The sequence below is a fragment of the Streptomyces sp. NPDC023573 genome (genome assembly GCF_055559735.1).
In genome coordinates this window covers 228782-342190 of sequence record NZ_JBVHKB010000008.1, presented here as the reverse complement: position 1 = coordinate 342190, position 113409 = coordinate 228782, and the positions used below count along the sequence as shown (strand labels likewise).

103 protein-coding genes and 4 pseudogenes (1 of these 107 running past the window's edge) are annotated in these 113409 nt (G+C 71.2%); 65 read left to right on the top strand and 42 right to left on the bottom strand.

The genetic code is table 11. The features are described 5' to 3' along the window. Both ACZ32T_RS26165 and ACZ32T_RS26160 read right to left on the bottom strand, forming a co-directional pair. Positions 1-199, bottom strand: the 5' end (the start) of a protein-coding gene (locus ACZ32T_RS26165; protein ID WP_467369316.1) for a fasciclin domain-containing protein. 443 nt of this gene lie to the left of the window's left edge; 199 of the gene's 642 nt are visible here — the first part of the coding sequence; the start codon lies at positions 197-199; its stop codon lies off the left edge, out of view. Positions 200-255: 56 nt separating this feature from the next. After that, positions 256-1887 (bottom strand): molybdopterin-dependent oxidoreductase, encoded by a 1632-nt coding sequence (locus ACZ32T_RS26160; RefSeq protein WP_467369314.1) that lies wholly within the window; start codon positions 1885-1887, stop codon positions 256-258. Positions 1888-2045: 158 nt separating this feature from the next. On the opposite strand from ACZ32T_RS26160, the gene ACZ32T_RS26155 reads away from it, so the two are divergent. The 5 genes from ACZ32T_RS26155 to ACZ32T_RS26135 are packed head-to-tail and all read left to right on the top strand — an operon-like array spanning position 2046 to position 7528. Beyond that, the gene (locus ACZ32T_RS26155; protein ID WP_467369313.1) at positions 2046-3320 is read left to right on the top strand and encodes an NAD(P)/FAD-dependent oxidoreductase; all 1275 of its coding nucleotides are present in this window, start codon (positions 2046-2048) and stop codon (positions 3318-3320) included. Continuing rightward, entirely contained in the window at positions 3314-4039 is a 726-nt protein-coding gene (locus ACZ32T_RS26150; RefSeq protein ID WP_467369371.1) for a DUF1365 domain-containing protein, read from the top strand. Before ACZ32T_RS26155 ends, ACZ32T_RS26150 begins: the two co-directional genes overlap by 7 nt. A 59-nt stretch (positions 4040-4098) precedes the next feature. After that, positions 4099-5367: a class I SAM-dependent methyltransferase gene (locus ACZ32T_RS26145; protein ID WP_467369369.1), complete on the top strand. Its 1269-nt coding sequence runs from the start codon at positions 4099-4101 to the stop codon at positions 5365-5367. Then, on the top strand, positions 5364-6728 hold the full coding sequence (locus ACZ32T_RS26140; protein WP_467369311.1) for a class I SAM-dependent methyltransferase: 1365 nt from the start codon (positions 5364-5366) through the stop codon (positions 6726-6728). Before ACZ32T_RS26145 ends, ACZ32T_RS26140 begins: the two co-directional genes overlap by 4 nt. After that, entirely contained in the window at positions 6725-7528 is an 804-nt protein-coding gene (locus tag ACZ32T_RS26135; protein ID WP_467369309.1) for a DUF1295 domain-containing protein, read from the top strand. The genes ACZ32T_RS26140 and ACZ32T_RS26135 overlap by 4 nt, the downstream gene beginning before the upstream one ends. Positions 7529-7580: 52 nt before the next feature. Here ACZ32T_RS26135 and ACZ32T_RS26130 read toward each other — a convergent pair whose 3' ends face one another. The 4 genes from ACZ32T_RS26130 to ACZ32T_RS26115 all read right to left on the bottom strand — a co-directional run bounded on the left by ACZ32T_RS26130 (position 7581) and on the right by ACZ32T_RS26115 (position 11133). Further along, complete coding sequence (locus tag ACZ32T_RS26130) at positions 7581-8336, bottom strand: anti-sigma factor (protein WP_467369307.1); 756 nt, start codon at positions 8334-8336, stop codon at positions 7581-7583. Beyond that, complete coding sequence (locus ACZ32T_RS26125; protein WP_467264552.1) at positions 8333-8917, bottom strand: sigma-70 family RNA polymerase sigma factor; 585 nt, start codon at positions 8915-8917, stop codon at positions 8333-8335. Before ACZ32T_RS26125 ends, ACZ32T_RS26130 begins: the two co-directional genes overlap by 4 nt. Before the next feature lie 399 nt (positions 8918-9316). Further along, positions 9317-10159, bottom strand: a complete 843-nt coding sequence (locus ACZ32T_RS26120) for a siderophore-interacting protein (RefSeq protein ID WP_467369305.1) — start codon at positions 10157-10159, stop codon at positions 9317-9319. Positions 10160-10224: 65 nt separating this feature from the next. After that, positions 10225-11133, bottom strand: a complete 909-nt coding sequence (locus ACZ32T_RS26115) for a 5'-3' exonuclease (protein ID WP_467265058.1) — start codon at positions 11131-11133, stop codon at positions 10225-10227. A gap of 264 nt (positions 11134-11397) precedes the next feature. Here ACZ32T_RS26115 and ACZ32T_RS26110 point away from each other — a divergent pair, with 264 nt between their 5' ends. From ACZ32T_RS26110 to ACZ32T_RS26100, 3 genes are all read left to right on the top strand, one after another. Further along, the gene (locus tag ACZ32T_RS26110; protein WP_467369304.1) at positions 11398-12501 is read left to right on the top strand and encodes a quaternary amine ABC transporter ATP-binding protein; all 1104 of its coding nucleotides are present in this window, start codon (positions 11398-11400) and stop codon (positions 12499-12501) included. After that, a complete protein-coding gene (locus ACZ32T_RS26105) occupies positions 12494-15118 on the top strand; it encodes an ABC transporter permease/substrate binding protein (RefSeq protein ID WP_467264556.1) in 2625 nt (874 codons plus the stop codon). The genes ACZ32T_RS26110 and ACZ32T_RS26105 overlap by 8 nt, the downstream gene beginning before the upstream one ends. A gap of 187 nt (positions 15119-15305) precedes the next feature. Further along, complete coding sequence (locus tag ACZ32T_RS26100) at positions 15306-15851, top strand: helix-turn-helix domain-containing protein (protein WP_467264558.1); 546 nt, start codon at positions 15306-15308, stop codon at positions 15849-15851. A gap of 94 nt (positions 15852-15945) precedes the next feature. On the opposite strand, the gene ACZ32T_RS26095 is transcribed toward ACZ32T_RS26100, so the two are convergent. Beyond that, complete coding sequence (locus tag ACZ32T_RS26095; protein ID WP_467369303.1) at positions 15946-17100, bottom strand: TDT family transporter; 1155 nt, start codon at positions 17098-17100, stop codon at positions 15946-15948. Between the two features lie 70 nt (positions 17101-17170). Here ACZ32T_RS26095 and ACZ32T_RS26090 point away from each other — a divergent pair, with 70 nt between their 5' ends. Further along, positions 17171-18106 carry a LysR family transcriptional regulator gene (locus ACZ32T_RS26090; protein WP_467369301.1) on the top strand — a complete coding sequence of 312 codons (936 nt, stop codon included), beginning with the start codon at positions 17171-17173 and terminating at the stop codon, positions 18104-18106. 69 nt (positions 18107-18175) lie between these two features. Here ACZ32T_RS26090 and ACZ32T_RS26085 read toward each other — a convergent pair whose 3' ends face one another. Both ACZ32T_RS26085 and ACZ32T_RS26080 read right to left on the bottom strand, forming a co-directional pair. Beyond that, positions 18176-18889: a gamma-glutamyl-gamma-aminobutyrate hydrolase family protein gene (locus tag ACZ32T_RS26085; RefSeq protein ID WP_467264564.1), complete on the bottom strand. Its 714-nt coding sequence runs from the start codon at positions 18887-18889 to the stop codon at positions 18176-18178. Positions 18890-19001: 112 nt separating this feature from the next. Next, positions 19002-19739, bottom strand: a complete 738-nt coding sequence (locus ACZ32T_RS26080; protein WP_467264567.1) for a FadR/GntR family transcriptional regulator — start codon at positions 19737-19739, stop codon at positions 19002-19004. A gap of 74 nt (positions 19740-19813) precedes the next feature. Between ACZ32T_RS26080 and ACZ32T_RS26075 the strand changes: the two genes are divergently transcribed. From ACZ32T_RS26075 to ACZ32T_RS26065, 3 genes are read left to right on the top strand one after another with little or no spacing between them, the layout of a single operon-like run. Beyond that, positions 19814-21175, top strand: a complete 1362-nt coding sequence (locus tag ACZ32T_RS26075; RefSeq protein ID WP_467369299.1) for a glutamine synthetase family protein — start codon at positions 19814-19816, stop codon at positions 21173-21175. 8 nt (positions 21176-21183) lie between these two features. Then, positions 21184-22548: an aldehyde dehydrogenase family protein gene (locus ACZ32T_RS26070; RefSeq protein ID WP_467369296.1), complete on the top strand. Its 1365-nt coding sequence runs from the start codon at positions 21184-21186 to the stop codon at positions 22546-22548. 4 nt (positions 22549-22552) lie between these two features. After that, positions 22553-23344, top strand: a complete 792-nt coding sequence (locus ACZ32T_RS26065; RefSeq protein WP_467264574.1) for a 3-oxoacyl-ACP reductase — start codon at positions 22553-22555, stop codon at positions 23342-23344. Between the two features lie 47 nt (positions 23345-23391). On the opposite strand, the gene ACZ32T_RS26060 is transcribed toward ACZ32T_RS26065, so the two are convergent. After that, positions 23392-24594: an amino acid deaminase/aldolase gene (locus ACZ32T_RS26060; protein WP_467264576.1), complete on the bottom strand. Its 1203-nt coding sequence runs from the start codon at positions 24592-24594 to the stop codon at positions 23392-23394. A gap of 499 nt (positions 24595-25093) precedes the next feature. Here ACZ32T_RS26060 and ACZ32T_RS26055 point away from each other — a divergent pair, with 499 nt between their 5' ends. Both ACZ32T_RS26055 and mycP read left to right on the top strand, forming a co-directional pair. Next, the gene (locus ACZ32T_RS26055; RefSeq protein ID WP_467265060.1) at positions 25094-25957 is read left to right on the top strand and encodes a hypothetical protein; all 864 of its coding nucleotides are present in this window, start codon (positions 25094-25096) and stop codon (positions 25955-25957) included. Next, complete coding sequence (gene mycP / locus ACZ32T_RS26050) at positions 25954-27168, top strand: type VII secretion-associated serine protease mycosin (RefSeq protein ID WP_467369294.1); 1215 nt, start codon at positions 25954-25956, stop codon at positions 27166-27168. The genes ACZ32T_RS26055 and mycP overlap by 4 nt, the downstream gene beginning before the upstream one ends. A gap of 18 nt (positions 27169-27186) precedes the next feature. On the opposite strand, the gene ACZ32T_RS26045 is transcribed toward mycP, so the two are convergent. Beyond that, a complete protein-coding gene (locus ACZ32T_RS26045; protein ID WP_467369292.1) occupies positions 27187-28092 on the bottom strand; it encodes a serine hydrolase in 906 nt (301 codons plus the stop codon). Positions 28093-28178: 86 nt separating this feature from the next. On the opposite strand from ACZ32T_RS26045, the gene ACZ32T_RS26040 reads away from it, so the two are divergent. Further along, a complete protein-coding gene (locus ACZ32T_RS26040; protein WP_356716342.1) occupies positions 28179-28907 on the top strand; it encodes an SseB family protein in 729 nt (242 codons plus the stop codon). Positions 28908-28962: 55 nt separating this feature from the next. Here ACZ32T_RS26040 and ACZ32T_RS26035 read toward each other — a convergent pair whose 3' ends face one another. Then, the gene (locus ACZ32T_RS26035; protein ID WP_031097477.1) at positions 28963-29328 is read right to left on the bottom strand and encodes a DUF1844 domain-containing protein; all 366 of its coding nucleotides are present in this window, start codon (positions 29326-29328) and stop codon (positions 28963-28965) included. A 387-nt stretch (positions 29329-29715) separates the two neighbouring features. On the opposite strand from ACZ32T_RS26035, the gene infC reads away from it, so the two are divergent. From infC to ACZ32T_RS25990, 9 genes are all read left to right on the top strand, one after another. Next, complete coding sequence (gene infC, locus ACZ32T_RS26030) at positions 29716-30378, top strand: translation initiation factor IF-3 (RefSeq protein ID WP_467265062.1); 663 nt, start codon at positions 29716-29718, stop codon at positions 30376-30378. A gap of 120 nt (positions 30379-30498) precedes the next feature. Continuing rightward, entirely contained in the window at positions 30499-30693 is a 195-nt protein-coding gene (rpmI, locus tag ACZ32T_RS26025; protein WP_099176763.1) for a 50S ribosomal protein L35, read from the top strand. A 114-nt stretch (positions 30694-30807) separates the two neighbouring features. Beyond that, complete coding sequence (rplT, locus tag ACZ32T_RS26020; protein WP_003970214.1) at positions 30808-31191, top strand: 50S ribosomal protein L20; 384 nt, start codon at positions 30808-30810, stop codon at positions 31189-31191. 162 nt (positions 31192-31353) lie between these two features. Then, a complete protein-coding gene (locus ACZ32T_RS26015) occupies positions 31354-32190 on the top strand; it encodes a TrmH family RNA methyltransferase (protein ID WP_467369290.1) in 837 nt (278 codons plus the stop codon). 135 nt (positions 32191-32325) lie between these two features. Beyond that, positions 32326-33480, top strand: a complete 1155-nt coding sequence (locus ACZ32T_RS26010; protein ID WP_467264586.1) for a sensor histidine kinase — start codon at positions 32326-32328, stop codon at positions 33478-33480. Between the two features lie 114 nt (positions 33481-33594). Further along, positions 33595-34722: a phenylalanine--tRNA ligase subunit alpha gene (gene pheS / locus ACZ32T_RS26005; RefSeq protein WP_467264588.1), complete on the top strand. Its 1128-nt coding sequence runs from the start codon at positions 33595-33597 to the stop codon at positions 34720-34722. Then, positions 34722-37232, top strand: a complete 2511-nt coding sequence (gene pheT / locus ACZ32T_RS26000) for a phenylalanine--tRNA ligase subunit beta (RefSeq protein ID WP_467369288.1) — start codon at positions 34722-34724, stop codon at positions 37230-37232. Before pheS ends, pheT begins: the two co-directional genes overlap by 1 nt. A 357-nt stretch (positions 37233-37589) precedes the next feature. Next, positions 37590-38930, top strand: coding sequence for a transcriptional regulator (locus ACZ32T_RS25995; protein ID WP_467369286.1), 1341 nt, complete (start codon positions 37590-37592; stop codon positions 38928-38930). Between the two features lie 87 nt (positions 38931-39017). Further along, positions 39018-39548, top strand: a complete 531-nt coding sequence (locus tag ACZ32T_RS25990; protein ID WP_467369284.1) for an NUDIX domain-containing protein — start codon at positions 39018-39020, stop codon at positions 39546-39548. A gap of 126 nt (positions 39549-39674) precedes the next feature. Here the strand turns inward: ACZ32T_RS25990 and ACZ32T_RS25985 are convergent, their stop codons facing one another. Further along, a complete protein-coding gene (locus ACZ32T_RS25985; RefSeq protein ID WP_467369282.1) occupies positions 39675-40208 on the bottom strand; it encodes a CGNR zinc finger domain-containing protein in 534 nt (177 codons plus the stop codon). Between the two features lie 100 nt (positions 40209-40308). Between ACZ32T_RS25985 and ACZ32T_RS25980 the strand changes: the two genes are divergently transcribed. Both ACZ32T_RS25980 and gap read left to right on the top strand, forming a co-directional pair. Further along, positions 40309-41226 carry a DMT family transporter gene (locus ACZ32T_RS25980; RefSeq protein WP_467264598.1) on the top strand — a complete coding sequence of 306 codons (918 nt, stop codon included), beginning with the start codon at positions 40309-40311 and terminating at the stop codon, positions 41224-41226. Positions 41227-41286: 60 nt separating this feature from the next. After that, positions 41287-42297, top strand: coding sequence for a type I glyceraldehyde-3-phosphate dehydrogenase (gene gap / locus ACZ32T_RS25975; protein WP_467264600.1), 1011 nt, complete (start codon positions 41287-41289; stop codon positions 42295-42297). A gap of 267 nt (positions 42298-42564) precedes the next feature. Here gap and ACZ32T_RS25970 read toward each other — a convergent pair whose 3' ends face one another. Then, positions 42565-43170 carry a TetR/AcrR family transcriptional regulator gene (locus ACZ32T_RS25970; protein WP_467264602.1) on the bottom strand — a complete coding sequence of 202 codons (606 nt, stop codon included), beginning with the start codon at positions 43168-43170 and terminating at the stop codon, positions 42565-42567. Positions 43171-43201: 31 nt separating this feature from the next. Continuing rightward, complete coding sequence (locus ACZ32T_RS25965) at positions 43202-44041, bottom strand: NADPH-dependent oxidoreductase (RefSeq protein WP_467264604.1); 840 nt, start codon at positions 44039-44041, stop codon at positions 43202-43204. Between the two features lie 148 nt (positions 44042-44189). Here ACZ32T_RS25965 and ACZ32T_RS25960 point away from each other — a divergent pair. The 3 genes and pseudogenes from ACZ32T_RS25960 to ACZ32T_RS25950 all read left to right on the top strand — a co-directional run. Next, a pseudogene (locus ACZ32T_RS25960) lies at positions 44190-44405 on the top strand (hypothetical protein); the annotation flags it as partial. 7 nt (positions 44406-44412) lie between these two features. After that, positions 44413-45744, top strand: coding sequence for a sensor histidine kinase (locus ACZ32T_RS25955; protein WP_467369280.1), 1332 nt, complete (start codon positions 44413-44415; stop codon positions 45742-45744). After that, complete coding sequence (locus ACZ32T_RS25950; RefSeq protein WP_467264608.1) at positions 45741-46433, top strand: response regulator transcription factor; 693 nt, start codon at positions 45741-45743, stop codon at positions 46431-46433. The genes ACZ32T_RS25955 and ACZ32T_RS25950 overlap by 4 nt, the downstream gene beginning before the upstream one ends. Before the next feature lie 383 nt (positions 46434-46816). Here the strand turns inward: ACZ32T_RS25950 and ACZ32T_RS25945 are convergent, their stop codons facing one another. The 9 genes and pseudogenes from ACZ32T_RS25945 to ACZ32T_RS25905 all read right to left on the bottom strand — a co-directional run. Continuing rightward, positions 46817-48040, bottom strand: coding sequence for an FAD-dependent monooxygenase (locus ACZ32T_RS25945; protein WP_467264610.1), 1224 nt, complete (start codon positions 48038-48040; stop codon positions 46817-46819). Then, the gene (locus ACZ32T_RS25940; protein WP_467369277.1) at positions 48037-49437 is read right to left on the bottom strand and encodes an MFS transporter; all 1401 of its coding nucleotides are present in this window, start codon (positions 49435-49437) and stop codon (positions 48037-48039) included. Before ACZ32T_RS25940 ends, ACZ32T_RS25945 begins: the two co-directional genes overlap by 4 nt. A gap of 806 nt (positions 49438-50243) precedes the next feature. After that, entirely contained in the window at positions 50244-50588 is a 345-nt protein-coding gene (locus ACZ32T_RS25935) for an IclR family transcriptional regulator domain-containing protein (RefSeq protein WP_467369275.1), read from the bottom strand. A gap of 44 nt (positions 50589-50632) precedes the next feature. After that, a pseudogene (locus ACZ32T_RS25930) lies at positions 50633-50896 on the bottom strand (helix-turn-helix domain-containing protein); the annotation flags it as partial. Positions 50897-50918: 22 nt separating this feature from the next. Next, positions 50919-51368, bottom strand: coding sequence for a MarR family winged helix-turn-helix transcriptional regulator (locus ACZ32T_RS25925; RefSeq protein WP_467369273.1), 450 nt, complete (start codon positions 51366-51368; stop codon positions 50919-50921). A 100-nt stretch (positions 51369-51468) separates the two neighbouring features. Then, entirely contained in the window at positions 51469-52335 is an 867-nt protein-coding gene (locus ACZ32T_RS25920) for a fumarylacetoacetate hydrolase family protein (RefSeq protein ID WP_467264618.1), read from the bottom strand. A gap of 33 nt (positions 52336-52368) precedes the next feature. Further along, the gene (locus tag ACZ32T_RS25915) at positions 52369-53409 is read right to left on the bottom strand and encodes a cupin domain-containing protein (protein ID WP_467264620.1); all 1041 of its coding nucleotides are present in this window, start codon (positions 53407-53409) and stop codon (positions 52369-52371) included. 23 nt (positions 53410-53432) lie between these two features. Beyond that, positions 53433-54647: an FAD-dependent monooxygenase gene (locus tag ACZ32T_RS25910; RefSeq protein ID WP_467369270.1), complete on the bottom strand. Its 1215-nt coding sequence runs from the start codon at positions 54645-54647 to the stop codon at positions 53433-53435. Positions 54648-54839: 192 nt separating this feature from the next. Then, positions 54840-55082: pseudogene (locus ACZ32T_RS25905) on the bottom strand (CoA-transferase); the annotation flags it as partial. Positions 55083-55479: 397 nt separating this feature from the next. Between ACZ32T_RS25905 and ACZ32T_RS25900 the strand changes: the two are divergent. After that, complete coding sequence (locus tag ACZ32T_RS25900; protein ID WP_467369268.1) at positions 55480-56727, top strand: MFS transporter; 1248 nt, start codon at positions 55480-55482, stop codon at positions 56725-56727. A gap of 10 nt (positions 56728-56737) precedes the next feature. Here ACZ32T_RS25900 and ACZ32T_RS25895 read toward each other — a convergent pair whose 3' ends face one another. Together ACZ32T_RS25895 and ACZ32T_RS25890 are read right to left on the bottom strand one after the other, a co-directional pair. After that, positions 56738-57775 (bottom strand): LacI family DNA-binding transcriptional regulator, encoded by a 1038-nt coding sequence (locus ACZ32T_RS25895; RefSeq protein WP_467264628.1) that lies wholly within the window; start codon positions 57773-57775, stop codon positions 56738-56740. 72 nt (positions 57776-57847) lie between these two features. After that, positions 57848-58918: a LacI family DNA-binding transcriptional regulator gene (locus ACZ32T_RS25890; RefSeq protein ID WP_467369266.1), complete on the bottom strand. Its 1071-nt coding sequence runs from the start codon at positions 58916-58918 to the stop codon at positions 57848-57850. Between the two features lie 233 nt (positions 58919-59151). Here ACZ32T_RS25890 and ACZ32T_RS25885 point away from each other — a divergent pair, with 233 nt between their 5' ends. The 6 genes from ACZ32T_RS25885 to ACZ32T_RS25860 all read left to right on the top strand — a co-directional run bounded on the left by ACZ32T_RS25885 (position 59152) and on the right by ACZ32T_RS25860 (position 69435). Then, entirely contained in the window at positions 59152-60468 is a 1317-nt protein-coding gene (locus tag ACZ32T_RS25885) for an ABC transporter substrate-binding protein (protein ID WP_467369263.1), read from the top strand. 102 nt (positions 60469-60570) lie between these two features. Then, the gene (locus ACZ32T_RS25880) at positions 60571-61455 is read left to right on the top strand and encodes a carbohydrate ABC transporter permease (protein ID WP_467369260.1); all 885 of its coding nucleotides are present in this window, start codon (positions 60571-60573) and stop codon (positions 61453-61455) included. 4 nt (positions 61456-61459) lie between these two features. Further along, positions 61460-62368: a carbohydrate ABC transporter permease gene (locus ACZ32T_RS25875; RefSeq protein ID WP_467264637.1), complete on the top strand. Its 909-nt coding sequence runs from the start codon at positions 61460-61462 to the stop codon at positions 62366-62368. Between the two features lie 71 nt (positions 62369-62439). Beyond that, a complete protein-coding gene (locus ACZ32T_RS25870) occupies positions 62440-65010 on the top strand; it encodes a family 78 glycoside hydrolase catalytic domain (RefSeq protein WP_467369258.1) in 2571 nt (856 codons plus the stop codon). Positions 65011-65568: 558 nt separating this feature from the next. Continuing rightward, complete coding sequence (locus ACZ32T_RS25865) at positions 65569-66831, top strand: ABC transporter substrate-binding protein (protein ID WP_467369256.1); 1263 nt, start codon at positions 65569-65571, stop codon at positions 66829-66831. A gap of 129 nt (positions 66832-66960) precedes the next feature. After that, a complete protein-coding gene (locus ACZ32T_RS25860) occupies positions 66961-69435 on the top strand; it encodes a glycoside hydrolase family 3 protein (RefSeq protein WP_467264645.1) in 2475 nt (824 codons plus the stop codon). A 378-nt stretch (positions 69436-69813) separates the two neighbouring features. On the opposite strand, the gene ACZ32T_RS25855 is transcribed toward ACZ32T_RS25860, so the two are convergent. Next, positions 69814-70674: a 3-hydroxybutyryl-CoA dehydrogenase gene (locus tag ACZ32T_RS25855; protein ID WP_467264647.1), complete on the bottom strand. Its 861-nt coding sequence runs from the start codon at positions 70672-70674 to the stop codon at positions 69814-69816. A gap of 196 nt (positions 70675-70870) precedes the next feature. On the opposite strand from ACZ32T_RS25855, the gene ACZ32T_RS25850 reads away from it, so the two are divergent. After that, complete coding sequence (locus ACZ32T_RS25850) at positions 70871-72133, top strand: glycoside hydrolase family 10-like protein (protein ID WP_467264649.1); 1263 nt, start codon at positions 70871-70873, stop codon at positions 72131-72133. A gap of 115 nt (positions 72134-72248) precedes the next feature. Here ACZ32T_RS25850 and ACZ32T_RS25845 read toward each other — a convergent pair whose 3' ends face one another. After that, positions 72249-72452 (bottom strand): DUF1918 domain-containing protein, encoded by a 204-nt coding sequence (locus tag ACZ32T_RS25845; RefSeq protein ID WP_031097534.1) that lies wholly within the window; start codon positions 72450-72452, stop codon positions 72249-72251. A gap of 42 nt (positions 72453-72494) precedes the next feature. Beyond that, entirely contained in the window at positions 72495-73469 is a 975-nt protein-coding gene (locus tag ACZ32T_RS25840) for a DMT family transporter (RefSeq protein ID WP_467369254.1), read from the bottom strand. Between ACZ32T_RS25840 and ACZ32T_RS25835 the strand changes: the two genes are divergently transcribed. The 4 genes from ACZ32T_RS25835 (at position 73468) to ACZ32T_RS25820 (ending at position 77257) form a co-directional block, all read left to right on the top strand. Continuing rightward, entirely contained in the window at positions 73468-74928 is a 1461-nt protein-coding gene (locus tag ACZ32T_RS25835; RefSeq protein ID WP_467369252.1) for an aminotransferase-like domain-containing protein, read from the top strand. The two genes, ACZ32T_RS25840 and ACZ32T_RS25835, sit on opposite strands and share 2 nt — an antisense overlap. Next, a complete protein-coding gene (locus ACZ32T_RS25830; protein WP_467264657.1) occupies positions 74925-75359 on the top strand; it encodes a GNAT family N-acetyltransferase in 435 nt (144 codons plus the stop codon). Before ACZ32T_RS25835 ends, ACZ32T_RS25830 begins: the two co-directional genes overlap by 4 nt. A 70-nt stretch (positions 75360-75429) precedes the next feature. After that, positions 75430-76005 carry a histidine phosphatase family protein gene (locus ACZ32T_RS25825; RefSeq protein WP_467264659.1) on the top strand — a complete coding sequence of 192 codons (576 nt, stop codon included), beginning with the start codon at positions 75430-75432 and terminating at the stop codon, positions 76003-76005. A 100-nt stretch (positions 76006-76105) separates the two neighbouring features. Beyond that, entirely contained in the window at positions 76106-77257 is a 1152-nt protein-coding gene (locus ACZ32T_RS25820; RefSeq protein ID WP_467264661.1) for a serine hydrolase domain-containing protein, read from the top strand. 7 nt (positions 77258-77264) lie between these two features. Here the strand turns inward: ACZ32T_RS25820 and ACZ32T_RS25815 are convergent, their stop codons facing one another. The 5 genes from ACZ32T_RS25815 to ACZ32T_RS25795 all read right to left on the bottom strand — a co-directional run bounded on the left by ACZ32T_RS25815 (position 77265) and on the right by ACZ32T_RS25795 (position 82237). Next, on the bottom strand, positions 77265-77933 hold the full coding sequence (locus ACZ32T_RS25815; protein WP_467369250.1) for a response regulator: 669 nt from the start codon (positions 77931-77933) through the stop codon (positions 77265-77267). Continuing rightward, complete coding sequence (locus ACZ32T_RS25810) at positions 77930-79228, bottom strand: sensor histidine kinase (RefSeq protein ID WP_467369248.1); 1299 nt, start codon at positions 79226-79228, stop codon at positions 77930-77932. The genes ACZ32T_RS25815 and ACZ32T_RS25810 overlap by 4 nt, the downstream gene beginning before the upstream one ends. Then, positions 79221-80381 (bottom strand): acyltransferase family protein, encoded by a 1161-nt coding sequence (locus ACZ32T_RS25805; protein ID WP_467369246.1) that lies wholly within the window; start codon positions 80379-80381, stop codon positions 79221-79223. Before ACZ32T_RS25805 ends, ACZ32T_RS25810 begins: the two co-directional genes overlap by 8 nt. Continuing rightward, positions 80374-81333: an alpha/beta hydrolase gene (locus tag ACZ32T_RS25800; RefSeq protein WP_467369243.1), complete on the bottom strand. Its 960-nt coding sequence runs from the start codon at positions 81331-81333 to the stop codon at positions 80374-80376. Before ACZ32T_RS25800 ends, ACZ32T_RS25805 begins: the two co-directional genes overlap by 8 nt. Positions 81334-81469: 136 nt before the next feature. Continuing rightward, a complete protein-coding gene (locus ACZ32T_RS25795; protein ID WP_467264675.1) occupies positions 81470-82237 on the bottom strand; it encodes a LysR family substrate-binding domain-containing protein in 768 nt (255 codons plus the stop codon). A gap of 58 nt (positions 82238-82295) precedes the next feature. Here ACZ32T_RS25795 and ACZ32T_RS25790 point away from each other — a divergent pair, with 58 nt between their 5' ends. Together ACZ32T_RS25790 and ACZ32T_RS25785 are read left to right on the top strand one after the other, a co-directional pair. Next, positions 82296-82694 (top strand): DUF5997 family protein, encoded by a 399-nt coding sequence (locus tag ACZ32T_RS25790; protein WP_467264677.1) that lies wholly within the window; start codon positions 82296-82298, stop codon positions 82692-82694. A gap of 1 nt (position 82695) precedes the next feature. After that, positions 82696-83055: a hypothetical protein gene (locus ACZ32T_RS25785; RefSeq protein ID WP_467369241.1), complete on the top strand. Its 360-nt coding sequence runs from the start codon at positions 82696-82698 to the stop codon at positions 83053-83055. A gap of 8 nt (positions 83056-83063) precedes the next feature. Here the strand turns inward: ACZ32T_RS25785 and ACZ32T_RS25780 are convergent, their stop codons facing one another. Next, positions 83064-83696, bottom strand: coding sequence for an SRPBCC family protein (locus ACZ32T_RS25780; protein WP_467369239.1), 633 nt, complete (start codon positions 83694-83696; stop codon positions 83064-83066). Between the two features lie 148 nt (positions 83697-83844). Between ACZ32T_RS25780 and argC the strand changes: the two genes are divergently transcribed. From argC to ACZ32T_RS25755, 5 genes are read left to right on the top strand one after another with little or no spacing between them, the layout of a single operon-like run. Beyond that, positions 83845-84873, top strand: a complete 1029-nt coding sequence (gene argC, locus ACZ32T_RS25775; RefSeq protein ID WP_467264683.1) for an N-acetyl-gamma-glutamyl-phosphate reductase — start codon at positions 83845-83847, stop codon at positions 84871-84873. Continuing rightward, on the top strand, positions 84870-86024 hold the full coding sequence (gene argJ, locus ACZ32T_RS25770; protein WP_467264686.1) for a bifunctional glutamate N-acetyltransferase/amino-acid acetyltransferase ArgJ: 1155 nt from the start codon (positions 84870-84872) through the stop codon (positions 86022-86024). The genes argC and argJ overlap by 4 nt, the downstream gene beginning before the upstream one ends. Then, positions 86021-86947, top strand: coding sequence for an acetylglutamate kinase (argB, locus tag ACZ32T_RS25765; protein WP_467369237.1), 927 nt, complete (start codon positions 86021-86023; stop codon positions 86945-86947). Before argJ ends, argB begins: the two co-directional genes overlap by 4 nt. Beyond that, on the top strand, positions 86944-88143 hold the full coding sequence (locus ACZ32T_RS25760) for an acetylornithine transaminase (RefSeq protein ID WP_467264691.1): 1200 nt from the start codon (positions 86944-86946) through the stop codon (positions 88141-88143). Before argB ends, ACZ32T_RS25760 begins: the two co-directional genes overlap by 4 nt. A gap of 25 nt (positions 88144-88168) precedes the next feature. Continuing rightward, a complete protein-coding gene (locus ACZ32T_RS25755; RefSeq protein ID WP_467264693.1) occupies positions 88169-88714 on the top strand; it encodes an arginine repressor in 546 nt (181 codons plus the stop codon). Here ACZ32T_RS25755 and ACZ32T_RS25750 read toward each other — a convergent pair. Together ACZ32T_RS25750 and ACZ32T_RS25745 are read right to left on the bottom strand one after the other, a co-directional pair. Further along, positions 88708-89409, bottom strand: coding sequence for a L,D-transpeptidase family protein (locus tag ACZ32T_RS25750; RefSeq protein ID WP_467264695.1), 702 nt, complete (start codon positions 89407-89409; stop codon positions 88708-88710). The genes ACZ32T_RS25755 and ACZ32T_RS25750 overlap by 7 nt on opposite strands. A 64-nt stretch (positions 89410-89473) precedes the next feature. Then, positions 89474-89659 (bottom strand): annotated as a pseudogene (locus tag ACZ32T_RS25745) (pyridoxamine 5'-phosphate oxidase family protein); the annotation flags it as partial. A 144-nt stretch (positions 89660-89803) separates the two neighbouring features. Between ACZ32T_RS25745 and argH the strand changes: the two are divergent. After that, on the top strand, positions 89804-91237 hold the full coding sequence (gene argH, locus ACZ32T_RS25740) for an argininosuccinate lyase (RefSeq protein ID WP_467264697.1): 1434 nt from the start codon (positions 89804-89806) through the stop codon (positions 91235-91237). 63 nt (positions 91238-91300) lie between these two features. Beyond that, a complete protein-coding gene (locus tag ACZ32T_RS25735; protein WP_467264699.1) occupies positions 91301-92272 on the top strand; it encodes an aldo/keto reductase in 972 nt (323 codons plus the stop codon). A gap of 63 nt (positions 92273-92335) precedes the next feature. On the opposite strand, the gene ACZ32T_RS25730 is transcribed toward ACZ32T_RS25735, so the two are convergent. Beyond that, entirely contained in the window at positions 92336-92836 is a 501-nt protein-coding gene (locus ACZ32T_RS25730) for an HAD domain-containing protein (protein WP_467264701.1), read from the bottom strand. A 107-nt stretch (positions 92837-92943) separates the two neighbouring features. Between ACZ32T_RS25730 and ACZ32T_RS25725 the strand changes: the two genes are divergently transcribed. Then, on the top strand, positions 92944-93495 hold the full coding sequence (locus tag ACZ32T_RS25725; RefSeq protein ID WP_467369235.1) for a TetR/AcrR family transcriptional regulator: 552 nt from the start codon (positions 92944-92946) through the stop codon (positions 93493-93495). Continuing rightward, positions 93492-95039 (top strand): MFS transporter, encoded by a 1548-nt coding sequence (locus tag ACZ32T_RS25720; protein ID WP_467264706.1) that lies wholly within the window; start codon positions 93492-93494, stop codon positions 95037-95039. The genes ACZ32T_RS25725 and ACZ32T_RS25720 overlap by 4 nt, the downstream gene beginning before the upstream one ends. Positions 95040-95085: 46 nt before the next feature. On the opposite strand, the gene ACZ32T_RS25715 is transcribed toward ACZ32T_RS25720, so the two are convergent. Further along, complete coding sequence (locus tag ACZ32T_RS25715; RefSeq protein ID WP_356712377.1) at positions 95086-95757, bottom strand: lysophospholipid acyltransferase family protein; 672 nt, start codon at positions 95755-95757, stop codon at positions 95086-95088. Positions 95758-95991: 234 nt separating this feature from the next. Here ACZ32T_RS25715 and ACZ32T_RS25710 point away from each other — a divergent pair, with 234 nt between their 5' ends. The 3 genes from ACZ32T_RS25710 to ACZ32T_RS25700 all read left to right on the top strand — a co-directional run bounded on the left by ACZ32T_RS25710 (position 95992) and on the right by ACZ32T_RS25700 (position 98356). Continuing rightward, a complete protein-coding gene (locus ACZ32T_RS25710; RefSeq protein WP_467369233.1) occupies positions 95992-97143 on the top strand; it encodes a glycerophosphodiester phosphodiesterase in 1152 nt (383 codons plus the stop codon). A 103-nt stretch (positions 97144-97246) separates the two neighbouring features. Next, positions 97247-97816 carry a sigma-70 RNA polymerase sigma factor region 4 domain-containing protein gene (locus tag ACZ32T_RS25705; RefSeq protein WP_467369231.1) on the top strand — a complete coding sequence of 190 codons (570 nt, stop codon included), beginning with the start codon at positions 97247-97249 and terminating at the stop codon, positions 97814-97816. Positions 97817-97852: 36 nt separating this feature from the next. Then, the gene (locus ACZ32T_RS25700) at positions 97853-98356 is read left to right on the top strand and encodes a GNAT family N-acetyltransferase (protein ID WP_467369229.1); all 504 of its coding nucleotides are present in this window, start codon (positions 97853-97855) and stop codon (positions 98354-98356) included. Between the two features lie 33 nt (positions 98357-98389). On the opposite strand, the gene ACZ32T_RS25695 is transcribed toward ACZ32T_RS25700, so the two are convergent. Together ACZ32T_RS25695 and ACZ32T_RS25690 are read right to left on the bottom strand one after the other, a co-directional pair. After that, a complete protein-coding gene (locus ACZ32T_RS25695) occupies positions 98390-98881 on the bottom strand; it encodes a hypothetical protein (protein WP_467369227.1) in 492 nt (163 codons plus the stop codon). A gap of 2 nt (positions 98882-98883) precedes the next feature. Further along, on the bottom strand, positions 98884-99243 hold the full coding sequence (locus tag ACZ32T_RS25690; protein ID WP_467369225.1) for a hypothetical protein: 360 nt from the start codon (positions 99241-99243) through the stop codon (positions 98884-98886). 574 nt (positions 99244-99817) lie between these two features. On the opposite strand from ACZ32T_RS25690, the gene ACZ32T_RS25685 reads away from it, so the two are divergent. From ACZ32T_RS25685 to ACZ32T_RS25650, 8 genes are all read left to right on the top strand, one after another. Beyond that, positions 99818-100885, top strand: a complete 1068-nt coding sequence (locus tag ACZ32T_RS25685) for a methionine ABC transporter ATP-binding protein (RefSeq protein ID WP_467369223.1) — start codon at positions 99818-99820, stop codon at positions 100883-100885. After that, positions 100882-101553 carry a methionine ABC transporter permease gene (locus ACZ32T_RS25680; RefSeq protein WP_467369220.1) on the top strand — a complete coding sequence of 224 codons (672 nt, stop codon included), beginning with the start codon at positions 100882-100884 and terminating at the stop codon, positions 101551-101553. The genes ACZ32T_RS25685 and ACZ32T_RS25680 overlap by 4 nt, the downstream gene beginning before the upstream one ends. Positions 101554-101618: 65 nt before the next feature. After that, positions 101619-102485: a MetQ/NlpA family ABC transporter substrate-binding protein gene (locus tag ACZ32T_RS25675; RefSeq protein WP_467264724.1), complete on the top strand. Its 867-nt coding sequence runs from the start codon at positions 101619-101621 to the stop codon at positions 102483-102485. Between the two features lie 142 nt (positions 102486-102627). Next, complete coding sequence (locus ACZ32T_RS25670) at positions 102628-103266, top strand: GNAT family N-acetyltransferase (protein ID WP_356712390.1); 639 nt, start codon at positions 102628-102630, stop codon at positions 103264-103266. 117 nt (positions 103267-103383) lie between these two features. Beyond that, a complete protein-coding gene (cbiE, locus tag ACZ32T_RS25665; protein WP_467369218.1) occupies positions 103384-104598 on the top strand; it encodes a precorrin-6y C5,15-methyltransferase (decarboxylating) subunit CbiE in 1215 nt (404 codons plus the stop codon). Between the two features lie 332 nt (positions 104599-104930). Continuing rightward, positions 104931-108143, top strand: coding sequence for a nicotinate-nucleotide--dimethylbenzimidazole phosphoribosyltransferase (gene cobT / locus ACZ32T_RS25660; RefSeq protein WP_467369216.1), 3213 nt, complete (start codon positions 104931-104933; stop codon positions 108141-108143). 242 nt (positions 108144-108385) lie between these two features. Continuing rightward, positions 108386-109633, top strand: coding sequence for a uroporphyrinogen-III C-methyltransferase (cobA, locus tag ACZ32T_RS25655; protein WP_467369214.1), 1248 nt, complete (start codon positions 108386-108388; stop codon positions 109631-109633). A gap of 4 nt (positions 109634-109637) precedes the next feature. Then, entirely contained in the window at positions 109638-110462 is an 825-nt protein-coding gene (locus tag ACZ32T_RS25650) for a TrmH family RNA methyltransferase (protein WP_467264732.1), read from the top strand. Here ACZ32T_RS25650 and ACZ32T_RS25645 read toward each other — a convergent pair. Beyond that, positions 110435-111802: a serine/threonine-protein kinase gene (locus ACZ32T_RS25645; RefSeq protein ID WP_467264734.1), complete on the bottom strand. Its 1368-nt coding sequence runs from the start codon at positions 111800-111802 to the stop codon at positions 110435-110437. The genes ACZ32T_RS25650 and ACZ32T_RS25645 overlap by 28 nt on opposite strands. Before the next feature lie 205 nt (positions 111803-112007). Between ACZ32T_RS25645 and ACZ32T_RS25640 the strand changes: the two genes are divergently transcribed. Both ACZ32T_RS25640 and ACZ32T_RS25635 read left to right on the top strand, forming a co-directional pair. Next, positions 112008-112253 carry a hypothetical protein gene (locus ACZ32T_RS25640; protein WP_467264738.1) on the top strand — a complete coding sequence of 82 codons (246 nt, stop codon included), beginning with the start codon at positions 112008-112010 and terminating at the stop codon, positions 112251-112253. 351 nt (positions 112254-112604) lie between these two features. After that, positions 112605-113402 (top strand): IclR family transcriptional regulator, encoded by a 798-nt coding sequence (locus tag ACZ32T_RS25635; protein ID WP_467264739.1) that lies wholly within the window; start codon positions 112605-112607, stop codon positions 113400-113402. The last annotated feature ends 7 nt before the right edge of the window (positions 113403-113409 follow it).

Here is a 113409-nt window from a genome sequence, read left to right as displayed (position 1 = left end):
GAACCGTCGCACAGCCCGGGCCGAACGGCTCGTCCATGGGCTTGGTCTCCTTGGCCGGCGCGCTCGACGAGGCCTTGTCCGCAGCGGAGTCGGAGCCGGACGAGGAACTGTCGTCGCTGGAGCAGGCGGTCAGCGCGAGCGGCAGCACGGCTACGGCGGAGACGGTGACGGCGATGCGGCGAAGGTGACGGTTGTTCATGGTGTTCTCCTCGGTTGATCGTTGCAAAGAGGGGGATGAGGTGGCGTGTTCGGTCGTCAGGTCACATCGACCACCACCGAGTGCCACCCGGTCGCACCGTCGGGCACGGTGCCGACCCGCTTGTCGGTCTGAGTGGCGCCGGTGCGGTCCGTCGCGCGGACCTCGAGGGTGTGGTGGCCGGTCGTGGCGGGCCACTCCCACACCCACTGGCGCCAGGTGTCACGGCCGGCCTCCGCCGCCAGCCGCGCGGTGTGCCACTCCCCGCCGTCGACCCGGACCTCGACCCGGGCGATGCCCCGGTGCTGGGCCCAGGCGACACCGGCGACCGGTACGGTCCCTGCCCCGGGGGCGGCGAAGGGGCGCGGCGTGTCGATGCGGGACTGGGTCTTGACGGGTGCCTCGCGGGACCACTCGCGCTCGACCCAGTAGGCGTCGTACGCGTCGAACGTCGTGAGCTCGACGTCCTGGATCCACTTGCACGCCGAGACGTAGCCGTAGAGGCCGGGGACGACCATCCGGACGGGGAAGCCGTGGTCGAACGGCAGTGGTTCGCCGTTCATGCCCACCGCGAGCAGTGCGTCGCGGCCGTCCATGACCTCCTCGACCGGAGTCCCGATCGTCATCCCGTCCACGGAGCGGGCCACGATCTGGTCCGCGGGCCCGCCCTTCGACGGAGGCGTCACCCCGGCCTCGCGCAGCAGGTCGGCCAGCCGTACGCCGATCCACCGGGCCGTGCCCACATAGGGACCGCCCACCTGGTTGGAGACGCAGGTCAGCGTGATGTCCCGCTCCACGAGCTCGCGGCCCAGGAGGTCCTGGAAGCTCAGGGTGACGGGTCGCGCCACCCCCTTGCCGTGGATCCGCAGCCGCCACGCGTCGGCGTCGACCCGCGGGACCACCAGAGCGGTGTCCACCCGGTAGAAGTCCTTGTTCGGGGTGGTGAAGGAGCTCAGGCCCCGGATGCCGAGATCGGCTCCTGCGGGTATCGGGGGCGCCGCCGAGGCGGGCGCCGGGAGGGTGATGTCGCCGCGTGAGGCGGAGACCCCGGCCAGCTGGGACGCCTGGAGCCGTCGGCCCAGGAGCCCCGCACCGGCCGAGGCCGCCGCGGCGGCGGTCGCCGCGATCACGAATCCGCGGCGGTCGAAGGCGCCCTGCGTCCCGCCGTCCGTCTTCCCAGCCGCGGGAGACGGCACGGCTTCCGGGACGCGCAGCCGTCCGGCCAGGAGATACAGCACCCCTGCGGCCACCAGCGCGCCCACGACCGAGGGCAGTGCGTCGGACGGTCGGCCCTCCGGCCGGCCGACCGCGGACACCGCCCCGACCACGCCGAAGACCAGGACGGCCGCAGCGCCGGTCCACCGGTGCCGCAGCGCGAGGACCCCGACCGCCATGGCGAAGAGCGCCAGGAGGACGAGGATCCCGAGCTGCAGCACCAGCTTGTCGTCGGTGCCGAAGTTCCGTACGGCGAAGTCCTTGACGGCCGGGGGAGTGCGGTCGATGACCGCCCCGCCCACGGCCGTGACCGGACCCGCCTCGGGTCGCACGGCAGCGGCGACGAGTTCGGCGACGCACAGGGCGGTGAGCCCGGCGATCAGACCGCTGAGCGCGGCGAACGCGGCGCGTGCCCAGCGGGACCGCCGGGACCCTGAGGCCCCCTGCTTCTGCGAATCATCTCGGTCTGTTCTCACACCAGGGGTTCGGTGCGCACCGCCCGGCGGATTGGTCGTTCACCCGATCGAAGTAATTCCGATCATCGGCCAATCCGTGGTGCCCGCTGCCCCGAATGACCTCTGAGGGGTGCTCAAGCAGCGCCCCAGCCAGGCATGCGACACCGGAGGGAACCCGAATGGCAGGGGAGCGGCGGCGCACAGCCGTAGTGGGCAGCGGGGTGGCGGGGCTGACCGCCGCGCACGTCCTGGGGAGGGCGCACGACGTGACGCTCCTGGAGGCGGACGAGCGCGTCGGCGGGCACGCCCACACCCATGACCTGAGCTCGTCGGACGGCCGGACACACCGCGTCGACTCGGGGTTCATCGTGCACAACCGGCGGACCTACCCGCATCTCCTGCGGCTCTTCGACGAACTCGGAGTGGCCACGCAGGAGTCGGAGATGAGCATGTCCGTACGGTGCGAAGGGTGCGGGCTCGAGTACGCCGGCGCGCGCGGTGCCGCAGGACTGTTCGCCCGGCCCGGGTCACTGCTCCGCGGCCCCTACCTGCGGATGCTGGCCGAGGTCCCTCGCTTCCACCGGGCCGCCAGGGCGCTGCTCGCCCTGCCCGAGGGCACGGGGGTCATGACGCTGGGCGAGTTCGCGGCACGCGGCCGGTTCTCCGCCTACTTCTGCGCGCACTTCCTGACGCCGATGGTCTCGGCCGTGTGGTCCTGCGACCCGGTGACCGCGATGCGCTACCCGGCCCGCTACCTCTTCAGGTTCCTGGAGCACCACGGGATGCTCACGATCGGGGGCTCCCCGGTCTGGCGTACCGTCACCGGCGGATCGCGGGCGTACGCCGAGCGCGTCGCCGAGCAGGTGCACTCCCTGCGTACGTCCACCCCGGTCCGCACGGTGCGGCGGCTCGGCGGCGGCGGGGTGGAGATCGTCACCGAGGACGGCGCCACCGAGGAGTACGACGCGGTGGTCGTCGCCACCCACCCCGACCAGGCGCTCCGGCTCCTCGCCGACCCCACCGACGAGGAGCGGCGCACCCTCGGGGCCTTCCGCTACTCCCGAAACCCCACGCTGCTGCACACCGACACCGCACCGCTGCCGCGCAGCCGGGGAGCCGCGGCGTCCTGGAACTACCTGATGCCGTCCTGCGCCGCCGACGCCGACCGGGTCACCGTCAGCTACGACATGAACCGGCTCCAGCGCCTGGACGCCCCCGAGCGGTTCGTCGTCACGCTGAACGGCGCCGACCGGGTCGACCCGGACCTCGTCCGGGCCCGCATGGTCTACGAACACCCCGTCTTCACCCCGGAGTCGGTCGCGGCGCAGAGGCGGCTGCCGGGCCTCTCGGGGCCGGTCACCGCCTTCGCGGGGGCCTACCACGGCTGGGGCTTCCACGAGGACGGCTGCCGTTCGGGTGTGCTGGCCGCCGAGGCGCTGGGCGTGACCTGGTGAGCGCCCTCTACCCCTGCACCATCACCCACGTACGGACCGCACCCCGCAGATACACCCTGAGGCACCGCACCTATCTCTGGCTTATCGACCCGGACCGCCCGCCGCGGCTGCCCGCCGTGCTCCGCCCGCTGGCCCGCTTCGACGCCCGGGACCACTTCGGCGGCACCGCCCCCACGATCCGGGCCGGGCTCGAACGGTTCCTCCGGTCCCGAGGCGTCGACCTCGCCGGCGGAAGCGTCACCATGCTCACCCAGGCCCGCGTCCTCGGCCACGTGTTCAACCCGCTGACCGTCTACTGGTGCCACCGCCCCGACGGCACCCCGCTCTGCGTCGTCGCCGAGGTGCACAACACCTACGGGGAGCGGCACGGCTACCTGCTGCGGACGGACGCGGCGGGACGGGCGGTGACCGGCAAGGACTTCTACGTGTCGCCGTTCTTCCCCGTGGACGGCGACTACCGGATGCGGCTCCCCGAACCCGGCCTCCGGCTGAACCTGACGGTCCACCTGGAGCGCGCCGCCGCACGCCCGTTCACCGCGACCGTACGCGGCACCAGGCGTCCCGGCACTACCGCCCAGCTGGTCCGGCTGTTCCTGCGCCACCCCTTCTCCACCGCGGTGGTATCCGCCGCCATCCGGCTGCACGGCGTCCGGCTCTTCCTGCGCCGGCTCCCCGTGCAGCCACGTCCCCGTCACCACACCCAGGAAGGCATGCAGTGAAGGTGCCCACCTCCCCCGTATCGCCCCGTCCCCCCGCCCCGCCCGGCATCGGCTTCGGCATCCCGGCCCAGGCCGGCCCCGGCGCCCGCGCCGCCTCCGGCGGGGGTGCCGGTCCCGCGCGCTGGCCCGACGTGGCCTCCCTGCCCCGGGCCTCCCGGGCGAGGACCGCGGTGGCCGAGCGGCTCGTACGCCACGCGCTCGGCCGGCTCCCGCTGCGCGCCCGGCTCGCCGGCACCGGCAGTCTCGGGCTCGGCGGGCCCCTCATGGAGATCCGCGAACCCGACGCCTTCTTCCGGCGGATCGGAGCGAGCGGCCTCATCGGCTTCGGCGAGTCGTACATGGCGGGCGAGTGGGACTCTCCCGACCTCGTCGGCGTCCTCACGGTCCTCGCGGGGAACGCGGCCGGCCTCGTGCCCGCGCCCCTGCAGAAGCTGCGGAGGCTGTGGGCCCTTCGGCAGCCCGCGGCCCAGGCCAACACCCCTGAGGGCGCCCGCGACAACATCAGTCACCACTACGACCTGTCGAACGACCTCTTCGCCCTCTTCCTCGACGACACACTCACCTACTCCGCCGCCGTGTTCCGAGGGTTCCCCGCCGAGCGGGAGCTGCTGTCCGCCGCCCAGCACCGCAAGATCGACCGGCTGCTCGACCTGGCCGGCGTGCGCGACGGCACCGAGCTGCTGGAGATCGGCACCGGCTGGGGCGAACTCGCCGTACGGGCGGCCGCGCGGGGAGCCAGGGTCACCACCCTCACCCTCTCCCGGGAGCAGCAGGAGCTGGCCCGGGGCCGGATCAGGGAAGCCGGCCACCAGGACCGGGTCGACGTACGGCTCAGCGACTACCGGGACGTCACCGGCGAGTACGACGCGGTCGTCAGCGTCGAGATGATCGAAGCGGTCGGTCAGGAGTTCTGGCCGGAGTACTTCCGGACCCTCGACCGCTGTCTGGCCCCCGGCGGGAGGATCGCGCTCCAGGCGATCACGATGCCGGACGACCGGATGCTCGCCAGCCGCAGCACCTACACCTGGATCCAGAAGTACATCTTCCCCGGCGGACTGCTGCCCTCCACCGAGGCGGTGGAGCGGGTCACGGCCGGCCACACCTCCCTGCGGACGGTGCGGCGCGACGGCTTCGGCGCCCACTACGCGGAGACCCTGCGGCTGTGGCGCGAACGCTTCACGGAGCAGGCCGCGCAGGTCGACGCGCTCGGCTTCGACGCGACCTTCCGCCGCATGTGGACCTTCTATCTCGCCTACTCCGAGGCCGGCTTCCGGTCCGGATATCTCGACGTGCAGCAGATTCTCCTGACCCGAGAGGACACCGCGTGAACAGCACGACCGACATCCAGGGGCGCGCGGCGCAGCGGATCGCGCCCGTCATCGAGCAGTTCCTGGGCGGCCCCCCGCCGGTCAGGATCAGGATGTGGGACGGCAGCGAGACCGGCCCCCAGGACGCGCCCACGGTGCATGTGCGCTCCCGCAGGGCGCTGCGCCGGCTCCTGTGGCAGCCGGGCGAACTCGGGCTCGCCGAGGCCTACATCACCGGTGACATCGACATCGACGACGACCTGGCGGACGGGCTGCGCGCGCTGCGACGCGCGTCCGGGGCCCATGGCCCGCAGCTCCCGCGTCCGCGCGCCGCGGACCGCCTCCGGGCGGCCGGCACGGTCCTGCGCCTCGGCGCGATCGGGCCCCGCCCCCCGACTCCCGCGGCCCGCGCGGGGCTCCGGGGCGCGCTGCACAGCAAGGCCCGCGACCGGGCCGCCATCAGTCACCACTACGACCTGTCCAATGCCTTCTACTCCCTGCTGCTCGACGAGACCATGGCCTACTCGTGCGGCTACTGGGCCAGTGACGCCCCCGGTTACGGGCCGGCCGACGCGCAGCGCGACAAGCTGGAGCTGATCTGCCGCAAGCTCGGGCTGACGGCCGGCGCCCGACTCCTCGACATCGGCTGCGGCTGGGGCTCCCTGACGCTCCACGCGGCGGCCCGGCACGGAGTCCGGGTCACCGCCGTCACCCTCGCCGCCGAGCAAGCGGCGTACGTACGCGGGCAGGTGGAGGCGCGCGGGCTGGAGGATCTCGTCGAGGTGCACCGGTGCGACTACCGCGACGTCACCGGCCTGCCCGGCTTCCGGGGCGGGTACGACGCGGTGTCCGCCATCGAGATGGGGGAGCACGTAGGCGACGCCCGGTACCCGGCGTTCACCGCCCTGCTCCACTCCGTGCTCAGGCCCCAGGGGCGTGCCCTGGTGCAGCAGATGTCCCGCGGCTCGACGGCCCCCGGCGGCGGGGCGTTCATCGAGGCGTACATCGCGCCCGACATGCACATGCGCCCGCTCGGCGAGACCGTGGCCCTGCTGGAGGGCGCCGGACTCGAGGTCCGTGACGTCGAGTCGCTGCGTGAGCACTACGTCCTGACCGTCGAGGCCTGGCACCGCACCCTGGAGGAGCGCTGGCCCGAGTTCGTGGCACTGGTCGGTGAGGAGACCGCCCGGGTGTGGCGCCTCTACCTGGTGGGCGGCGCACTCGCCTTCGAGGAAGGGCGCATGGGCGTCGACCAGATCCTCTCGGTGCGCCCCGACGCGGCAGGCTCGGCCGGTCCCGCGGCCACCCGTCACGGCTGGTACGCGAGGCCCGGCGATGCTCCCGGCACGCCGGCGGAAGCGGACCGGGTGGCCACCCGGTGAGCGCTTTCGGATGGGCGGAGTTCGCCCGGGGGCTGCCGGTGGCGGCGGGCGCCGCGCTCGCCGTCATGCTCGTGACGTTCCTGATCGCCCTGCGCAAGGGCGTGCACCGGATCGTCGACGTGGCGTGGGGAATCGCCTTCGCCGTCGTCGCCCTCGTCCTGTACGCGATGCCGTCCGGTGACGGCGACGACGGGCGCCGCGCCCTGGTGGCCGTGCTCACCGTCGTCTGGGGTCTGCGGCTGGCCGTGCACATCGGCCGGCGGGGCCGGGGCCACGGCGAGGACCCGCGCTACGAGGCACTGCTCGCCAAGGCGCCGGGCAACCCCGCTCTGTACGCCCTGCGCACGGTGTACCTCCTCCAGGGAGCCCTCGTCTGGCTGATCTCCCTGCCGGTGCAGGCGGCCGGCCATCTCACGGGACCGCTCGACGGGTGGGCCTGGGCAGGTACCGCGCTGTGGGCGGTGGGTCTCGGATTCGAGGCGGTGGGGGACAGCCAACTGGCGCGGTTCAAGGCCGATCCCGCCAACAAGGGGCGGATCATGGACCGGGGCCTGTGGGCATGGACCCGCCACCCCAACTACTTCGGGGACTTCTGCGTCTGGTGGGGGCTGTTCCTCATCGTCTGCTCGAACCCGGCGGTCGCCGCGGCGACCCTCGTCTCGCCCGTCGTCATGAGCTTCCTGCTGACCAGAGGCAGCGGAAAGGCCCTGCTGGAGCGGCACATGGCCGGACGCCCGGGGTACGCGGAGTACCGGGCCCGCACCAGCGGCTTCTTCCCGCGCCCGCCCCGCAGGCCCTGAAACGGGAAGCGGGCGCGCCCCCTCCCTGCGAGGGGGCGCGCCCGCCGGGGGCTCAGGCGTCCCGGAACTCCATCAGGGCCACCGGGTCGGAGGTCGGCTGTTCGGATCCGCCGGCCGGTTCGACGGTGATGCCCATGCCGGACGCGCGGTCCACCGGGCCGTCCAGCAGAACGGCGTCATCCGTGGCGGAGGGGTTCATCAGACCGGCCGCACGCATGGTGCCGCCGTCGTCGAACCACAGCTGGTAGACCTTGCCGCCCGGTGGCCTGGCCATGTCCGACGCGAGGAACACCGCCCGGTTCACGCTCTGCGAGACCACGACCGTGCCCCGGGCGCCGTCCCCGAGATCCGCGGCGCTGGTCCTGGCGTCCGGTGCGGTCAGCACCCGCGCCACCTGCTCGTTGTGCTGTTCGGCCCGGGCGGTCTCCTGCCGCGCGTCCTGAGCGACCTGGTTCTGCCACACCGCGACCCCGCCGAAGGCGGCAGCGGCGGCGACACAGGCGGCGAGCGCGTACGTCGACCAGCGGCGGGTCCGGTCGGCGGAGACCCCGGAGCCGGCACTCCTGCCCCGGGACGGCGGCTCCTGCCGTACCGTCGTGATGTCGCGCAGCACCCGGTCCCGGAGGCCCGGGGGCGGGGTGGCGGACACCGCCAGCCCCAGCCGGGCGGCGGTCGCGGACAGCTCCCGAACCTCCTGGGCGCACGCCTCGCAGGCACCCAGGTGCCGTTCGAACGCGACGCGCTCCTCGTCCGGCAGCGCGTGCAGGGCATAGGCCCCGGTCAGTGTGTGCAGCTCGGCCGTACTCATGCGTTCACCCCCAGGCAGTCGCGCAGCCGGATGAGCCCGTCGCGCAGTCGTGTCTTGATGGTTCCCAGTGGTACGGACAGCAGCTCGCCGACCTCGCGATAGGTCAGTCCGCGGTAGTACGCCAGCGTCACCGACTCCCGCTGGAGCTCGGAGAGCGTCCGCAGGCAGCGCCGGACCTGTTCCCTCTCCAGCCGGCTCTCGACCTGCTCGGACACCTCGTCGAAGTCCGGGGTGCGGTCGAGCAGCGCCGCCTTGTGCTCCCGCGCCGCGGCCGCCTCGGCAGACCTGACCCGGTCCACCGCACGGTGGTGGGCGAGCGTCAGCACCCAGCTCATGGCGCTGCCGCGGGACGCCTGGTAGCGGGGGGCGGTGCGCCACACCTCGACCAGGACCTCCTGGGCCACCTCCTCCGACTGGGCCGGGTCGCGGAGCACGCTCCGCACCAGGCCGAGGACCGGCCCGCTGACCTGGTCGTACACCTGGGTGAAGGCTGCCTGGTCGCCACGGGCGACCTGGCCGAGCAGCTCCTGCAGGCCGGGGCCCGACGAAGGGACCCCACTGATGTGTACGGCTTCTCTCACGCGGACGGTCCTCCCGGAGCACGCAACGGTTTCCTGGGTGATTCGGAGCCGACGGCCCGGAGGATTGGTCGGACGCTTCAGTAACCGGCCGGTGAAGCCAGGGGTACCGATAGTGACACGAACCGCTGTCCGACAGGGACGCCATCCATGGCGGAGGCCGGCTGGCCCCCCTCCGGCGGGACGGTCGCTGGCGGGCCTGCCGGCGGCTCTCCACCGGGCGGGCCACGGCGGATTCGTCGAGCTGCCCGACGTCTACGCGGACGCGGCGGAGCCCGTCGCCCGCGCGGACCTCGACCACGTCCGGCGGTGCAGCGCAGCGGGAGGCCGGGGAGTGAGGTCACACGCGAGGCCCGGTCGCCGTCCTGGACGGCGACCGGGCCTCGGGAGGAGCGGGGAGGATTACGCGGCGCTCTCCTGCTCGCGCTCCACCTGCTCGTTCCACTCGCGCTTGACCTCGCGCCACGCGTCGTCGTTCTGCCCGAGGCGCCAGTACCCCGAGATGGACAGCTGCTGGAGCGGGATGCCGCGCTCCAGGCGGAGGTGGCGCCGGATCTCCTTCACGAAGCCCGCCTCGCCGTGGACGAAGGCCTGCACCTCGCCCTCGGGGAACGTCAGCTCCCTCACCGCGGCGACGAGGGTCTCGCCGACCGGGCGGTCGCCGCGGTGCAGCCACGTCACCGAGACGCCGTCCGGCTCCACGAGCTTCTGCTCCTCGGAGGCGTCGGACACCTCCACGAAGGCGTGAGCCACCGCGCCCTCGGGCAGGTGCTCCAGGGACGCGGCAATCGCGGGCAGGGCGCTCTCGTCGCCCACCAGCAGGTGCCAGTCGGCCGAGGCCTGCGGGGTGTAGCCGCCGCCGGGGCCCAGGAAGGTCACCTGGTCGCCGGGCTGGGCGCGTGCCGCCCAGGGGCCGGCCAGGCCCTCGTCGCCGTGCACGACGAAGTCGACGGCGAGTTCACGGGCTTCGGCGTCCCAGGAGCGCACGGTGTACGTCCGGGTGGTGGGCCACAGCTCACGCGGGTACTCCTCGCGGATGGCGGCCATGTCGAAGGGATGGCTGTAGTCCGCGCCCTCGGGGGCGAAGCACAGCTTGATGTAGTGGTCGGTGTACCCGGCGAGGGTGAAGCCGGCCAGGCCGTCGCCGCCGAGGATCACGCGCACCATGTGCGGGGTGATCTGCTCGGTGCGCAGGACCTGCGCCCCCTGCGCCTTCGGTGTCCGGCGTTGCGGCCGCTCTGCCACGAGGTTCTCCCTGCTCTGGACGTACATGAGGCCCTGCTCACTTAGGCTTACCTAAGCTAACACCTTCATGCCTGGAGTGTGAGGAGCAGGCGCTGCAGTGCGTTTCCCAGGCCCCATCGGGTCGCGAGGGCTTCCAGGGCCGCGGGATCGCGAGGTTCGCGGGGGAGCGCGGGGGAGAAATCGGGCAGCGGTACGTCATCGGCGACGCGGACGACCTTCGGGGCGACCGCCACGTAGTCCCGCGCCTCGTCGAGCCGCTTGCGCTGGGACGGGGTCAGCCGGGCCGCGGGATCGTCCACCGCGGCCATGATGCCGGCCAGGTCGCCGAAGGCGTCCAGCAGCTTCGCCGCCGTCTTCTCGCCGATGCCGGGGACCCCGGGCAGTCCGTCGCTCGGATCGCCGCGCAGCAGGGCCAGGTCGACGTATCCGCTGCCGTCCACGCCGTACTTTCCGCGCAGCCAGGCCTCGTCCGTCACCTGGAGCGTCCCCACGCCCTTCAGCGGGTAGAGGACCCGCACCCGGCGGTCGTCGTCGACCAGCTGATAGAGGTCGCGGTCCCCGGTCACGATGTCCACGGGGCCGGTGGCCCGCCCGGCCAGGGTCCCGATCACGTCGTCCGCCTCGTACGGCGCGACGCCCACCCGGGCGATCCCGAGTGCGTCCAGCACGGCCTCGATCACCGGGACCTGCGGGGAGAGGGTGTCGGGGACCTCCTCCTCGTCGGGGACGCCCTCGGTGGTCTCGACGGCCACCCGGTGCGCCTTGTAGGTCGGGATCAGGTCGACCCGCCACTGCGGGCGCCAGTCCGCGTCCATGCAGGCGACCAGGTCGTCCGGCCGGTGGTCCTGGACCAGCCTGGCGATGAAGTCGAGCAGTCCGCGCACGGCGTTGACCGGGGTCCCGTCCGGTGCGCGCACCGAGTCCGGGACGCCGAAATAGGCGCGGAAGTAGAGGGAGGCGGTGTCGAGGAGCATCAGGCGTCGCGTCACACCCCGATGATGCCGCACCCCACCGACAGCGGTCGCCGGTGCGGCGCGCGGTTCCCGTGACAGCGATTTCCTGCCAGTGATCTGAATCACACACGTGTTTGGGTCGCGTAAGCGGGGGCAGGCGCGGCATCGGAGCGGACCACGTCCATTTTTCAACAAATGCGCGTGCTCTGCGGACCGAATCCGCACCGCTCCACGGTCTGCCGAAGGGGGTGGCAGACCGTTTTCGGTTCAACGCGTGAGGTGTATGTGTCAAGGCTGCAAGCTGAGCACTTGTACAAGGTGTTCGGCAGACGACCCGATCAAGCCGTGCAGAAGCTCGAGGGCGGTACACACCGCGACGAGCTGCGCGCCGACGGAACGACCGCAGCGGTGATCGACGCCTCGTTCACCGTGGAACCTGGCCAGATCTTCGTCGTCATGGGACTCTCCGGTTCGGGGAAGTCCACATTGCTGCGGATGCTCAACGGTCTGCTGGAGCCGACCGCCGGCCGTGTGCTGTTCGACGGGCAGGACCTGACCGCCCTGAGCGCCCGTGGCCTGCGCACCGTCCGCTCCCGGAAGATCAGCATGGTCTTCCAGCACTTCGCGCTCTTCCCCCACAGGAGCGTGCTCGAGAACGCCGCGTACGGCCTGGAGGTCCAGGGCGTCCCGCGTGCCGAGCGAGAGTCGCGCGCCGCCGAGGCGCTGGAGATGACCGGTCTCGCCGGCTGGGAGAAGTCCTGGCCCGACGAGCTGTCCGGTGGCATGCAGCAGCGCGTGGGTCTGGCCCGCGCGCTCGCCACCGACGCCGATCTGCTCCTGATGGACGAGTCCTTCAGCGCGCTCGACCCGCTGATCCGGCGCGACATGCAGGACCAGCTCCTCGAACTGCAGAAGCGTCTGAAGAAGACCATCGTCTTCATCACCCACGACCTCAACGAGGCCATGCGCCTCGGCGACCGCATCGCCGTGATGCGGGACGGCGAGATCGTCCAGCAGGGCACCGCCGAGGACATCCTGGTCCGGCCGTCCAACGACTACGTCGCGTCCTTCATCCAGGACGTCGACCGCTCCCGGGTGCTCACCGCCGGTTCGATCATGGAGGCGCCCGCAGCGGGCCGCTCCGACACCGAGCTGAAGGCCGAGGCGCCCGCGACGGTGTCCGCCGGGACACCCATCGCCGAGCTCTTCACCCCCTGCTCCACCAGCGGGGCGGCCGTCGCCGTCACCGGTGAGGACGGCAAGGTCGTGGGCATGGTCCCGCGCGCCAGGCTGCTCGCCGCGCTCGGCGAGGAGCCGCAGGTCGACAACCGGGCCGACGGCCGGGTTCCGGCCCCGCGGGAGGTCAAGAAGGTGATCGCCGGTGCCTAGGTTCACCTTCGGGGCCTGGGTCGAGGACGTGGTCGACTGGCTCCAGTCGAACCTCACCTGGATCTTCGACGCCATCAAGACCGTCCTCGGCGGGATGTACGACGGCGTCAACGCCGTGCTCAGCGGCGGTGAGCCGCTGCTGATGGCCGGGATCTTCGCCGTCCTCGCGTTCTGGCTGCGCGGGGTCGTACCCGCCGTGCTCACCTTCGTGGGCTTCGCGCTCATCGACTCCCTCGCCCTCTGGGACGAGGCGATGGCCACCCTCTCGCTGGTCGTCGTGGCAGCGGTCATCACGATCATCATCGCGGTGCCCATGGGTATCTGGGCGGCGCGCAACAACCGGGTCAGCGCGACGCTGCGGCCGGTGCTCGACGTCATGCAGACGATGCCCGCCTTCGTCTACCTGATCCCCGGCGTCATGTTCTTCGGCGTCGGCGTCACCCCCGGCGTGATCGCCACCATCGTCTTCGCGATGCCGCCCGGCGTCCGGATGACCGAGCTCGGCATCCGCCAGGTCGACGGCGAGCTGGTCGAGGCCGCCGCGGCCTTCGGCACCACGCCCAAGCACACCCTCACCCGGGTGCAGCTGCCGCTCGCCCTCCCGACGATCATGGCCGGTATCAACCAGGTCATCATGCTGTCCCTGTCGATGGTCGTCATCGGCGGCATGGCAGGCGCGGGCGGCCTCGGCGAGAAGGTGTACGCGGCCATCACCCAGCTCCAGGTCGGCCTCGCCGCCGAGAGCGGGATCGCCGTCGTCATCCTCGCCATGTACCTGGACCGGATGACCGGCGCGCTCAACGAGCGGGTCTCCCCGCTCGGCCGCCGTGCCGCCGCCAAGGTCGCCGCCGGTGCGCGGCGGCTCAAGTTCACGCACTACAAGCCGGGAACAGCCGTCGCCATGACCGGTGTCGTCGTCCTCGCGCTGGTCGCGGGCGGCCTCAACATCGCCGGTTCCAGCGACTCGAAGGCCGATCAGGCCGGCAGCGGGAACGTCGGCCAGGGCAAGAAGATCAACATGGGGTACATCCCCTGGGACGAGGGCATCGCCTCCACCTTCCTGTGGAAGGAGATCCTGGAGCAGCGCGGTTACGAGACCGGGATCACCCAGCTCGACGCCGGTCCGCTCTACTCCGGCGTCGCCCGTGGCGACATCGACTTCCAGACGGACTCCTGGCTGCCGACCACGCACAAGGACTACTGGGACAAGTACAGCGACCAGCTGGACGACCTGGGCTCCTGGTACGGGCCGACCTCGCTGGAACTGACGGTTCCCTCGTACGTCAAGGGCATCGACTCGCTCGAGGACCTCAAGGGCCAGGGCAAGAAGTTCGACGGCAAGATCATCGGCATCGAGGCCAGCGCCGGGATGATGGGCACGCTCAACAAGAAGGTGCTCAAGGAGTACGGCCTGGAGGGTGAGTACGAGGTGGTCTCCTCCAGCACCTCCTCGATGCTGGCCGAGCTGAACGCCTCCATCAAGAAGAAGGAGCCGGTCGTGGTGACCCTGTGGTCGCCGCACTGGGCCTACGGCAAGCACGACCTGAAGAAGCTCAAGGACCCGAAGGGCGCCTGGGGCAAGGGTGAAGAGGTCCACACCGTCGCGCACAAGGGCTTCGCGGAGAAGGCTCCCGCCGTCTCCAAGTGGCTCAAGGACTTCAAGCTGACCGAGAAGCAGCTGACGAGCCTGGAGAACGAGATCCAGACCGCCGGCCAGGGCAAGGAACAGGACGGCGTCCGCGCCTGGCTGAAGAAGAACCCCGGCCTGGTCGACAAGCTGGCCCCGGTCCCGGGTGGTGGCTCGCAGCAGGGCAAGGACGCGGGCAAGACCGTCAACATGGGGTACTTCCCGTGGGACGAGGCCATCGCCTCCACCTACCTCTGGCAGAACATGCTGGAGGACCGGGGATACAGGACCACGGTCAAGCAGCTGGACCCGGGACCGCTCTACACCGGTCTCGCGCAGGGCCAGCTCGACGTCCAGTTCGACTCCTGGCTGCCGACGACGCACAAGGACTACTGGGACCGGTACAAGGAGAACCTCGTCGATCTCGGCTCCTGGTACGGGCCGACCTCGCTGGAGCTGACGGTTCCCTCGTACGTGAAGGGCATCGACTCGCTCGAGGACCTCAAGGGCCAGGGCAAGAAGTTCGACGGCAAGATCATCGGCATCGAGTCGAGCGCCGGGATGATGGGCACGCTCAACAAGAAGGTGCTCAAGGAGTACGGCCTGGAGGGTGAGTACGAGGTGGTTTCCTCCAGCACCTCCTCGATGCTGGCCGAGCTGAACCGGTCGATCAAGAAGAAGGAGCCGGTCGTGGTGACCCTGTGGTCGCCGCACTGGGCCTACGGCAAGCACGACCTGAAGAAGCTCAAGGACCCGAAGGGTGCCTGGGGCAAGGGCGAGCAGATCCACACGGTCGCCAAGAAGGACTTCGCCAAGGACTTCCCGGAGCTGACCGGCTGGCTGAAGGACTTCAAGCTCAGCGAGGCGCAGCTCGCCTCGCTCGAGGTGGAGCTCCAGAAGGGCGGCGCGGGCAAGGAGAAGGAGTCCGCCCGCCGCTGGATGGACGCCAACCCGGACGTGGTGGAGAAGCTGGCGCCCGTCGGCAGCTGATCCGCTGGTCACACCCATGCGTCACCCTGAAGGGGACGGTCCCGGTCGCGAACCGGGACCGTCCCCTTCACGCTGGTCGGAGGGGGCTCCCGGGCCTCTCCGTCCGCCGGTCTCCACTTCGTCGCGCAAACGACATGCGTAGGGTGCTGGCAACCGGGAGGATGGCGATCCGGGGAGGGAGCCGGACATGGACGACAAGGAAGCCCTTCGAGTGGGCGCGGCGGTCCGCCGACGCCGCAGGAGCCTCGGACTCACCCTGGCCGCGGTGGCCGGGCGCAGCGGCCTGTCCGTACCGTTCCTCAGCCAGATCGAGAACGAACGGGCCAGACCCAGCCCCCGCTCCCTGAACCGGGTGGCGGAGGCGCTGGAGACCACGACCGAGCGGCTGCGCGCCGCGGCGGACTCGGCACGCGCCGTGGACGTCGTACGGGCGGACGGCGAGGACGGCGTACGCAGGCTGGTGCGCGGAAGGCACCAGCTCAGCGCCCTGGAGTTCATCGGTGAGCAGGACCTCGGGCGCGAGTTCCAGCACCGTAACGACGAGGTGATGTACGTGGTGGAGGGCGCCGTCGACGTCGAGGCCGAGGGCCGGGCCCACCGGCTGGGCCGGGGCGACACCCTCTTCCTCTCCGGCGGGGTGCGGCACCGGTGGCGGGCGACCGTGCCGGGCACCCGGCTGCTGGTCGTCTCGGTCGCCGAGCACATCGACGCGACGTACGACTCCCGCCGCTGACCGGGTGGGACGGATGCCGTCGTCGCCCGGTCCCGTCGCCGCCACCGCGGCGAACACCTCCTGCGCCGAGCCCGTCCTGCCGGCGGGCGTCACCTCACGTGGCGGGGACCGTCACCGGCCGGAGCGGCCGGGGCGCCGAGAGCAGCGCTCCGCTGAGGAGCCCGCCCAGCGTCCGGGCGCCGGCGACCGCCCACGCGGTCACCAGCAGCACGTAGAGCGCCACGGACAGCCAGGCGAACGCGTCCAGCCCGGTGTGCCGGGCCAGCCCCGCCGCGCCGGTGACACACGTGCCGACCGGGAAGGTGAACCCCCACCACGTCATCGTGAACCCCATGCCGCGCCGCATCGCGCGCACCACCAGCGCGACGGACAGGGCCAGCCACAGCAGGGCGAACCCCATGACGGGCACCCCGTACAGGACGGCGAACGCGCCGAAGGCCGAGGCGTACGGCGCGGCGATCGCGCCCGGCGCCACATCGGCCAGCTGGTTGACGGCGGTCGTGGACTGGCCGAGCGGCCCGAGCACCAGGAACAGCGTCGGGGTCAGGGCGAGGGGCGGCGGGCCCTGGTGGACCAGTCGCGCGAAGACCAGCGGAAGGACCACCAGCGTGGCCAGCAGGGACAGCCCGAACATCGCGTAGCAGGCCAGCAGGAGTGCCTCCCGCGCCTGGCCGGGGGCCAGCTCGGGCACCAGCAGCGGCCCGACCGCGGCCGAGACCATCGGGGCCACCAGAGGCAGCAGCCAGACCGGCGACGCGGTGCCCGGAGCAGGACGGTGGCGTACGACCATGAGGTACGGGATCGCCACGGCGGCGGCGAGGCCCGCGACCGTGCCCGCCGTGAACAGCAGGACGTCCACGGCGAGGGCGGCGGGATGTCCGATGACGTCCCGGCCCACCACGAGGGCGCCCGCGCCGACGGCGAGCAGCGCCATGGACATGCAGCCGTGGAACGGGGCGACGGCGGGATCCAGGAGATGGGCGCGGGCCTGGTCCCGGTGCAGGACCCAGTGTCCGGCGCGGGCGGCCAGGACGAGGACCAGCGCCACGGCGGACAGGGCCCACACCACGACGCAGGCGGTCCGCAGACCCGGCACGTCCACGGGCAGTGAGGCGCCCGCCGTCGCCACGATGGCGGTCCCCATCACCGTCGCGTACCAGTTGGGGCCCAGACGCCGCAGGGCCGGGAGCCGGGGGGCGAGGGGGCGGGAGACAGGAGTCCCGGTCTTGGTCTGCGGAAAGATGGCCATGCCACGATTCTCTGCGGGCGGACCGCGGCCCACCAGGGAGCGCGGGGCTATGAGGTCATAGGCTGGGCTTATGTCCAGTGCTCCGCCCACGCCCTCCTCCCTGCCCCACCGGGTCCCCGACCTGGGAGCCATGGTGCTGCTGCTCGCCGTCGCGCGGCACGGGAGCCTGGGCAGGGCGGCGCGGGACGTCGGCATCAGCCAGCCCGCCGCCTCCGGCCGCATCCGGTCGATGGAGCGCCAGCTGGGCGTCGCGCTCCTGGACCGCTCACCGCGTGGCTCCCGGCTGACCGACGCGGGAGCCCTCGTCACCGACTGGGCGCGCAGGGTCGTCGAGGCGGCCGAGGCGTTCGACGCGGGAGCCCAGGCGCTGCGGGACCGCCGTGACTCCAGGCTGCGGGTCGCCGCGAGCATGACCATCGCGGAGTACCTGCTGCCCGGCTGGCTGATCGCGCTGCGGGCCGAACGGCCGGACACCGCCGTGTCCCTGCTCGCGGGCAACTCCGCGGCGGTCGCCCTGCGGCTGCTGGCCGGTGAGGCGGACCTGGGCTTCGTCGAGGGACTCTCGATACCGGAAGGGCTCGACGGCACCGTCATCGCGCACGACCGGCTCGTCGTCGTGGTCGCCCCCTCCCACCCGTGGGCGGGCCGCGAGCGGCTGACGCCGGGGGAGCTCGCCGTGACGCCCCTGATCCTGCGGGAACACGGGTCCGGCACCCGCCAGGTCCTGGACGCCGCCCTCGCCGTACACGGGGGGCTGGCGCGCCCTCTGCTCGAACTCTCCTCCACCACCGCCGTGAAGGGGGCGGCGGAGAGCGGGGCAGGCCCCTGCGTGCTGAGCGAGCTGGCTCTGGGGGAGGAGCTCTCGGCACGGCGCCTGGTCAAGGTCCCGGTCGAGGGCGTACGGCTGCGCCGCCAGCTGCGCGCTGTCTGGCCCGCCGGCCACCGGCCCACCGGACCGGCCCGCGATCTGCTGTCCCTGACCGCCCGTGAGGCGCGAGGGCGCTGACCCCCGGGCAACGGGGGACCGGCTCGTCGGGCGCCGGGCGCGGGGGTCCCGCTCGCCGGGCGCCGGGCCTCAGGCGGAGGGTACGGCCGCCCCCGCCCGGGCAGCCGCGACCAGGGCCCGCATGATCCGCAGGTCGTCACCCATCTCCGGGTGCCACTGCACGCCCAGCACCCACTGCGCGCCCGGCAGTTCGACCGCCTCCACCGTGCCGTCCGCCGCGTGCGCGGAGACCACCAGACCCGGCGCGAGCCGGTCCACGGCCTGGTGGTGGTACGTGGGCACGGACGCCTCCTCCGGCACGAGTGAGGCGTACAGGGTGCCGGGGACCGGGGTCACCGGGTGCTCGCCGAGGACGCCGGCCTTGCCGAACGGGCCCGCGTGGCCGTCCAGATGCTGGGTCAGTGTGCCGCCCAGCGCGACGTTGAGCAGCTGCATGCCCCGGCAGATCCCGAGCACCGGAGTGCCGGCCTCCCTCGCCGCGCGGAACAGGGCCACCTCCCAGGTGTCGCGCTCATGAGCCGGCGGGCCCGTCCTGAAGTCGCGCTCCGCGCCGTACAGTCCGGGGTCGACGTCGGCGCCGCCCGCGATCACGAGGCCGTCCACCCGGGCGACCACGGCCGCCGCCTTCGCCGGATCGTCCGGCGGCAGCAGTGCGGCGAGTCCGCCGGAGCGCTGGACCAGCGCGGGGTAGGCGGCGGGAAGCACCGCCGCGGGGAGTTCCCAGACGCCCCAGCGAGCCGCCGGCTCCAGATAGGTCGTGACGCCGATGAGCGGTTCGTGCATGGTGCGGTCCTTCCGGCGGCCGGTCTGCCGGCCGGCCCGGTGCAATGGTGTCGCGTCATACCTTTGTTCGTACGGGGCCGTCACGCAAGAGCAGTGATCCGGAAGGGCGGGTTCAAGCCAGGAAGCCGCGGAGCAGCGCGGCGGTTCCCGCGCAGTGCTCACGCATCACCGCCCGTGCGCCCGCCTCGTCACCGTCGAGCACCGCGGCGACGAGGGCCGTGTGCTGATGCTGCGAATGTTCGAGGTTCCGTACCAGGAGGGGGATGCAGTCCAGCAGGCCGTTGACGCTCGCCCTCACGGCCGCGTACCGGGCGGCCAGGGAGGGGGAGCCGGAGAGCTCGGCCAGCGTCAGATGGAAAAGGGTGTCGATCCTGCGGTAGTCGGGCAGAGGTGCCTCGTGTGTCGCCGCCAGAGCCGTACGCAGCCGGTCCGCCCCCTCCTCGTCGAGGCCGCGCGCCGCGCAGAGCCCGGCCGCCCCCGACTCCAGGACCTCGCGGAAGAGCAGGACGTCGTCGAGGTCGACGTCCGCCACCCGGCGGCGCAGCTCGTCACCGTCGGCCGGGCCGGTGGGGGGAAGCACGAACGTACCGCCGTACCGGCCGCGCCGGGCCTCGACCAGCCCCTGGTCCTGAAGGACCTTCAGGACCTCGCGCAGGGTGACGCGGCTGATCCCGAGGAGTCCGGCCAGCTCGCGCTCGGCCGGCAGCCGCCCGCCGCCGGGCACCAGGCCGAGCCGGACCACCTGGAGGATCTGCTCCAGGGCCTCCTCGAAGCCGTTGCCCGCGCGTACCGGCCGCAGTGCGGGCAACGGCCCGCCGGAGGGCGCGGGCTCCCCTGACTCTTCCGCCACGTCCTGATTCCCTTCCCCCCAATGGTTTTCTCCCATACCTTAAGCCTTCCGGCTGACCGAACGAGGAGTATCCCGTGGCAGACCGAACACCCCCGCTGGGGACCGACGAGCTGCGCGTGCTCGTCGAGCGCGGTGAGATCGACACCGTGGTCCTCGCCTTCACCGACATGCAGGGCAGGCTGCAGGGCAAACGGTTCGCGGCGTCGTTCTTCCTCGACGAGGTGCTGGAGCACGGCACGGAGGGCTGCAACTACCTGCTCGCCGTCGACACGGACATGAACACCGTCGACGGGTTCGCCATGTCCTCCTGGTCCAACGGCTACGGCGACTTCGCGATGCGCCCCGACCTCACGACCCTGCGCCTGATCCCCTGGCACGAGGGGACCGCCCTGGTCATGGCCGACCTCTCCTGGGACGACGGCTCGCCGGTCGCCGCCGCCCCCCGCCAGATCCTCCGGCGGCAGCTGGAGCGGCTCGCCGCACACGGACTGACCGCCCACGTCGGCACGGAACTGGAATTCATCGTCTTCAAGGACACCTACGAGGAGGCGTGGGACCGCGACTACCGCGGCCTCACTCCGGCGAACCAGTACAACATCGACTACTCGGTCCTCGGTACGGGCCGCATCGAACCGCTGCTGCGCCGCATCCGCAACGAGATGGCGGCCGCCGGGCTGAGCGTCGAGTCCGCGAAGGGCGAGTGCAACCCCGGCCAGCACGAGATCGTCTTCCGCTACGACGAGGCCCTCGTCACCTGCGACCAGCACGCCGTCTACAAGACGGGTTCCAAGGAGATCGCCGCCCAGGAAGGCGTCTCGCTCACCTTCATGGCCAAGTTCAACGAGCGCGAGGGCAACTCCTGCCACATCCACCTCTCGCTCCAGGACACCGCGGGACAGAGCGTCATGGCGGGCGAGGACGGCACGATGTCACCCGTGATGCGGCACTTCCTCGCCGGCCAGCTCGCCGCCCTGCGTGACTTCTCCCTGCTGTACGCGCCGAACATCAACTCCTACAAGCGGTTCCAGCCCGGCTCCTTCGCCCCGACCGCCGTCGCCTGGGGCCACGACAACCGCACCTGCGCCCTGCGCGTCGTCGGCCACGGCCGCTCGATGCGCTTCGAGAACAGGCTCCCCGGCGGGGACGTCAACCCGTACCTCGCCGTCGCCGGTCTCGTCGCCGCAGGACTCCATGGCATCGAACACGGACTGGAACTCCCCGACGCCTGCGAGGGAAACGCCTACACCGCCGGATACGACCAGGTCCCCGCCACACTCCGCGAGGCCGCCGCCCTCTGGGAGGACAGCGAGGTGGCCCGCGAGGCCTTCGGCGACGACGTCGTCGCGCACTACCGCAACACGGCACGCGTCGAACTGGCCGCTTTCGACGCAGCGGTGACCGACTGGGAGCTCCGCCGCTCCTTCGAACGTCTGTGAGGCAGCCCGTGAACCACGAACACCGCGTCCTGAACCCGGCGACCGAGGAACTCGTCGCCACCGTCCCCGCCACCTCCGTCGCCGAGGTGGACACCGCCGTCACCCGCGCCAGGGCGGCCCAGCGCACCTGGGCCGCCCTGGCACCCGCCGACCGTGCCCGGCTGCTGCGCCGTTTCGCCGTCCTCGTCGACGAACACGCCGAGGAACTCGCCCTCCTGGAGGTCACCGAAGCCGGCCACACCCTGGGCAACGCGCGCTGGGAGGCCGCCAACGTCCGGGACCTGCTGGACTACGCCGCCGGGGGAGTGGAGCGCCTGACGGGCCGACAGATTCCCGTGCCCGGCGGCATCGACCTCACGTTCCTCGAACCCCTGGGCGTCGTCGGAGTGATCGCCCCCTGGAACTTCCCCATGCCGATCGCCGCCTGGGGCACCGCTCCCGCCCTCGCCGCCGGCAACGCCGTCCTCCTCAAGCCGGCCGAGACCACCCCGCTCACCGCCCTCCGGCTGGCCCGGATCGCTCTCGACGCGGGCCTCCACGAACACCTCTTCCAGGTGCTGCCCGGCGCGGGGGACGTGGCGGGCCACGCCCTCGTCGAACACCCGGGTGTGGCCAAGATCGTCTTCACCGGGTCGGCCCGCGTCGGCAGGCAGATCATGGCCCGGTGCGCGCACCGGGTGAAGCGGCTGACCCTCGAACTCGGCGGCAAGAGCCCCAACATCGTCTTCGCCGACGCCGACATCGAGGCCGCCGCGGCCGCCGCGCCCATGTCCTTCCTGGACAACGCGGGCCAGGACTGCTGCGCCCGCACCCGCATCCTGGTCCAGCGGTCCGCGTACGACCGCTTCCTGGAACTCCTCGGCCCGGCCGTCTCGTCCGTCGTCGTGGGGGACCCGTCGGACGAGAGGACACAGATGGGCCCGCTGATCTCCCGGACCCAGCTGGAGCGCGTCCGCGCCCACGTACCCCAGGACGCGGACGGCATCCGGGGCAGCGCGCCCACCGGCCCCGGCTTCTGGTTCCCCCCGACCGTCCTCACCGGGATCGCCCCCGACGCCCCGGTGGCCACCGAGGAGGTCTTCGGCCCGGTCGCCGTCGTCCTCCCCTTCGACGACGAGGAGGACGCCGTCCGGCTGGCCGACGCCACCGAACACGGTCTGGCCGGCTCCGTCTGGACCCGCGACGTGGGCCGCGCCCTGCGGGTCTCCCAGGCCGTCCGGGCCGGGAACCTGTCCGTCAACTCCCACTCCGCCGTCCGCTACTGGACTCCGTTCGGCGGGTACAAGCAGTCCGGACTCGGCCGTGAGCTGGGGCCCGACGCCCTCGCGGCCTTCACCGAAACCAAGAACGTCTTCATCAGCACGGAGGCCTGAACACATGACCACCGACACGGGGAACATCTGCCGCCGACTGACCGGCCGCACCGCCGTCATCACCGGGGCGGGCAGCGGCATCGGCCTCGCCACCGCCCGCCGGCTGGCGTCGGAAGGGGCGCACGTCGTCTGCGGCGACATCGACGAGAGCGCGGGCAAGGCCGCCGCGAAGGAGGCGGGAGGCACCTTCGTACGCGTCGACGTCACCGACCCCGCCCAGGTCGAGGCGCTCTTCGCCGCGGCGGACGACACCTACGGCTCCGTCGACATCGCCTTCAACAACGCGGGCATCTCGCCGCCCGACGACGACTCGATCCTCACCACCGGTCTGGAGGCCTGGAAACGCGTCCAGGACGTCAATCTCACCTCCGTCTACCTGTGCTGCAAGGCCGCCCTCCCCTACATGAGGCGCCAGGGCCGCGGCTCGATCATCAACACCGCGTCCTTCGTGGCCCGGATGGGCGCGGCGACCTCCCAGATCTCGTACACCGCGTCCAAGGGCGGCGTCCTCGCCCTGTCCCGCGAACTCGGCGTGCAGTTCGCCCGCGAGGGGATCCGGGTCAACGCCCTGTGCCCCGGCCCGGTCAACACCCCGCTGCTCCAGGAGCTGTTCGCCGCCGACCCGGAGCGTGCCGCCCGCAGGCTCGTCCACATCCCGCTCGGCCGGTTCGCCGAGGCCACGGAGATCGCCGCGGCCGTCGCCTTCCTGGCGAGCGACGACTCCTCGTTCGTCAACGCCACCGACTTCCTCGTCGACGGCGGGATCTCCGGGGCTTACGTGACCCCGCTCGACTGAGTCTCCCGGCAGTGGCGGCCGGCCTGCCCGCGCCGTCGCCACGACCGCTACAGGAACGTGCGGCCCTCACCGCGGTACGTCGGCACCGTGGCGGTGATCCGGTCGCCCTCGATCAGCCGCAGTTCGTCGAAGCGCTCGCACAGCTCGCCCGCCTTGGCGTGCCGGAACCACACCTTGTCACCGATCAGCAGATCGTCCGCCGGTGCGCCGAGCAGCGGGGTCTGGACCTCGCCGGGGCCCTCCTGCGCGTCGTAGCGCAGGCCCTCGGGCAGATACGGCACCGGCAGCCGGTCCGCGCCCGCCGCCCCGGACGCCGGGTAGCCGCCGCCGAGCACCGTCACGACGCCCACGCCCGGCCGCCGCACCACGGGCTGCGCGAAGAGGGCCGCGGGGCGCCCCCTGAACGACGTGTAGTTGTCGAACAGCCTCGGCACGTAGAGACCGGAGCCCGCCGCGATCTCCGTCACCGCGGACTCGGCGGCGGTGTGCTGCACGCTGCCGGTGCCGCCGCCGTTCACGAACTCCAGGCCGGGCGCCACCGCGCGTACCGCCCGCACGACCTCCGCACGGCGGGCCGCCAGCTCCTTGCGGGCCGCCGCCTGCATCAGCCGGACCGCGCGCGAACGCAGCGGACGGCCGGCGATCGAGTCGCCCACTCCGGCGACATGCCCCTCGTACGCCATCAGGCCCACCAGCCGGAAGCCCGGCCTGCGGTCCACCGAGCGGGCCAGCTCGGCCAGTTGGGCGGGGGAGCGGAGAGGTGAGCGCAGCGCGCCGATCCTGACCCGGCCGCCGAGCAGCCGCAGCGAGGTGTCCAGCTCCAGGCAGACCCGGATCTCCTCGGCACCGCCCGCCCGCGCCGCGTCGATCAGCTCCAGCTGAGCGGGGTCGTCCACCAGCACCGTCACGGCCGCCGCGAGCTTCGGATCGGCCGCCAGTTCGGCGTACGCGGACCGGTCGGCCGACGGGTAGGCGAGCAGTACGTCGTCGAATCCCGCGCGGGCCAGCCACAGCGACTCCGCGAGCGTGAACGACATGATCCCCGCGAAGCCGGGACGCGCGAGCACCCGCTCCAGAAGGGCCCGGCAGCGTACCGACTTGCTCGCCACCCTGATGGGCTTCCCGGCCGCCCGGCGCACCAGGTCGTCGGCGTTGGCGTCGAAGGCATCGAGGTCGACGACGGCCACCGGGGCGTCGAGATGGGCGGTGGCACGGTTGTAGCGGCTCCGGTCAGCGGCACGGGCAGTCATGGCCCGCAGCTTGCCAGACGGCCGTACCACTGGGTAGGGGACGTTCGGTGCAGATCGTCCCGCACGCCCCCGTCCCGTTCCCACGGTGCGGCCCCCACCCCGTAGAGTGACCGTCACACGATCGACCGACGGGCCCGTGCGCAACGGCGGTCCGTGGGCGGTGCGGGGACGTGGACCAGGGGGACGGATGAGTACCGAGGCGCAGCGCGCTCCAGTGCCGCCCCGCCCGACCACCCCACCGCTCGTACCCGGCAACGCGGCCGCACCGCAGGTCCCTCCGGAGCCCGCGCCGCCGGCCCCCGGCAGCACGCCCGCACCCCCGGCTCCGCGTGCCGGATCCGCGCCGCCGGCCCCGCCCGCCGGACCCGTACCGCCCGCGTCCGTGCCGCCCGCGTCCCTGCCGCCGGTGGAGACGACCGCCCGGCTCCGCCCCGTGCCCCCCGCCCATCCCGGCCCGCCGCCACCGCCCCCCGCCACCAGGCGCAGGCCCGTCGGCGCCGTGGACCTCACGCCGCGCCCCGGCGCCGCCCCGGCCCCGCCCGGCGCCTACTACGCGTACGCCGAGACGCCCGCCGAGACCACCACCCGGCTCCGCCCGGTCAAGGCCGGGAACCGCGTCAGGGCCGCGGCCGCCGCGGTCTGCGCCGTGCTCGGCCTCGGGCTCATCGGCGGCGCGGTCACCGGCAGTTGGCTCACCGGCGACTCCGCCGCCGAGCCCGGCGCCGCGAGCGCGTACTCCGTGGGCCGCTCGGTCTGGCACAGCGTGCCCGTCGAAACCCTCTTCCCGGCCACCCTCAAGGGCGACGGCGCGGGCCCCGGGGCCACCGACCGCGTCTGGACCAGGGTCGCCGTCGCGAGTGACAGCGGCTGCGGGGCGGGCCTGGACCCGCTGCTGCTCACGACGCTCCGCCCCGTCGGCTGCGAACGCCTGGTGCGCGCGACCTACACCGACGCCACGCGCAGCAGCGTCACCACCGTCGGCATGGTCTTCACCGAGGGCGACACCGACGCCATGGGCGCGCTCGACATCCGGTTCACCACACAGCGCCTCGCCGACCGCGCCGACCTGATGCCCCGCACCTACCCGGTCAAGGGCACCGTCGCCGCGGACTTCGGGGACCGGCAGCGCGCCAGCTGGACCGTCCATGTCCTGACGGAGCTGCCCGTCGTCGTGTTCGCCGTCTCCGGCTTCGCCGACGGCCGGGCGGTCGCCGAGCCGCAGCCCGCCGAGGCGGCCATGGCCGCCGACGCCACGACCGCCCCGGCCCAGGCAGGGCTCGGCCACGAGGCGAAGGGCATCGCCGACCGGGTCGAGCGCACCCTGCGCAGGACCGTCACCGACCTCACGGAGCAGCCGGAATGACCCGTCCCCGCCGGCTGCGGGCGCTCGGCGCCGTGGCCACCGCCACCGCTTTCGCGCTGCTGCCCGCCGTGCCCGCCCAGGCGGACGCCATCCGCGACCAGCAGTGGGGCCTGGAGGCCCTCCACGCCCGGACGGCCTGGGGGACCACCAAGGGCGAGGGCGTCACGGTGGCGGTCCTGGACACCGGGGTCGACGACGAACACCCCGACCTCGCGGGGCAGGTGCTCCCGGGCAAGGACCTCATAGGCTTCGGGGCCGGACGGGGCGACCGCTCCTGGGCCCTGCACGGCACCGCCATGGCCGGCATCATCGCGGGCCGCGGAAACGGCCCCGGCCGCGAGGACGGCGTCCTGGGCATCGCCCCGGAGGCGAAGATCCTTCCTGTCCGGGTGATCCTCGAATCCGGCGATCCCTCGCGCGCCAAGGCCCGCGAGTCACGCGGGACCGCGCTCGCCGACGGCATCCGCTGGGCGGCCGACCACGGCGCCGACGTCATCAACCTCTCCCTCGGCGACGACAGCGAGTCGGCCCACCCCGAGCCCGGTGAGGACGCCGCCGTGCAGTACGCCCTCGGCAAGGGCGTCGCCGTCGTCGCCTCCGCCGGCAACAGCGGGGAGAAGGGCGACCGGATCTCCTACCCCGCCGCCTACCCCGGTGTGATCGCCGCAGCGGCCGTGGACGAGTACGGCACGCACGCCGCGTTCTCCACCCGCCGCTGGTACGCCACCGTCAGCGCGCCCGGCGTCGACATCGTCGTGGCCAACCCCGACCGGCACTACTACATCGAGTGGGGCACGTCCGCCGCGTCGGCGTTCGTCTCCGGAGCCGTGGCCCTCGTACGCGCCGCGCATCCGGGCCTCTCGCCGGCACAGATCAAGACCCTGATCACCGACACCGCCGGCGACGCCCCCTCCGGTGGCCGCGACGACGCCAGGGGCTACGGCATGGTCGATCCCGCCGCGGCGATCGCGGCGGGGGCGAAGCTGCGCCCCGACGAGCTGAGCGCCCGGTCCGCGAAGGCCGGCTACCGCAAGGAGTACTTCGGCTCCGGGCCCGCCCCGCAGGGACACGACCGGGACCCCGCCGGCTGGCTCGCCCCCGCGGCGGGCGGCCTCGGAGCCGTGCTCCTCGCCCTGGCCGTCGTGCTGTGGCGCGGCAGGGGAGCCGCCTCTCCCGGGCACGGCCCGTTCCCCACCCGCCCCCTCCGCTGAGCGGACGGCGAGCCTGCCTCACCCCGGTCCACTCACCGCACCGGTCACGCCCACCGCCGTCCTCGCGACGGACTCCACGAGGCCGATGCCCGCCTCCTTCGTGGCGTGTCCGCGCGACAGCACCGCCACCAGCACGGCGTGCCCGCCGCTCGTCACCCGTCCGATGCTGTTGACGTCCCACAGCCCGGTCGTCGTCCTGGGCATCCAGCCGTTCTTCAGGACCGCGTCGGTGCCCGCCGCGGAGACCCCCCACCGCTGGTCCCCCTCGACCTGGCCCATCAGCTCCGTGATGTACGCCCGCGAGGCCACCGAAAGCTCCGAATCCGCCCCGGAGACCGCCTCCAGCAGTCGCACCTGATCGGCCGCGGTCGTCTGGGTCAGGCCCCACGCGTGGGCCGCCCGCGTCCTGGTCAGTCCCAGCCGTCCGTTGGCCGAGTCGAGGGCCGCCTCCCCGCCGATCACCTTGAGCAGCTCCGTGGCCGAGGTGTTGTCGCTGCGTCTGATCATGGCTTCCGCGTACGCCTGTTCGGCGCCGTTCAGTTCCCGGTCCTCGTCCTGCGCCTTGAGCAGCAGCGCCGCAAGGATGTCGACCTTCACGATGCTCGCGGCGTCGTACGCCCCGCCCCCGTACACGGCAGTGGCGCCGCTCTCCGTGTCCAGCACGGCCACCGACACATCGGCGCCGTCCGCCAAGGACGCCAGCGCCCCGGCCAGCTCCGCGTCGAGATCCACCTCGGGCTCCTCGCTCCGGCCCGCCGCGGCCGGCGGGCTCGAGGCGGACGATACGGCGGCCACGGCCGCGTGCGCGTCATCCGGCGAGCGAGCCACGAGGTACGCACCTCCCGCGGCGGAACCGGCCGGCAGCAGGACGGCGGCGGCCACGAGGCCGGACAGCGCCGGCCTGCGTGTTCTGTGACGGGACATGACCCGGACGCCAGGCAGCCCGCCTGGCAGCCGCCTGTGCCCGACCTGTCGCCCAGGTGAGAGACCCGACCCACTACGCTCGTCCCGTGGCGCTCAAGAACATCCCGGACCCCGGCTTCTCCGACGACGACGGCACTGCCTCGCCCGAACTGACGGCGGCCCTCGCGGCGTGGGCCGACGACAGGACGGCGGTCGGCCCGGTCCTAGCGGCGCTCCGCGACGCCCGGCTGCTCGTGCCGGTCGTCGCCGTACTCGGCGAGGTCGAGGAGGACGAGAAGGGCCTGCGCCGCGAGAAGACCAGCGACATGGCCGTGCCGACCCTCCAGGCCGGGGACCGGCGCGCCCTGCCCGCCTTCACCTCCACCGCCTCGCTGGCCCGCTGGGACCCGCAGGCGCGCCCCGTCGCCGTACCCCTGCACCAGGCGCTGCAGGCGGCCGCGCACGAGAAGGCGGACACGGTGGTGCTCGACCTCGCGGGGCCCGTCGCCTTCGAGCTGACCGGCCCGGCGCTGCTCGCCCTGGCGGAGAACCGCACCAGCACGGACCCGCTCGACGACCCGGCGGTCGTCGCCGCGGTGCGGGACGCGGTCGCCGCCGAGCCCGCGGTGATCCGTGCCCACCTGGGCCCCGGGCAGGCCGACGGCACGCTTGCCCTGGTCCTCTCCCCGGACGCCGTGGTGGGCGACGCCGCCCGCCGGGTCGCCGACGCGCTGTCCGCCAGCGAGGTGCTGCGCGCCCGGCTGGTGCGCGGAATCGACCTGGCGCTGCTGCCGGCCGACGCCGTGGCCCCGGGCGAGCCGCTGTTCAGCCGCTGACGCGGGTGAGCCCGCCGCCCGGGAGAGGCGACGGGCTCGTCAGACGCGAGGGCGACTAGCCGTAGACGGGACCGGTGTACTTCTCGCCCGGGCCCTGGCCCGGCTCGTCCGGCACGAGCGAGGCCTCGCGGAAGGCCAGCTGGAGCGACTTCAGGCCGTCGCGCAGCGGCGAGGCGTGGAAGGTGCTGATCTCGGTGGCGCTCGCGTCGAGCAGCCCGGCCAGCGCCTGGACCAGCTTGCGCGCCTCGTCCAGGTCCTTGTGCTGCTCGCCCTCCTCGGTCAGGCCGAGCTTCACGGCTGCCGCGCTCATCAGATTGACGGCGACGGTCACGATCACCTCGACCGCGGGAACCTCCGCGATGTCGCGGGCCATGTCGTCGAAGCCGGGGTTCTCGGTGCTGGGGGTGGTCGCGTCGCTCATGCCCCACACGATAAGGCCACGTCCACGCGGCTCCTCCTGCGGGAGCCGTCCCGGCAGCTGGTTCGCCCTGCCCCGGGGGAGCTGCTAACCTTGTGTAACGACCGGCCGGACACCTATGTGCTCGGCCCACAAGTGGAGGCTCCGATCTCCCACCTGACCGTCCTCAGGGACGGCGGGTCACCGGTCAGGTGGCAGCCATCGTTCCGTACGGACGATGGGGCCGCCCGATTGCGCCCCGCGGTAGCACGCGGCGGTGTTCCGGTAGTTCCAGGAGCCCCGCCTGTGTCCCGTCCGGGGCATTTCTGCGTTCCCGGCTCGGTTGGTCACAACAGAAGACGTTACGCGGCTGTCCGCCAGGCGGTCGCGTGGTGCTACCGAGGAGGATCCATCAGCGCCGAGCCCCGCATCAACGACCGGATTCGCGTTCCCGAGGTGCGACTTGTCGGTCCCAGCGGCGAGCAGGTCGGGATTGTTCCGCTTGCCAAGGCCCTGGAGCTCGCACAGGAGTACGACCTCGACCTGGTCGAGGTGGCGGCGACAGCCCGTCCCCCCGTGTGCAAGCTCATGGACTACGGGAAGTTCAAGTACGAGTCGGCCATGAAGGCCCGTGAGGCGCGCAAGAACCAGGCGCACACGGTCATCAAGGAAATGAAGCTCCGGCCGAAGATCGACCCGCACGACTACGACACCAAGAAGGGTCACGTCGTCCGGTTCCTCAAGCAGGGGGACAAGGTCAAGATCACGATCATGTTCCGCGGTCGTGAGCAGTCCCGCCCCGAGCTGGGCTTCCGGCTGCTCCAGCGTCTCGCTTCGGACGTCGAGGACCTCGGGTTCATCGAGTCCAACCCGAAGCAGGACGGCCGGAACATGATCATGGTTCTGGGCCCGCACAAGAAGAAGACCGAAGCCATGGCCGAAGCCCGCGAGGCCCAGGCCGCCCGCAAGGCGGAGCGCCAGGGGACCACCCCCGACGCCGAGTCCGAGGGTGACACCGCTGAGGCCCCGGCCGCAGCGGCCGAGGCTCCGGCCGAGACACCTTCCGAGGCGTGACCTCCGGGGGCCGCCACCCAGGCGCCCCCGGGTCCCTCGGAAACCACCCAAAGATCTGACGCCCCTGCAGTCCGGTGCCCGCACCGAGAGGGGCGCCACTGACGAGGAGATAACGGCGCGATGCCGAAGAACAAGACGCACAGCGGTGCCAGCAAGCGCTTCAAGATCACGGGCTCCGGCAAGGTGCTGCGCGAGAAGGCCGGCAAGCGCCACCTGCTCGAGCACAAGTCCTCGAAGAAGACCCGCTCGCTGACCGGCACGGTCGTCGTGGCTCCGGCCGACGCCAAGAAGGTCAAGAAGCTTCTCGGCAAGTGAGGCGCCGCCTCCGGTGAACCCGGAGGCGCGACCTCGATCCGACCGGGACCAATTCGTTTCCGGGTCCGGTGAGTCCTCACTTCGACCACCTGACCCCGCTGCAAGGAGTTAAAAGTGGCACGCGTCAAGCGGGCGGTAAACGCCCACAAGAAGCGCCGGGCGATCCTCGAGGCCGCCAGCGGTTACCGCGGTCAGCGTTCGCGCCTGTACCGCAAGGCCAAGGAGCAGGTCACCCACTCCCTGGTCTACAACTACAACGACCGCAAGAAGCGCAAGGGCGACTTCCGTCAGCTCTGGATCCAGCGCATCAACGCGGCCGCCCGCCAGAACGGCATGACGTACAACCGCCTCATCCAGGGTCTGAAGGCCGCCAACATCGAGGTGGACCGCAAGATCCTGGCCGAGCTCGCGGTCAACGACGCCAACGCGTTCGCCGCCCTCGTCGAGGTCGCCCAGAAGGCCCTCCCGAGCGACGTCAACGCCCCGAAGGCCGCCTGATCCAGGCAGTACTTCCGTCGTTCCAGCGTTTCGAGCCGGACCCGCAGGCGCGCGCCGTCTGCGGGTCCGGTGCGTTGCAGCACGTGTCGCGTACGTAGTCAGCCGTACGCAGAGAAACGTACGCAGAGAAGCTGACTTACGCAGAGAGGCTCGCCGCCGACCATGGGCACCCCCGAACTGATCTCCGCGCGGTCACCGCGAATCGCCGCCGCACGCCGGCTGGCCAGGCGCAACTTCCGCGGCAAGGAGCGCAGGTTCATCGCCGAGGGGCCGCAGGCCGTGCGCGAGGCCGCCGCGCACCGGGGTACCGACGGCGAACCCACGCTGACCGAGCTCTTCGCCACCGTCGAGGCGGCCGACCGGTACGCCGACATCATCGACGCCGCACGCCGAGCCGGCGCCCGCGTCCACCTCGCGGACGGTGACGCGCTCGCCGACGTCTCGCAGACCGTCACCCCCCAGGGGCTGATCGGCGTCTGCCGGTTCCTGGACTCGCCCTTCGAGGACATCCTCGCGGCGAAGCCCACCCTGGTCGCCGTCCTCGCCCACGTACGCGACCCCGGGAACGCCGGCACGGTGCTGCGCTGCGCGGACGCCGCGGGCGCGGACGCGGTGGTGCTGACCGACGCCTCCGTGGACCTCTACAACCCCAAGTCCGTCCGCGCCTCCGTCGGCTCCCTCTTCCATCTGCCGGTGGCCGTCGGGGTGCCCGTGGAGCAGGCCGTGCAGGGGCTCCGGGACGCCGGTGTGCGCATCCTGGCGGCCGACGGCGCGGGCGACGACCTCGACGACGAGCTCGACGCGGGCACCATGGGCGGGCCCACCGCCTGGGTGTTCGGCAACGAGGCGTGGGGCCTGCCCGAGGAGACCCGCGCCCTGGCCGACGCCGTGGTCCGGGTCCCGATCCACGGAAAGGCCGAGAGCCTCAACCTCGCCACCGCCGCGGCCGTCTGCCTCTACGCCTCCGCGCGGGCCCAGCGCCCGCGCCGGGCCGGCTGACCCGGGTCCCACCGGCCGATACGGGCCACACCCCGCCGACGGGCGCCCCGGAGGGTGTCGCCCGGCCGCCGGCGCCTAGTAGGGTGACGAACTCGGGGGCCCACTGCACCGGTTCGAGAGGTGGGGTACGGGAAGATGGCTGTCGGCATGAGCAGGCCGCGAGCGACACACACGGCCGCCGTGCGCGCCCTCCCCGAAGGGGCCGGCCAGAGCCAGGCCGCCGGGGACCCCGCGACGGGCATCGACCCGGACGATCTGCCGGACGGTCTCGTCGTCGCCGACGAGACGGGCACGGTCGTCTGCTTCAACGCCGCCGCGGCCCGGATCACCGCGACACCCGCGGCCGAGGCGCTCGGCCACCCCCTGGACCAGGCACTGCCCCTCGAGGACCTCAAGGGACGCCGCTGGTGGGCCCTGACCGACCCGTACGGCGGCCTCGCCACCCGGGTCGGCCAGCCCGAGCGGAATCTGCTGCTTCCCGGCGGCCGCGAGGTCCTGGTCTCCGCCCGGTACGTCCGTGAGACCCCGACCGGCCCGGTCCGCCGGCTCGTCGTGTCGCTGCGCGGCACCGAGGCGCGCCGGCGCACCGAGCTCAGCCACGCCGAGCTGATCGCCACGGTCGCCCATGAGCTGCGCTCCCCGCTGACCTCGGTCAAGGGCTTCACCGCCACACTGCTGGCCAAGTGGGAGCGGTTCACCGACGACCAGAAGCGGCTGATGCTGGAGACCGTCGACGCCGATGCCAACCGGGTCACCCGGCTCATCGCCGAGCTGCTCGACATCTCCCGTATCGACTCCGGCCGGCTCGAGCTGCGCCGTCAGCCCGTCGACATCGCCGCGGCCGTCGAACGCCACATCCAGGCGCACACGGCGAACGGCCAGGCGCCCGACCGCTTCCTCGTGCACACCCGGGAGCCGCTGCCGGCGCTCTGGGCGGATCCCGACAAGGTCGACCAGGTCCTGGGCAACCTGCTGGAAAATGCCGTGCGGCACGGCGAGGGAACCGTCACCATTGAGATCGCCCCCGCATCCGCACCGGGCAAGGACGACGAGAGTGGAACGGCAGTCACCGTGAGCGACGAAGGTCCCGGCATCCCCGAGGAGTCGATGGCCCGCGTCTTCACCCGCTTCTGGCGGGGGAGCAAGCGCGGCGGGACCGGCCTGGGCCTGTACATCGTCAAGGGCATCGTCGAAGCGCACGGCGGGACGATCACCGTCGCCCGGGCGCCCGGCGGCGGCGCCCAGTTCCGATTTATCCTGCCCGTGAGCATGCCGGCCTACCTGGCCTAGGCGGCCCACGGGCTTCTTCGCCTCCCGGCGGCCCGTAGACTCGACTTTTGGCACCTTTGCGTCCTCAGTCGTCGAACCAGGGTCGCCACCAGCCAATCGGAAGCACGGGAAGAGATGTCGGCACCGAACAAGTCGTACGACCCAGTCGAGGTCGAGGCACTGAAACCGGAAGAGATCGAGCGCATGCGGGACGAGGCGTTCGCCGCCTTCGCCGCCGCGGGCGACCTCGACGCGCTCGCCCAGGCGAAGACCGCGCACACCGGTGGTACCTCGCCCCTGTCGCTCGCCAACCGCGAGATCGGCGCCCTGCCGCCGCAGGCCAAGGCCGAGGCGGGCAAGCGCGTGGGCCAGGCCCGCGGCGCCGTCTCCAAGGCGCTGGCCGCCCGCCAGGCCGAGCTGGAGGCCGAGCGTGACGCCCGGGTGCTGGTCGAGGAGGCGGTGGACGTCACCCTGCCCTACGACCGCACCCCCGCCGGTGCGCGCCACCCCCTGACGACCATCATGGAGCGCGTCGCCGACGTCTTCGTCGCCATGGGCTACGAGATCGCCGAGGGCCCCGAGGTCGAGGCGGAGTGGTTCAACTTCGACGCCCTGAACTTCGTGCCCGACCACCCGGCGCGGCAGATGCAGGACACCTTCTTCGTGCAGGGCGCCGACGGCGCCAAGGGCGACGAGTCCGGTGTCGTGCTGCGGACGCACACCTCACCCGTGCAGGCCCGCTCGCTGCTCAGCCGCAAGCCCCCCGTCTACGTGGTCTGCCCCGGCCGGGTCTACCGCACCGACGAGCTCGACGCCACGCACACCCCGGTCTTCCACCAGATCGAGCTGCTCGCCGTCGACGAGGGCCTCACCATGGCCGACCTCAAGGGCACCCTGGACCACATGGTCCAGGCGCTCTTCGGCGCGGACATGAAGACCCGGCTGCGGCCGAACTTCTTCCCGTTCACCGAGCCGTCCGCCGAGATGGACATGGTCTGCTACGTCTGCCGCGGCGAGTCCGTCGGCAACCCGGACCGCCCCTGCCGCACCTGCGGCAGCGAGGGCTGGATCGAGCTCGGCGGCTGCGGCATGGTCAACCCCAAGGTGCTCGTCGCCTGTGGCGTCGACCCCGAGAAGTACAGCGGATTCGCCTTCGGGTTCGGCATCGAGCGGATGCTGATGTTCCGCCACAACGTAGAGGACATGCGAGACATGGTCGATGGTGACGTCCGGTTCACCCGGCCGTTCGGGATGGAGATCTGATGCGCGTCCCGCTTTCCTGGCTGCGGGAATACGTCGACCTGCCGGCGACCGAGACCGGCCGTGACGTACAGGCCAAGCTCGTCTCCGTCGGCCTCGAGGTCGAGACCGTCGAGCAGACCGGCGCCGGTCTGAAGGGCCCCCTGGTCGTCGGACAGGTCCTGACCGTCGAGGAGCTGGAGGGCTTCAAGAAGCCCATCCGCTTCTGCACCGTGGACGTCGGCACCGCCAACGGCACCGGCGACCCGCAGGAGATCGTCTGCGGCGCCCGTAACTTCTCCGTCGGCGACAAGGTCGTCGTGGTCCTCCCGGGCGCCGTACTGCCCGGTGACTTCGCGATTGCCGCGCGCAAGACGTACGGCAAGACCTCGCACGGCATGATCTGCTCCACCGACGAGCTCGGCATGGGCGACGACGGCACGCACGGCATCATCGTGCTGCCGCCGGAGTTCGAGCCCGGCACCGACGCGATCGAGCTCCTCGAGCTCGTCGACGAGGTCCTGGACATCGCCGTCACGCCGGACCGGGGCTACTGCCTCTCGATGCGCGGCGTCGCCCGCGAGACGGCCATCGCGTACGGGCTGCCGCTGCGCGACCCGGCGCTCCTGGACGTGCCCCCGCCCAACGCGCACGGCTACCCGGTCAAGGTGTCCGACCCGTTCGGCTGCAGCAACTTCACCGCACGTACGGTCACCGGGCTGCGGCCCGAGGCGCGCTCCCCGATCTGGATGCGGCGCAGGCTGCAGAAGGCCGGGATGCGCCCGGTCTCGCTCGCCGTCGACATCACCAACTACGTGATGCTGGAGCTCGGCCAGCCGCTGCACGCCTACGACCGCTCCCGTGTCGCGGGGACGATCGGGGTGCGCCGCGCCCAGCAGGGCGAGAAGCTCACCACGCTCGACGGTGCCAAGCGCGTCCTGGACTCCCAGGACCTGGTCATCACCGACGACCGGGGGCCGATCGGCCTCGCGGGCGTCATGGGCGGGGCCGACACCGAGATCGCCGACCACACCGAGGACACCGGGACCACCGAGGTCGTCATCGAGGCGGCGCACTTCGACGCGATCGCCATCGCCCGGACCGCGCGCCGCCACAAGCTGAGCTCCGAGGCGTCCAAGCGCTTCGAGCGCGGTGTCGACCCGCAGGCCGCCGCCGCTGCCGCGCAGCGCACGGTCGACCTGCTGGTCCTCCTCGCGGGCGGCACGGCCGAGGCCGGCGTCACGGAGATCACGGCTCCGTCCGCACCCCGCTCCATCGCCATGCCGGCGAACCACCCCGACCGGGTGGCCGGAATGGCGTACGGCCGCGAGACCGTCGTACGCCGTCTCCAGCAGGTCGGCTGCGACGTCTACGGCCAGGACGAGCTGATCGTCACGGTGCCGTCCTGGCGCCCTGACCTCGCCGAGCCGAACGACCTGGCCGAAGAGGTCATCCGGCTGGAGGGGTATGAGAACCTCCCCTCCACCCTGCCGACCCCGCCCTCCGGACGCGGCCTCACCGACCGCCAGCGGCTGCACCGCCGCATCGGCCGTGCCCTCGCGGGCGCCGGTTACGTCGAGGCGCTGAGCTACCCGTTCATCGGCGGCGCCGTCCTCGACCAGCTCGGCCTGGAGAAGGACGACGCCCGCCGCCGCACGGTCACCCTCGTCAACCCGCTCTCCGACGAGGAGCCCGCGCTGCGCACGACGCTGCTGCCGGGCCTGCTCGGCGCGCTGCGGCGCAACGACGGTCGCGGCAGCCACGACCTGGCGCTCTTCGAGACAGGCCTGGTCTTCAGGCCGACCGGCGAGGAGACCAAGGCCGTCCGGCTGCCCGTCGACCGCCGTCCCACGGACGAGGAGATCGCCGGACTGGACGCGGCGCTCCCGCGCCAGCCGCGCCGTGCCGCCGTCGTCCTCGCGGGCGCCCGCGAGCAGGCCGGCTGGTGGGGCAAGGGCCGCCCCGCCGACTGGGCGGACTCCATCGAGGCGGCGCGCTCCATCGCCCGTGAGGCGGGCGTCGAGGTGACGGTCCGCGCCGACCGGCACGCACCGTGGCACCCCGGCCGCTGCGCCGCCCTGTACGTCACGGTCGACGGCGAGGAGACCCTCTTCGGACACGCGGGCGAACTGCACCCGCGTGTCATCAAGGAGCTCCACCTGCCCGAGCGGACCTGCGCCATGGAGGTCGAGCTCGACGTCCTGGAGCGGGCGGTCGACGGCGCGCTGCAGGCGCCCCGGATCTCCACCTTCCCGGTGGCGACCCAGGACGTCGCACTCGTCGTCGCCTCGGACGTGCCCGCCGACGCGGTGGAGAAGGCCCTGCGCGAAGGCGCCGGCGGTCTGCTCGAATCGCTGCGGCTGTTCGACGTCTTCACCGGCGAGCAGATCGGTGAGGGCAACAAGTCCCTGGCGTACGCGCTGCGGTTCCGCGCCCCGGACCGCACGCTGACCGTGGAGGAGGCCTCCGCGGCCCGCGACACCGCGGTCGCCCTGGCCGCCGAGCGCACCGGCGCGGTGCTGCGCGGCGCGTAGGCGTAACGGAGTCGAGAAGGGGCGTATCCGGCCACCGGATACGCCCCTTCTGCTCTCGCGGGGCGGCCCGGGGACCGCACACGGGCCTCCTGTCATCGGGGCAGTGGGCTGTGCGGTCCGGCGCCGCCCGCCCTGCCTCGGAGTGTCGGGCAGGCCGGCAGGGCGAACGGCGCGGGGCGGGTCGTCGAGCTGTTACGAGGGGGAGCCGACGACCCGGCCGCCTCTTGCGAGAAGCTCATTCAACCCAGCGGCGCCCCGGCGCGGCAGAGCGCACAGCAGGATGGTTCGGGCACTCCGTTCACACCCCGTGTGAACCGTGCTCCACTAGGCTCATCGCGACGCGCACATGGGGGGGCGATGGAGCCCAATGTCCTGCTCGAATCCCTGATCGACGAGGCAGGTGTGTCCCGCGCCGGGCTCGCCGGTCATGTCAACCAGGCCGGCCGCGCCCGCGGGCTGTGCCTGCGCTACGAGCACACGGCGGTCGCCCGCTGGCTCAAGGGTCAGCGCCCGCGAGGGCAGGTCCCTGACCTGATCTGCGAGGTGCTGGCGGGCCGACTGGGCCGGCCCGTCACGCTCGACGACATCGGCATGGGGGTCTCCGGCGTCCACACGGCGGCCCGGAGCGCCGGCCTGTCCGGCTTCGTCGAGCACGCGACGGCCCTGTGGCGCTCCGACGAACAGCAGCGTCCCCACCTCACCGCCGCCCCCGCCGTCACGGGCACGACAGCCGTGATGCCGGTCTGGGAGTGGGAGAACCCGCCCGAGGACACCGACGTCTCACGCCCCGGGCCGTCCCGCGTGAGCACGGCGGACATAGAGACGCTGCGCGCCGCCCGGGCGCACTACGAACAGATGTACAGAAAGGCGGGTGGCATCGCGACCAGACCCCGCATCGTCGGCTTTCTCAACGCCGAGACCGCGCCGCTGCTGCGCGGGGGGTACAGCGACGCCATGGGCCGTCAGCTCCACCGCGCGACCGCCGGACTGGTGGCCGTCGCCGGCATCTGCGCCTACGATTCCGACGCCCATGGGCTCGCCCAGCGCTACTTCCACCAGGCGCTGCGCCTGGCCAAGGCCAGCGGGGACCGGGGACTCGGCGGCTATGTGATCGCGCTGCTCGTCAACCAGTCGCTGCACCTCGCCGAATTCCGCCGGTCCGTGGCCTTCGCCGAGGCCGCACTGCGCGCGGCGGGCCCGCACATCACGCCGGCGCTCGCCACCGATCTGCACGCGATGCAGGCCAAGGCCTACGCCCAGCTCGGCGACCACCGCAGCGCCCTGGAGTGCATCCGCCGCGCCGAGGCCGAGGCCGACCGCATCCGGAGCGGGGGCGAGCCGGACGAGACGGGATATGTCCAGCCGGGTCTCGTCAACGTCCAGGTGGCGGAGGCGCTGCTGTGCCTGGGGGACCTCCCCGGTGCCCGGGAGCACGCGGCCGCCGCCGTACGCTCCCCGGCGCACGACCGGGGGACCGTGCACCGGCTCGCCATGCTGACACATCTCGAACTGCTCCAGGGCGAGGCGGACAAGGCGGCCCGCACCGCCTCGGAAATGGCGGAACGCGCCCAGGGCATGGAGTCCCAGCGGCTCCGGGACCGGCTCCGCTCCGTACGGAAGCATCTGGCCGAGAGCGGCAGCGCCGACGCGGCGGCGGCGGCCGGCCTCATCGACGGGGCGCTGCGCGTGCCCCTGTGAGCCTCGTCGCGGGAGCGTCCACGCGTTCCCCTGCGGGGCGGACCCTGCTCCGATATTGCCATCGACCAGTCGGAAGGTGGCAGAACTGTGCAGTGGACGAACTTGAACGAACGGACCGTGTACGAGAACCGCTGGTTCCGGGTCAAGTTGGCGGACGTCGTACTCCCCGACGGCCGCCATCTGGACCACTTCCTCATCCGCCTCAGGGCCGTCGCCGCGGCGACCGTCGTCAACGAGGCCAATGAGGTCCTGCTCCTGTGGCGGCACCGGTTCATCACCGACAGCTGGGGCTGGGAGCTCGCCGCGGGTGTGGTCGAGGACGGCGAGGACATCGCTGCCGCGGCGGCACGCGAGATGGAGGAGGAGACCGGATGGCGCCCCGGCGAGCTGCAACCGCTGATGACCGTGGAACCGGCCAACGGCCTCGTCGACGCCCGGCACCACCTCTTCTGGTCCCGGGAGGCGACGTACACCGGTCATCCGGCGGACGCCTTCGAGTCCTCGCGCCGTGCGTGGGTCCCGCTCAAGCTCGTGCCGGACATGGTCGCGCGTGGTGAGATTCCGGCGGCCAACATGGCGGCCGGACTGCTGATGCTTCATCACATGCAGCTGGGGTGACGGCACCAAACGGGGGCGGTCTCAACGGAGCTGCTCTGTCCGGCGACCCGGCGGGCGGTGACCTTGCGCTGAACGGTCGTGCGGCCCGAGGGGGCGAGGGGCGCTCGCCTTCTCGGGCACCGGCGGTCAGGTGTGGCGGGACCGGTGGACGGCAGCCTTGGCACGGTTGCCGCACCGCGTCATGTCGCACCAGCGGCGCGAGCCGCGGTGGGACCGGTCGACGTAGAGGCGGGTGCAGCGCGGCGCCGCGCACTCCTTCACCAGCTGGGGCGTCTCGGTCATCAGCTGGATCGCGTCCCGGGCGACCGTCGACAGGGCCGCGCCGACCGTGCCGTGGTGCCGCGCGGTGCCGTCGGGGCGGAGCTCGGCACGTACCGGATCGGTTGCGGCGGCGCGGTTGACCGTGGCGCAGTCCTCGGGAGGGAGAGGGGAGTGGCCGGCCGAAGCGAGCATGAGGCGGTAGATCGCCTCGCGGAGACGGACCGCCGCGACCAGGTCGGCCCGCGTCGCCGCTGTGGGCGCGTCGACGATTCCGGACGACGCTGTCCACTCGGACAGGTGGTCCGAGGTGGTGAGCAGGTCCAGCGGGGCGTCACGCCGGCTCTGCACGGTTCCGACGAAGTCAAGGGCCACGCTGCCGCTGACGAATGCGAAGTTCATCCCTCAAGAGTAACCGCGTTGACCGGTTCGTCGACGCCCCTGTAGGCTCCCGAGTAACCCATTGATGCGGTTACTTCCTCGGTGAGGGGACACCTCTGCGATGCAAGGCGCCGACCCGAAACCCGCCACGGTCGAGGCAGCGGCCGACAAGCCGCAAGCCGCTCCTCCGCCGGTCTGGGAGAACGCGGTGATCCCCTCCGTCTTCGTGGTGCTGTGGAGCAGCGCGTTCGTCGCGGCGGTGATCGGCACCGACGCGGCGCCGCCCTTGCTGCTGACGTTCTGCCGCTTCGCGGTTGCCGGGGTCCTGCTGGCGGTGATCGCCGTGATGAGCAGGTCACCCTGGCCCCGGGGGCGTCTGCTCCTGCATGTGATCGTCGTCGGTCTGCTGATGCAGGCGGTACAGTTCGGCGCCTTCTACACGGCCATCGGCGCAGGCCTGCCGGGCGGTGTCGTCGCGCTGATCCAGGGGTTCAACCCCGTACTGATCGCTCTGCTGGCAGGCATGTTCCTGGGCGAGCAGATCACCGGGCGGCAGTGGCTCGGCTTCGCCGTGGGGGGCGTCGGTGTGGCGCTCGCGGTCGCGGGCGCGCTGGACTTCTCCGCCGGTGCCATCGTGCTGTCCTTCGTGGGGCTGCTCGGTCTGAGCGCGGGCACGGTCTACCAGAAGCGCTTCACCCAGGGCGTGGACGTCCGTAGCGGTACCGCCGTGCACTTCCTGGCCGGTGCACCCGTGATGGGCATCCTGACCCTGACTTTCGAGGACCCGAGGGTGTCCGACTGGGGCGCGTTCGGCAGCTCACTGGCGTGGATCGTTCTGGTCAACTCGGTGGGTACGTTCCTGCTGCTCAACCTCATGCTCAAGAAGCAGGCCGTCAGCCGGGTGGGCACGCTCTTCTTCCTCACTCCGGCCGTCACCGCCCTGCTCGCCTGGCTGGTGATCGGTCAGACGCTCGGTTACTCCGCGATCATCGGCCTGCTCCTCGGAGGCGTCGGTGTTCTGCTCGCGGCACGCAGATAGACAGAGCCGTCACCTGCGCCGCACGCGAGGCATTCGTACAGACAGAGAAGAGACAGACACATGAGCATCAAGATCGCCGTCAACGGATTCGGCCGCATCGGGCGTGGCTTCCTGCGCGCCGCGCTCACCCATGGAACCGATCTTGAAGTGGTCGCGGTCAACGACCTCACGGACGCGGCGACCCTCGCACACCTGCTTTCGTACGACAGCACCATGGGCCGCCTGAACGCCGAGGTCGAGGTCGACGGTGACTCCCTCGTGATCGACGGCAGGAAGGTCGCGGTCCACGCGGAGCGTGAGCCGGGCAAGCTGCCGTGGGGCGAGCTCGGCATCGACGTCGTGGTGGAGTCCACCGGCATCTTCACCGACGGCAAGAAGGCCGCCGCGCACCTCGAGGCGGGAGCGCGCAAGGTCCTCGTCTCGGCTCCCGCGTCGAACGAGGACATCACACTCGCCTACGGCATCAACCACGGCGACTACGACCCGGCGAAGCACCACATCGTCTCGAACGCGTCGTGCACGACGAACTGCCTGGCGCCGCTCGCCAAGGTGCTGCACGACGGGCTCGGTGTGGAGAGCGGGCTGATGACCACGGTGCACGCGTACACGCAGGACCAGAACCTCCAGGACGGTCCGCACAAGGACCCCCGGCGTGCCCGCTCGGCAGCGATCAACGTCGTGCCCACGTCGACCGGTGCCGCCAAGGCCATCGGCCTCGTCCTGCCCGAGCTGAACGGCCGGCTCGCGGGCCTGTCTCTGCGTGTCCCCGTACCGGTCGGATCACTGACCGACCTGTCCGTGTACCTGTCGCGGCCGACCACGGTCGACGAGATCAACGGGCTCTTCGCCGAGGCGGCGGCCGGCCCGCTGGCCGGGGTCCTGCGTTACACGGATGCCCCGCTCGTCTCCTCCGACATCGTCGGTGACCCGGCGTCCTGCATCTTCGACTCCGAGCTGACGACGGTCACCGGCGACGGTCGCCACGCGAAGGTCTTCGGCTGGTACGACAACGAGTCCGGCTTCTCCCACCGCCTCATCGACGTCGCGCGGCTGCTCGGAGCCGGCGCCTGATCCACGCCGGTGGCCGCCGGAACGCGGCCGCCCGTCGTCCCGCCCCGAGCTGCCCGTAGCCGCTCGGGGCGGGACGGTTTCCACGGCATGCGGTGTCGACGGTGTGGGGCCCCCACGGGGGCCAGGCAGTGCAGCACCTGGGACGGACAGCCGCCAGGTGGCCGAGGGGCACTCGACGCTCGGAGCGTCTTCGTCGGGTGGATGAAGCACCGCGCAACTACGTTGCGACGCCGGCAGATGTGACGGCCGTGGTTGTGCCGGAGTGCGTCACGGCCCACCGGGGTGGGTCAGGATCGCTTCCAGCCCGCCGATGACCATGGCCACGGAGAACTCGGTCGCGGTGGCCAGGTCGTAGCTCGAGTGGTCCACCGACGCGGTGTAGGCGGGAAGGGTCTTGCGGATGTGGTCGGACATGGCCGGCGCCGGCAGTCCCTGGGCGAGACCGAATGCCTGGAACTCGACCATGGCGACGACGAGGCGTAGCTGGTCCAGCCGGAAGCCCCCTTCGATCAGCGCGGCGAACATCGGCTCGTAAACCGCGATGGCACGGTCGCAGGCCACGGCGGTGGTGGAGAGGAGTGGCAGGATGCGTCGGTGCCTGGCGTACAGGGTGGTGAGCTGGCGCAGGAGATTGGCGACGGCCTCGCGCCAGTCGTGCGCGGGTCCGACGGGTTCCATACGTTCCAGCATCCGCAGCCGGGCGAGGTCGATGACCTTCGCCCGGCCTGTGACATGGGAGTAGAGCGATGACGGGGCGACGCCGAGGTGCCGGGCCAGCTGAACCATCTGGATGTCACCGGTGCGGTCGACGAGCTCGATCGCGCCGTCCGCGATCCGTGTCGCGGACAACAGCGGCGTCTTCGGCCTGGCCACGCCCGGTGTCCCACTTCCTGTCGATTGCCCTTCAGCGCAGCAGGTAACCGCGCTCCTCCAGCGTACGGCGCAGGTTCTCACGCCCGTCCATGTAGTCCAGGCCCATGCCCACCACGACGGAATGGCTCCATGTCTTGTCACGCAGTCCGTACTCGGCGCGGAAGTCCTTGAACGCGGTCTCGTAGTCCTCGATCCACTCCTCGGTCGGCCGTTTCCGGTAGCGCTCGCGGTGCAGCACGACGTCCTGCGCCGGGCGGGGATGTATCGCGCTGGGGCGGTGCGGGTCCGGGGTGCCGATGGCCATGCCGAACACGACATAGGCGTTCGAGGGCAGTCCGATCAGGTCGGCGAGCTCCTTGGCATGGTTGCGCAGCGAGCCCAGGTACACGCCTCCCAGACCGATCGCCTCTGCCGCGACGAGACCGTTCTGGGCAGCCAGGGCCGCGTCGATCGACGCCATCAGGAAGGCGTCGACGTAGTCGGTGACGACGGGCTTGCTGCCCAACTCGACGCTGATCGCGTGGTTGCGCGACATGTCCGCTACCCACAACAGCACGCTGGGGGCCTGGGCGACGAACTCGAACCCGGTGAACTCCACGCCGTGCGTCAGCCTCGCGAGCTCGGCCTTCGTCTCCGGGTCCGAGACGGCCACGAGACTCCACTGGTGAAGGTTCGACGATGTGGACGCCGACTGGGCGGCTGCCACCACCGTCTCCAGAGCGCCGTCGGGCAGCGGCTCGTCGGTGAAGGCGCGTACTGAGCGATGCGCGAGCAGCGCTGCGATCTGCTCGTTCCAGATGATGTTCTCCGGCGTCGCCTGCTGCCCGTAGCGGGCTACCAGGAGTGCGTCCCGCTGCGACGAGTCGGTCATGGCTGTCCTTCCGTTATCCGAATCGGATTCGGTTATGGCAACCGTGAGCCGGCCGGGTTCATTCCCCGCTGTTCCGCCCTGTCGGCAAGAAACTGGACAGAGCCCTGAGCCAAAGGCTGCGGACGGCTTCCGACGACGTGATCGCAGCGGTTTCCGGCACAGCGGACGTGTGATGGCCGCGGCGGCGGTCATCGCCCCCGCGGGCCTGGCACTGCTCGGCCACCGGGCCTGGTGGCTGCCCCGTATCCTGAACCGCGTGTTGCCGAATGTGGATATCGATGGTGAGGCACTGGGCAGGCATGTCCCTTCCCCCGCAGCCGAGTTGGACGCAGCGGCGCGGCGGCCGGCCGTCGGCCGGAGTTGAGCCGGCCATGGCGAACACGGGTGGCGGTGGCCCGCGACCACGCGGCACGTGGGGGCGGGAGGCGGCGATCACGACGACGGCGTTCGCACTCTGTCTGCTCGGCGGCGTGGTGCAGGACGACGGCCGCACGCTGTCGCCGCCGTCCGCCGCCGCCTACTTCATCGCCGTGGTGTCCTGCGCGGTGCTGCCGGTGCGACACCGGGCGCCCCTGGCCGCCATGGCGGTCACGACCGCGAGCGGCGTACTGGCTCCGCTCCTGGGCCTCCTGCTGAGCCCGCTCATCGTGGCCCCCGCCGCGATCACCGCCTACTCCTACTCGCTCGCCGCGCGCACCGAACGGCGCGCGGCGAGCGCCGTGGCGCTCATCTCCGTGGCACTGCTGGTCGCCTCGACCCCCTTGCTCGGTGCCCTCTCGTGGAAGGACGCGAGCAGGGTAGGAGCGGTGGCGGCGTTCCCGCTGGTGGCCGGCGTACTGGGTCAGTCGGTGCAGAACCGACGAGCCTACCTGGCAGCCGTGGAAGAGCGGGCCCTGCGGGCCGAGAAGAGCCGGGACAGCGAGGCGCGCCGGAGAGTGGCCGAGGAACGGGTACGCATCGCCCGGGAACTGCACGACCTCGTGGCCCATCAGATCACCCTGGCCAACGCGCAGGCCACGGTCGCGTCCCACCTCTTCGACACCCGCCCGGAGCAGACCCGTAAGAGCCTGAAGGAACTTGTCGAGACCACCCGCGACGCGCTCGACGACCTGCGGGCCACGGTAGGTCTGCTGCGTCAGTCCGGGGACGCGGACGCGCCGGCAGAACCGCCGCCCGGGCTGTCGCGGCTGCCCACGCTCCTCAAGTCGTTCCGCCACGCGGGTCTGGAGGTGTCGATGGATCAGGAGGGCACGGTCAGGCCGCTGCCGCCGGGGGTTGACCTCACCGCGTACCGCATCGTTCAGGAGGCCCTGACCAACGTGACCAAGCATGCCGGTACGGGCAGCGCCCGGGTGCGCCTCGCCTGGAACCGCGACCGTGTGACCATTACCGTCGCCGACGACGGAGCCGGCGCCCGTACGACATCGACCGCCTTCACGCGATCCGCTACGTCCACGGCGGGGGGCCGGGCGCCCGGTTTCGGGCTGATCGGGATGCGTGCACGTGCCACCGCGGTCGGGGGGCACCTCTGGGCGGGCGGGCGCCCCGAGGGCGGCTTCCTCGTCTCCACCCAACTGCCCCTGCCGCCTGGCAAAGGCCCGACGCGGGGGACCGGCGAAGCAACAACCACCGAGGGATGCGTGACCGGCGAATCGACAGGTGACGAAAGGACGGGCGACCGGGAGACCGGGGGTACGCCGTGACGCTCCGGGTGCTGCTCGCCGACGATCAGGCCCTGCTGCGCAGTGCCTTCCGCCTGCTTCTCGACAGCGCCGACGACATCACCGTGGTCGGCGAGGCCGCCGACGGCAGGGAGGCGGTGAGGCTCACCCGGGAACTGCGCCCGGACGTGGTGATCATGGACATCCGTATGCCCGAGGTGGACGGTCTCACCGCCACGTCGGAGATCTGCGCGGACCCGGAACTGCGTGCCAGCCGCATCCTGATCCTCACCACGTACGAGACCGACGAGCATGTCGCACAGGCGCTGCGCGCGGGGGCCGGTGGCTTCATCGGCAAGGGCATCGGCGCCGGGGACCTCCTGGACGCCGTGCGTGCGATCGCCGACGGCGACACCCTTCTGTCCCCCGCCGCGACCCGCTCCCTGGTCGCCCGTTTCCTGGCCACACCGGACGACGCCCCGCCGCACCACCTCGAACGGCTCGCCGTACTCACCCCGCGCGAACGCGAGATGGTGGCGCTGGTCGCGACCGGCCTGTCCAACCCGGAGATCGCCGAGCGGATGTTCCTCAGCCCCTTCACCGTCCGCGCCCACGTACAGCGCGCCATGACGAAGCTCCAGGCCCGCGACCGGGCGCAACTCGTCGTCATCGCCTACCGAACGGGCCTGGCCCGCACCACCGACGACGGCGGCACCGACCGTTTGCCGTAATCCGGTACGGAGCGGCTCAGGCTGAACACCGAACGGGGCCGGGAGGACCTGGGCGCGCTGGATGTGGCGATGTTCCGCATCCAGAAGATCGACTTCGTGCTCGGCCGCCCATCTCCGAACGGGACGCCCGGCCTGTGCCCGGGGTGTGCCGTCCCGTGCGATGTCACTTCCCGTTCCGGCGAAGCGGCCCAGCAACCGGCGAAGGTGTGCGGCGCAGCACTGGATCGCGGAAACGAGTGCGCAGGTTCACGGCGTCCCTGCAGCTTCGCGATCCGTTCGTTGGAGCGGCGGTCTCACGGGACCGCCCCTGATGTGCCACCAGCCGCCTGCCCTCCCGAGGGCACACATGGCCAGGCATGAAAGTGAAATGCCGGAGTACCCGGTCAGGGCATCGAAGTGGAATCGGGCAGCGTGAGGGCTGAGTGGGCCGGTCGCGCGGTCGCGGAGGGCATGGTGGTCAGGCCGCGCAGAATGGTGTTGCGTTGCTCCAGTGCCCGCACCGTGGTGGGGAAGAGCGTGGCGGCACCGTTGGCGACCAGTGCCTGATTCATGGCGACGAACTCGCGAACGTCACGCTCGTAGGCGGCGAAGGCCACAGTGTGGTCCCGGTTCGTCGCCAGGGCGTGGGCGAGCATGTAGGCGCCGACCAGTGCGAGGCTCGAGCCCTGTCCGGTGAGGAACGAGGGTGCATACGCGGCATCTCCGACGAGCGCGACGCGGCCGCTGGACCAGCGCGGCAGGTGGATCTGACCGGCCGTGTCGAAGAACAGGTCGTCCGCGTCGCGCATGGCGTCGACCATCCCAGGGACCTCCCATCCCGCGCCTGCGAAGGCGGTGGCGAACAGGTCCCGTCGGGCGTCGGGGGTCCGGAGGGCATCGAACGGCGGTTCCGGCCGGTGAAAGTTCAGGAAGGCGTGCAACTCGTTGTCGGCCCCGACGGCGTAGAGGGCCGCGGCTTTCCCCGGCGCGTTCCACATCACGAGCTCGCGAGAGAGCCCGAAGGTGTTCGGCATGGTGAATATGGCGAAGCAGTAGCCGAGGTAGCGGTGGAACTGTGCTTCGGGGCCGAAAAGTGCACCCCGGGTGTGTGAGTGCAGACCGTCGGCGCCGATCACCAGGTCGAATCTGCGCTGTTGCCCTCGGTGGAAAGCGACGTCGACCCCTTGTCCGGACTGGTCGAGGGTGTCGATGGAGTCGTTGAACAGGAATTCCACGTCATCACGAACCAGCGAGTAGAGGATCGTGCCCAGGTCCCCACGACGCACCTCCAGGTCCTGCCCCTTGACACTGCCGACAACGGAGTCCGGGCTGAGGACAGCCAGTTCACCGCCATCGGCGTTGAGGAAGGTACAGCGATGTGAGTGGATGTGCGCGTCCTGCAGCCGCGGCAGTATTCCCATCCGCCGGACCACCTCTGTCGCAGTACCGCGGATGTCGATCGGATATCCGCCGTCGCGCAGTGTGCTTGCCTTCTCCACCACGGTGACGGCGAACCCGGACCGGCTCAGCCAGTACGCCAGCGCAGGTCCGGCAATGCTGGCCCCGGAAACCAGAACCGTGCGCTTCGCGGTAGTACTCATGTCCGTCGACAGACCGGTATGTGTCATGCCTGGGTTCCCTCTTTCGTCATGTTGCGGACAATGAGCAAGGACAACGCGGCGACGAGGCCGGTGACTGCGAAGGCTGTGGCGAAGGCCGATTCGGTCGACAGACCCGTCACCGGATCGGCCCAGGCATCGAGGATCGCGCCGGCGATCTGGGCGCCCAGAACGGTGCCGATCACGCGGGTCACCGTGAGCAGGCTGGTAGCGATGCCGATGTCCTTGGTCTCCACGCCGGTGGCGGTACTGGCAAGCAAGGCCGTCGTACTGATGCCCGCGGCGAATGCGATCAGCACCTTGGCGAGGGCGAGCTGCCATTCCGCGGTGGGCAGCACCGTGAGGGCCATCATCGTGGCCACAGTGACGGCGGCTCCCACGGTGACTACGGTGCGCGTACCGAAGCGCCGCGCCGCGACCCCGCCGATCGAATCGCTTACGCAGCCGGCGACAGCGCCGGGCAGCAGGAGCATTCCTATGTCGGTGGTGTCGGCTCCGAAGCCGTACCCGTCGGCCGGTGCCCCGAACATCTGCGGGAAGAGATAGCCCACCATCCCGAAACTGGCGGTTATGACGAAGGTGAGCCCAAACGCATTTCGCACTGCGGGCTTTGCCAGCATGCGTAGATCGACCATCGGCGAGGCTGCCCTGCGCTCGACGCAGACCCATGCGGTGGCGAGTGCGGCCACGCCCACCACGATGGCACCTGTCGCAGGCGGCGACACGCCGCCGTCCTCCGTCACCGCCTTCGACCCGAGCATGAACGCGAGCAATGTGGCGCTCAGCAGAGAAACGCCAGGCCAGTCGATCCTGTTGTCCGACGCGATCGGCGGATCGTGCGGCACCAGCCACATCACGGCCGACGTCGTCCCTATGATCACGAACGTTGGCAGCGCGAACATCCAATGCCAGGACATTCCTTCCGCGACCCGCCCTGCAAACAGCATTCCCACCATGCCGCCACCTGTGAACAGTGCGACGACCACCCCGATCGCCGCCTGTGACTCTCCTGTCGAAAGGTGCTTGCGCGCGAGGATGAATGAAAGGGGCAGCGCACCCACCATGACGCCCTGCAACACCTGACCGAGTAACAACAGCGGCAAGTTCGGTGCCAGGCCGGCCAGCAGACCACCGGCCGACACTACGGCCATCAGCGAGACCAGCACTCGCTTTCCTCCGTAGCGGTCGCCAAGTTTGCCTGCGACAGGCGTGATGACGGCGCCGGTGATGAGCAACGCGTTGCCGATCAGTGCCGCATCGCCATTACTCACCCCCAGCTCACGTCGCAGCAGCGGGAGCGCAGGCTCCACCACTGACTGCAGGGTGCCGAGGGCGAGTGCCAAGAAGCCGAGGGCACCGATCGCCGGCTTTCCGATACGCGTGGGGGAAACCCCGGCTACGGGCACGGACGTCCTTTCGTCGTTGGTTGTGAGCGAGTGCGTGAACCTGCTGGATGTGTGCGCTGCGTTCCCGTGGCGCGCACACCGACGGGGGCTACAGATCGCGCCGGCCCGTCGGCGGGATGAACTGCCCGGCCAGTCCGCCGACCGAGTCGACCCGCCGCGTCGTGACGGCACCGCAGGAAGACCCAGCAACCGATGCGGTCAAGAAATGTCGCCATCTGCTGATCACTCCAGACACCGCCAGGCAAGGGAAACGCGTGGGATTCGCACGCCTCCAACACTTCCTTGCGGCGCCCCGCCGGGCATCGTTCCCCGCCGCCGTCTTGCCCTGGTGCGTCCGGACCAGCCACGCACATGTCCTGGTGCCTACGCACCAGGCCGAAATGGTCCGGGTTCAGGCCGTCTTTGAGTTCGCGGTACTCGTGCTCGATCCGCCGGCCGGTCTCCGCCCACCGCTGAGACAGAGCCGAGACGGGGTGCTGACGCCGTAGCCGGCGTCAGCGACCACGTCCGGGGCCTTCAACCGCCACTGGGCGAGTGTGTGGGCAAGACCCCTACCTTCGGGAGTTCACTCTCGACGTCCTCCCCGCCCCGTCCTTGCCCGCTCAGGCGCCGGAGCCGCGACGTCTCCCGGGCAGAAGGCGTCAGGCGGGAAGGCCGAAGCCGCGCCGCCGTGCAGCGCGTCGTCGACAATCAGCATCGGCCGCCCCACCGGCGCAGGCGGACGAGCACCAGCGGCCTTGATGAGACGCGCTCCGGTGGACAGCCGGCGGACGGACGCCTTTGGCGTGTCCACGGACAGTTGCCGGTCACTCACTGCGTATCCACACACGCGGATCTGGGCGAGAGCCCTCCTGAGCTGGACATGGCCGGTCAGGGTGTTCGGGGTGTGCCGCCGGATCGGCCGGGCCATCAAGGGCGTGGGCGAGCAGTACGAGTCCTGCGCCTGTGGCAGTGATGGCGAGCCGCCCTTTTACCCGTGTCGGAGTGGGCACGGCGCCGTCGGCGCCGATGCGCTCCACGAAGACGACCTTGGCTTCGTCGCGGACCGCGAGGTGCACGTTCTCGCGGGTGAGGCCGGAGAGGTCGTGCAGGTGAGGCAGCGGGTGCTCGCGTATCCCTTGGCTGCGGGCGCGAGCGATCCGACCTCCCACAGCCGCAGTCCTACGCGGTGGCGTCCCTGCGCGTCCCGCTCCAGGGCTCCCCAGGCGTAGAGCTCTCCCAGCATGCGGCGAACGGTCGACACGGGCAGGCCCGCTCGGCGGGCCAGGTCGCTCGGTGACAGGTACGGATGGTCGGCGCTGAAGGCGCCGAGGATCGGCAGGGCGCGGCCGATGACGGGGCCCGTGCCGGTAGCCGGTGCAGGCTTCTGATCGGGCCGTCGGCTCGGCCGGGCAGCCGCCTTGGGGCGGTCGCATGCCAATGTGTGACACGTCTCCGCCGTGATGCGCTCGTCCGACATTCGAAGGACGCCCTGGCAGGTCTCATGCTCCGTCGCGGAGTGACTCCTCATCCAGCGAGGCGAGTCTGCTGAGGATGTCAACGGCTATCGCCCGTTCGCCCTCGGGAAGTGATCTGAGAAGTAGTTCGTTGATCCGTTCCGCCGGAGCGATCAGGGAATCGAGCAGTGCGGCCCCCTCGTCGGTGAGACTCAGCAGGGTTCGCCTGCGGTCTTCCTCGTCGCGCACTTGGCTCACGAGCGCCTGGTCGGTCAGGCGGCGGATCATCAGGTTGACCGTGGAGCGGTCCAGCGAGGTGAGGCGTCCGAGAGTCCGCTGGTCCACGCCGGGGTCCCGGCTCAGCGCGTTGAGGATGGCGAACTTCTGGGAGGTGATCTCCCGGGACACGTGCTGGCTCCAGAGGGCCGTGTGCACCTGCTCAGCACGGCGGATCAGATGGCCGATGTAGTTGGGCAGCTCCAGCGCGCGCGCCACGGTGCTCCCTCCGTCCGTTGTCCAGGTGGTGCCGGCCGAGAGACAGCCGGTCTGGATGGAGTCTAGGAGTGCGCGGCACCACCCTGTGCGCGACCTTCCCTCAGCGGTCCCGTCGCCCGGGGCGCTGCCCGTACGGGGTGGCCCGGGAGCCGTCGACACCCACTTCGAGGCGGCCGACCCGGTCGATCTCCAGGACGACGCGGTCCCCGTGGCTGAGAGGTCCCACTCCGGCGGGCGTGCCTGTCGCGATCACGTCGCCGGGGTGGAGTGTCATGACGGACGAGGTGTAGGCGATCAGCTCCGCGACCCCGAAGATCAGATCGGCCGTGTTGGTGCGCTGCCGGGTGGCGCCCCCGACATCACAGCGCAGGTCGAGGGAGTCGGGGTCCGGGATCTCGTCCGCGGTCACGATCCAGGGCCCGATCGGTGTGAACGTGTCGAACGACTTGCGCGTGGAGCGGTCCTCGCCGGAGCGCACGGTGACGTCCAGCACGCAGGTGTAACCGAAGACGTGATCCAGCGCGTCCTTCGCGTCGACGTGACTGGCGGTGCGTCCGATGACGACGCCGAGCTCGCCTTCCTGGTCGGTGCGCTTGTCGGTGTAGGGCAGGACGATGTCCTGACCCGGTCCGATCACCGAGGAGTTGGCCTTGAGGAAGACCCCGAGGTCGGCGACCGAGGTGGTGTAGGCCATCTCGGCTTTGTGGTCGAGGTAGTTGACCGGTGCGCCGACGACCTTTCCGGGCCGGGGCAGGGGGGCTTCGATGTCCGCTTCGTCGAGCGGAACGCGAGCGCAGCCGGTGAGGTCGACCTGTACTGCTCCGTCGCGTGCGACGGTCTCGATGTGCTGGTGCAGCGCACCGGCCGCACCGGGGGTGCCGTTTCCGGTGAGTTGTTCGGTCACGTCGACGATGTCGTCGCCGTCGACGATTCCGAGGCGTCCCTTGTTGAACAGGGCCAGACGCATGGTGGCCTCCTTGTGAGGTGTCGGGTGGGGAGATCAGGCGCCGGGGTCGGCGTCTTCGGCGCGGTAGAGGCCGAGGGAGCGCATGACGGGCTCGTCGCTGTACGAGAACAGGACCGCGTCGTCGGAGGCGGAGGCGTTCAGATGACGGTAGGAGGCCCAGCCGGGCACGGCGAAGGTGTCGTGCTCGGCCCACTCCAGCCGTACGCCGTCCACGATCGTGGCGCCCTCACCGCGGACGACGTTGAAAATGGTGGAGGCCGTGTGGCGACGGCCGGCTCCCTGGAATCCGGGGCGCAGGCGCTGGACGCGGCAGCCGATGGTGGGCATGACGGGGCCGCCCGTCCAGGGGTTGGTGTACTCCAGGACGATGCCGTCGACGTCGCTTCCCTCGGCCGTGTCGGCGATGCCCTCCAGTGACCGCTGGGTCTCCTGCCAGGTGTAACGGGTGACGGGGGAGTGGGGCCCGTCCTGCGAGAGCCAGACGGGATTGAGCCTGCCGTGGAGGAACTGCCTGCTGCCCGCGTCGTCCGCTCGTGTGACGGGCTGGAGGCGCTGGTGGAACTTCTCGTAGAAGCCGGCTTCCAGGGCGTTGACCAGGGGGTAGTCGAGGGCGTCGAGCCAGATCATGGGCGCGTCGCCCTCGTGGGTGTGGTCGTGCCAGTGCCATCCCGGGGTGAGGAGCAGATCGCCCGGCTCCATGAAGACGCGCTCGCCGTTGACGGTCGTCCACGCGCCGCTGCCCTCCAGGATGTAGCGGAAGGCGTTGGATGTGTGCCGGTGGGCCTGCGCGGTCTCGCCGGGCAGGATGACCTGCAGTCCGGCGTAGAGCGTGTTGACGGTGGCCGGGGGGTCGGTCAGGCCGGGGTTGACGAGCATGAGGACGCGGCGTTCGGCCTCTTCCAGCGAGAGGGTCCGGGAGAAGTGCAGCAGGAGGGGCCGCAGTTCCTGCCAGCTCCAGCGGTAGGGAACGGCGCGGCTCTTCGGCTGGGCGGGGAACAGGTTCCCGTAGAAGCGCCAGAGCGGAGCCGCACCCAGGCCGGGCAGGGCCTTGTAGGCGAGTTCGTCGGTCGTCATGGTGTCCTCCTGCGGTTGCTGGATCACGGGATGGGGACGGTGGCCGGGGACGGCGTCCACACCCAGGAGACGTCGTCGAAGTCGTCGGGCCCGCGTGACGCGAAGAGCTGGTTGCGCAGGGTGGCGCCCATGCCCTCCAGGTGGCAGATCTCGCCGAAGCGGCGGGCGTTGGTCTGGATGAGGGCCGCGCGCTCGCGGCGCTGATCGGCGTACGCCGCGAAGGCGTCGGCAGGGTCGGTGAACCGGCCGAGAGCCCCTCCGAGGGCGACCGCGTCTTCCAGTGCCTGACAGGCGCCTTGGGCCAGGTACTGCAGCATCGGGTGCGCGGCGTCACCGAGCAGGGCGATCCGGCCGTGCACCCAGTTGTCGATGGGGAGACGGTCGAACAGAGGCCAGCGCCGGTCCCGCGCTATCAGGGGCAGGGCGTCACGCACGGCCTGGCAGGTTCCCGCGAAGCGTTCCTCGAGCTCGGCCTCGGTGCCCCAGGCGTCGGAATCCGGTGTGTAGTGGTCGCTCTCGAACACCGCGACCTGGTTGTAGAGCTCGCCGCGCCGTACCGGGTACTGCACCAGGTGCATGCGAGGTCCGGCCCAGACCATCACCGCGTCCGAAGCGGCGTGCTGTGACATCCGGCCGGTCATCTTGTGGGCGGGAAGGGCTCCACGGAACGCCACGTAGCGTGAGCAGACAGGCTCGCCGTCGCCGACCAAGGCATGGCGCAGCCGCGAGTGCAGACCGTCCGCCGCCACGACCGCGTCGGCCGTCAGCTCCGTCGTGGTCTCGGCGAAGTGCAGGTGTACCGCGGAGTCGTCCTGTTCGGCGTGTGTAACGGTGTGCCCGGTGCGCAGCGTGATGGAGGGGTGTTCCTTGCAGGCGGTGAGGAGCGCGGCATGCAGGTCCGTGCGGTGCGTGACCAGGTAGGGGTGACTGAAGCGCTCGACGTACGCAGGGCTGCGGAGATCGAGAGAGGTGACCTGATCTCCGCTCAGGGCGTCCATCATCACGAGCCGGGGCGGGGCGACAGCGGTGCGCTGGACCGCATCGAGCACCCCCAGTTCTTCGAGGGCATGAGAAGCGTTCGGGGCGAGCTGGAGGCCGGCTCCGATCTCCCCGAACCGGGCGGCGCGTTCCACCAGGGTTACTCGGTGGCCGGAGCGGGCGGTGGACAGCGCTGCGGCCAGACCACCGATACCGCCGCCGACCACGGCGATACGGAGTGGAACAGGGGTCACGGACATATGGCCTCCTTGGCAGAGGAGTGGAGGACACCGCTGGAAGGCGACGAGGGGCGCCCCGGAATGATCAGTACGCTAATCATTGGTGTACGGATCATATTGCGAGGGTGTTACCCCGGTGTCAACGGTTCCGCAGAGAAAGGTCAGCAGCGACTCAGGCCGTCGGGAGCAACATGCGGCCGTGTGGCTGTCCGCGTGAACGGGAGTGTCGGTGTGCCTCCTGACATCTGCGAAGGCGACACCCGGGGCGGTCTCGACGAGGGCGAGGCCGCGAGCGGTCACATCCAGCACACAGAGATCCGCGATGACGCGGTGCACGCAATGCCGGCCGGTCAGGGGGAGCGTGCACTCCTGGAGGATCTGGGGGCTGCCGTCCTTCGCGGTGTGCTCCAGAAGGACGATGACGCGGCGGGCGCCGTGGACCAGGTCCATCGCCCCGCTCGCCACCGTGCACCTGGTGAAGCCACCCCGCGAAGCGGTCCCGCTGCGGGAGGTGATGTGTTGGCACCCGGTCCACACCCACGACGCGGCCCACGTCCGGCTGCCTGAAACGACTGCTCGCGTGGGCAGGCACATGACTCACGTGTCCGAGGCGCCGACCGCAGACCGATGAGTGTGCGTCCCTGCGGTCGCCAGTGAGAGCCGGCCGGAAAAATCGCGCCATCCACGGCTTGGATCGCCGTCATCCGAAACTTGGATCCCGTGGGGGGTGGGAAGTGCAGCGCCCGGACCGCATAGTCATGGCACATCACGCGCCCATGCGCCGCGATCTCCGACAGCCGGACTCGCCCGCTTCATGGCGCGACCTTCCCGCCTCGCATCCTGGAGTGCCGCCATGCCGGTTTCTGCTGACCCGCCTGTCAGTGAGCGCGATGACCACCCGGCTGTGGCGGGCAGGCTGCCGGCTGCTCTGCTGATGGCCGGCAGTTGTCTGCCCATCCTCGGCGCCGTGCTGCTTGCTCCGGTTCTGCCTCGCATGCAGGACCACTTCGAGGGTGTACCGGGTAACGCGGCGTTGGTCCCCCTGGTGCTGACGATCCCGGCGCTGTCACTGGCTCTCCTTGCCCCGTTCGCGGGTGTCATCGTCGATCGGCTCGGCCGGAAACGCTTGTTGGTCGTGGCGGCGATCTTGTACACGTTGTTCGGAACGGTCCCGCTGTGGCTGGACTCCCTGCCCGGCATCGTGGTCAGCCGCGTGCTGCTAGGGATCGCTGAAGCCGCCATCATGACCTGTTGCACCACCCTGATCGGTGATTACTACACCGGCAAGGTGCGTGACCGCTATTTCGCCCTGCAGACGATGTGCGCGTCGGCATCCGCCACCGTCTTCTTCGTATGCGGAGGTGCTCTCGGGGCGATCAGCTGGCGTGCACCCTTCTGGCTGTACGCGGTGGGTCTGCTGCTTGCCCCCGTCATGGCCAGGGTGCTGCCGGCACCGGCGCCCAGTGCCAAGCGTGTTGCCGGGGAGGAGCCCGTCGAGGCCGAGCGTCGGCCCTTTCCCCTGCGCCGGATGGCTGGCCTGTGCCTGCTGACGGTGTTCGGGGCGGTTGTCTTCTACGCCGTCCCTGTGGAGATGTCCTACCTCCTCGACGACTTGGGTGTGGATTCCACCGGCGTCATCGGAGCGGTTACGGCGATCGCCAGCGCCGCCACCGTTGTCGGCTCGATCGTCTTCACCCGGCTCACCGACCGGCCGCGACGTCGACTGCCGGCACTCTTCTTGTTGTGTGCCGCCGGCTTCCTTGTCATGGGAATCGCCGAAAGCCTCCCCGTGTTGATCGCGGGCGCCGTGTTGAACTGCGTCGGGACGGGGCTGCTCCTGCCCTCGCTGCTGACGCTGGCGATGTCCCGGCTCGACTTCGCCGACCGAGGGCGCGGTACCGGACTGTGGACGGCGGCGTTCTTTCTCGGTGAGTTCGTCTGCCCACTGGTCCTTCTGGGAGGCAAGGAAGTCCTGGGCGACCTGGCATCAGCTGTCGGGCTACTCGGACTCGTCACCCTGCTGGTCTCGGCCGCGCTGCTGCCCTTCACGCGCCGTTCAACGCAGCGGGAGCTGCATCACCGTGTTCCTGAACAGCCCTGACCGGTCCGGGTCACCGCGCCGGCGCGGCCAGGGTCGACCGGCGCACGACCAGTTCCGGCTGCAGTACGACGTGGGCGTGTTCGTGGCCGGCGCCGCGGGTCGTCTCCTCGATGAGCAGGCGGCCGGCCTGCCGGCCCATCGCCACCGCGGGCCGGCGCACCGAGGTGAGCGGGACGACGGCGGACGCGGCGAATTCGATGTCGTCGTAGCCGATCACCGCGAGGTCCTCCGGCACTTTCAGCCCGGCTTCGTACAGTGCCTGGAGTACGCCCAGGGCAAGCAGGTCGTTGGCGCAGAAGACGGCGGAGGGGCGGTGGGGGAGACCGAGGATGCGGTGCCCGGCGTCCTTGCCCGCGCCCACGGTCAGGTCCGCACAGGCGAGCTCCCTCAGGGCTGTGAGCTGGAGTCCGGCCTGGGTGACGGCGTTGACGGCCCCCCTGCGGCGGTCCCGTACCTGTTGGAGTTCCGGACCGCTGACATAGGCGATGGAGCGATGCCCTTGGTCGATCAAGTGGCGTACCGCGGCGTACCCACCCGTCACATCGTCGATGCCGACGGAGCACGCGCCGGGCTGGGGGCCGTAATGGTCGGCGACGACGAAGGGAACAGCATTCCGCCGGAAGGCGGCCACTGTGCGCCCGACGGCCTCGCCGGAGGTCAGCACGGCACCGCGGATCCGGTGCGAGGTGATCAGGGAGAGATGGCGTGTCTCCTCTTCGGGGTCGCGGGTGCCGGTGCAGACCATCACACCGAGGTCGGCCTCGCGGGCGGCCTGCTCCACCCCTGTGGCCAGGGCGGTGAAGAACGGGTGAGCCAGATCCGGCACGAGCACTGCGAGGACACGGGCCGCCCATCCATGCAGTTGCCGGGCTCCTTCTGTCCTTACGTAGCCCAACGAGTCGATGACTGCCAGTACGCGGGTCCGGGTGGGCCCAGCCACGAGTTCCGGGCGGTTGAGCACGTTGGAAACGGTGCCGAGGGAAACGTCGGCCTCCCGCGCGACATCCTTTATGCCCACTCTGCGGCGTACGGCATTCTCATGGTCCATCAGAGTCCTCTGTGTGAGCCTCGGTTCAAGACATCTCGGAGGGTGCACGGCAGGACCGCTTCCATGCACGGTCTAACTGCCGCCCAGGGCGGTGGTGCTGCCCCGTACCACCAGTCGCGGTGTCATGGAGGTCTGCATGGCCCTGTCGCGTCGGCCCTCCACGCGCTCGATCAGCATGCGGGCGGCGGAAGAGCCCATGGTGTACCCGGCCTGGTCGACGCTGGTCAGCTGGACGGGGGCCAGAGCGGCCAGAGCCGTGTTGTTGTAACCGACGAGCGAAAGGTCTTCCGGGATACGCAGCCCGAGTTCGTGGGCCGCACGATAGATGCCCAGAGCGGCCACATCGGCGCCGGTCATGACGGCGGTCGGCTGGCGCTCGTCCGTCAGCAGAGTCATGCCCGCCTTGAAGCCTCCTTCGTCGGAGTACGCGGCGTGATGGACCTGCGCGCGCTCGGCGAGGCCGTGGCGTTCCATGGCAGAGCGGTAGCCGGCGGTCAGGACGACCTCGGGGGTGCGCTTCCACTGATTGGCCTTCGTGCCGGGGGCGGACACCAGGGCGATGTCCCGATGGCCGAGCGCCACCAGATGATCCACCACCAGCCCCGCGCCCGTGTCGTCCGCGTCGACCACCGAATCATGAGCGTCGGTGCCGTCGTGGTGGCCGATGACGACGGTCGGGGTGGCCACCGCCGTCGCCAGCACCTCGGCGCGCGAGGTCCCCGGAGCAATGAGAATCAGGCCGTCCATCTGACGGTCGACCATGGAACGAATGGTCTTCGCCTGTTCATCCGGGTCGAAGCCGGCCGCGCCGATCAGCACCGTGTACTCACTGTCGCGCAACTCCTCCTGGATGCCGTCGAGGATGTCCGCGAAGAAGGCGTTGCGGACGTTGTCCAGCAGCACGCCGATCGTGTACGTCCGCCCCCGCATCCCGCGAGCTGCCGCCTGCGGCCGGTAGTCCAGCTCGGCGATGGCCGTCCGCACCTTCTCCTGCATGCCCGGGCTCACGCCGTAGGCGTTGCGCAACACCTTGGACACCGCGGCGACGGACACGCCCGCATGCCGCGCGACATCGGTGATGGTCACACGCTTGTTCTGCTTCGGTGCGGCGGACCCGCCCATCGTCAGCACTCCAGATTCCATAAGCATCGGTGTAACGGTCTACATAATGACGCCTGGATGACGACAAGGCTACTGTCCCGTGCTCCAGTGTTACAGCTCCGTGTCTTGACGGATCCATCGGTGCGGTGCAGGGTGTTGCTCACTTCGTGGTGGAGAACGTTACACACAGCCTTCTGCGCGGTCGGACCGTCTACCTTCCTCAGCGCCGCTCGACGTTCCTCGCCCCCTCTCTCAAAGCCCTCCGGGAGTCTTCCGTGTCCCTTCGCATGCCCCGCGTTCGTCGTGCGCGTCTGAGCCTGTTCACGGCCGGCACCGCCTCACTGGCCCTGCTCACCACCGCCTGCGGCGGCGGCGGCGCCGCATCCTCTGCCGCGCCCAAGGAATTCAGCTATCTGGGCGTCACCGAGAACACCACCGTCAAGACCGCCCTGACCACCATGTCCAAAGGTGCGTGCAAGTCGGCGAACGATGCGCTGCCGCTGAAGGTGGAGACCGTCCCGCAGGCGAGCTTGGACCAGAAGCTGCAGCTGCTGGCAGGCCAGGACGCCCTGCCGGTGCAGTTCGCTGCGGGCAACGCTCCCGCGCTGACACAGCAGTTGGCGAAGTCGGGCAAGGTCGCCGACCTTGAGAAGGAGCTCAAGTCGCTCGGCGTGCTGGACCAGTTGGAGCCTGCCGCCGTCTCCACGATCAAGGCCTTGTACGGCGGCAAGGTCGAGGTGTTGCCGTACGAATACAACATCGAGGGCATCTTCTACAACAAGAAGCTCTTCCAGGAGAACGGCATAGCCGTGCCGGGCACCTGGGACGAGCTGGTGGCCGGCGCGGCGAAGCTGGACGCCAAGGACATCCAGCCCTTCACCGCCTCCGGTCAGCAAGGGTGGCCGATCACCCGCCTGGTAAGCACCTACCTCTACCGCAGCCTGGGCCCCGACGCTCTCCAAAGGGTGGCCGACGGCAAGGCGAAGCTCACCGACCCCGAGTACGTGAAGGCCGCAGAAGAGATCGCAGCCCTGGGCAAGAAGGGGTACTTCGGCAAGGGTGTCGGCTCGATCGACTACGACACCGCGATGAACCAGTTCCTCAACGGCAAGGCCGCCATGTTCTACATGGGCAGCTGGGCGCTGGCCAACGTCTCCGACGCGAAGCAGAACAAGGTCGGCGCGCAGAACGTCGGCTTCATGCCCTTCCCCGCTGTCGCCGGTGGCAAGGGCTCCATCGACCAGTACCCCTCCAACGTCGGCCTCGGCATCACCCTCGGCGCGAAGTCCTTCGACAAGAACACCGGCGCCTGGGCGTCCTGCATCGCCAAGAACTACGGCAGCACCGCGCTCAAGGACCACGGCTCCATCTCCGGCTTCAAGGTGAACACCGAGGTGAAGGACGCCAACGAGGTCACCACTCAGGTCCGCGAGACCATCAGCACGTCCAAGCAGAACGTCCTGTGGTTCGAGGCTCTGTTCAGCACCAAGGCCACCACCGTGAGTCAGACCAACGCCGCCGGCCTGGTGGCCGGGAGCATGAAGCCCGAGCAGTTCATGCAGACCGTCCAGGACGCGCTGGCCGCCCAGTGATCAACCGGGGGCGGCCCATGGGCCTCCTCGCGCCGTACACGTGGGCCGCCCCCGGTTTTGTTCCGACAGGTTTCTTCAACGGAAACGAAGTGGACACCATCCATGCACCGCGTACTCGGTGACCGCAGGGCCATCGCGATCCTCCTCGGTCCCGCCCTTCTGGTCTATTCATTGATCATGCTGGTCCCGATCGTGTGGTCGCTCGGGTATTCCTTCACCAAGGGCAACACCATCGACGGCTTCACCGGAAACGGGGCCGCCAACTTCTCCCGCCTGTTCGATGACCCGGCCGTCCGTGACGCCCTCTGGTTCACTCTCAAATACGCCGCCATCGTCACGGTAGGACAGGTGATCGCCGGCTACCTGCTGGCACTGCTCTACGTATTCTTCCTCAAGAAGTCCTCCGCGCTCATCCGCACCTTGGCCTTCTTCCCCGTCGTCCTGCCCACGGTCGCGGTGGGCCTGCTCTTCCAGAAGTTCTTCCAGGTCGCCCCCCAGACAGGCCCGGTCAATTCGCTCCTCAACGCGGTCGGGCTTGATTCCATCGATTTCTTCGGCAGCGCGGGAAGCGCATTCTGGGTGCTGATCGTCATGGACATCTGGCGCTCCATGGGTTTCTACGCCGTGCTGCTCTTCGCCGGCCTGGTCGACATCCCTGACGAGGTCCTCGAATCGGCCCGCCTCGACGGCGCCTCGGGGCTCTGGCTGATCCGCCACATCGTGCTCCCGTTGTCCCTGCCTGTGCTGATGTCGTCGCTCATCTTCAGCATCAACGGCACCCTGAAGGTCTTCGACTCCGTCGTCGCCCTCACCAACGGCGGCCCCGGCAACGGCACCACGCCGTTGACCTTGTACATGTTCCAGACGTCGTTCACCTACAGCGACTACGGCTACGGCAGCACCATCGCCCTGCTGCTGACGGTCGTGTGCCTGCTGGTGAGCCTGGTCGTCTACCGCGTCTCCCAGCGCGACATCACGGAGGGCTGAACACATGGCCATCGACATACCTGTGAAGACCTCCGCAGGCCGCTGGAGCCGGGGGGCGTCCGGGAACGCCGGGCCTAGCCGCAGGCCCAGGACACCGCGCCGCCTGTGGGTGAAGATCGTCGTCACCCTGCTGCTGGTCGTCGAGATCTACCCGCTGATCTGGATGTTCCTGACGTCCCTGAAGTCCAACGACGACTACCTGAACAACTCCACCTGGAGCCTGCCCACCACCTGGGAATGGGGCAACTACTCCGAGGCCTGGACCACCGGCCACCTGGGCCTCTATGTCCAGAACAGCCTGCTCGCCGTCCTGCCCGCACTGGCGCTCATGCTGTTGCTGGGCACGGCCGCGGGATTCGCCCTGCAGATCATGGTGTGGAAGGGCCGCAGCCTCACCCTTCTCGTCTTCCTGGCGGGCATGATGGTCCCCCCGCAGATGATCCTCCTGCCGCTGTTCACGGTGTACTTCCAGGCAGGTCTGTCCGGCACCCTGTGGCCGCTGATCCTCACCTACACCGGCACCGGCCTGCCACTGACCGTCTTCATGATGGCCACGTACTACCGCACCGTCCCCCGCGAACTCTTCGAGGCCGCCACCATCGACGGCGCCGGCATCCTGCGCGCCTTCTGGACCATCAGCGTGCCCCTGGTCCGCAACGCCCTGCTCACGGTCGGCCTGGTGCAGTTCTTCTTCATCTGGAACGACCTGCTCATCGCGCTGACCTTCACCAACAACCAGGACCTCCGGACCATTCAGGTCGGTCTGCTCAACTTCACCGGAGACTTCGGCGCCACCCAGTACGGGCCGCTGTTCGCCGCGATCTGCATCAACGTGTTCGGCACCCTCCTGATCTATCTCTTCCTCAACCAGAAGGTCATGAAGGGCCTCACCTCGGGAGCGGTCAAGGGCTGAGCCAGGCCCGTGCCCCCCGTTCCCGTGTACGTGACGAAAGGCTTCCCTTGCTCCCCCCTCAGCCCTCACCGGTGTCCTTCGAACATCTTCCGGACGGCCTCGGAGTCGGTGCCCCGGCCCCGCGCCTGACGTGGACGTTGCCGAAAGGCAGCGGTCCCCAGGAGGCGTACGAAGTCGAATTCACTCGCGCCGGACGGGCCGACCGCACCGGACGAGTCGCCGGCCGGGACCAGGTGCTCGTCGCCTGGCCCGGCGCACCGCTGACCTCCCGCGAACGTGTAACCGTTCGTGTCCGCGTCTGGACGACGGGCTCCGAGGCCCCCTCGGGCTGGAGTCGGCCGAGCGGGGTCGAGGCGGGCCTGCTCGACGCGGCCGACTGGCACGCGGTCCCGGTGGGTGCAGCCTGGGACGAGGACCCGGAAGCAGGCCGTCGCCCGGCACGCGTCCGCAGGGACTTCCACCTCGACGGCCGTGTCACCAGCGCCCGCCTCTACATCACGGCGCACGGCCTGTACGAGGCGGAGATCAACGGGCGCCGGGTCGGCGACGAGACCCTCGCTCCAGGCTGGACGGTCTATCCGCACCGTCTGCGCTACCGCACCCATGACGTCACCGGCCACCTCACCGAAGGTGCCAACACCATCGGTGCCTGGCTCGGTGACGGCTGGTACCGCGGCAAGTACGGCTTCGACGGCGGCACCCGCAACATCTACGGCACCGACCAGTCCCTCATCGCCCAGCTCGAGGTGACGTACGAGGACGGCACCACGGCCACGGTCGCCACGGACGGCACCTGGAGCGCCGCCCCCGGGCCGATTCTGACCAGCGGCCTGTACGAGGGCGAGACGTTCGACGCCCGGCTGCACGATCCCGGCTGGGCCACCCCGGCCGGCGCCGCCGCGGGGGAGTGGGCTCCGGTGCGTACCCACAGCCGTGACCTCGGCACCCTCGTTGCCCCTACAGGCCCACCGGTGCGCTGCACCGAGGAGATCGCACCGGTCGAGGTGACCCGCACCGGTGACGACCGCCACCTGCTCGACTTCGGCCAGAACCTCGTCGGCCGCCTCCGCGTCACGCTCGACGGCCCGGCCGGCACCGCCGTCACCCTCCGGCACGCCGAGGTCCTGGAGGAGGGTGAACTCGCTACGCGGCCGCTGCGCGAGGCCTACGCAACCGACACCCTGATCCTCTCCGGACGGGGCCCGCTCAGCTGGGAACCACGCTTCACCCTCCACGGGTTCCGCTACGCCGAAGTCAGCGGCTGGACGGCGGACCTGACCGCCGGCATGGTGACCGCCCGGGTCTACCACACGGACATGCGCCGCACCGGCTGGTTCGAATGCAGCGACCCCCTGGTCAACCGTCTGCACGAGAACGTCGTGTGGAGCATGCGCGGCAACTTCGTCGACATCCCCACCGACTGCCCCCAACGCGACGAGCGCCTCGGCTGGACCGGCGACATCCAGATCTTCGCCCCCACCGCAAGCTTCCTCTACGACTGCGCGGGCATGCTCGACTCCTGGCTCACCGACGTCGGTCTCGAGCAGCTGCCCGACGGCACGATCCCCTGGTACGTCCCCGTCATCCCGGGCGCACCGATGTGGACGCCGATCCACCCGGGAGCCGCCTGGGGCGACGTCGCCACGCTCACCCCCTGGACGCTCCACCAGCGCTTCGGGGATCTCGACCTCCTCCGCCGCCACTATCCGATGGCCAAGAAGTGGGTCGACCTCGTCGAAAGCCTCGCCGGCCCGACCCGGCTGTGGGACGCAGGCGTTCAGCTGGGGGACTGGCTCGACCCGGCCGCACCACCCGACGACCCGGCCGCGGGGCGGACCGACCGCTACCTCGTCGCCACCGCCTACTTCGCCCACTCCGCCCGCCACCTTGCCCTGGCGGCAGCCGCGCTGGGAAAAGACGCGGACGCCGAGCGATACGGCGCACTCGCCGACGAGGTGGCCGACGCCTTCCGCCACCGGTACGTCCTTCCCTCGGGCCGCATGACGAGCGACAGCCCCACCGCCTACGCCGTCGCACTCGCCTTCGGCCTGCTGACCCCGCCGCAGAGGCGGCCGGCAGGAGACCGCCTGGCCGAGCTGGTCGTCGAGGACGACGCCCGCATCGCCACCGGCTTCGTAGGCACACCGCTGATCTGTGACGCGCTCACCGACACCGGGCACCTCGACATCGCCTACCGCCTGCTCCTGCAGACCGAATGCCCATCCTGGCTGTACACCGTGACCATGGGCGCCACAACTGTCTGGGAACGCTGGGACAGCCTCCGGCCCGACGGCTCCCTCAACCCCGGCGGCATGACCTCGTTCAACCACTACGCTCTCGGAGCCGTCGCCGACTGGCTCCACCGTGTGGTCGGCGGCATCACCGCCACGGCCCCCGGATACCGAAAGATCACCTTCCGCCCACGCCCCGGCGGTGGTATCACATCAGCCCGCACCCGGCACGAGACCCCCTACGGAACGGTGGCCATCTCGTGGGAGCAGACCGCCACGGGGCTGACAGCCGACATCGTCGTACCGGAAGGCTGTGAAGCAATCGCGGAACTGCCCGGCTGTACGCCGGTCGCCCTGGGGCCAGGCGAACACGCCCTCGACACGGCGAAACTCGCCATAAAGGTTGTCTGACCAAACTCTCACGCATCAGCTACAGGGAGCCCGGCGCATGCCTGCATGCGCCGGGCTTTGTCGTGTCATTCCAAGTTTCGTCGAACTCTCCGGTATTCGTCTGGTGGATGGTCTTCATCCATTGCGCTGATAAATGGCAGTCTCATGAAGGGTTTCAATTGAAATTTCAGATCGCTTTGTTTGAGGGGAGGGGTGGCCTTGATGGTTGTGAGATTTCCTTGAGGTGCGTGCTCCCCGAGGGTTGACCTGAAGCCGTGAGAGGCAATAGTTTCCCTTTTGTTGACTGAAGCGCTTCTCGAATTGTTGTCACCGGACACCGGAATTTCTTGCCGTGAGACGCGGCGGCGGTCATCTCGAAAGAGCTGGAAATGCGTTTCGCCAGCAAGAGGTGTTCGTAGAAGACCCCTCCTCAAGCTGGGGCCGGCCGAGCACCTGACTGCCCGGCCGGCCCCGACCCCCACGGCGGCCCGTCGAGCGGCCGGCGATTCGTCCGCGAGAGCCGCTGGCCCCAGCAGTACTTCGGCACCGCACATCCCCTTCTCCTGCACGGAGCCTGTCATGAGAACCTCCCGCCGCGTCCGTGCCACAGTCATGGTCACGAGCCTCGCCCTGAGCCTGAGCGCATGTGGTGGGTCCGGCTCGGCAGCCCCCGACGACGGCACTCTCAAGATCACCGCCAACATCACCGACCGCTCAGCCATGAAGACTGTCGTGGCGGCCTTCGAGCGGGAGAATCCGCAGGTGAAGGTCGCGGTGACCTATGCCGACACCGACCAGCTCCAGAGCACTCTCCCCGCCCAACTGTCCTCAGGCACGGCGCCTGACATCTTCACTGTCTGGCCCGGCTACGGCAATCCTGCCGCTGTGCGGACGCTGGAGTCCGCAGGCCGGCTCGCCGATCTGTCCGGTCTGGAATTCGCGCGCAGAGTCCCGGAAGACACCAAGTGGGTGACCCGGGTCGGCGGCGCCACCTATGCCGTGCCGGCCAACTACAGCGGTATCGGTGCGATCTACAGCAAGGAGGCCATGCGTGACATCGGCGGCACCGCCCCGGAGACGTGGGACGAGTTGCTGCAGCTGTGCGACAAGGCGAAGGCCGGCGGCAAGGTGCTGTTCGCGCTCGGCATCGAGACGCCGTGGGTGACCCAGCTCGTCGATTACGCGTTGGCCGCCACCACTGTCTACGCCGGTCATCCGGAGTTCGCGACGGAGATGGGCAACGGCGGGGCCACCTTTGCCGACTCCGGCTGGAGGAAGGCGTTGGAGAAGTACGTCGAGCTCGATGAGCGGGGCTGCTTCAGCAGCGATCCCTTGGGAACGAGCTACGAGACGTCCATCCAGGACGTTGCCGAGGGCAGGGCGGTGGGCGTCGTACAAGTCGCCAGCAGCACCTCGGCCATCACCGCGACAGCTCCGGAACTTCGACTGGCCATGTTCGCCCTGCCCGCGAGCGACAACGCGGCACAGACCCACATGCCCGGCGCCGTGTCAGCCGCCTACGGAGTCAACTCCGACAGTGACAACAAGGAGCCGGCCATGAAGTTCGCCGCCTTCCTCGGGTCCGACGCCGGCCAGCAGCTCTACAACCAGGACAGCGGCACGCTGCCTGCCATCCCCAACGACCGCTTCACGGCCGACCCCGTCCTCAAGGAACTGGTCGCACACCAGAAGGCCGGCACCACCGTGCCCTTCATGGATCAGCTGTGGCCCGACCCTCAGGTCCAGCAGGAGCACTTCATACAGATCCAGAAGCTGTTCTCCGGACGCACCGATATCGACGGCGTCCTTGCCGCCCTCGACGAGGCCTACCAGAGGGGATAGGCCGCAGGCGCCGTGCCCAGGCGGCGCGCGCCAGTGAGCAACCCCTCAGCCCCGCAGGGTGCGGCGTCCCGCTGCTCGCGCCGACCAAGGCGCCGTTCTGTCCTGCCCATTCCTCATGGAAGAGCCGCCATGAACCGTCGTACATTTCTCTCAGCCGCCGTCCTCACCGCTCTGGCCTCCGGCATCGCACCGGCCGCCGCGGCGCCCCGTCGTACCACGGGTGCCGCACCCGACAGCAGGGCCGTCGCCCTCCTCGCCAGGATGACCGCCGCACAGAAAGAGGCCCTCGTCCGCTGCGACTTCGCGGCCCTGAGTTCGCTCGGCATACCCGCCCTGACCATGGTGGACGCCTCAGCCGGCCTGCGCGGGGAAACCGGCGTCACGGCCTTCCCCGTTCCCCTCGCGCAGGCCGCGACATTCGATGCCGACCTCGCCGGCCGGCTCGGCCAGGCGCTGGGAGCCGAAGGACGCGCCAAGGGTTACAACAATCTTCTGGGCCCCACCGTCGACACCGCCCGCACCTGGCACTTCGGCCGACAGGCCGAGAGCATGGGAGAGGACCCGCTCCTCTCCGGCACCCTCGGCGCGGCGCTCACCAGGCGCATTCAGGAACAGCACGTCGTCGCCACCCTCAAGCACTTCAGCGCCTACACCCAGGAAGTCAACCGCTTCTTCGTCGACGCTCAGATCTCCGACCGGGCCCTGCACGAGATCTACCACGCCGCCTTCGAACGCATCATCGACGCCGTGCCCGTCACCTCGGTGATGATGGCCTACCCCAAGATCAACGGAACGTTCGCAACCCAGAGCCCCGCACTGTTCAACGACCTCAAGAAGACCATCGGTCTGAAGGGCTACACCGTCCCCGACTTCTGGGCCGGCGACGACCCCGTAGGAGCCGTCAAGGCAGGCATGGACCTCGGCGGACTCGGCCCCGGAGGCGTGAAGATACCTGTCGGCGGCCTCACCGACGGCAGCGTCCCCACCGCCCGTCTGGACGATGCCGCCCTGCGCATCCTCAACACCATGTACGTCAACGGCCTGTTCGACCACCCCGTACCGGCGCCCGCCGCGAACGTCAGTACCCAGGCACACAAGGACCTCGCCCACGACCTCGCCGTCAACTCCACGGTCCTGCTCACCAATCACAGCCAAGCCCTCCCACTGACCTCCACCATCAAGTCGCTAGCCGTGATCGGCCCGGCCGAGGACACCGCTCTGACGGGAGTATCCGGCTCCACCTACGTGAACCCCGGCACCTGGACCACTCCGCTGGCGGCCATCAGGGACCGTGCCGGTACCGGGGTCGCCGTCACCTACCGTCAGGGAACTGTCGGAGACATCCCCCTCACCGCCGTCCCGGCGACAGTGCTGCGCACAGCCTCCGGCGCGGCGGGGCTGACCGGCAGCTTCTACGCCGCGGCCCAACCGTCCGGCACTCCGGTCGCCACACAGGTCAGCGCCGGTATCGACTTCACCAGTGCGCCCGTGGCCGGTCTGCCCGCCGTGTGGTCGGCCCGCTGGAGCGGCACCCTCACGCCGACCGACACGGGCCCGCACCGTTTCTCGTTGCTGCCCGCAGGCACCACCAAGCTCGTCATCAACGGCAAGACGGTCATCTCCGGCACCCGTCACAGCCGCCGGTTCTTCCTCGGGCCGTACGACTACCCGCTCCAGGGCACCGTCGATCTCACGGCGGGAAAGGCGGTGAGCATCAGCGTCGAGTACAGCAACAGCACCGCCGACACCGGTACCTGCGGCCTCACCCTCGGCTGGCAGCCGAAGTCCCTCATACCCGACGCCGTCGCCGCAGCACGGGCCAGCGACGCCGCCGTCGTCATCGTCAACCGGGTCGCGGGCGAGGACATGGATCACGGCTCCCTCGACCTGCCGGGCGACCAGAACAAGCTCATCGCCGACGTCGCGGCAGCCAACTCCCGCACCATCGTCGTCCTGAACACCGACGGCCCCGTCGCCATGCCGTGGATCAACGATGTCGAAGCGGTCGTCCAGCTCTGGTACGCCGGACGCGCCACGGGCACCGCACTGGCGGCCGTCCTCTTCGGCGACGCAGACCCTTCAGGCCGCCTTCCGGTCACCTTCCCCGTCACGGCGTCCCAGGGACCCGGGGCCACGGAGGCCGCCTACCCGGGCAACGGCCCCACGGTCTCGCACAGCGAGGGGCACCTGGTCGGCTATCGCTACTACGACGCGAAGAACCAGAGCCCGCTGTTCCCCTTCGGACACGGCCTGTCCTACACCACCTTCAACCTCGGCTCCCTGGAGACGTCCTACAACGCAGCGACCAGGACGCTGACTGCCGCCGTCACCCTCACCAACTCCGGATCTCGCGAAGGCACCGAAGTCGTGCAGCTCTACGCGGCTCTGCCCGCCGACGCCCAGGCCGAGCCACGGCGCCTGATCGGCTTCCGCAAGGTCACGCTCGCTGCCCGTGCAAGCACCCGGATCACCTTCAGCGTTTCAGCCCGCGATCTGTCGGTGTGGACTGCCGGCGCCTGGAAACTCATCCCCGGCTCCTACACCGTCCACGCCGGCCGCTCCTCACGCAGCCTGTCTGTACAGCGCCTCGTCACCGTCAGCTGAGCCACGAGGAACCCTGCCGAGGGCGACAGGCTCTGCGGAGGAAGCTCATGCGGGCAGCATGAGGAGGCCGGTCTTCGACTGGTGGTCCGCAACGGCCGCCACCGGCCGCGGACTGCCAGTTCCGCCGATACCCTCCGGCCGGCACACGGAGCAAGGGCCCGATCTGGCTCACGGTCCGGCCCGCGGCCGACCAAAACCCTCCCGCCCCGGAAATGGCCAGCCCCCGGAAGCATCCGTGCCGAGGCTCCGTAGCGCTCCGGCACGGAGCCGGGTCGGCAGCGGAAGACGAGGCTCTTTCGGAGCCGCACACGGTTCTGACCTCGTAGAACCTGCCCCCGCGGGCCCGGCAGCGTGAGCGCCGGGCCCCGGGACAGGTGGTCAGTCGTACGGGTAGAACCCCGAGCCCGTCTTGCGGCCGAGCCGGCCCGCGTCGACCATGCGCTGGAGCAGCGGGGGAGCGGCGTACAGGGGCTCCTTGTACTCCGCGTACATCGAGTCGGCGACCGAGGCCACGGTGTCCAGGCCGATCAGGTCGGCGAGCTTGAGCGGGCCCATGGGGTGGGCGCAGCCCATCTCCATGCCGTTGTCGATGTCCTCGCGGCTGGCGATGCCCGACTCGAACATCCGGATCGCCGAGAGCAGATAAGGGATCAGCAGGGCGTTGACGACGAAGCCCGACCGGTCCTGGGCGCGGATCGCGTGCTTGTCCAGCACGGTCCGCACGACGGCTTCCGCGCGCTTTATGGTCTCGTCGGACGTCGTCAGCGCGGGGATCAGCTCGACGAGCCGCTGCACAGGCGCCGGGTTGAAGAAGTGGATGCCGATGACCTGATCGGGCCGGGAGGTCGCCACGGCCAGCTTCACCAGCGGGATGGAGGAGGTGTTCGAGGCGAGGATCGCGTCCGGCCGCGTCACCACCTGGTCGAGCACCTGGAAGATCTCCGTCTTGACCTGCTCGTTCTCCACGACTGCCTCGATCACGAGATCGCGGTCCGCGAATTCGCCGAGGTCCGTGGTGAAGCTGAGGCGGGCGAGGGTCTCGTCGCGCTCCTCCGCGGTGATCTTTCCGCGTTCGGCGGCCTTGGAGAGGGAGTTGTGGAGCCGGGTACGCCCTATCTCCAGGGCCTCACCGGTGGTCTCCGCCACCTTGACCTCGAGGCCGCTACGAGCGCACACCTCCGCGATGCCCGCGCCCATCTGGCCACAGCCCACCACTCCGACGCGTGCAATGTCGGCCATAGAGTCCGTCACCTCGTGCCTTTCGCTGATCTCCGTGCGGCAGTCCCGTCCGATACCGGCGCCCGCCTCGACCCCACGACGTTACTCCGCGATCCGTCTCCGGCGAGCTGCGGGTCCTGCGGTCCGTGAGCGGGCATGATCTGTGTCACGGACTGCCGACGTGACACACGGGAACGAAGAGACGAAAGGTGCGCAGATGCCTCGTATGGGCCGGAGGTCACTGGTGATGGGAGCAATCGGCACAGTGGCCGCGCTGACGACGGCGGGTGATGCCGCCGCCGTGCGCGGGCCGGGATCGCCCCGGCACGGAGGCCGGGGCCGCAGGGCGGGCCAGGGCGAGCTGCGTGGTGTGTGGATCGCCACGGTGGCCAACCTGGACTGGCCGTCGAAGCCGGGCCTGAGCGCCGCGGCCCAGGAGGCGGAGCTGATCGCCCACCTGGACCGGGCGGTCGCTCTGCGGTTGAACGCCGTCGTCCTCCAGGTCCGGCCGAGCGCCGACGCCCTGTGGCCCTCGTCGTACGAGCCGTGGGCGCAGTGCCTCACCGGTGTCCAGGGCAAGGACCCCGGCTGGGACCCGCTGGGTACGGCGGTGCGTGAGGCGCATGCCCGGGGTCTGGAGCTGCACGCGTGGTTCAACCCGTACCGGGTCGCGAACCACACGGACCCGTCACGTCTCGTCGCCTCCCACCCCGCGCGTCTGCACCCGGACTGGGTCCTGCCGTACGGCGGGAAGCTCTACTACAACCCGGGGCTGCCGGAGGTCAGGCAATTCGTCCAGGACGCGATGCTCGACGCGGTCAGCCGCTACGCCGTCGACGCGGTGCACTGGGACGACTACTTCTACCCCTACCCGGTGGCCGGCCAGGTCTTCGACGACGACGCCGCGTACGAGCGGTACGGCGGGGACTTCGCGGACAAGGCGTCCTGGCGCCGCGACAACACCGACCGGCTGGTGCGCGAGACGTCCGAGCGGATCAAGGAGGTGAGGAGCGGCGTCCGGTTCGGGATCAGCCCCTTCGCGGTGTGGCGCAACGCCGCGACCGACCCGCTGGGTTCCGACACCGCGGCCGGCGTGCAGACGTACGACGACCTGCACGCCGACACCCGGAAGTGGGTGAAGGAGGGGTGGATCGACTACATCTGCCCGCAGATCTACTGGAACATCGGTTTCTCCGCCGCCGACTACGCGAAGCTGCTGTCGTGGTGGGCCGGGACGGTCCGTGGCACGGGCGTCGGGCTGTACATCGGAGAGGCGCTCTACAAGGCCGGGGACCCCGCCCAGCCCGCGGCCTGGCAGGACCCCGCCGAACTCTCCCGGCACCTCGATCTCGCCGCGGGCCATCCGGAGGTGGGAGGCCATGTCTACTTCTCGGCCCGGCAGGTGAAGTCCGACCCCATCGGGGCCATGGCCCGGGTGGTGGCCGACCACTACCAGGTCCGGGCCCGCACGCCCCGCTGATCCGCTCGGACCGACTCGGACGACCCGGGAGCCCGGCCGGAGCCGCCGGCCTCCCGCTCAGCACGGCCCGGACGCGTGGGCCGGTGGCCACTCGTGCCCCTGGCCCACGCGCGTTCTAGCGGTCCCGGTCCTCCGGGGCGGTGTGCTGGACGACGCTGTCGGGACCCGGGGACCTGATCGATTCGTGCCCGTCCTCGAAGCGCAGACGGTACGGGGGACTGCCCCCGTCGCCGAGCACCTCGATGATCTCTGCGACCCGGTCGTGCTGTCCCACGGTCCTGCCGTGTGTCAGCAGCCGGTCGCCCGTGTGTGCCTCCATCGGGAGTGACCTCCTCACGGGTGGCGGTCCATGTCGACAAGTCTATGTCTCCATGGGTGCGTCGGCTCTCGCGCGGGCAGCGCGACGGCTCCCCGCGCGCTGCGTGACGGCGATGCAGACCAGGACGGCCACCGCCGCCACCGGGGCGGCCGTGGAGACCCGCTCGCCGAGGGCGAGGAACGACCAGACCAGGGTGAGCAGCGGCTGCGCCAGCTGGAGCTGGCTGGCGCGCGGGACCCCGATCTCCGCCATCCCCCGGTACCAGACGTACAGCCCGAGGAAGGTCGACCCGGCGGCCACCCAGACCAGCCCGATCACCCCGTGCGCCGTGAGGCGCACCGGTTCGAAAGGCAGCGCCACTGCCGCTCCGGCCACGGCGAGCGGCAGCGCGAGGACGAGGGCCCAGCCGACCACCTGCCAGCCCGCCATCACCCCGGCCAGCCTGCCGCCCTCGGCGTAACCCGCCGCGCAGACCAGCAGCGCGCCGAACAGGTACAGATCGCTGACGGAGAGCTTTCCGCCACTCTGCTGGACGGTGAAGGCGATCACCACCGCCGCCCCGGCCAGCGCCGCGGCCCAGAAGGCGCGCGGCGGGCGGGAACCGGTGCGCAGTGCCGAGAGGAGTGCCGTCGTCAGTGGCAGCAGCCCCACCACGACGGCCGCGTGCGAGCTCGTCGAGGTCTGCAGGGCGAGCGTGGTCAGCAGGGGGAAACCCACCACCACGCCGCCCGCGACGACCGCGAGGCCCGCCCAGTGGCGTCGCGCGGGCACCGGGACCCGGCCGACGAGCAGCGCGCATCCCGCGATCAGCGCCGCGAGCACGCTGCGCAGCGCGACCAGGGACCAGGGGCCGAAACTCTCCAGGCCCCACACCGTCGAGGGAAAGGTCAGCGAGAAGGCGAGGACGCCGAGACCGGCGAGCGCGACGCCGCCTCCCGGGCCACGTCGCCCTGCGGGCCGGGCGCCGTCGTCGACCGCTATTGCCACCTGATGAGTAGTGCTACTCTCTGCTCTCATGCATGAGCGTAGCAGTGTGGCTGAGCTGGTGACTTCTCTGAGAAGCGAGCTGAACCGCTACTCTCCAGGTGGGAAGCTGCCGTCCAGTCGCGCACTTGTCGACCGCTTCAAGGTCAGTCCGGTGACCGTCTCCCGGGCCGTCGCGCAACTGGCCGCCGAAGGTCTGGTCGTCACCCGCCCCGGGTCCGGTGCCTTCCGCGCCGAGGTCCGGACCCCCGCCCCCGCCCCGGGCGACACCTCCTGGCAGGAGGTGTCGCTCAGCGGAAGCGGCGGGCCCGAGGTCGTGCCGCGCACCGTGGACGCCTCGGGCGTCCTCGTCACGCTGGCCGAACCCCCGTCCGGCGTCATCGAGTTCAACGGGGGCTACCTCCACCCCGGCCTCCAGCCCGAGCGGGCACTCGCCGCCGCCCTGGCCCGGGCCGGCCGCCGGCCCGGCGCGTGGGGCCGGCCGCCCACCTGCGGACTGCCCGAGCTGCGTGCCTGGTTCGCCCGCGAGATCGGCTCCACGCTCACCGGAGCCGACATCCTGATCACGGCGGGCGGGCAGAGCGCCCTGGCCACCGCGCTGCGGGCGCTCGCCCCGCCCGGCGCGCCCGTCCTCGTCGAATCGCCCACCTACCCGGGCATGCTGGCCGCCGCCCGCGCAACCGGTCTGCGCCCGGTACCCGTGCCCATGGACGCCGACGGGGTCCGGCCCGATCTGCTGGAAGCCGCCTTCCGTGCCACCGGGGCCAAGGTCTTCGTCTGCCAGCCGCTCTTCCACAACCCGACGGGCGTGATACTCGCCCCCGAGCGGCGTGAGCGCGTCGTGCGCGCCGCCCGGCAGGCGGGCGCCTTCGTCGTCGAGGACGACTTCGCCCGCCGCCTCGTCCACCACGACGCGGGCCCGCTGCCCGAGCCGCTCGCCGCCGACGACCCGGACGGCGTCGTGATCCACGTACGCTCCCTCACCAAGATCACGTCGCCCAGTCTCCGCGTGGGGGCGCTCGCCGCACGCGGCCCCGTCCGGGAACGACTGCGCGCGATCCAGGTCGTCGACAGCTTCTTCGTGCCGCGCCCGCTCCAGGAGGCCGCGCTCGAACTCGTGGGCTCCCCGGCCTGGGAACGCCATCTGCGTACCGTGGCCGCCGAACTCGGCAGCCGTCGCACCGCGATGACCGCCGCCGTACGCGGCACGCTGCCCGAACTCACCCTGGCGCACGTGCCGTCGGGCGGCGGCAGCATCTGGCTCCGGCTCCCCGGGCCGGGCGCCGAGGAGCCCGCCCTGGTCTCCGCCGCGCTGCGGGCCGGTGTCGCCGTCGCGCCCGGTCGCCCCTACCACTGCGCCGAACCGCCCGCCGGTCACATCAGGCTGAGTTTCGCGGCCGTCTCGGGACCCGCCGAGATCGCCGAGGGGGTGCGCAGGCTGCGTACGGCCGCCGACGAGCTGCGGACGTCGGGCGATAGCCTCCCGGCATGAACGACCAGGACGGCGCCGAGCGCCACGAGATCTCCGACGACCCCACCCGGCTGGACGCGGCCCGGATCCACCACTGGCTGTCCACGGACGCCTACTGGGCCCTGGGGCGCACCCGTGAACAGCAGGACCGGGCGATAGCGGGCTCACTCAACTTCGGTGCCTACGACGCGGACACGGGCGAACAGACCGCCTACGCGCGCGTGGTCACCGACCGCGCCTCCTTCGCGTGGGTCTGCGACGTGTACGTCGACCCCGCGGCCCGCGGCCACGGTCTCGGCACCCGGCTCGTCACCGCCGTCCGGGACGAGCTGGCGCCGCTGGGGGTGCGCAGGTTCCTCCTCGCCACCAAGGACGCCCACGGGGTGTACGCGAAACTCGGCTTCACCCCGCTCGCCGAACCGGACATGTGGATGTCCCTCCAGATGGGCTGAGGCACAGACGTCCGCCCGGCGCCGCACCGCCCTCTTGACCGACGCGGCGCCGGGCCCCACGATCACGCGCATGAGTGTTCGGGTGTCCCTGGTCGCCGCAGCACGCAGCTCCGCCCTCCTCGCCGAGCGTTTCGACGACGACCGGCCCCTCGACCACGCCGGCTGGCGCGAGGTCCAGCTCGCCGCCCACACGCTGGTACGGCTCGGCGCCGCCGAGCTGCGCTACTGCTCACCCACCCCGCGCAGCCGCGCCACCGGCGATGCCCTGGGCTTCGCCCCGCTCGTCCAGCTCGCGCTGCGCGACTGCGACATGGGCCGCTGGCGGGGGCTCACCCTGTCCGAAGTGGCGGCCCGGGAGCCGGCCGGCGTCGACGCCTGGCTGGCCGACCCGCGCTCCGCCCCGCACGGCGGGGAATCCCTGCTCGCCTTCATCACCAGGGTGGGGAGCTGGCTCGACACCCGCCCGGTCCAGGAGGGAGCCGTCGTCGCCGTCGCCGAACCCGCCGTGGTCCGCGCGGCCCTGGTGTACGCCCTCAAGGCTCCGCCGTCGACGTACTGGCACGTCGACGTCCGGCCGCTCTCCACCGTGACGATCACCGGGCTGCCCGGCCGCTGGAGCCTCAGCTTCGAAGCCCTTCCACGCTGACCGGATCACCCGGTCGAAGGAACGGCGCGTACAGCACCTTCCCGCCGGTCCGACCGGTCGGTATGGTGCGGTTCCCTGGACTGGACGAGGAGAGAGACCCGTGCCGCAGATCGAAGGCCACTGTGACAACCGGTTCACCGCGGTGCGCGACGCGTTCGCGGCGAACTTCGCCGAGCGTGACGAGCTGGGCGCGGCGGTCACCGTCCTGCTCGACGGCCACCGGGTGGTGGACCTCTGGGGCGGCTGGGCCGACGGGGAGAGGACCCGCCGGTGGGAGCGGGACACCGTGGTCAACGTCTGGTCCACCACGAAGGGGCCGACCGCGCTCTGCGCCCATGTCCTCGCCGACCGCGGCCTCCTGGACCTGGACGCCCCGGTGGCCGCGTACTGGCCCGAATTCGCCGCCGCGGGCAAGGAGTCCGTGCGTGTACGCCACCTCCTCTCGCACCGCTCCGGGGTCGCCGGACTGCGCGACCCGCACACCCTGGCCGAGCTCTACGACTGGGAGCTGACGACGGCCCGCCTCGCGGCCACCGAGCCGTGGTGGGAGCCGGGCACCCGCTCCGGCTACCACGCGATCTCGTACGGGTTCCTCGTCGGCGAGGTCGTCCGCCGGATCACCGGACTGCTGCCCGGGGAGTTCCTGCGGAAGGAGATCACCGGCCCGCTCTCCATCGACTTCAGCGTCGGCCTCCCCGAGAAGGACGCCGGCCGGGTCGCCGAACTCGTCCAGCCGAAGACCGTAGCCCGTGAACAGGCCGCCTTGTTCGCCACGATGGAGCCGCTCGCCATCGCCTCCCTCCTCAACCCCGGGACGGGCACCGCCGCCGCCAACACCCCCGAGTGGCGCGCCGCCGAGATCCCCGCCGCCAACGGCCACGGCACCGCCCGCGCCGTCGCCTCCCTCTACGGAATCCTCGCCGGGCGGGGCAGCCTCGACGGCCGCCGGATCCTCTCCCAGGAGGCGGCCGAGCGGGTCCGCGAGGGGCAGGGCGCCTGCCGGGACCTGGTGCTGGGAGCGGGCTTCGCCCACGAGACGGAGCTCGGCCTCGGCCTCTGGCTGAGCGGCCCGAACGCGTCGTACGGCCCCAACCCGCGGGCCGTCGGCCACGACGGGGCGGGCGGCTCCTGCGGTCTCGCCGACCCGGAGGCCGGGATCGCGCTCGGTTACGTCATGAACCGCATGGGCCCCCACATCGCCGACGACCCGCGCAAGACGGCGCTGGTCGACGCGGTGTACGGGGCCCTGTGAGCGGCGGTCAGTAGCCTGCCGGGCGCACCAGCCCCGACTCGTACGCGAACACCGCGGCCTGGGTCCGGTCGCGCAGGCCCAGCTTCACCAGGATCCGGCTCACATGGGTCTTCACGGTCTGCTCCGCCACCACCAGGCGCACCGCGATCTCCGCGTTCGACATGCCCTGCGCGATGAGCGACAGCACCTCCGTCTCGCGCTCCGTGAGATCGCCGACGCGCTCCCTGCCGGGAGGGCGCGGGATGGCGCTCACCCGGGAGAACTCGGCGATCAGACGCTTGGTGATGTTCGGGGCGAGCAGGGCGTCACCGGCCGCCACGACCCGCACCGCCTGGGCGAGTTCGGCGGCCGACGCGTCCTTCAGGAGGAACCCGGAGGCGCCGGACCGCAGCGCCTCGTACACGTACTCGTCTAGGTCGAAGGTGGTCAGGACGAGGACTCTGGGGGCCGCGCCGGGCGTCCCGGTGATGCGGCGGGTCGCGTCGATGCCGCCGAGGCGGGGCATCCGTATGTCCATCAGCACGACGTCGGGGGCGAGCCCGGCCGTCTTCTCCACCGCGTCCAGGCCGTCCACCGCCTGGCCGACGACCTCGATGCCGGGCTCGGCGTTCAGCAGCACCGTGAAGCCCTGCCGGACCATCATCTGGTCGTCGGCGATCAGCACGCGGATGGTCATGCGGGGTCCTCCAGGGGAAGCGTCGCCAGTACCTCGTAACCCCCGCCGGGGGTGCGGCCGTAGGTGAGTTCGCCGCCCAGCATCGCGGCGCGTTCGCGCATGCCGAGCAGCCCGTGGCCGACGCCTTCCGCCGACCGGCCGGGGGATTCCGGGGCGGTGTTGGTCACCCGGACCGTGACGGCGGCGAAGTGGTAGCCGACCTCCACCCGGGCCCGCGCCCCGGGAGCGTGCCGCAGCACGTTGCTCAGCGCCTCCTGCGCGATGCGGAAGGCCGACAGCTCGACCCCCGGCGGAAGCGGCCGACGCCTGCCGGTGGTCTCCGTCACGACGGTGACGCCCGCGCTCCGGACCTTGCCGATCAGTTCGTCCAAGCGGTCCAGGGTGGGTTGCGGGGCGTGCCGCAGGCCGTCCGCCACCGCGTCCTCCGAGCGGAGCACCCCGAGGACCCGGCGCAGCTCGGCCAGCGCCTCGACGGCGTTCTCCCGTATGCCGGCGAGGTTCTCCCTGAGCTCGTCCGACGGGTTCTCGACCAGATGCGGGGCGACCTGCGCCTGGATGGAGATCACCGACATGTGATGGGCGACCACGTCGTGCAACTCTCGCGCGATCCTGTTGCGTTCCTCCAGGAGGGTGCGCCGGGCCCGCTCCTCCTCCGTGAGCTCGGACTGCTCGACCAGCTCCGTGCGGGCCACCCGCAGTGCGCGCAGCGCGGCGGCGACCACCACGGCCGTGACGACGGTCAGCGCGCCGACGTCCAGGGAGTAGTTGTGGGCCTGGGTGGTGAAGGAACTGCTCGCCAGCCCGGTCAGCAGGGTCAGCGCGAGCGCGAGGACCGCCCGGCGCGGATGGACCCGGAGCGTCAGCAGGAAAAGCGCTCCGCTCTGCAGGGCGATCTCGGGGCCGGTCCACGGAAACAGCTCGCCCGGCGTCATCACGGGCTCCGCGATCCGCACGCTGACGATCATGAGCATCAGCGACGCCCACCAGGCATACAGGGGCCGCCACATACCGGCGACCAGTGCCAGCGACTGGAGCACCACGAGCAGCACCGCGTATTCGGCGACAGCCGCACCGTGCGGGATCAGGTCGGACACGTGCGCCAGCGCGAGGGCTGTCGCCCCGAGCGTCAGCAGCATCCCGAACGCGGGCCGCCAGACCGGCGATCCGGGCGTACCCATGGGCGGTACGGGATCGACGGGAGTGGTCCACAGGTCCTCGCGCAGCATCCGCGGCAGCCCGCGCAGCGCCCCCCTCATCCGTACCCCGACCCCCGTCATGCCGCTCAGCTTAGGCATGGTGCGACTCCGGGGCCCTGGCAGGGGAGCCTGACCGTACGACCGTCGAACGGCCGCCGCCCCGCTGCTCGTACGCCCCGAACGCGGACCGGCACACCAGCAGCACCGAGGCGAAGACGGGCAGCCAGCCCAGCCGGGCGAACACCCAGCCGGGCCCGTCGGGGACCGTGTGGAGGCCGGGCAGCGGCCCGGCCAGGAGCAGGGCGGTCGAGCTGACCACGATCAACGCGGTCTGGTGCCACAGGAACACGGTCATCGCGGACAGATTCAGCAGAGCCACCACCGCCCACAGAGCCGGCCGTGCCAGGGCCCGCCGCAGGCGCCCGAGCAGCAGCAGCGCCGCACCGCACTGGCCGAGACCGAAGGTGACGGCGGCGAGCGTCGGCGGGTCGAGGTTGGAGAGGGCGGAGCCCGGCACCCCGACCATGGACGCGGGGTACCCGGCGAAGAGCACCAGGCCGGCCGTGGACCCCGTGCCGCCCACCAGCAGCACCCATCCGGTCCGGCGGTCGTTCAGCCCGCCCCGCGCCCAGGCCGCCCCCAGGCAGTAGGGGACCAGCCAGCCCGCGGCCACGTTGATCCAGCCCAGGGCGGCGGGCCCGTCGAAGCCCAGCCGGAACAGATCGACGTACAGGACGACGGTGAGCGGCCACAGCGGGTGCAGGCGCGCCACCAGCGGGGTCGTCGCGGTCAGGGCCGCGAACACCAGCAGGAACCACAGGGGCGACCAGACCAGCTTGCCGAGCGCGCGTACCGTGCCGTCGTCCACCCCCGAGGCCAGCATCACGCCGGCCGCCACCGCCCACACGCCGGTCACGACGGCGACCGGCCGGAACAGACGGGCCATCCGGGCCCTCAGCCAGCGCCCGTAGGACTCGCCCCGGGCCAGGGCGGAGGCGTATCCCGTCGCACCGACCTGCCCGCCCACGAGGAAGAAGACGGCGAGGGTCTGGAACACCCAGGAGACGGGGGCGAGTCGAGGCATGTGCTGGAGCGGACTCGCGCCGTGCACCGTGCCGCTGTCGGCGACCAGCGCGGTCACCAGCCAGTGGCCGCACACCACACCCAGGATGGCGAAGGCGCGCAGCGCGTCGACCGCGCGGTCGCGGTCCCGGGGGGTCGCGGAATCGATCCGCCGCACGAGGTCACGCATGACGGCCTCCGGCCGTGCCCGCGACGATCCCGGCGATGCTGCGCAGCGAGACGGACCCGCGCTTCAGGTAGTCGCTGTGGCCGGCGTCGCCCGCGTCGAAGAGCTCGGCGCCGAACTCCGGTGACACCGGGTCCGCCCCGAACCCGACGGTGGCGAACGGCAACCCGATCTCGACATGGGGTACCCGAGCGATCCAGTCCTCCCCGCCGAGGCCCGCCCGCACCGTCGCCCGGGTGCGCAGGGCGGCGGCGCTCCCGGCACCGGTGCCGGGACTTCCGTACAGCACGATGTCCGCGACATCGAGCCCTGACGCGGTCCGGGCGCAGACCACGGAACCGTAGGAGTGGCAGAGGACGGAGATCCGGGCGGTGGGCCTGGCCGAAACCAACTCCCGTACGAAAGAACGCAGTCGGGGGGCCGCCTCATCGGCCTGCCCCGTTGTCAGGGACGACGGGCCGAGCAGGGAGGGCGTCCGGTAGCCGAGCCAGGCGACGACGGCCGACCCGCTGCCCAGCTCGTCCAGGAGCGCCTCGGCGCCACGCCGGAAACGCGCGTAATGATCGAGGTCGACGCCCGCACCCGGCACCAGTACGGCGATGCGCCGGGCCCGGGACAGATCCCCGAGGACCTCCGCGCTTCGGCCGCCGTCGCGCCCGTCGAACCTCAGGAAGGTGCGTCCCGGGCCCGCCATCGCGGTGAGCGCGGTGGCCCGCCGCCGGTCGCCGTGGTGCGCCGCCATGTCCCGTGCCGCCCGGATCTCCTCCCGGCCGGCCGCGTATCTGGCCTCCAGCACGGAGGGCCGCGCCGTGTTCAGCGGGGCCAGGGCGGCCGGGGCGGGCGCCGGGACGTCGGCGGGGCGGGCCGCGCCCGACACCGGCAGCGCCACGGACGCGGTGACGAGTGCGGCGAGCAGGGCGCGCCGGGCGCGACTGTTCCGTGGGCGGGGCGCCATGGGGAGTCCTTCCGTACCGGGTGGGTCTTGTCGAATCCGGTACCGAAGTTATGGACCGACCCGTGTGGTCGGCGTCCCGCTCGGGAGCGCACCTGACGCGTAGCTCCGAAGTACTACGGGTAAGGGGTCTGACCGCCTACGGCCGGCGGCGGGGCTTTCCGCGTCTGGCGCCGCCCTTGGGGTTCTTCGCGCCGCCCCCGGAGCCGCCCCGGGAGGTCTTGCCCGGCGCCGGTTTGCGCGCGGCGCCGTTCTTCTTCTCGGCCCGCTTGGCCTTGGGCTGCGGCGGCGTCGGTGCCCGGCCCCGGGTGCTGTTGACGGTCCGCCCCCGCACGATCCCGATGAACTCCTCCACCAGGTCGGTCGTCTTCTCCTCGGGCCACGAGAGGGCGATCCGTGACTCGGGGGCGCCCGTCAGCGGCCGGTAGGTGAGGTCCTTGCGGTGGTGCAGCCGGGCCAGTGACTGCGGGACGACCAGCAGACCCACCCCCGCCGCCACCAGCTCCACGGCGTCCTCGGTCGTGGCGGGCCGCTCGAACGCGGGCCTGCCCGGGGGACGCTCCCAGTCGAGCGGGTCGTCGAGGGGGTGCAGCACGATCTCCTCGGCCAGATCCTCGGCCGTCATCTCCTCGACGGCCGTCGCGGCGTGGTCCTTCGGGATCACGACCACGGTCGTCTCGGTGTAGAGGGGGATCGCGCTGAGGTCCGTACGGTCGACGGGCAGCCGCACGAAACCGGCGTCCGCGCCGCCGTCGCGCAGCAGAGCGGCGGCCTCGGCGGCGGGCACGCCGACCAGGGTCAGCGGGGTGCCGGGCAGCCGCTCGTTCCAGATCCGCACCCACTTGGTCGGGGTCACGCCCGGGACGTAGGCGAGCCGGAACGCAGGGGGTACTTCCGAGCCTGTCACCCCGCCAGGTTACCGGCCGTGGTCGGAGGTGGCGCACATGCTCGATACCCTGGACACCATGACGTCGCACCAGACCACCCAGACTATGAAGCCCGCCACCGCGGCGAAGAAGCTGGGTGTGTACCTCGAAGCCACCCCCGCCGAGTTCCAGGAGGGCGTCGTCTCGCGCGCCGAGCTGAACGCGCTGCAGACCGACCCGCCCGAGTGGCTGCAGGAGCTGCGCCGCACCGGCCCGCACCCCCGGCCGGTGGTCGCCTCGAAGCTGGGCGTCTCCATCGCGGGCCTCGCGCGAGGCGGTGTCACCGAGCCCCTCACCACCGAGCAGATCGACGCCCTGAAGCAGGAAAGCCCCGAGTGGCTGCAGAAGGAGCGCGCCACCCAGGCCGACGTCCGCAAGGAAGCGGCCCGTATCAAGGAGCGCGACGAGGCCAGGGCCGGGCAGGCCGACCGCGACTGACGTGCCCGCCGCGGACTCCCCGCCCGCCGGCGCCGTGCGCGGGCGGGACGCCGCAGCGGTGGGCCTCTCCCTCCTCGCGCACCCGGACCCGGATGTGCGCCGCGTGGTGCCCGGCACCCTCGTGCGGTGGGACAGGCTCCTCGTCACGCCCGTGGCGCTGGACGCGGTGCTCACGCCGGCACGGGACGAGGACGCCGATGTGCGCAAGGTGGCCGGCGCTTGGCCGGCCGAGTATCCGGACGGCACCACCCCGGAGATCGCGGACGCCCTCGCCGGTCTGCTGGAGCACGAGGACCAGATGGCACGCGTCCGGGCCGTGCACGAGGAGCGGCTGCGGGACGGGACCGCACGGATACGGTGACAGCCGTCCTATTCGCCTGTGTAGAACGCGATCGTGGCCACCGTCGTCGCGGTCACGGTCTCCGGGTCCGCGCCCGAAGCGGCGAACGCGCGTCCCCATTCCTCGCCGGAGCGGGCCACGAAGCCCTTCGCCTCGGGAGAGTCCTGCCACTCCACGGCGTCCTCCGGACTGATCCCGTCACCCGTGAGGTGCCAGCCGAGCCCCAGAAGAGCCAGGTCCCAGCCGATCCCGACCGCGCCCGGCCCGTACTGGCTCCGGAACTCCTCGGGAACGACGGACACGTGCTCCAGCTCGAACACGGTCCGGCCGGAGCCCTCCGGTGTGAGGCGTACCTCGACCTCGCTGAAGGCCGGGTCGGGACCGGACAGCCAGGACACCCGCAGCCGCTCCGGGCGGGCGCACTCCAGGATCTCGCCCCCGGCGTTCCCCTCCAGCTGGTAACCGCCGCCGACGCGGAAGTCCCCGGTCACCGGCAGGAACCACCGGGCGATCCGCTCCGGCGAGGTCACCGCGTCCCAGACCTCGTCACGGCCGGCGTCGAAGGTGCGCCGCAACAGCACCGCGCCCGCCTCCTCGGACCCCACACGGCGTGTGCCGACCTCCCGGTGCACGCGGTCGATCTCGTCGAGGATCTCGCCCATGCCGCTCACTCCCTCTCGCGCTGCGCCCTGGTCCCCTGACCGGTCTTCTGCCGTATTCTCCGTCACCGCGCGTGCGGGCACCCCTCCAGTCTTTGCATAAAACTGCATAGGTGCGTATAGTCATGCCATCGATGAGGAGGAATGTCCGATGGTGGTACGTGCGGCAGTGGCAGGGGCGAGCGGATACGCCGGCGGGGAACTGCTCCGTCTGCTCCTCACCCACCCAGAGGTCGAGATCGGGGCCCTCACCGGCCATTCCAACGCCGGCGAGCGGCTCGGCGCACTCCAGCCGCACCTGAGGCCACTCGCGGACCGTGTTCTCCAGCCGACCACCGCGGAGGTCCTCGGCGGGCACGACGTCGTCTTCCTGGCCCTGCCCCACGGGCAGTCCGCCGCCGTGGCCGAACAGCTCGGCGACGAGGTGCTCGTGGTGGACATGGGCGCCGACTTCCGGTTGGAGAACGCCGCAGACTGGGAGAAGTTCTACGGATCGCCGCACGCCGGCACATGGCCCTACGGTCTGCCCGAGCTGCCCGGAGCCCGGGCAGCTCTGGAAGGCACCAAGCGTATCGCCGTGCCCGGCTGCTACCCGACGGCGGTCTCCCTCGCCCTCTTCCCGGCGTACGCCGCCGGCCTCGCCGAACCCGAGGCCGTCGTCGTCGCCGCGTCCGGCACCTCCGGCGCGGGCAAGGCGGCCAAGCCGCACCTGCTCGGCTCCGAGGTCATGGGCAGCATGTCCCCGTACGGCGTCGGCGGGGTCCACCGGCACACCCCCGAGATGATCCAGAACCTCGGCACCGCGGCCGGTGAGCCCGTCTCCGTCTCCTTCACGCCGACGCTCGCGCCCATGCCCCGCGGCATCCTCGCCACGTGCAGCGCCAAGGCGAAGCCCGGGGTCGGCGCCGAGTCGCTCCGCGCGGCGTACGAGAAGGCCTTCGCCGACGAGCCCTTCGTCGACCTGCTGCCCGAGGGGCAGTGGCCCGCGACCGCGGCCGTGTACGGATCCAACGCCGTGCAGATCCAGGTCGCCCACGACGAGGCGGCCGGACGGATCATCGTGATCAGCGCCATCGACAACCTCGCCAAGGGCACCGCCGGAGGCGCCCTGCAGAGCATGAACATCGCCCTCGGACTTCCCGAGGACACGGGTCTTTCCACGATCGGAGTCGCACCGTGAGCGTCACGGCAGCCAAGGGATTCACGGCGGCGGGCATCGCAGCCGGGATCAAGGACAGCGGTAGTCCCGACCTGGCCCTGGTGGTCAACAACGGGCCCCGCCGCGCCGCCGCGGGCGTCTTCACCTCCAACCGCGTCAAGGCCGCACCCGTCCTCTGGTCGGAACAGGTCCTCAAGGGCGGCGAGGTGACCGCCGTCGTCCTCAACTCCGGCGGCGCCAACGCCTGTACGGGCCCTCAGGGCTTCCAGGACACCCACGCCACCGCGGAGAAGGCCGCCGAGGTGCTCGGCGGCCACAGCGCCGGAGAGATCGCGGTCGCGTCGACCGGGCTGATCGGCCTGCTCCTGCCCATGGACAAGCTGCTGCCCGGCATCGAGTCGGCCGCCGCCGCCCTGAGCGAGCACGGCGGTGAGAAGGCCGCCATCGCCATCAAGACCACGGACACGGTCCACAAGACCGCCGTCGCGGGCGGCGAGGGCTGGACCGTCGGTGGCATGGCCAAGGGCGCGGGCATGCTCGCGCCCGGCCTCGCCACCATGCTGGTCGTCCTCACCACCGACGCCGACGTCGAAGCGCCCGCCCTCGACTCCGCGCTGCGTGCCGCCACCCGCACCACCTTCGACCGGGTCGACTCCGACGGCTGCATGTCGACCAACGACACCGTGCTGCTGCTCGCCTCCGGGGCGAGCGGAATCGCCCCCGGACAGGCCGAGTTCGAGCAGGCCGTGCAGAGCGTCTGCGGCGACCTCGCCCGCCAGTTGATCGGTGACGCCGAGGGCGCCTCCAAGGACATCCGGATCGAGGTGATCAACGCGGCCACCGAGGACGACGCCGTCGAGGTCGGCCGGTCCATCGCCCGTAACAACCTCCTCAAGTGCGCCATCCACGGCGAGGACCCCAACTGGGGCCGGGTCCTCTCCGCGATCGGCACCACGAAGGCCGCCTTCGAGCCCGACCGGCTCAACGTCGCCATCAACGACGTCTGGGTCTGCAAGAACGGCAGCGTCGGCGCGGACCGCGACCTGGTCGACATGCGCTACCGGGAGGTCAGGATCACCGCGGACCTCGCGGCGGGCGACGAGTCCGCCGTCATCTGGGCCAACGACCTGACCGCCGAGTACGTCCACGAGAACAGCGCGTACAGCTCATGAGCGCCGCGAGGAAGCACACCGCGCTGCCGAAGGCACAGATCCTCATCGAGGCGCTGCCCTGGCTCACCCGGCACAACGGCAGGACCGTCGTCATCAAGTTCGGCGGCAACGCCATGATCGACGAGGAGCTGAAGGCCGCCTTCGCCCAGGACGTCGTCTTCCTGCGGCACGCCGGCCTCAAGCCGGTCGTCGTGCACGGCGGCGGACCGCAGATCAGCGCCCAGCTCGACAAGCAGGGCCTGGTCAGCGAGTTCAAGGCCGGTCTCCGCGTCACCACGCCCGAGGCGATGGACGTCGTACGGATGGTGCTGGCAGGACAGGTCCAGCGAGAGCTCGTCGGGCTGCTCAACCAGCACGGCCCGCTGGCCGTCGGCATGACCGGCGAGGACGCCCACACGATCACCGCCACGCAGCATCGTCCGATGATCGACGGTGAGGCCGTCGACATCGGCCGGGTCGGTGAGATCACCTCCATCGACACCGGAGCGATCCAGGCGCTGCTGGACGACGGCCGTATCCCGGTCATCTCCTCCATCGCCCGCTCCGCCGAGGACAACCACGTCTACAACGTCAACGCCGACACCGCGGCCGCCGCGCTCGCGGCCGCGCTGAACGCCGAGACGCTGATGGTCCTCACCGACGTCGAGGGGCTGTACGAGGACTGGCCGAACAGCGACGACGTCATCAGCCGGCTCACGGCCACCGAGCTGGAGAAGCTGCTGCCCGACCTCTCCAGCGGCATGGTGCCGAAGATGCGCGGATGCCTCCACGCCGTACGCAACGGTGTCGAGACCGCCCGTGTCATCGACGGCCGGGTCCAGCACTCGATCCTGCTGGAGATCTTCACCGACGAGGGAATCGGCACGATGGTCGTTCCCGACGCGGCACCCGCCGCGGAGCACGACGCAGAGGGGGAGTCATGACCGGCAACGAGGAGTTCGCACAGCGCTGGCAGGGCGCGCTGATGGACAACTACGGCACTCCGCAGCTGCCGCTGGTGCGCGGCGCCGGCGCCCGTGTCTGGGACGCGGAAGGCACCGAGTACCTCGACTTCGTCGGCGGCATCGCGGTCAACGCGCTCGGCCACGCCCACCCCGCGGTGGTCGAGGCCGTCTCCACGCAGATCGCCTCCCTCGGCCATGTCTCCAACCTCTACACCGCCGAGCCCCCCATCGCGCTCGCCGAGCGGCTCCTGACGCTCTTCGGGCGGAAGGGCAAGGTCTTCTTCTCCAACTCCGGTGCCGAGGCCAACGAGGCGGCCTTCAAGATCGGCCGGCTGACCGGGCGTACGCACATGGTCGCCACCGACGGCGGCTTCCACGGCCGGACCATGGGCAGCCTCGCGCTGACCGGCCAGCCCGCGAAGCGCGATCCGTTCCTGCCGCTGCCCGGCGACGTCACGCACGTCCCGTACGGCGACGTCGAGGCGCTCCGCGAGGCGGTGACGACCGACACCGCGCTGCTGGTCATCGAGCCCATGCAGGGCGAGAACGGCGTCGTCGTACCGCCCAGGGGCTATCTGGAGGCGGCCAGGGAGATCACACGGGCCACCGGAACGCTGCTCGTCCTGGACGAGGTGCAGACCGGCATCGGCCGCTGCGGCCACTGGTTCGAGCACCAGGCCCACCAGGGCGTCGAGCCCGACCTGGTCACCCTCGCCAAGGGCCTGGGCGGCGGGCTGCCCATCGGCGCCACCGTGGCGTTCGGTGCCGCAGCCGACCTGCTGAAGCCCGGTCAGCACGGCACGACGTTCGGCGGCAACCCCGTCGCCTGCGCAGCCGGTCTCGCCGTGCTGGACACGCTCGCGGCCGACGGGACGCTGGACACGGTGAAGCGGCTCGGCGAGAAGATCAGGGAAGGCGTCGAGGGCCTCGGGCACCCGCTGGTCTCCCACGTCCGCGGCTCCGGACTGTTGCTGGGTATCGTGCTCACCGGGCCCCTCGCACCGAAGGTGCAGCAGGCGGCTCAGGGAGCCGGACTCCTGGTGAACGCGCCCGCCCCCGACGTCGTACGGCTCATGCCGCCGCTGATCATCGGTGACGCCGAGGTGGACGCGTTCCTGCGGATTCTGCCGGGAACTCTCGACGCGGCTTACGGGGACGGACGATCCGGAGAGTGACGATCCGGAGAATGAGGCGACGACGATGACCGAGGCGCAGGAATCCGACCACGGCGGGCCGTCGGTGCCACAGACCCGCACGGCCCGCCACCGCAGGATCGTGGACATCCTCAACCGCCGGCCGGTGCGCTCGCAGAGCCAGCTGGCCAGGCTGCTCTCCGACGACGGGCTGAGCGTCACCCAGGCGACGCTCTCCCGCGACCTGGACGAGCTCGGCGCGGTGAAGATCCGCAACACGGGCGGCGAGCTGATCTACGCGGTGCCGAGCGAGGGCGGTTTCCGTACCCCGCAGGCGCCGCTGGGCGGGTCGGCCAAGGAGGAGCGGATGCGCAGACTCTCCGCCGAGCTGCTCATCTCCGCGGAGGCCTCGGCCAACCTGGTGGTGCTGCGTACGCCTCCGGGCGCCGCCCAGTTCCTCGCCTCGGCCATCGACCAGGCCGAACTCCAGGCGATCCTCGGCACGATCGCGGGGGACGACACACTGATGCTGATCAGCCGTGATCCGAACGGCGGCCAGGCGCTGGCCGACCATCTGCTGCGGCTGGCCCAGAACGACCGCGGTCCTCAGTAGCGGGTGATCGCGGTCGGGCCGGACTCCGTCCCGACCGCGATGTGCGGCCGGCGGGCCGGGTCGGCCCAGGCCAGGATCCGGTCCATGGCGGCCGCCGGCACGGACACACAGCCGGCGGTCGCGCCCCTGCCGTCCACATGGAGGAAGATCCCGGCGCCCCTGCCGCGCACCGGCCGGTCGTAGTTGAAGCCGATGACGAGCGCACGGGCGTACTGGGCGGCATAGCTGACGAGGTGTTCGGCCTCGGCCGCCCGGCAGTCGGCGGGCCGCGGCTCCACCCAGCGGTTGTAGGCCCGGGACGCGTTGTCCTGGCACCACCAGGAGTTCTCGCCGGCCCTGCGGTACGGATAGCGGGTCCCGGGCGGGGCGGCCTTCGTCCCGAAGGCGTACGGCAGGCCGTACAGCCCGGTGGGCGTCGTGTTCGTGCCCTGGGTGCGGGTGGCGCCGTCGGCCAGCCCGTTCGCCCCGAAACGCGCGGGCGCCGAACCCGCAGCCACCCAGCCGTCCCCGCGCCGGTCCCACCAGGTGACCGTGCCCGCGACGGAGTCCGTGGCGGGGGCCTCGGCGGTGATCAGCTGGGTACCCCCGCCCGTGTCGGCCAGCCGCTCGGGAAGGGGCGTCGGCCCGGCGGGCCGCGCCGCGAGCGAACCGGCCAGGGCCAGCAGGACCGAGGCGGTCACCAGGAATCTGCGCATGCTCCGGACCGTACGGCGCGCGGCCGCCCGCCCCCACCGCGCCTGCTCCGTACGGCCCAGCGGCTCACTCCGTGACGGGGGCGGGCATCGCGGGCAGGGGCAGCCCCGGCAGCCCGTCGATGCCGGTCGCGATGTGGTCCTTCTCGACGTACCTGCCCAGGCCTTCGTCGTCCTCGCGCCCGAAACGGCCGGCGTGCAGGGTGCGGTTCCCCTCGTAGGACATGAACGGCACCCCCTGACCGCGGGAGTCGACCGGCGGGCCGCGGCGTGGGTGCGGCTCGACGGTTCTGACCAGCGTCTTTGACAAAACATACGGACCATTGCATAGTTATGCCATTCGTGATCGCGCGCCATGAGGCGGACGCACACCCCTTGCACTTCCGAGGAGCACGCAGTGAGCAACGGCACCGGCAACAGCGACGTACGCCTCTGGGGCGGCCGTTTCGCCGACGGCCCCGCCGAGGCGCTGGCCAAGCTGTCCGCCTCCGTCCACTTCGACTGGCGGCTCGCGCCGTACGACATCGCGGGCTCCCGTGCCCACGCGCGCGTCCTGAACAAGGCCGGTCTGCTCACCGAGGACGAGCTGGCCCGGATGGCCGAAGGGCTGGACTCGCTCGAAGCCGCGGTCGCCGACGGGTCGTTCACCGGCACCATCGCCGACGAGGACGTGCACACCGCGCTGGAGCGGGGACTCCTGGAGCGCCTCGGCCCGGACCTCGGCGGGAAGCTGCGCGCCGGCCGGTCCCGCAACGACCAGGTGGCCACGCTCTTCCGCATGTACCTGCGGGACCACGCCCGGATCATCGGCGGACTGGTCGCCGAGCTCCAGGACGCCCTGGTGGGACTGGCCGAGGCGCACCCGGACGTGGCCATGCCCGGCCGTACGCACCTCCAGCACGCGCAGCCCGTCCTCTTCGCCCACCACGTCCTGGCGCACGCGCAGTCACTGTCGCGGGACGCGGAGCGGCTGCGGCAGTGGGACGAGCGGACCGCGGTGTCGCCGTACGGCTCCGGCGCGCTGGCCGGGTCGTCCCTCGGGCTCGACCCCGAGGCGGTCGCGGCGGACCTCGGCTTCGAGCGCGGGTCGGTGGGCAACTCCATCGACGGCACGGCCTCGCGGGACTTCGTCGCCGAGTTCGCTTTCGTCACCGCGATGATCGGCGTCAATCTCTCCCGCATCGCCGAGGAGATCATCATCTGGAACACGAAGGAGTTCTCCTTCGTCACCCTCCACGACGCCTTCTCCACCGGCTCCTCGATCATGCCGCAGAAGAAGAACCCGGACATCGCCGAGCTGGCGCGCGGCAAGTCCGGCCGCCTCATCGGCAACCTGACCGGTCTGATGGCGACCCTGAAGGCCCTCCCGCTCGCGTACAACCGTGACCTCCAGGAGGACAAGGAGCCGGTCTTCGACTCCTGCGACCAGCTGGAGGTCCTGCTCCCCGCCTTCACCGGCATGATGGCCACGCTCACCGTCAACCGGGAGCGCATGGAGGAGCTGGCGCCGGCCGGCTTCTCGCTCGCCACGGACATCGCCGAGTGGCTGGTCAAGCAGGGCGTCCCGTTCCGGGTGGCGCACGAGGTCGCGGGTGAGTGCGTGAAGGTGTGCGAGCAGCAGGGGATCGAGCTCGACGAGCTGTCGGACGAACAGTTCGCGAAGATCTCCGAGCACCTCACCCCGGAGGTGCGCACCGTCCTGAACGTGCCCGGTGCGCTCGCCTCCCGTGACGGCCGCGGCGGGACCGCCCCCTCCGCCGTCGCCGTCCAGCTGGCCGAGGTCAAGACCGACCTGGTGACGCAGCACGCCTGGGCGACCGCGCGCGGATGATTCGCAGGCATCGCGGGCTACGTTGACGGGAAGGCGTTCGGAACCGACCCAGAGGAGCCCGCGATGCCCTTCGCCCGCCTGAACCGAGCGACTACCCCGACCTCACACATCGGGCTCGGCCTGGCCGCCGTCGGCAGGCCCGGCTACATCACCCCGCACCGTGACCGGGATCTGCCGGGCGACCGCGGCGTGGACGTGCTGCGCGCCCGCACCCACGAACTCCTGGACGCGGCCTACGCCCAGGGCGTGCGCTATTTCGACGCCGCCCGCTCCTACGGCCGCGCCGAGGAGTTCCTCGCCGAGTGGCTGACCGCCCGCCCCGACGTGACGGACGTGGTCATCGGCAGCAAATGGGGCTACACCTACACCGGTGACTGGCGCGTCGACGCAGAGACGCACGAGGTGAAGGACCACTCGCTCGCCACCTTCGAACGTCAGCACGCCGAGACGGCCGGACTGCTCGGTGACCGGCTCGACCTCTACCAGATCCACTCGGTGACGGCGGACAGCCCCGTGCTGAGCGACAAGGATCTGCACGCGCGTCTCGCCGAGCTGGCCGCCGGAGGGACCACGGTCGGTTTCTCCACGAGCGGTCCCGCTCAGAGCGACGCCATCCGGGCCGCCGCAGCCGTGACCGTGGACGGCGAACCCCTCTTCCGTACCGTCCAGGCCACCTACAACGCCCTGGACACATCTGCCGGAGCCGCTCTCGCCGAGGCGCACGACGCGGGGCTCACGGTCATTGTCAAAGAAGCCATGGCCAACGGCCGGCTCGCCGGGACCGGGGCGCCCGCCGTCGTCCAGGAGATCGGCGCCGAAGCCGGGCTAGGCGCGGACGCCGTCGCCCTGGCGCTGGTGCTCCACCAGCCGTGGGCCGGAGTCGTGCTGTCCGGCGCGGCCACCGTCACCCAGCTGGCGGCGAACCTGCACGCGCCGCTGCTCGACCTGGACCCTGACCGGCTGGACCGGCTGGCCGCCCTCGTGGAGGAGCCGGAGGCGTACTGGCGCCACCGGGCCTCGCTGCCCTGGAGCTGACCGGCCGGTCCGCGGCGGGCGACCCCGGCAGCCGGTCGGAGCCGGACGCCGGCCGGGGCCTGCTCACGCCCAGTCGGCGAGCGCTTCGAAGTCCGCCCGCACCAGTCCCACCCAGGGGTCGACCCGCCGCAGCAGGGCCCGCCCGGGATGGTGCGCGGCGACCCAGTCCGTGTCGAGGACGGAGATCTCGTCGTCGATCCAGGCGAACGGCCTGCCGTCCGCGTAGTCGACGACGTAGCGCGTCTTCCAGTACGTCCCGTCGATCGTGGCCGCGTGCATCGCCGGCCAGTCGATGTACGGCAGCGGGGGCAGCCCGATGCGCGGGCCGACCCATTCGTTCGCCTCGTCCTTCCAGGTGGTCGCCCAGACGAGTTCGTACCGGTCGGCGAGGGCCAGCAACTCGTCGCCGTGGCCGGGGTCGAGCAGGACGGGCAGCGGTGTTCCCGTCCGCCACCCCGTCGGCCGCATCCGATGGAGCGTATAGCCCTGCGGGACGGTGGGGCGGGACAGCGCCGCGTAGGGGTTGAGCGGACCGTCGACGTCGATCATCAGCAGCGGCTTCATGGCGCCATGGTGCCTCGGACCGCCCCGTTCGGACGGACATTTCCGGCTCCGTGCGAACGGGGGGAGGGGGTGGGACGTCAATGTCTCAGGTGAGCTAACGTTGTCTCATGACTCTTGATCGCGAGCAGGTTCTGCGGAGCGCCGCCGCCCTGCTGACCCGTAAGTCCACCGCGACCATGGACGAGGTCGCCCGGGCCGCGGGCATCGGCCGGGCCACCCTGCACCGGCACTTCGCCGGGCGGGACGCCCTGGTCGGAGCGCTGGAGGACCTCGGCATCCGGGAGTTCGAGGCGGCCCTGGACTCCGCAGCGCTCGACGAGGGCACCGCGGAGGACGGACTCCGGCGGCTGATCGCGGCCGTCGAACCGAGCGCCGGGCTGCTGTCGTTCCTCGTCACCGAGAACCAGCTCTTCGAGGGCGACGACGTCAACGAGGGATGGAGCCGTCTGGACGCCCGGGTCTCGGCCTTCTTCCGGCGCGGCCAGGAACGCGGCGAACTCAGGATCGACCTCACACCCGCCTGGCTGACCGAGGCACTGTACGGCCTGATCGGGAGCTGCGCGTGGTCCGTGCAGACCGGCCGGGTGGCCGCGCAGGACTTCCCGTACATGATCGTCGAGTTGCTCCTGGGCGGAGCACGTCGGAGCGTGGAGAAATGAGCAGCACCCATGCGAAGGCGGGCGTCACGGGCGACACGCACCACCCGGGCCGGTGGATCGCCCTCACCGTCCTCGTCCTGGCCGTGCTGCTCGTCGCCGTCGACGCCACCGTCCTCGGGCTGGCGACGCCGTTCCTCAGCGAGGACCTCGAACCGACCGGCACCCAGCTGCTGTGGATCGGCGATGTCTACTCCTTCGTAATCGCCGGACTCCTGGTCTCCATGGGCAGCCTCGGCGACCGCATCGGCCGGAAGAAGCTGCTGCTGACCGGCGCCGCCGCCTTCGGCGCCGTCTCCGTCCTGAACGCCTACGCGTCCAGCCCCGAGATGATGATCCTGGCCCGGGCACTGCTCGGTGTCGCCGGCGCCACTCTGATGCCGTCCACGCTCGCCCTGATCCGCAACCTCTTCCACGACCCGCGCGAACGCAGCCTCGCCGTCGGAATCTGGGGTGCGATGGCCTCGGCCGGCGCCGCCGTCGGGCCCGTCGTGGGCGGGCTCCTGCTGGAGCACTTCTGGTGGGGCTCGGTCTTCCTGATCAACCTCCCGGTGATGGCCGTCCTCGTCGTCGTGGGCATCAAGATGATCCCCGAGTCGAAGAATCCGGCACCGGGGCCCTGGGACCTGCTCAGCGTGGGACTCTCCCTGGTCGGCATGATCGGCGTCGTGTACGCCATCAAGGAGGCCGCCGCGCACGGCGTGAGCGCGGAGAACGTCGTGGCGGCCGTAGCGGGTGTGCTGGCGCTCACCTGGTTCGTGCGCCGACAGCTGAAGCTCCCCGCCCCGCTGCTGGACATGCGGCTCTTCCACCACAGGGGATTCTCCGGAGCGGTCCTCGCGGACCTGCTGACCATCCTCGGCCTGTCCGGGATCGTCTTCTTCCTCTCCCAGTTCCTCCAGCTGGTCCAGGGGCGCGGCCCGCTGGAGGCCGGCCTCGCCGAACTGCCCGCCGCCGTCGGCGCGGTGACCGCCGGCCTGCTGGCGGGGAGGGTGGCGCGCCGCTACTCCGTGCGCTCCGTGGTCGCCGTCGGGCTCGGCGCCATCGGCGTGTCGCTCGCCGTGGTCACGGTGATCCACAAGGAGACCGGCTACCCCCTGATCGGGGTCCTGCTCCTGGTGGTGGGCGTCGGGGCGGGATTCGCCTTCACCGTCACCTCCGACGTGATCCTCTCCAGCGTCCCCAAGGAACAGGCGGGCTCCGCGTCCGCGGTGTCCGAGACGGCGTACGAGCTCGGGGCGGCCCTCGGCATCGCGCTGCTCGGGTCCATCGTGACGGGCGTCTACAAGGGCTTCGGGACCCCTGAGGGGATCCCCGCCCCTGCCGCGACGGCGGCACACGAGTCGCTGGGCGGCGCCGTGGAGACGGCGGAACACCTCCCCGCACAGCAGGGGAGCGAGCTCGTCGTCGCGGCCCAGGAGGCCTTCGTCAACGGGCTGCGGGTGTCGGCGGCGGTCGGTGCCGTCGTGCTGCTCGCGACCGCGGTCGCCGCGTGGTTCCTCCTGCGCGGCCAGAAGCTGGAAGAGGGGATCATCCCCGACGAGTGAGTGACCCGGCGCGGTCGCGCGCGGTCACCGGAGCGACCCGTCCGGCTCAGGCGGCCTTGGCCTTCGTGGCGTACATGTCGACGTACTCCTGGCCGGACAGGCGCATGACCTCGGCCATCACGGAGTCGGTCACCGCCCGCAGGACGTAGCGGTCGCGGTCCATGCCCTCGTAGCGCGAGAACTCCAACGGCTCACCGAAGCGGACCGTGACCTTGCCCGGGCGGGGCAGGCCCGCGCCGCCGGGCTGCAGCTTGTCCGTGCCGATCATGGCGAACGGCACGACCGGCGCGCCGGTCATGAGGGTCAGCCGCGCGATACCCGTACGGCCCCGGTAGAGCCGGCCGTCGGGGGAGCGGGTGCCCTCGGGGTAGATGGCGAAGGCATGGCCCTCCTCCAGCACCCGGCGGCCCGTCATCAGCGCCGCGACACCGCCGCGGCCGCCGTCCCGGTCCACCGGGATCATGCCGCAGCCGGTGAAGAACCAGGCCATCAGCCGGCCCTTGAAGCCCTTGCCCGTGACGTACTCGTCCTTGCCGATGTAGAAAACCGGACGGTCGCAGCAGATCGGCATGATCATCGAGTCGATGAACGTCAGATGGTTCCCCGCGAGGATCACCGGGCCGTCACCCGGGATGTTCTCGACGCCCTCCACCTGTGGCCGGAAGAGCAGGCGCAGGATCGGTCCGAGCACTGCCTTGATGACCGTGAGTCGGGACAACGCATCCTCCGGTGTCGTGGCCGGGCGGCCGGGGCGGGAATTCGCGAGGGTCTGTGCAGGTGAGGACGATACTCGCGGGTACTGCCTCTGCGCACATCGGGTTCACCCGGCGGATACGCAGTGTTGACGTGTGTTTCCGCCATGTTCGTCCACGGTCCGCCCCACCGATGGCGTAGCTGCCTACGATCAAGCCTCGCCCCGAAGGTGCCGGACATCACATGCGAGGAGCATTTTATGACAGAGCGCGCGCAGAACGGGCCCGGCCGGCGGACACTCCTGGGGGCGGCGGTCCTCGGCGCGACGGCCCTCGGAGCCACCGGGACGGCGCACGCCGCCGGGCGTGGCGCCCCGGACGGGCGAGGCGGCTACCGGAACCTGCCCGTGCCCACCGTCGTCGGCCACCGTGGCGCCAGCGGCTACCGCCCCGAGCACACCCTCGGCTCCTACCAGCTGGCCCTGGACATGGGCGCGCACATCGTCGAGCAGGATCTCGTGCCGACCAAGGACGGCCACCTGGTCTGCCGCCACGAGAACGACATCACCGGCACCACCGACGTCGCCGAGCACCCCGAGTTCGCGAGCCGCAAGGCCACCAAGCGGGTCGACGGGGTGTCGCTCACCGGCTGGTTCACCGAGGACTTCACCCTCGCCGAGCTGAAGACCCTCCGGGCCAAGGAGCGCATCCCCGGCAACCGCCAGGAGAACACGCTGTACGACGGCCGCTGGGAGATCCCCACCTTCGAAGAGGTCCTGCGCTGGGCGGACAAGGAAGGCCGCAGGCGGGGCGAGCCCGTCTGGCTCTACGTCGAGACCAAGCACCCCTCCTACTTCAGGGGCCTCGGCCTCGGCCTGGAGGAGCCCCTCGCCAAGCTGCTGCGCCGCCACGGCCGGCACCGGGCGGACTCCGCGCTGATCCTCCAGTCCTTCGAGCCCAGCTCGATGCGGCGGCTGTCGGAGCTGGTCGCCACCCCCCGCGTCGTCCTGCTGTCCGGCCCGAAGGAGAGGCCGTGGGACTTCGTGGAGGCCGGCGACCCCCGTACGGTCGCCGACCTGGTGAAGCCCGCCGGGCTGAAGTGGATCGCGTCCTTCGCCCAGGGCATCGGCCCCACGCTGGACCTCGTCATCCCCAGGGACGGCGAAGGACGGCTGACGTCCCCCACCTCCCTGGTGGCGGACGCGCACGCGCGGGGCCTGGTCCTGCACCCGTACACGCTGCGCAACGAGAACACCTTCCTGCCGGCGGACTTCCGGCGAGGCACCGACCCGAACGCGTACGGCGACGTCTTCGGCGCTGCCCGTGCGTACTTCGAGACGGGGATCGACGGCATCTTCTCCGACAACCCCGACACCGCCCTGCTCGCGGCAGCCGACTTCGCCGAGGGCTGAGCCGCGGGGCCGGGCGCGCGTCAGCCGCCCGGTCCTCGTGCCCCGGTCGGGTGGAGCTCCCCGAGCGCGGCAACCCGCCAGGCGCGGGAAGCGTTGACGGGGCATGACACTTCTTGATCATGTTCCGGCGGCCCCGGCCGAGGCACCGGGCGACGGCGTCCGGGCCCTCGTGCGCGCCCTGCACGCGCTGGTGCGCGCCGAGGCGGGAGCCGAGGCCCAGGCCGCCGGCGTCGAGGCCGCGGACCTGGAGCAGTCGGTGTGGCTGAAGCTGCTGGAACGCCGGCCCGGCCCGGGCGTGCCCACCGACCCTGCCCGCTGGGTCCGCGCCGCCGTGCGGGCCGAGGCGCGCGTCGCCCGCCGCAGGAGCAGGCGCGAGCGCGCCTACACCGCCGGTGAGCCCCCGGACGACTGGACGGGCTGCCCCGAACGGATCGCGGTGGGAGCCGACGAACGCCGTGCGCTGCGCACCGCGGTGGGCCGGCTGCCCGGCAGGTGCCCCCGGTTACTCGAGGCGATGCTGGCCCCCCATGACCCGACGTACCGGGAAATCGCAGGGGAGTTGGGTATGTCACAGGGGAGTTTGGGCCCGATGCGTTCCCGATGCCTTGGATGTCTGCGCAGAATGCTGGCGGCGGAGGTTGTAGCTCCTGAACTGCGGGGAATGGAGCGGTAGACAACCGGCGGACAGGTGAGCGGGAGGCATGCACACATGGGCATGAGCGTGACCATCTCGGCGGCGACAGCACAGGACGTCGAGCAGATCTTCAGACTCCAGTACCTCTGCTTCCAGAGCGAGGCGGAGCTCTACGGCAACTACCGGATCGACCCACTCGTCCAGACCCTCGACTCGGTGCGGGACGAACTCGCCACGGATCTGGTGTTCGTGGCCCGGCTCGGCGACGAAGTGGTCGGCTCGGTACGCGGCTTCACCGACGCCGACGGCGCAGGCCGGATCGGCAAGCTCTGCGTCCACCCCCGGCTCCGTAACCACGGCCTCGGCACACGGCTCCTGCGGGCCGCGGAAGCCGGCCTGGCAGACGGGCGTTCGGCCACCCGCTTCCGTCTGCACACGGGGGAGCGCAGCGAAGGCAATCTGCGGCTCTACCGCAAGGCGGGCTATGCGCAGGTGGGCAACGCCACCGGAGGTGACGGCGTCCGGCTGGTCCTGCTGGAGAAGGACGCCACCGCCCCCGCCTATGTGACCAGCGCCTGAACCAGGTGCCTGACGGCTCCCGTAGGCCCCGCGTCAGGCGATACGCGCGCGGCGCAGCCAGATCATCCCGGTGACCGGCAGGATCACCGGGATGAGCAGGTAGCCCATGCCGAATCCCGACCACACGGTGCTGTCGGGGAAGGCGGACGGCTCCAGGAGCGTCCAGGTCCCGACGATCAGCACGCCGGCGAGCTCGGCGGCGCAGCACACCAGCGCCGCCCTGCGAGCCTTCTCCCCGCCCCTCACCAGCGAGTACGTGATGAAGCCGTATACGACGGCGGCCACGGCGGAGAGGACGTAGGCGAGCGGCGCCTTGCCGAAGTCCAGGATCATCTCGACGATCGAACGGGACGCGGCTGCCACGGTGAACACCCCGTAGAACCAGACCAGCACCCGCCCCGGCCCGGTGCCGAGGTCGAACTGCTGCTTCTGCCGCGGGGCGTCGGTCTGCGGGGCGTCGGTCTGCGGGGCGTCGGTCTGCGGGGCCGGGGACGCGGGTTTCCCCGTGTGGTCGGTGTCGCTCAAGGTCAGTTTCCCCAGATGCCGTAGAGCCGTACTTCGAGGACGGCGAGCACGACCGCACCGGCCGCCACCGTCACCGAACCCCAGCGGGTCCGCTCCGTCAGCGACAGGAAACCCGCCGCGGGCACGGCCGCGAACGCGCCGATCAGATAGGCGATGAAGATCGTCATGCCCTGGTCGGGCCGCTCACCGCGCACCAGCTGCACGATCCCCACGAGCAGCTGCGCCAACGCCAGCACGGACACGACCGCCATGCCGATGAAGTGCCAGTCCTTCGTGGGCTGGTCCCGGTAGGCGGCGAATCCGCACCAGGCGGCGAGGGCGAGCGCGGTCACGGCGACCGCGACCGTCAGGGCGTCAAGCATGAAGTGAGGGTATTACGGACGGGCGGAGCCACCGCGTGCGGGCCCGGACGCCCGGCGGGCGCGGGCGGTCTCCGGGAAGCGTGGCCTTTGCCACAGGGTGCGCACAGCGCGTCCGGCCCGCCGGTAATGTGAAAGGTGGACCTGCTCGCGTTTTTGCAGGTCAGGGCGGTGCGCGAAGAGAATACTGCCGCAGGGTGCACGTATCCACGGCTGTCCGCTATGCGGACACGGGGGGTCGCCGGAACGTTACGTCTGTTTTACTTGGGCCATGACCACGACGAGCTACCGCAGCCCTGCGACCGAGGCGATCCCGACGCCCGGTGCTCGTTGTACGTGTCGAATGCGCGCCTTCTGAGGGCCCCCGCCTGAGCCTCGCGCCCCGAAGCGAGACCGGGTCCGCGCCGTCCGCCACCGGCGGACCGAGCCGGCCCGCCCATGTCCCGCGCCCAGCGGCCACGCCGCGGCCGGGCCGTGCGGAGACTCCCACCGGTCGACCACTGAGAACAGTCTCATCAGACGAATGCCCCGTGCCCGGCGGACACCGCGCCGTGCACTCGACAGTGACGGAAACCCTGTGATCACCACTTCGGGCCTCACGAAGGTCTACCAGTCACGCGGCCGAGAGGTCACCGCCCTGGACGGCGTGGACCTGCACGTCCGCGAGGGCGAGGTCTACGGCGTCATCGGACAGAGCGGCGCCGGCAAGTCCTCCCTCATCCGCTGCGTCAACCTCCTCGAACGCCCCACCTCGGGCACCGTGACGGTCGCCGGACAGGACCTGACCGCCCTCGCCGGCCGCGGCCGCCGCGCCGGCAAGGAGCTCCGCCGGGCGCGCAACCGGATCGGCATGGTCTTCCAGCACTTCAACCTGCTGGACTCGCGCACCGTCCGCGACAACGTCGAGCTCCCCCTGGAAATCCTCGGGGTCTCCGGACAGGAACGCACCCGCAAGGCGCTCGAACTCCTCGATCTCGTCGGTCTCGCCGACAAGGCGAAGGCATACCCCGGTCAGCTGTCCGGAGGCCAGAAGCAGCGCGTCGGCATCGCCCGCGCCCTCGCGGGCGACCCCAAGGTGCTCCTCTCCGACGAGGCGACCTCCGCGCTCGACCCCGAGACCACCCGCTCCATCCTGCAGTTGCTGCGCGACCTCAACCAGGAGCTCGGCCTCACCGTCCTGCTCATCACGCACGAGATGGACGTCGTCAAGACCGTCTGCGACTCCGCCGCGCTGATGAAGCGGGGCCGCATCGTCGAGTCGGGCACCGTCGGTGAGCTGCTGTCCACCCCCGGCTCCGAGCTGGCCCACGAGCTGTTCCCCGTCGGGGGCACCGCCTCCGGCCCCGGCTCCACCGTCGTGGACGTCACCTTCCACGGCGAGGCCGCGGCCCAGCCGGTGATCTCGCAGCTCTCCCGGACCTACAACATCGACATCTCGATCCTCGGTGCCGCGATGGACACCGTCGGCGGCAGGCAGATCGGCCGCATGCGCATCGAGCTGCCCGGCCGCTTCGAGGAGAACGTCGTACCGATCGGCTTCCTGCGCGAGCAGGGCCTCCAGGCCGAGGTCGTGGACGGCGAGCCCGCCACCCCCGGCATCCCTTCTCGGACCCCCGCCGCGATCACCAAGGAGGTGGCGAAGTGACCTGGTCCGAAATGCAGCCACTGCTCTCGCAGGGAACCATCGACACCCTCTACATGGTGCTCTGGTCCACCCTCGTCACCGTCATCGGCGGACTGCCGCTCGGCATCCTGCTGGTCCTCACCGACAAGGGCGGACTGCTGCAGAACACGGTGGTGAACAAGGTCATCGGCGTGATCGTGAACATCGGCCGCTCGCTGCCGTTCATCATCCTGCTGATCGCCCTGATCCCCTTCACCACCTGGGTCGTCGGCACCTTCATCGGCCCCTCCGCGATGATCGTGCCCCTCGCCATCGGCGCCATCCCCTTCTTCGCACGGCTCGTCGAGACGGCGGTGCGCGAGGTCGACCACGGACTCGTCGAGGCCGTCCAGTCCATGGGCGGGTCCGTCCCGACGATCGTCCGCAAGGTCCTGCTGCCGCAGGCGCTGCCCTCGCTCGTCTCGGGCGTCACCACGACCGTGATCGTGCTCATCGGCTACTCCGCGATGGCGGGCGCGGTGGGCGGCGAAGGGCTCGGCTCCAAGGCCGTCACCTACGGATTCCAGCGCTTCGACAACCAGTTCATGCTCATCACCGTCGTGCTGCTGATCGTCATCGTGACCGTGGTCCAGCTGATCGGCGACGGAGCCGTACGCCTGCTGGCCCGCCGGGGCCGCACCTCCTCCTGACTTCTCTCCCCAAGAAGCCCGAACTCCTTGTCCGGGCGCACCACCACCGGAAAGAGGCACTCTTCGTGCGTAAGAACATCAAGATCACCGCTACCGCCGCCGCGGCCGCCGCCCTCGCCCTCGGCCTCAGCGCCTGCGGTACGGACTCCGACCCGGCCGCCAAGGGCGAGACCGGTGCGAACGCCGACACCTCCAAGGCCCTCGTCGTCGCCGCGTCCCCGACGCCGCACGCCGACATTTTGAACTACGTCAAGAAGAACCTGGCGGACAAGGCCGGCCTCAAGCTGGAGGTGAAGGAGTTCACGGACTACGTCCTGCCGAACACCGCCACCGAGAACGGCCAGGTCGACGCCAACTTCTTCCAGCACAAGCCCTACCTGGACGACTTCAACAAGAAGAACAAGACCCACATCGTCCCGGTGGTCGACGTCCACCTGGAGCCCCTCGGCCTCTACTCCAAGAAGGTCAAGGACGTGAAGGACATCAAGGCGGGCCAGACCGTCGCCGTCCCCAACGACACCACCAACGAGGGCCGCGCGCTCCAGCTGCTCGCCGAGAACGGGCTGATCAGCATCAAGGACGGCGTGGGCACCAACGCCAAGCTCAGCGACATCACGGACAAGAAGGGCCTGGAGTTCAAGGAGATCGAGGCCGCGACCGTGCCCCGCGCCCTGGACGACGTCGACGCCGCCGTCATCAACGGCAACTACGCCATCGAGGCCGACCTGAAGCCGGGTCAGGACTCCCTGGTGCTGGAGAAGGCCGACGGTAACCCGTACGCCAACTTCCTGGCCGTCAAGGACGGAAACGAGGACGACCCCCGGGTCCGGAAGCTCGTGAAGCTCCTGAACTCCGACGAGGTCAAGAAGTTCATCGAGGACACCTACGACGGCGCCATCGTCCCCGCCTTCGGCGAGCCCGCCAAGTCCTGACACCCGGGCACCACTTGCCCCACGAGCCCCGCACGCCCGCACCAGGGTGTGCGGGGCTCCGCCGTGCGGACCCGGCCATGCACATCCACGCCCCGATGCTGCATGCTGGTGGCTTTACACGGTCTTCTGCATGGAGCTGCGCATGACTACCACCTTCCCGTCCATCTCCATCAGCACGGACAGGTTGGTGCTGCGCCCCTTCGACATGGCCGACGTCCCGGCGTACATCGAGATGATGAACGACGAGCTCGTCACCGCCTGGACCGAGGCCCCGTACCCGTACACCCAGGTCGACGCCGAACGCTGGGTCCGCAGGATCGCCCCGGCCGAACGCTCCCAGGGCAACGGCATCGTCTTCGCCGTCACCGAGTTCCTCACCCAGCGCCTCGTCGGTTCCGTGCGGCTCCTCAACACCGACCGGCGCACCCTGGCCACCGAGGTCCGCTACATCACCGCCCCCTGGGCGCGCGGTGAGGGATACGCCACCGAGTCCGTGCTGGCCCTCGCCGAATGGCTCTTCCGCGACCAGGGGTTCGAACGGATCGAACTGCGCACGCCCGCCGGGAACACGGCCTCCCAGCAGGTCGCCCAGAAACTGGGGTGCATCAGCGAGGGAGTCCTGCGGAACGCCCGCATAGCCAGGACCGCCACCGAGGACGGAGGCTGGGCCGACATCAGGACCGACCTCATCGTGTGGGGACTCCTGCCCGAGGACCTGGAGGGCGTCGCCGAGCAGCTGGCCGACGCGGGCGGCTACGGCACGTACAACGACTGGAACTGACCTCCTGGCTACGGGAGCCCCCGGCGGGGCGTTGGTACGGACCGGATACGCTCACCCTTGCTCCGCGCATCCCGCGGAGACTTCCCCGCCTGCTCACACCCCAGGAGACTGACGACGATGGCCGACCGGGTCACGGTGATCGGCTGGGACGGCTCGCCACTGACCGGCGCGGCCACCGCCGCGCTCTCGGCCGCCACGCTCGTCGCCGGCGCCGCGCACCACCTCGCGCTCCCCGAAGTGCCCGGGCGCGCGGAACGGATCCGCCTCGGCAGCGTCGACCTGGCCGCCCGCAGGATCGCCGGGCACCGGGGGAGCGCCGTGGTCCTCGCCGACGGCGACCCCGGCTTCTTCGGCGTCGTACGCACCCTGCGCAAGCCCGAACACGGGCTGGAGGTCGAGGTCGTCCCCGCCGTCTCGTCCGTCGCCACCGCCTTCGCCCGCGCCGGAATGCCGTGGGACGACGCGCAGACGGTCGTGGCCCACCCCCGCACCCTGCGCCGCGCGGTCAACGTCATCCGCGCCCACCACAAGGTGGCCGTACTCACGTCCCCCGGCGCCGGCCCGGCCGAACTCGCCCTGCTGCTCGAAGGCGTCCACCGCACCTTCGTGATCTGCGAGGAGCTCGGCACCGCACGCGAGCGGGTCACCGTCCTCACCTCCGACAAGACGGCCGACCACACCTGGCGCGACCCCAATGTCGTCATCGCCATCGGCGGCGGTCCCGAGACCACCGCCAGCAGCGCCTGGATCGCCGGCCGCCGTCCCGACGGCCCCCGCGGCTGGGCCCTGCCGCCCTCGGTGTACGGCGGCGCGGGGGAGAGCGGCGAGGGAGAGTTCCCCGGGCTCCGCGCGGCCCAGCTCGCCCGGCTCGGACCACGCACCGGCGATCTCGTCTGGGACATCGGCTCCGGCAGCGGCGCACTCGCCGTGGAAGCGGCCCGCTTCGGCGCCGCGGTGCTCGCCGTGGACAGCGATCCCGACGCCTGCGCGCGTACGGCCGCCGCCGCCCGCACCTTCCAGGTCGGCGTCCAGGTCGTCATGGGCAGCGCCCCGCACGTCCTGGAACGCCTGCCCGAGCCCGATGTCGTACGGATCGGAGGCGGCGGGGTGCCCGTGGTCACGGCGGTCGCGGACCGGCGGCCGGAACGCATCGTCACCCATGCCTCGAACCGGGACGAGGCGGAGGCGCTGGGCGCGGCGCTCGGTGAGAACGGATACACGGTCGAATGCGCGCTGCTCCAGTCCGTCGAACTGGACACCTCCGTCTGGGCGGAACGTGAACGCTCCGTGGTGTTCATGCTCTCCGCGGTGCGTTCCGACCTCGCCCCCTGAAGTGTTCGCGGGGGACCGCGAGGTAAGCTGACCGATTGTTGTACCGCGCCCGGCTGTTCGACGGTTCGTTCGTCAATGTCCGGAAAAGTGGACCGTTTTGGTCCGCGATGTGGTACGGCGCAACCGGGGGACGCGCAACGTGGCGCAGTCCACAGCGAGCCGAGGCAGAACTGTCTGTCGCGGCGGCGAACGGCCGCGAGAATGTATACCTCCGCGTGCGTTTCGTGCCGCGCGGGGAGCCCGCTCGTTCTAGTTGACGAGCACCGGCGTGCCGTGGTTCGGGCATCCCGGGCGAAGGGCGAAGGAGCACTGACGATGGGCGAGGGGTACGCATGACTGACACCGGCCAGATCCCGGGCGAGGGACTGCCGGAGAACGCAGGCATGGTGGAGCAGCCGGGCGTCCCCGCCCCGGACGCCTACACCTACCTCGAACCCTCCGAGCACACGTCAGAGGACGACGACCTCCTCCTGATGCCCGCCTCCCAGGGGGCGTGGAGCGACGCCCCGGCCGCACCGGCGGGCCTGCCCGAGCAGTACCCGGCGCACGCACCCGCCCAGGTCCCGGTCGCGGCCGCGCCGGCCCGGCGCCCGCTGCACCGGGGTCCCGCGTCCACCGAGGCGCCCTCCTACGGGGCAACGCCGACCGGCGGAGTGGTCCGCTCTCTCGCGGACCGGGGTCCGGCCGGCCCGCAGAACCCCATGCCCGTGCGGCACGCCGGACCGCCGACGACGGGGCCTGAGTACTTCGACGTCCCGGCAGACGACGCGCCGACGCTGCCCGGCCCGCAGCTGGGCGAGATCCCGCCCCAGGGCGCGCCCGCGTGGGGCGCGCCGGCGCCGGCCGTGGCACCCGAGGCGGTGACTCCGGCGGCGGAGCCTGTGGCGCCCGCCGAGCAGTATGTCGCGCCCGCCGAGCCGGTCGAACCCGTCGCGGCTGCCGAGCCCGCCCCGCCCGTCGCCCCCGCAGAAACGGTCGCTCCCGAACCGGTCGCGGCCGTACTCCCGGAGGCGCCCGTGGAGTCGCTGGAGGGGCGTCCCGCGGAGGCACCGGCCGAGGTCCCGGCGTCCGTACCGGTCGACGCTGCCGACGAGGCGCCTGCGGACGCTCCCGTCGAACTGCCCGTCGAGGCCGCCGCCCCGGCTGAGCCGGTGGGGGAGTTCGTGCCCGTGGAGGGCTCCGTACCGACGGCTCCGCACCTCGCCCCGACCCCCGCGGCCGGGACCGCCGTCGTCGAGCCGGTCGCCGTTGTGGAGCCCGAGCCCGAGCCGGTTGCCGTCGTCGAGCCGGTCGCCGTCGTGGAGCCCGAGCCGGTTGCCGTCGTCGAGCCGGTTGCCGTCGCCGAGCCGGTTGCCGTCGTGGAGCCCCAGCCGGCCGCCGTCGTCGAGCCCCCCGCGTCGGAGCCCGCCCCGGCCGTGCCCGAGGCCGTGGAGGTGCCGGAGCCGGCCGTCGTCGCGGAGCCGGTGGCGGAGCCCGAGCCGGCTGCCGAGCCCGTCGCCGTACCGCAGGCCGGGCCCCAGATCCTGCCGGAGCCGGAGCCGGAGCCGGAGCCCGGCACCGGACCTGAGGTCATCGAGACCCCCGAGGCCGTCGTCCCGGAGGCCCCGGAGCCCGAGACCGCAGAAGCGGAAGCCGAGCCCCTGGTGGCCGAGGCCCCGGCGGCCGGGGCCGCGCCCGCCCCTGCCGAGGAAGCTCCCCAGGAGGCCCCTGCCCGTGTCGAGGCGCCGGAGGGGACCGAAGCAGTCGAAGCCGTGGCCGATGCAGGCCCCGCCGAGGCCGCCGAGGCCGAGGCCCCCGCCTCCCTCCCCGCCTCCCTCCCCGCCCCCGGCTACGACGACGCCGAGCGCGAAGCCGTCCTGCGGGTCATGCGGGAACGCCGCGACATCCGCAACGGCTTCCGCAGCGACCCGATCCCCCACGAGGTCCTCCTCCGCGTCCTGGAGGCCGCGCACACCGCGCCGAGCGTCGGCCACTCGCAGCCCTGGGACTTCGTGGTCATCCGCTCCGCGGAGACGCGCCGCTCCATGCACGAACTGGCCCAGCGTCAGCGTGAGGCGTACGCCAAGTCGCTGCCCAAGGCCAGGGCCAAGCAGTTCAAGGAACTGAAGATCGAGGCCATCCTCGACACGCCCGTGAACATCGTCGTCACCGCCGACCCCACCCGCGGCGGCCGCCACACCCTGGGCCGGCACACCCAGCCCCAGATGGCCCCGTACTCCTCGGCGCTCGCCGTGGAGAACCTGTGGCTGGCGGCCCGCGCGGAGGGACTCGGTGTCGGCTGGGTCAGCTTCTTCGACGAGCGGGAGATGGTCCGGGCGCTCGGCCTGCCCGAACACCTCGAAGTCGTCGCCTACCTCTGCGTCGGATACGTCGACGAATTCCCCGAGGAGCCCGAACTGATGCAGGCGGGCTGGTCAAAGCGCCGTCCGCTGTCCTGGGTCGTCCACGAGGAGACGTACGGCCGCCGTGCCCTGCCGGGCGAGGAGCCGCACAACCTCCTGCAGGAGACCATCGCCGGCATCCGCCCGCTGGACGCCAAGGCGCTCGGCGAGGCGTGGGAACGCCAGAAGCGGATGACGAAGCCCGCCGGCGCGCTCGGGATGCTGGAGATCATCTCCGCGCAGCTCTCCGGGCTCTCCCGGCTCTGCCCGCCGCCGGTCCCGGAGCCCGCCGCCGTCGCGATCTTCGCCGGTGACCACGGGGTGCACGCCCAGGGCGTCACGGCGTGGCCCCAGGAGGTCACCGGCCAGATGGTCGCCAACTTCCTCGGTGGCGGAGCCGTCTGCAACGCCTTCGCCGCCCAGGTCGGCGCCGAGGTATGTGTCGTCGACGTCGGTGTGGCGTCCGAACTCCCCGCGACACCCGGCCTGCTGCCCAGGAAGGTCCGCGCCGGCACGGCCGACTTCACCACGGGTCCGGCCCTCACCCGCGAAGAGGTCCTCGCGGCCATCGAGGTGGGCATCGAGACCGCCCGCGACCTGGTGGCAGCGGGGAACAAGGGCCTGCTCACCGGTGAGATGGGCATCGCGAACACCACCGCGTCGGCTGCGCTGATCTGCGTCTACAGCGGCCTGGACCCCTCGGAGGTGACCGGGCGCGGCACCGGGATCAACGACGAGATGCACGCCCGCAAGGTCGATGTGGTGCGGCGCGCCCTGGACCTGCACCAGCCCGACCCGACGGACCCCATCGGCGTACTGGCGGCGGTCGGCGGCCTGGAGCACGCCGCCATGGCGGGCTTCCTGCTGGGCGGAGCCTCACTCCGTACGCCGGTGATCCTGGACGGTGTGAGTGCCGGCGCCGCCGCGCTGGTCGCCCGGGCGATCGCCCCCGAGGCGCTCGCCGCGTGCATCGCGGGGCACCGCAGCGCGGAACCAGGGCATGTCGCCGCGCTCAACAAGCTGGGTCTGCGTCCGCTGGTCGACCTCGACCTCCGCCTCGGTGAGGGCACGGGCGCGCTGCTCGCGCTCCCCATCGTGCAGAGCGCGGCCCGCGCGATGCACGAGGTGGCGACGTTCGACTCCGCAGGCGTCACGGAGAAGTAACCGCCACGCGCCCGGACGCGCCCGACGGGCCCGTCCGGGCAGCGCGGGCACACCCGGGTGCGGCCGGCCGTCCCCGGCCTCCGGGCCCGCCGGGGGCGGCCCGTCGTGCGGCCCTGGTGCCGCGCCCGCCACCCCGTATCGTGGTCCCACGCGTCACCCCCTCACCCAGCCCACGTCACCGCCGCTCCACCGCCGCAGCGGCCCGCAGCACACCGCACCCTGCACGAGGAGCCCGCACGACCATGGCCGAGCATGACGATCACCCTGCCTACCCCGTCGGACTGCGCCTGAACGGGCGCCGCGTCGTCGTCGTCGGCGGCGGCCAGGTCGCGCAACGCCGGCTGCCCGCCCTCATCGCGGCCGGGGCCGACATCACCCTGGTGTCCCCGTCGGCGACGGCGTCCGTCGAGGCGATGGCCGACACCGGTGAGATCCACTGGGAGCGGCGCAGGTATCAGGACGGCGACCTCGCCGACACCTGGTACGCCCTCGTCGCCTCGTCCGACGCCGCCGCCAACGACGCCGCGTCCGCCGAGGCCGAGCGCACCCGCACCTGGTGCGTCCGGAGCGACGACGCGGAGGCGGCCACGGCCTGGACCCCGGCCACCGGCCGCAGCGAGGGCATCACGGTCGCCGTCCTCACGACCACCTCCCAGGGCCGCGACCCCCGGCACTCCGCCGCCGTCCGCGACGCGATCGTGGAAGGGCTGCGCGACGGCACCCTCGCCGCCCCGCACCACCGCACCCGTGCCCCCGGCGTCTCGCTGGTGGGCGGCGGCCCCGGCGACCCCGACCTGATAACGGTCCGCGGCCGCCGTCTCCTCGCCGAGGCCGACGTGGTCATCGCCGACCGCCTCGGCCCCCGCGACCTGCTCGACGAGCTCCCGCCGCACGTCGAGGTGATCGACGCCGCGAAGATCCCGTACGGCCGGTACATGGCGCAGGAGGCGATCAACCAGGCGCTGATCGACCACGCCAAGGCCGGCAGGTCCGTGGTCCGCCTCAAGGGCGGCGACCCGTTCGTCTTCGGCCGTGGCATGGAGGAGGCACAGGCCCTGGCCGCCGAGGGGATCGCCTGCACGGTCGTCCCCGGCATCTCCAGCTCGATCTCCGTGCCGGGAGCGGCGGGCATCCCCGTCACCCACCGAGGCGTCGCGCACGAGTTCACGGTGGTCAGCGGCCATGTGGCACCCGACGACCCGCGGTCCCTGGTCGACTGGAAGGCGCTCGCACAGCTGCGTGGCACCCTGGTCCTCCTGATGGCCGTCGACAAGATCGGCGCCATCGCGCAGGCCCTCATCGCCCACGGCAAGTCCCCCGGCACACCGGTGGCCCTGGTCCAGGAGGGCACCACGGCAGCCCAGCGCAGGGTCGACGCGACCCTCGCGGACGTCGGGGAGAGGGTCGTCGCGGAAGAGGTCCGCCCCCCGGCCGTCATCGTCATCGGTGACGTCGTCGCCGTCGGCACGGACCAGGACCGGAAGCAGTAGCCCCGTGGCCGAACTCATCACCGTCGACGACCCGGACGACCCGCGCCTGGGCGACTACACGGGACTGACCGACGTCGAGCTCCGGCGACGGCGTGAACCCGCCGAGGGCCTCTTCATCGCCGAGGGCGAGAAGGTGATCCGGCGTGCCGGGAACGCCGGGTACGAGATGCGGTCCATGATGCTCTCCGCCAAGTGGACCGACGTCATGCGTGACGTGATCGACGAGGCCACGGCACCGGTCTACGCGGTCACACCGGCCCTCGCCGAACGCGTCACCGGCTACCACGTGCACCGCGGGGCCCTCGCCTCCATGCGGCGCAAGCCGCTTCCCGGCGTCGGCACGCTGCTGTCCCCGGAGCGGGGGGACGTACGGCGGGTCGCCGTGTTCGAGGACATCGTCGACCACGCCAATCTCGGTGCGGCCTTCCGCAACGCCGCCGCACTCGGCGTCGACGCCGTCCTGCTCACCCCGCGCTGCGCCGACCCGCTCTACCGGCGGGCGGTCAAGGTCTCCATGGGGTCCGTCTTCCACGTCCCCTGGACCCGTCTGACGTCATGGCCCGAGGACGTCGGACTGCTGCGCGGGGCGGGCTTCACCACTGCCGCGCTCTGCCTCAGCGACACGTCGATCACCCTGGACGAACTCGTCGCACAGCAGCACGAGAAGCTGGCACTCGTCTTCGGCACCGAGGGTGACGGCCTCACGCCCGGGGCGCTCGTCGCGGCCGACGCGCACGTACGCATCCCGATGGACGCCGGAGTCGACTCGCTCAACGTCGCAGCGGCCTCCGCCGTCGCCTTCTACGCGACCCGGGTCCCGTCCGCCTGAGCCTGCGCCTGCATCCGGTCCGCCCCGTGCCCCTGCGCGGGGTGGCCGAAGGCCCCGTCGTGCGTCTGTGACGACGGGTCCCCCAGCCCGCGCGCAGGACCCTGGCAGCCCTGGGCGGCCGCGATGCCCAGCGCGACGAGCAACGTCACCACGACGAAGACGACGATCCGCTGACGCAGCAGCCGCGGGTTGGCCGGCCTCCGCTTCCCGCCCTTGCCCGCCGAGGTCGTCCGTACACCGGGCCTCGACGCCTGCCTGCCGTTCGTACCCTTGGGCCCGTGAGGCTGCTGACCGGAGCGTGGGCCGCCCCGCGTCGACCGCGACTGCGAACCGCCCGTGCGGGGAGCCGCCTGACGCGATGACGCGGGGCGCCGGCCGCCCGGCGCGCGTGACTCCTGAGCGGACCCGCCGGCCGTGCGCCGGGTCGCCTGTTCGGTGTACGGGCCCTCCATGCGGCCGGTCGGCCGGTCCAGCTCGTGCGCACTCCGCTGGGCGGGCGGACGGCGCTCCTGCAGCCCCTGCGCCTCGCGCGCGGCGATCTCCTTGAGCCGCATGGAGAGCTGCAGGGTGCTCGGCCGCTCCTCCGGGTCCTTCGCCAGACAGGCCCGTACGAGGGGGGCGAGCGCGTCGTGCACATCGAACAGATGCGGTTCCTCGTGCACCACGCGGTAGAGCATCACCTCGGAACTCCCGTGCCCGAAGGGCGAGTCCGCCATCGCCGCGTAGGCCAGGGTGGCGCCCAGGGAGAACACGTCCGTCGCGGGGGTCACCGCCGCACCGCGCACCTGCTCGGGCGCCAGGAAGCCCGGCGAACCGACGGCCGTCCCGACATGGGTGAGCGTGCTCGCCCCGGTCGCCCAGGCGATGCCGAAGTCGATGATCCGGGGGCCCTTGGGGGAGAGGAGGATGTTGGACGGCTTCAGGTCACGGTGGACGACCCCCGCCTCGTGCACCGCCACCAGGCCCTCCGAGAGCGCCGCCCCGATCGAGGCCACCTCGGCCGCCGGCAGAGGACCCTCCTCGACGACCTTGTCGTGCAGCGAGGGACCCGGCACGTACTGCGTCGCGAACCACGGACGGTCCGCCTCCAGATCGGCGGCCACCAGCCGGGCCGTACAGCCGCCGCGGATCCTCCTGGCGGCGGACACCTCGCGCGCGAAACGCGAGCGGAACTCCTGGTCCTCCGCCAGATCGGGCCGGATCACCTTGAGCGCCACCCGCTGGCCCCGGCGGTCGGAACCCAGATAGACGACGCCCATGCCGCCCGCGCCCAGCCGCCGGTGCAGCCTGAACGAGCCGACGACACGCGGGTCCTCGCGCCGGAGCCGCATCATCGCCATCGTCTGCCCATCCCCGCTGCCGGTCCGCCTGACGAGGCACAGCTTACGTACCCGTGGCGCGGCGCGCTCAGAGGCCGCGCCCTCACCGGCCCATCGATTGTCAGTGCCCGGTGGGAGAATTGAGGAGTGGTCAGGGAGCCGGAGATCCAGGTTCCGTGACCCGTGCGAGATCTCAAAGGACCGTCGCATAAGGGGGATTGGATCAATGAAGGGCGATCGTGTGGAAATAGTCGTGGACGCGGGTGACACGACCAGGACGTACGAAGTGGTGGCCTCCAGAGCAGGCCGGAGGGTGGAGACAGCAGTCCGCCGGGGGGTGGTGGAAGTGAGTGAAGTCACCCGAAGTGGATCAGTTGTCCGTACCGCCCGCTTCATGGCGACCAGGGTGCTCGCCCTGGTCGAACAGCCGGTCCCGCGCGAGGACGCCTCAGAGCGCACCTCGGATTCCTAGAGTCTCCTCCGGGCCGGTCCGGCAGGCCTCCCGCCCTCCGGACCGGCGCTGACAGATCCGAATCGAAGAACCCCTGCGCATCGACCCGCAGCGATGCCCGCCACCCGGGTATCGCCGCGGGACCCCAAGACCTCCGTCGTGCGGTGAGCCCGGACACCACCGCCCGACGGAGGTCTTCGTGCTGCCGGAACGAAACTCCTGGACACCCTTGACACCTGGTCCGGGCACCCGCATTCTTTCGCCAGAAAACGCAACGTCGTTGCGATTTCCGCACCGACAAGCCCCGGGGACAGCCCGGGGACCACACGGTCGGCGCACGAACCACCCGCACGGAACGAAGGAGGCCGGCCCATGGCGGACCACGGCGCCGACACCACCCCGGTCGAAGCCGCACCCCAGGCGCCCGGCGTCCTGCAGACCGTGGATCGGGCCCTGGCCGTCCTGCTCACCTTCACCGAGCAGCGCCCCGAGTGGGGAGTCAGCGAGCTCTCGCGCCATCATGGCTGGGACAAGGCCGTGGTCCAGCGGCTGCTCACCACCCTGACCGCCCGCGCGTTCCTGATCTGCGACGACACCAGTCGCCGCTACCGTCCCGGTCCCGCCCTGTCCCGGCTCGCACGGGTCGGCGAACACAGTGGTGTGCTGCCGTCGCTCGCCCGCCCGATACTCGCCCGGCTCCTGCGTGAGACGGGCGAGAGCGTCGTGCTCAACGTGCCGCACGGCTCCAGCTACCGCTGCGCCGCAGCCGTCGACGGTACCGGGCCCGTCCGCTACACGGCCATCATCGGCGCGGTCATGCCCGGCCACGCCGGAGCTTCCGGCCACACCCTCTTCGCGTACCACCCCGAACGCGAGATCCAGCAGATGTTCGGTCCCACGGGACTCCTCCGCTTCAACGACCGCACCATCACCGACCTGGACGCGTTGCTCACCTGCTACGCCCAGGTCCGTGCCGACGGGCACTGCGTCAGTTACGGCGAGTACGACGAGGCCGTCACCGCCGTGTCCGCCCCCGTGTTCCAGGGCGGAGCCGCAGCGGCCTCCCTCACCGTGATCGGCCCGTCCCACCGTGTGGACCGGGCCGTCGGCGCCCTCGTACCGCTGGTGCGTGCCGGAGCCGCGGAGATCTCCGCGGCGCTCGGCGGCTGAACCGGCC

Coding starts and splice junctions, on each gene's coding strand:
- ACZ32T_RS25835 (WP_467369252.1), top strand. CDS start 73,468: ATGCATGAGCGTAGCAGTGTGGCTGAGCTGGTGACTTCTCTGAGAAGC.
- mycP (WP_467369294.1), top strand. CDS start 25,954: ATGACCCGTCCCCGCCGGCTGCGGGCGCTCGGCGCCGTGGCCACCGCC.
- ACZ32T_RS25730 (WP_467264701.1), bottom strand. CDS start 92,836: ATGAAGCCGCTGCTGATGATCGACGTCGACGGTCCGCTCAACCCCTAC.
- ACZ32T_RS26115 (WP_467265058.1), bottom strand. CDS start 11,133: ATGCTCCTCGACACCGCCTCCCTCTACTTCCGCGCCTATTTCGGCGTC.
- ACZ32T_RS26060 (WP_467264576.1), bottom strand. CDS start 24,594: ATGACTGCCCGTGCCGCTGACCGGAGCCGCTACAACCGTGCCACCGCC.
- ACZ32T_RS25815 (WP_467369250.1), bottom strand. CDS start 77,933: ATGACCATCCGCGTGCTGATCGCCGACGACCAGATGATGGTCCGGCAG.
- pheS (WP_467264588.1), top strand. CDS start 33,595: ATGTCGGCACCGAACAAGTCGTACGACCCAGTCGAGGTCGAGGCACTG.
- ACZ32T_RS25640 (WP_467264738.1), top strand. CDS start 112,008: ATGAAGGGCGATCGTGTGGAAATAGTCGTGGACGCGGGTGACACGACC.
- ACZ32T_RS25910 (WP_467369270.1), bottom strand. CDS start 54,647: ATGTCCGTGACCCCTGTTCCACTCCGTATCGCCGTGGTCGGCGGCGGT.
- ACZ32T_RS25945 (WP_467264610.1), bottom strand. CDS start 48,040: ATGACACATACCGGTCTGTCGACGGACATGAGTACTACCGCGAAGCGC.
- argC (WP_467264683.1), top strand. CDS start 83,845: ATGGTGGTACGTGCGGCAGTGGCAGGGGCGAGCGGATACGCCGGCGGG.
- ACZ32T_RS25780 (WP_467369239.1), bottom strand. CDS start 83,696: ATGGGCGAGATCCTCGACGAGATCGACCGCGTGCACCGGGAGGTCGGC.
- ACZ32T_RS26065 (WP_467264574.1), top strand. CDS start 22,553: ATGACCACCGACACGGGGAACATCTGCCGCCGACTGACCGGCCGCACC.
- ACZ32T_RS25850 (WP_467264649.1), top strand. CDS start 70,871: ATGCCTCGTATGGGCCGGAGGTCACTGGTGATGGGAGCAATCGGCACA.
- ACZ32T_RS25955 (WP_467369280.1), top strand. CDS start 44,413: ATGGCGAACACGGGTGGCGGTGGCCCGCGACCACGCGGCACGTGGGGG.
- ACZ32T_RS25800 (WP_467369243.1), bottom strand. CDS start 81,333: ATGGCGCCCCGCCCACGGAACAGTCGCGCCCGGCGCGCCCTGCTCGCC.
- ACZ32T_RS25790 (WP_467264677.1), top strand. CDS start 82,296: ATGACGTCGCACCAGACCACCCAGACTATGAAGCCCGCCACCGCGGCG.
- ACZ32T_RS25635 (WP_467264739.1), top strand. CDS start 112,605: ATGGCGGACCACGGCGCCGACACCACCCCGGTCGAAGCCGCACCCCAG.
- ACZ32T_RS25645 (WP_467264734.1), bottom strand. CDS start 111,802: ATGGCGATGATGCGGCTCCGGCGCGAGGACCCGCGTGTCGTCGGCTCG.
- cbiE (WP_467369218.1), top strand. CDS start 103,384: ATGGCCGACCGGGTCACGGTGATCGGCTGGGACGGCTCGCCACTGACC.
- ACZ32T_RS25670 (WP_356712390.1), top strand. CDS start 102,628: ATGACTACCACCTTCCCGTCCATCTCCATCAGCACGGACAGGTTGGTG.
- ACZ32T_RS26010 (WP_467264586.1), top strand. CDS start 32,326: ATGGCTGTCGGCATGAGCAGGCCGCGAGCGACACACACGGCCGCCGTG.
- ACZ32T_RS25750 (WP_467264695.1), bottom strand. CDS start 89,409: ATGCGCAGATTCCTGGTGACCGCCTCGGTCCTGCTGGCCCTGGCCGGT.
- ACZ32T_RS25755 (WP_467264693.1), top strand. CDS start 88,169: ATGACCGAGGCGCAGGAATCCGACCACGGCGGGCCGTCGGTGCCACAG.
- rpmI (WP_099176763.1), top strand. CDS start 30,499: ATGCCGAAGAACAAGACGCACAGCGGTGCCAGCAAGCGCTTCAAGATC.
- ACZ32T_RS25760 (WP_467264691.1), top strand. CDS start 86,944: ATGACCGGCAACGAGGAGTTCGCACAGCGCTGGCAGGGCGCGCTGATG.
- ACZ32T_RS26085 (WP_467264564.1), bottom strand. CDS start 18,889: ATGCACGAACCGCTCATCGGCGTCACGACCTATCTGGAGCCGGCGGCT.
- ACZ32T_RS26130 (WP_467369307.1), bottom strand. CDS start 8,336: ATGAGTACGGCCGAGCTGCACACACTGACCGGGGCCTATGCCCTGCAC.
- ACZ32T_RS25840 (WP_467369254.1), bottom strand. CDS start 73,469: ATGAGAGCAGAGAGTAGCACTACTCATCAGGTGGCAATAGCGGTCGAC.
- ACZ32T_RS25705 (WP_467369231.1), top strand. CDS start 97,247: ATGACACTTCTTGATCATGTTCCGGCGGCCCCGGCCGAGGCACCGGGC.
- ACZ32T_RS25985 (WP_467369282.1), bottom strand. CDS start 40,208: ATGAACTTCGCATTCGTCAGCGGCAGCGTGGCCCTTGACTTCGTCGGA.
- cobA (WP_467369214.1), top strand. CDS start 108,386: ATGGCCGAGCATGACGATCACCCTGCCTACCCCGTCGGACTGCGCCTG.
- ACZ32T_RS26090 (WP_467369301.1), top strand. CDS start 17,171: ATGTCCAGTGCTCCGCCCACGCCCTCCTCCCTGCCCCACCGGGTCCCC.
- ACZ32T_RS26015 (WP_467369290.1), top strand. CDS start 31,354: ATGGGCACCCCCGAACTGATCTCCGCGCGGTCACCGCGAATCGCCGCC.
- gap (WP_467264600.1), top strand. CDS start 41,287: ATGAGCATCAAGATCGCCGTCAACGGATTCGGCCGCATCGGGCGTGGC.
- ACZ32T_RS25875 (WP_467264637.1), top strand. CDS start 61,460: ATGGCCATCGACATACCTGTGAAGACCTCCGCAGGCCGCTGGAGCCGG.
- ACZ32T_RS25725 (WP_467369235.1), top strand. CDS start 92,944: ATGACTCTTGATCGCGAGCAGGTTCTGCGGAGCGCCGCCGCCCTGCTG.
- ACZ32T_RS25895 (WP_467264628.1), bottom strand. CDS start 57,775: ATGGACCATGAGAATGCCGTACGCCGCAGAGTGGGCATAAAGGATGTC.
- ACZ32T_RS25810 (WP_467369248.1), bottom strand. CDS start 79,228: ATGCCTAAGCTGAGCGGCATGACGGGGGTCGGGGTACGGATGAGGGGG.
- ACZ32T_RS26045 (WP_467369292.1), bottom strand. CDS start 28,092: ATGTCCCGTCACAGAACACGCAGGCCGGCGCTGTCCGGCCTCGTGGCC.
- ACZ32T_RS25830 (WP_467264657.1), top strand. CDS start 74,925: ATGAACGACCAGGACGGCGCCGAGCGCCACGAGATCTCCGACGACCCC.
- ACZ32T_RS25855 (WP_467264647.1), bottom strand. CDS start 70,674: ATGGCCGACATTGCACGCGTCGGAGTGGTGGGCTGTGGCCAGATGGGC.
- ACZ32T_RS25805 (WP_467369246.1), bottom strand. CDS start 80,381: ATGCGTGACCTCGTGCGGCGGATCGATTCCGCGACCCCCCGGGACCGC.
- ACZ32T_RS25860 (WP_467264645.1), top strand. CDS start 66,961: ATGAACCGTCGTACATTTCTCTCAGCCGCCGTCCTCACCGCTCTGGCC.
- ACZ32T_RS25710 (WP_467369233.1), top strand. CDS start 95,992: ATGACAGAGCGCGCGCAGAACGGGCCCGGCCGGCGGACACTCCTGGGG.
- ACZ32T_RS25700 (WP_467369229.1), top strand. CDS start 97,853: ATGGGCATGAGCGTGACCATCTCGGCGGCGACAGCACAGGACGTCGAG.
- ACZ32T_RS25965 (WP_467264604.1), bottom strand. CDS start 44,041: ATGACCGACTCGTCGCAGCGGGACGCACTCCTGGTAGCCCGCTACGGG.
- argB (WP_467369237.1), top strand. CDS start 86,021: ATGAGCGCCGCGAGGAAGCACACCGCGCTGCCGAAGGCACAGATCCTC.
- ACZ32T_RS25900 (WP_467369268.1), top strand. CDS start 55,480: ATGCCGGTTTCTGCTGACCCGCCTGTCAGTGAGCGCGATGACCACCCG.
- ACZ32T_RS25845 (WP_031097534.1), bottom strand. CDS start 72,452: ATGGAGGCACACACGGGCGACCGGCTGCTGACACACGGCAGGACCGTG.
- ACZ32T_RS26035 (WP_031097477.1), bottom strand. CDS start 29,328: ATGAGCGACGCGACCACCCCCAGCACCGAGAACCCCGGCTTCGACGAC.
- ACZ32T_RS25735 (WP_467264699.1), top strand. CDS start 91,301: ATGCCCTTCGCCCGCCTGAACCGAGCGACTACCCCGACCTCACACATC.
- ACZ32T_RS25825 (WP_467264659.1), top strand. CDS start 75,430: ATGAGTGTTCGGGTGTCCCTGGTCGCCGCAGCACGCAGCTCCGCCCTC.
- ACZ32T_RS25865 (WP_467369256.1), top strand. CDS start 65,569: ATGAGAACCTCCCGCCGCGTCCGTGCCACAGTCATGGTCACGAGCCTC.
- ACZ32T_RS26100 (WP_467264558.1), top strand. CDS start 15,306: ATGGACGACAAGGAAGCCCTTCGAGTGGGCGCGGCGGTCCGCCGACGC.
- cobT (WP_467369216.1), top strand. CDS start 104,931: ATGACTGACACCGGCCAGATCCCGGGCGAGGGACTGCCGGAGAACGCA.
- ACZ32T_RS26155 (WP_467369313.1), top strand. CDS start 2,046: ATGGCAGGGGAGCGGCGGCGCACAGCCGTAGTGGGCAGCGGGGTGGCG.
- ACZ32T_RS25690 (WP_467369225.1), bottom strand. CDS start 99,243: ATGCTTGACGCCCTGACGGTCGCGGTCGCCGTGACCGCGCTCGCCCTC.
- ACZ32T_RS26095 (WP_467369303.1), bottom strand. CDS start 17,100: ATGGCCATCTTTCCGCAGACCAAGACCGGGACTCCTGTCTCCCGCCCC.
- ACZ32T_RS25720 (WP_467264706.1), top strand. CDS start 93,492: ATGAGCAGCACCCATGCGAAGGCGGGCGTCACGGGCGACACGCACCAC.
- pheT (WP_467369288.1), top strand. CDS start 34,722: ATGCGCGTCCCGCTTTCCTGGCTGCGGGAATACGTCGACCTGCCGGCG.
- ACZ32T_RS25920 (WP_467264618.1), bottom strand. CDS start 52,335: ATGCGTCTGGCCCTGTTCAACAAGGGACGCCTCGGAATCGTCGACGGC.
- ACZ32T_RS25880 (WP_467369260.1), top strand. CDS start 60,571: ATGCACCGCGTACTCGGTGACCGCAGGGCCATCGCGATCCTCCTCGGT.
- ACZ32T_RS25980 (WP_467264598.1), top strand. CDS start 40,309: ATGCAAGGCGCCGACCCGAAACCCGCCACGGTCGAGGCAGCGGCCGAC.
- ACZ32T_RS25995 (WP_467369286.1), top strand. CDS start 37,590: ATGGAGCCCAATGTCCTGCTCGAATCCCTGATCGACGAGGCAGGTGTG.
- ACZ32T_RS25915 (WP_467264620.1), bottom strand. CDS start 53,409: ATGACGACCGACGAACTCGCCTACAAGGCCCTGCCCGGCCTGGGTGCG.
- ACZ32T_RS25890 (WP_467369266.1), bottom strand. CDS start 58,918: ATGGAATCTGGAGTGCTGACGATGGGCGGGTCCGCCGCACCGAAGCAG.